107 protein-coding genes, 3 tRNA genes, 4 pseudogenes and 1 other annotated feature are annotated in these 108,369 nt (G+C 36.7%); of the genes and pseudogenes, 81 read left to right on the forward strand and 33 right to left on the reverse strand.

Annotated elements, in window-relative coordinates:
• Positions 1-6: 6 nt before the first annotated feature.
• The 18 genes and pseudogenes from H346_RS0102375 to H346_RS0102480 form a co-directional block, all read right to left on the reverse strand.
• Positions 7-1,401 carry an APC family permease gene (locus H346_RS0102375; RefSeq protein WP_027969677.1) on the reverse strand — a complete coding sequence of 465 codons (1,395 nt, stop codon included), beginning with the start codon at positions 1,399-1,401 and terminating at the stop codon, positions 7-9.
• Positions 1,402-1,577: 176 nt separating this feature from the next.
• Positions 1,578-3,563, reverse strand: coding sequence for an ATP-dependent zinc metalloprotease FtsH (gene ftsH, locus H346_RS0102380; RefSeq protein ID WP_027969678.1), 1,986 nt, complete (start codon positions 3,561-3,563; stop codon positions 1,578-1,580).
• 21 nt (positions 3,564-3,584) lie between these two features.
• Positions 3,585-4,127: a hypoxanthine phosphoribosyltransferase gene (gene hpt / locus H346_RS0102385; RefSeq protein ID WP_027969679.1), complete on the reverse strand. Its 543-nt coding sequence runs from the start codon at positions 4,125-4,127 to the stop codon at positions 3,585-3,587.
• Between the two features lie 4 nt (positions 4,128-4,131).
• Positions 4,132-5,418, reverse strand: coding sequence for a tRNA lysidine(34) synthetase TilS (gene tilS, locus H346_RS0102390; protein ID WP_027969680.1), 1,287 nt, complete (start codon positions 5,416-5,418; stop codon positions 4,132-4,134).
• Positions 5,415-6,701, reverse strand: coding sequence for a serine hydrolase (locus tag H346_RS0102395; RefSeq protein WP_027969681.1), 1,287 nt, complete (start codon positions 6,699-6,701; stop codon positions 5,415-5,417). The genes tilS and H346_RS0102395 overlap by 4 nt, the downstream gene beginning before the upstream one ends.
• Positions 6,702-6,713: 12 nt before the next feature.
• The gene (locus tag H346_RS10910) at positions 6,714-6,833 is read right to left on the reverse strand and encodes an SP_0009 family protein (protein ID WP_279614477.1); all 120 of its coding nucleotides are present in this window, start codon (positions 6,831-6,833) and stop codon (positions 6,714-6,716) included.
• Positions 6,834-6,835: 2 nt separating this feature from the next.
• Positions 6,836-7,207: an FtsB family cell division protein gene (locus H346_RS0102405; RefSeq protein ID WP_027969682.1), complete on the reverse strand. Its 372-nt coding sequence runs from the start codon at positions 7,205-7,207 to the stop codon at positions 6,836-6,838.
• Positions 7,194-7,466, reverse strand: coding sequence for an RNA-binding S4 domain-containing protein (locus H346_RS0102410; RefSeq protein ID WP_027969683.1), 273 nt, complete (start codon positions 7,464-7,466; stop codon positions 7,194-7,196). The genes H346_RS0102405 and H346_RS0102410 overlap by 14 nt, the downstream gene beginning before the upstream one ends.
• Before the next feature lie 28 nt (positions 7,467-7,494).
• The gene (locus tag H346_RS0102415; RefSeq protein WP_027969684.1) at positions 7,495-9,006 is read right to left on the reverse strand and encodes an oligosaccharide flippase family protein; all 1,512 of its coding nucleotides are present in this window, start codon (positions 9,004-9,006) and stop codon (positions 7,495-7,497) included.
• Positions 8,969-12,469, reverse strand: a complete 3,501-nt coding sequence (mfd, locus tag H346_RS0102420; RefSeq protein ID WP_027969685.1) for a transcription-repair coupling factor — start codon at positions 12,467-12,469, stop codon at positions 8,969-8,971. Before mfd ends, H346_RS0102415 begins: the two co-directional genes overlap by 38 nt.
• 3 nt (positions 12,470-12,472) lie before the next feature.
• Positions 12,473-13,042 carry an aminoacyl-tRNA hydrolase gene (gene pth / locus H346_RS0102425; RefSeq protein ID WP_027969686.1) on the reverse strand — a complete coding sequence of 190 codons (570 nt, stop codon included), beginning with the start codon at positions 13,040-13,042 and terminating at the stop codon, positions 12,473-12,475.
• A 68-nt stretch (positions 13,043-13,110) separates the two neighbouring features.
• Complete coding sequence (gene ychF / locus H346_RS0102430) at positions 13,111-14,226, reverse strand: redox-regulated ATPase YchF (RefSeq protein WP_027969687.1); 1,116 nt, start codon at positions 14,224-14,226, stop codon at positions 13,111-13,113.
• A 218-nt stretch (positions 14,227-14,444) separates the two neighbouring features.
• Positions 14,445-14,642, reverse strand: coding sequence for a DUF951 domain-containing protein (locus H346_RS0102440; RefSeq protein WP_027969688.1), 198 nt, complete (start codon positions 14,640-14,642; stop codon positions 14,445-14,447).
• Between the two features lie 90 nt (positions 14,643-14,732).
• A pseudogene (locus H346_RS10450) lies at positions 14,733-15,990 on the reverse strand (IS3 family transposase).
• 72 nt (positions 15,991-16,062) lie between these two features.
• On the reverse strand, positions 16,063-17,199 hold the full coding sequence (dnaN, locus tag H346_RS0102465) for a DNA polymerase III subunit beta (RefSeq protein ID WP_027969691.1): 1,137 nt from the start codon (positions 17,197-17,199) through the stop codon (positions 16,063-16,065).
• A 156-nt stretch (positions 17,200-17,355) separates the two neighbouring features.
• Positions 17,356-18,711: a chromosomal replication initiator protein DnaA gene (gene dnaA, locus H346_RS0102470; RefSeq protein ID WP_027969692.1), complete on the reverse strand. Its 1,356-nt coding sequence runs from the start codon at positions 18,709-18,711 to the stop codon at positions 17,356-17,358.
• A gap of 232 nt (positions 18,712-18,943) precedes the next feature.
• Positions 18,944-19,717: a ParB/RepB/Spo0J family partition protein gene (locus H346_RS0102475; protein ID WP_027969693.1), complete on the reverse strand. Its 774-nt coding sequence runs from the start codon at positions 19,715-19,717 to the stop codon at positions 18,944-18,946.
• 108 nt (positions 19,718-19,825) lie between these two features.
• Positions 19,826-21,055, reverse strand: coding sequence for a S1C family serine protease (locus H346_RS0102480; protein WP_027969694.1), 1,230 nt, complete (start codon positions 21,053-21,055; stop codon positions 19,826-19,828).
• Between the two features lie 209 nt (positions 21,056-21,264).
• On the opposite strand from H346_RS0102480, the gene rlmH reads away from it, so the two are divergent.
• Positions 21,265-21,744: a 23S rRNA (pseudouridine(1915)-N(3))-methyltransferase RlmH gene (gene rlmH / locus H346_RS0102485; RefSeq protein ID WP_027969695.1), complete on the forward strand. Its 480-nt coding sequence runs from the start codon at positions 21,265-21,267 to the stop codon at positions 21,742-21,744.
• Positions 21,745-21,886: 142 nt separating this feature from the next.
• Here rlmH and H346_RS0102490 read toward each other — a convergent pair.
• Positions 21,887-21,960: transfer RNA gene (locus H346_RS0102490), tRNA-Arg, on the reverse strand.
• A 294-nt stretch (positions 21,961-22,254) separates the two neighbouring features.
• On the opposite strand from H346_RS0102490, the gene H346_RS0102495 reads away from it, so the two are divergent.
• Together H346_RS0102495 and H346_RS0102500 are read left to right on the forward strand one after the other, a co-directional pair.
• Positions 22,255-22,326 (forward strand) — tRNA-Glu (locus H346_RS0102495).
• Positions 22,327-22,357: 31 nt separating this feature from the next.
• A tRNA-Asn gene (locus H346_RS0102500) sits at positions 22,358-22,431 on the forward strand.
• A 158-nt stretch (positions 22,432-22,589) separates the two neighbouring features.
• Here H346_RS0102500 and H346_RS0102505 read toward each other — a convergent pair.
• From H346_RS0102505 to H346_RS0102515, 3 genes are all read right to left on the reverse strand, one after another.
• On the reverse strand, positions 22,590-25,184 hold the full coding sequence (locus H346_RS0102505; RefSeq protein WP_027969696.1) for a YfhO family protein: 2,595 nt from the start codon (positions 25,182-25,184) through the stop codon (positions 22,590-22,592).
• Positions 25,185-25,337: 153 nt separating this feature from the next.
• Positions 25,338-26,957 carry an ATP-binding cassette domain-containing protein gene (locus H346_RS0102510; protein ID WP_027969697.1) on the reverse strand — a complete coding sequence of 540 codons (1,620 nt, stop codon included), beginning with the start codon at positions 26,955-26,957 and terminating at the stop codon, positions 25,338-25,340.
• 78 nt (positions 26,958-27,035) lie between these two features.
• Positions 27,036-27,908 carry a YitT family protein gene (locus H346_RS0102515; protein WP_027969698.1) on the reverse strand — a complete coding sequence of 291 codons (873 nt, stop codon included), beginning with the start codon at positions 27,906-27,908 and terminating at the stop codon, positions 27,036-27,038.
• A gap of 122 nt (positions 27,909-28,030) precedes the next feature.
• Positions 28,031-28,270, forward strand: a binding site (T-box leader).
• Positions 28,271-28,811: 541 nt separating this feature from the next.
• Between H346_RS0102515 and trpS the strand changes: the two genes are divergently transcribed.
• The 3 genes from trpS (at position 28,812) to H346_RS0102540 (ending at position 32,613) form a co-directional block, all read left to right on the forward strand.
• Positions 28,812-29,834: a tryptophan--tRNA ligase gene (gene trpS, locus H346_RS0102530; RefSeq protein WP_027969700.1), complete on the forward strand. Its 1,023-nt coding sequence runs from the start codon at positions 28,812-28,814 to the stop codon at positions 29,832-29,834.
• Between the two features lie 214 nt (positions 29,835-30,048).
• Positions 30,049-31,530, forward strand: coding sequence for an IMP dehydrogenase (guaB, locus tag H346_RS0102535; RefSeq protein ID WP_027969701.1), 1,482 nt, complete (start codon positions 30,049-30,051; stop codon positions 31,528-31,530).
• 219 nt (positions 31,531-31,749) lie between these two features.
• Complete coding sequence (locus H346_RS0102540) at positions 31,750-32,613, forward strand: GRP family sugar transporter (protein WP_027969702.1); 864 nt, start codon at positions 31,750-31,752, stop codon at positions 32,611-32,613.
• A 99-nt stretch (positions 32,614-32,712) separates the two neighbouring features.
• Here H346_RS0102540 and recF read toward each other — a convergent pair whose 3' ends face one another.
• Together recF and yaaA are read right to left on the reverse strand one after the other, a co-directional pair.
• On the reverse strand, positions 32,713-33,807 hold the full coding sequence (gene recF, locus H346_RS0102545) for a DNA replication/repair protein RecF (RefSeq protein ID WP_027969703.1): 1,095 nt from the start codon (positions 33,805-33,807) through the stop codon (positions 32,713-32,715).
• Between the two features lies 1 nt (position 33,808).
• Positions 33,809-34,219 carry a S4 domain-containing protein YaaA gene (gene yaaA, locus H346_RS0102550; RefSeq protein WP_027969704.1) on the reverse strand — a complete coding sequence of 137 codons (411 nt, stop codon included), beginning with the start codon at positions 34,217-34,219 and terminating at the stop codon, positions 33,809-33,811.
• A gap of 304 nt (positions 34,220-34,523) precedes the next feature.
• On the opposite strand from yaaA, the gene yfmF reads away from it, so the two are divergent.
• The 8 genes from yfmF (at position 34,524) to H346_RS0102590 (ending at position 41,907) form a co-directional block, all read left to right on the forward strand.
• Complete coding sequence (gene yfmF, locus H346_RS0102555; protein WP_027969705.1) at positions 34,524-35,768, forward strand: EF-P 5-aminopentanol modification-associated protein YfmF; 1,245 nt, start codon at positions 34,524-34,526, stop codon at positions 35,766-35,768.
• Position 35,769: 1 nt separating this feature from the next.
• Complete coding sequence (gene yfmH / locus H346_RS0102560; RefSeq protein WP_027969706.1) at positions 35,770-37,053, forward strand: EF-P 5-aminopentanol modification-associated protein YfmH; 1,284 nt, start codon at positions 35,770-35,772, stop codon at positions 37,051-37,053.
• A gap of 48 nt (positions 37,054-37,101) precedes the next feature.
• On the forward strand, positions 37,102-38,118 hold the full coding sequence (locus H346_RS0102565; RefSeq protein ID WP_027969707.1) for a helix-turn-helix domain-containing protein: 1,017 nt from the start codon (positions 37,102-37,104) through the stop codon (positions 38,116-38,118).
• Between the two features lie 12 nt (positions 38,119-38,130).
• Positions 38,131-38,673 carry a CDP-diacylglycerol--glycerol-3-phosphate 3-phosphatidyltransferase gene (gene pgsA / locus H346_RS0102570; protein ID WP_027969708.1) on the forward strand — a complete coding sequence of 181 codons (543 nt, stop codon included), beginning with the start codon at positions 38,131-38,133 and terminating at the stop codon, positions 38,671-38,673.
• 2 nt (positions 38,674-38,675) lie between these two features.
• A complete protein-coding gene (locus H346_RS0102575) occupies positions 38,676-39,515 on the forward strand; it encodes an energy-coupling factor ABC transporter ATP-binding protein (protein WP_027969709.1) in 840 nt (279 codons plus the stop codon).
• A complete protein-coding gene (locus H346_RS0102580) occupies positions 39,491-40,333 on the forward strand; it encodes an energy-coupling factor transporter ATPase (RefSeq protein WP_027969710.1) in 843 nt (280 codons plus the stop codon). The genes H346_RS0102575 and H346_RS0102580 overlap by 25 nt, the downstream gene beginning before the upstream one ends.
• Complete coding sequence (locus H346_RS0102585) at positions 40,326-41,120, forward strand: energy-coupling factor transporter transmembrane component T family protein (RefSeq protein ID WP_027969711.1); 795 nt, start codon at positions 40,326-40,328, stop codon at positions 41,118-41,120. The genes H346_RS0102580 and H346_RS0102585 overlap by 8 nt, the downstream gene beginning before the upstream one ends.
• A 163-nt stretch (positions 41,121-41,283) precedes the next feature.
• Positions 41,284-41,907 (forward strand): transglycosylase SLT domain-containing protein, encoded by a 624-nt coding sequence (locus H346_RS0102590; protein WP_027969712.1) that lies wholly within the window; start codon positions 41,284-41,286, stop codon positions 41,905-41,907.
• A 49-nt stretch (positions 41,908-41,956) separates the two neighbouring features.
• On the opposite strand, the pseudogene H346_RS09590 reads toward H346_RS0102590, so the two are convergent.
• The 3 genes and pseudogenes from H346_RS09590 to sdaAB all read right to left on the reverse strand — a co-directional run bounded on the left by H346_RS09590 (position 41,957) and on the right by sdaAB (position 44,154).
• Positions 41,957-42,561 (reverse strand): annotated as a pseudogene (locus H346_RS09590) (HAD hydrolase-like protein).
• 37 nt (positions 42,562-42,598) lie between these two features.
• Positions 42,599-43,471 (reverse strand): L-serine ammonia-lyase, iron-sulfur-dependent, subunit alpha, encoded by an 873-nt coding sequence (gene sdaAA / locus H346_RS0102600; protein ID WP_027969713.1) that lies wholly within the window; start codon positions 43,469-43,471, stop codon positions 42,599-42,601.
• Positions 43,472-43,482: 11 nt separating this feature from the next.
• Positions 43,483-44,154 (reverse strand): L-serine ammonia-lyase, iron-sulfur-dependent subunit beta, encoded by a 672-nt coding sequence (gene sdaAB, locus H346_RS0102605; RefSeq protein ID WP_027969714.1) that lies wholly within the window; start codon positions 44,152-44,154, stop codon positions 43,483-43,485.
• A gap of 262 nt (positions 44,155-44,416) precedes the next feature.
• Here sdaAB and mnmA point away from each other — a divergent pair, with 262 nt between their 5' ends.
• Together mnmA and H346_RS09595 are read left to right on the forward strand one after the other, a co-directional pair.
• Positions 44,417-45,538 (forward strand): tRNA 2-thiouridine(34) synthase MnmA, encoded by a 1,122-nt coding sequence (mnmA, locus tag H346_RS0102615; RefSeq protein ID WP_027969715.1) that lies wholly within the window; start codon positions 44,417-44,419, stop codon positions 45,536-45,538.
• Between the two features lie 15 nt (positions 45,539-45,553).
• Positions 45,554-46,102: an RpiB/LacA/LacB family sugar-phosphate isomerase gene (locus H346_RS09595; protein ID WP_037562504.1), complete on the forward strand. Its 549-nt coding sequence runs from the start codon at positions 45,554-45,556 to the stop codon at positions 46,100-46,102.
• Between the two features lie 20 nt (positions 46,103-46,122).
• On the opposite strand, the gene H346_RS0102625 is transcribed toward H346_RS09595, so the two are convergent.
• From H346_RS0102625 to H346_RS09600, 4 genes and pseudogenes are all read right to left on the reverse strand, one after another.
• Complete coding sequence (locus H346_RS0102625; RefSeq protein ID WP_027969716.1) at positions 46,123-46,668, reverse strand: DUF6036 family nucleotidyltransferase; 546 nt, start codon at positions 46,666-46,668, stop codon at positions 46,123-46,125.
• Entirely contained in the window at positions 46,661-46,948 is a 288-nt protein-coding gene (locus tag H346_RS0102630; RefSeq protein ID WP_024385310.1) for a hypothetical protein, read from the reverse strand. The genes H346_RS0102625 and H346_RS0102630 overlap by 8 nt, the downstream gene beginning before the upstream one ends.
• A complete protein-coding gene (locus H346_RS0102635) occupies positions 46,948-47,406 on the reverse strand; it encodes a hypothetical protein (RefSeq protein WP_027969717.1) in 459 nt (152 codons plus the stop codon). The genes H346_RS0102630 and H346_RS0102635 overlap by 1 nt, the downstream gene beginning before the upstream one ends.
• Positions 47,396-48,313 (reverse strand): annotated as a pseudogene (locus H346_RS09600) (IS1595 family transposase). The gene H346_RS0102635 and the pseudogene H346_RS09600 overlap by 11 nt, the downstream one beginning before the upstream one ends.
• A gap of 278 nt (positions 48,314-48,591) precedes the next feature.
• Between H346_RS09600 and H346_RS0102645 the strand changes: the two are divergent.
• The 19 genes from H346_RS0102645 (at position 48,592) to purH (ending at position 74,253) form a co-directional block, all read left to right on the forward strand.
• A complete protein-coding gene (locus H346_RS0102645) occupies positions 48,592-50,913 on the forward strand; it encodes a DNA methyltransferase family protein (protein WP_027969718.1) in 2,322 nt (773 codons plus the stop codon).
• Positions 50,914-51,267: 354 nt separating this feature from the next.
• Positions 51,268-51,732 (forward strand): NUDIX hydrolase, encoded by a 465-nt coding sequence (locus H346_RS0102650; RefSeq protein WP_027969719.1) that lies wholly within the window; start codon positions 51,268-51,270, stop codon positions 51,730-51,732.
• 3 nt (positions 51,733-51,735) lie between these two features.
• Complete coding sequence (gene mnmG / locus H346_RS0102655) at positions 51,736-53,634, forward strand: tRNA uridine-5-carboxymethylaminomethyl(34) synthesis enzyme MnmG (RefSeq protein ID WP_027969720.1); 1,899 nt, start codon at positions 51,736-51,738, stop codon at positions 53,632-53,634.
• Between the two features lie 90 nt (positions 53,635-53,724).
• Positions 53,725-55,701 carry a DHH family phosphoesterase gene (locus tag H346_RS0102660; protein WP_027969721.1) on the forward strand — a complete coding sequence of 659 codons (1,977 nt, stop codon included), beginning with the start codon at positions 53,725-53,727 and terminating at the stop codon, positions 55,699-55,701.
• The gene (rplI, locus tag H346_RS0102665; protein WP_027969722.1) at positions 55,698-56,150 is read left to right on the forward strand and encodes a 50S ribosomal protein L9; all 453 of its coding nucleotides are present in this window, start codon (positions 55,698-55,700) and stop codon (positions 56,148-56,150) included. Before H346_RS0102660 ends, rplI begins: the two co-directional genes overlap by 4 nt.
• Positions 56,151-56,178: 28 nt before the next feature.
• Positions 56,179-57,537 (forward strand): replicative DNA helicase, encoded by a 1,359-nt coding sequence (dnaB, locus tag H346_RS0102670; RefSeq protein ID WP_027969723.1) that lies wholly within the window; start codon positions 56,179-56,181, stop codon positions 57,535-57,537.
• A 16-nt stretch (positions 57,538-57,553) separates the two neighbouring features.
• On the forward strand, positions 57,554-57,829 hold the full coding sequence (locus H346_RS0102675) for a Veg family protein (RefSeq protein ID WP_027969724.1): 276 nt from the start codon (positions 57,554-57,556) through the stop codon (positions 57,827-57,829).
• Positions 57,830-58,050: 221 nt separating this feature from the next.
• A complete protein-coding gene (gene rpsD / locus H346_RS0102680) occupies positions 58,051-58,662 on the forward strand; it encodes a 30S ribosomal protein S4 (protein WP_027969725.1) in 612 nt (203 codons plus the stop codon).
• 860 nt (positions 58,663-59,522) lie between these two features.
• Positions 59,523-60,683: a peptidoglycan hydrolase PcsB gene (gene pcsB / locus H346_RS0102685; protein ID WP_027969726.1), complete on the forward strand. Its 1,161-nt coding sequence runs from the start codon at positions 59,523-59,525 to the stop codon at positions 60,681-60,683.
• 179 nt (positions 60,684-60,862) lie between these two features.
• Positions 60,863-61,825, forward strand: a complete 963-nt coding sequence (locus H346_RS0102690) for a ribose-phosphate diphosphokinase (protein ID WP_027969727.1) — start codon at positions 60,863-60,865, stop codon at positions 61,823-61,825.
• A gap of 522 nt (positions 61,826-62,347) precedes the next feature.
• A complete protein-coding gene (recO, locus tag H346_RS0102695; RefSeq protein ID WP_027969728.1) occupies positions 62,348-63,112 on the forward strand; it encodes a DNA repair protein RecO in 765 nt (254 codons plus the stop codon).
• Between the two features lie 105 nt (positions 63,113-63,217).
• Positions 63,218-64,225: a phosphate acyltransferase PlsX gene (gene plsX, locus H346_RS0102700; RefSeq protein ID WP_027969729.1), complete on the forward strand. Its 1,008-nt coding sequence runs from the start codon at positions 63,218-63,220 to the stop codon at positions 64,223-64,225.
• Complete coding sequence (locus tag H346_RS0102705) at positions 64,218-64,460, forward strand: phosphopantetheine-binding protein (RefSeq protein ID WP_027969730.1); 243 nt, start codon at positions 64,218-64,220, stop codon at positions 64,458-64,460. The genes plsX and H346_RS0102705 overlap by 8 nt, the downstream gene beginning before the upstream one ends.
• A 156-nt stretch (positions 64,461-64,616) precedes the next feature.
• Complete coding sequence (gene purC, locus H346_RS0102710) at positions 64,617-65,342, forward strand: phosphoribosylaminoimidazolesuccinocarboxamide synthase (protein WP_027969731.1); 726 nt, start codon at positions 64,617-64,619, stop codon at positions 65,340-65,342.
• A 91-nt stretch (positions 65,343-65,433) separates the two neighbouring features.
• A complete protein-coding gene (locus H346_RS0102720; protein WP_027969732.1) occupies positions 65,434-69,159 on the forward strand; it encodes a phosphoribosylformylglycinamidine synthase in 3,726 nt (1,241 codons plus the stop codon).
• Positions 69,160-69,296: 137 nt separating this feature from the next.
• The gene (gene purF / locus H346_RS0102725; protein ID WP_027969733.1) at positions 69,297-70,748 is read left to right on the forward strand and encodes an amidophosphoribosyltransferase; all 1,452 of its coding nucleotides are present in this window, start codon (positions 69,297-69,299) and stop codon (positions 70,746-70,748) included.
• 119 nt (positions 70,749-70,867) lie between these two features.
• Positions 70,868-71,890, forward strand: coding sequence for a phosphoribosylformylglycinamidine cyclo-ligase (gene purM, locus H346_RS0102730; RefSeq protein WP_208595718.1), 1,023 nt, complete (start codon positions 70,868-70,870; stop codon positions 71,888-71,890).
• On the forward strand, positions 71,887-72,474 hold the full coding sequence (purN, locus tag H346_RS0102735) for a phosphoribosylglycinamide formyltransferase (RefSeq protein WP_027969735.1): 588 nt from the start codon (positions 71,887-71,889) through the stop codon (positions 72,472-72,474). Before purM ends, purN begins: the two co-directional genes overlap by 4 nt.
• 231 nt (positions 72,475-72,705) lie before the next feature.
• On the forward strand, positions 72,706-74,253 hold the full coding sequence (gene purH / locus H346_RS0102740) for a bifunctional phosphoribosylaminoimidazolecarboxamide formyltransferase/IMP cyclohydrolase (RefSeq protein WP_027969736.1): 1,548 nt from the start codon (positions 72,706-72,708) through the stop codon (positions 74,251-74,253).
• Positions 74,254-74,329: 76 nt separating this feature from the next.
• On the opposite strand, the gene scrM is transcribed toward purH, so the two are convergent.
• The gene (gene scrM / locus H346_RS0102745; RefSeq protein WP_027969737.1) at positions 74,330-75,460 is read right to left on the reverse strand and encodes a peptidoglycan hydrolase ScrM; all 1,131 of its coding nucleotides are present in this window, start codon (positions 75,458-75,460) and stop codon (positions 74,330-74,332) included.
• Between the two features lie 320 nt (positions 75,461-75,780).
• Here scrM and purD point away from each other — a divergent pair, with 320 nt between their 5' ends.
• The 46 genes and pseudogenes from purD to rplQ all read left to right on the forward strand — a co-directional run bounded on the left by purD (position 75,781) and on the right by rplQ (position 107,486).
• Positions 75,781-77,040 carry a phosphoribosylamine--glycine ligase gene (purD, locus tag H346_RS0102750; protein WP_027969738.1) on the forward strand — a complete coding sequence of 420 codons (1,260 nt, stop codon included), beginning with the start codon at positions 75,781-75,783 and terminating at the stop codon, positions 77,038-77,040.
• Positions 77,041-77,081: 41 nt separating this feature from the next.
• Positions 77,082-77,249, forward strand: coding sequence for a hypothetical protein (locus tag H346_RS10780; RefSeq protein ID WP_244147246.1), 168 nt, complete (start codon positions 77,082-77,084; stop codon positions 77,247-77,249).
• Between the two features lie 216 nt (positions 77,250-77,465).
• Positions 77,466-77,954, forward strand: coding sequence for a 5-(carboxyamino)imidazole ribonucleotide mutase (gene purE / locus H346_RS0102765; protein WP_027969739.1), 489 nt, complete (start codon positions 77,466-77,468; stop codon positions 77,952-77,954).
• Positions 77,941-79,023, forward strand: coding sequence for a 5-(carboxyamino)imidazole ribonucleotide synthase (gene purK, locus H346_RS0102770; RefSeq protein ID WP_027969740.1), 1,083 nt, complete (start codon positions 77,941-77,943; stop codon positions 79,021-79,023). Before purE ends, purK begins: the two co-directional genes overlap by 14 nt.
• Before the next feature lie 10 nt (positions 79,024-79,033).
• Positions 79,034-79,261 (forward strand): hypothetical protein, encoded by a 228-nt coding sequence (locus H346_RS0102775; RefSeq protein WP_027969741.1) that lies wholly within the window; start codon positions 79,034-79,036, stop codon positions 79,259-79,261.
• A complete protein-coding gene (locus H346_RS0102780; protein WP_027969742.1) occupies positions 79,258-80,004 on the forward strand; it encodes a hypothetical protein in 747 nt (248 codons plus the stop codon). Before H346_RS0102775 ends, H346_RS0102780 begins: the two co-directional genes overlap by 4 nt.
• Before the next feature lie 11 nt (positions 80,005-80,015).
• A complete protein-coding gene (gene purB / locus H346_RS0102785) occupies positions 80,016-81,308 on the forward strand; it encodes an adenylosuccinate lyase (protein WP_027969743.1) in 1,293 nt (430 codons plus the stop codon).
• A 129-nt stretch (positions 81,309-81,437) separates the two neighbouring features.
• Complete coding sequence (locus tag H346_RS0102790; protein ID WP_027969744.1) at positions 81,438-82,349, forward strand: helix-turn-helix domain-containing protein; 912 nt, start codon at positions 81,438-81,440, stop codon at positions 82,347-82,349.
• Positions 82,350-82,439: 90 nt separating this feature from the next.
• Entirely contained in the window at positions 82,440-82,535 is a 96-nt protein-coding gene (locus tag H346_RS10710) for a quorum-sensing system DWW-type pheromone (RefSeq protein ID WP_208595719.1), read from the forward strand.
• 59 nt (positions 82,536-82,594) lie between these two features.
• Entirely contained in the window at positions 82,595-83,602 is a 1,008-nt protein-coding gene (ruvB, locus tag H346_RS0102800; protein WP_027969745.1) for a Holliday junction branch migration DNA helicase RuvB, read from the forward strand.
• A 138-nt stretch (positions 83,603-83,740) separates the two neighbouring features.
• A complete protein-coding gene (locus tag H346_RS0102805; protein ID WP_027969746.1) occupies positions 83,741-84,178 on the forward strand; it encodes a low molecular weight protein-tyrosine-phosphatase in 438 nt (145 codons plus the stop codon).
• Between the two features lie 24 nt (positions 84,179-84,202).
• The gene (locus H346_RS0102810) at positions 84,203-84,604 is read left to right on the forward strand and encodes an MORN repeat-containing protein (RefSeq protein WP_027969747.1); all 402 of its coding nucleotides are present in this window, start codon (positions 84,203-84,205) and stop codon (positions 84,602-84,604) included.
• A complete protein-coding gene (locus H346_RS0102815; RefSeq protein WP_027969748.1) occupies positions 84,601-86,376 on the forward strand; it encodes an acyltransferase family protein in 1,776 nt (591 codons plus the stop codon). The genes H346_RS0102810 and H346_RS0102815 overlap by 4 nt, the downstream gene beginning before the upstream one ends.
• 404 nt (positions 86,377-86,780) lie before the next feature.
• The gene (gene adhE, locus H346_RS0102820; RefSeq protein WP_027969749.1) at positions 86,781-89,423 is read left to right on the forward strand and encodes a bifunctional acetaldehyde-CoA/alcohol dehydrogenase; all 2,643 of its coding nucleotides are present in this window, start codon (positions 86,781-86,783) and stop codon (positions 89,421-89,423) included.
• Positions 89,424-89,679: 256 nt separating this feature from the next.
• On the forward strand, positions 89,680-90,696 hold the full coding sequence (gene adhP / locus H346_RS0102825) for an alcohol dehydrogenase AdhP (protein WP_027969750.1): 1,017 nt from the start codon (positions 89,680-89,682) through the stop codon (positions 90,694-90,696).
• A 228-nt stretch (positions 90,697-90,924) separates the two neighbouring features.
• A pseudogene (locus H346_RS0102830) lies at positions 90,925-91,140 on the forward strand (threonine synthase); the annotation flags it as partial.
• 51 nt (positions 91,141-91,191) lie between these two features.
• Positions 91,192-92,478, forward strand: a complete 1,287-nt coding sequence (locus H346_RS0102835) for an MATE family efflux transporter (RefSeq protein ID WP_027969752.1) — start codon at positions 91,192-91,194, stop codon at positions 92,476-92,478.
• Positions 92,479-92,677: 199 nt separating this feature from the next.
• A complete protein-coding gene (gene rpsJ, locus H346_RS0102840; RefSeq protein WP_003046044.1) occupies positions 92,678-92,986 on the forward strand; it encodes a 30S ribosomal protein S10 in 309 nt (102 codons plus the stop codon).
• A 105-nt stretch (positions 92,987-93,091) separates the two neighbouring features.
• On the forward strand, positions 93,092-93,718 hold the full coding sequence (rplC, locus tag H346_RS0102845; protein WP_027969753.1) for a 50S ribosomal protein L3: 627 nt from the start codon (positions 93,092-93,094) through the stop codon (positions 93,716-93,718).
• A gap of 23 nt (positions 93,719-93,741) precedes the next feature.
• The gene (rplD, locus tag H346_RS0102850) at positions 93,742-94,365 is read left to right on the forward strand and encodes a 50S ribosomal protein L4 (protein WP_027969754.1); all 624 of its coding nucleotides are present in this window, start codon (positions 93,742-93,744) and stop codon (positions 94,363-94,365) included.
• The gene (locus H346_RS0102855) at positions 94,365-94,661 is read left to right on the forward strand and encodes a 50S ribosomal protein L23 (protein WP_027969755.1); all 297 of its coding nucleotides are present in this window, start codon (positions 94,365-94,367) and stop codon (positions 94,659-94,661) included. The genes rplD and H346_RS0102855 overlap by 1 nt, the downstream gene beginning before the upstream one ends.
• Positions 94,662-94,678: 17 nt before the next feature.
• Complete coding sequence (gene rplB, locus H346_RS0102860; protein ID WP_027969756.1) at positions 94,679-95,512, forward strand: 50S ribosomal protein L2; 834 nt, start codon at positions 94,679-94,681, stop codon at positions 95,510-95,512.
• Positions 95,513-95,651: 139 nt separating this feature from the next.
• Complete coding sequence (rpsS, locus tag H346_RS0102865; RefSeq protein ID WP_000533765.1) at positions 95,652-95,930, forward strand: 30S ribosomal protein S19; 279 nt, start codon at positions 95,652-95,654, stop codon at positions 95,928-95,930.
• A 15-nt stretch (positions 95,931-95,945) separates the two neighbouring features.
• Complete coding sequence (gene rplV / locus H346_RS0102870; protein WP_002986651.1) at positions 95,946-96,290, forward strand: 50S ribosomal protein L22; 345 nt, start codon at positions 95,946-95,948, stop codon at positions 96,288-96,290.
• Between the two features lie 12 nt (positions 96,291-96,302).
• Complete coding sequence (gene rpsC, locus H346_RS0102875) at positions 96,303-96,956, forward strand: 30S ribosomal protein S3 (protein ID WP_012514737.1); 654 nt, start codon at positions 96,303-96,305, stop codon at positions 96,954-96,956.
• A 3-nt stretch (positions 96,957-96,959) separates the two neighbouring features.
• Positions 96,960-97,373 carry a 50S ribosomal protein L16 gene (rplP, locus tag H346_RS0102880; RefSeq protein ID WP_027969757.1) on the forward strand — a complete coding sequence of 138 codons (414 nt, stop codon included), beginning with the start codon at positions 96,960-96,962 and terminating at the stop codon, positions 97,371-97,373.
• A gap of 9 nt (positions 97,374-97,382) precedes the next feature.
• Complete coding sequence (gene rpmC, locus H346_RS0102885; protein WP_027969758.1) at positions 97,383-97,589, forward strand: 50S ribosomal protein L29; 207 nt, start codon at positions 97,383-97,385, stop codon at positions 97,587-97,589.
• 27 nt (positions 97,590-97,616) lie between these two features.
• Entirely contained in the window at positions 97,617-97,877 is a 261-nt protein-coding gene (gene rpsQ / locus H346_RS0102890; RefSeq protein ID WP_003049116.1) for a 30S ribosomal protein S17, read from the forward strand.
• Positions 97,878-97,901: 24 nt separating this feature from the next.
• Complete coding sequence (gene rplN / locus H346_RS0102895) at positions 97,902-98,270, forward strand: 50S ribosomal protein L14 (RefSeq protein WP_027969759.1); 369 nt, start codon at positions 97,902-97,904, stop codon at positions 98,268-98,270.
• An 84-nt stretch (positions 98,271-98,354) separates the two neighbouring features.
• Positions 98,355-98,660 (forward strand): 50S ribosomal protein L24, encoded by a 306-nt coding sequence (gene rplX / locus H346_RS0102900; RefSeq protein WP_027969760.1) that lies wholly within the window; start codon positions 98,355-98,357, stop codon positions 98,658-98,660.
• Positions 98,661-98,683: 23 nt separating this feature from the next.
• Positions 98,684-99,226, forward strand: coding sequence for a 50S ribosomal protein L5 (gene rplE, locus H346_RS0102905; RefSeq protein ID WP_027969761.1), 543 nt, complete (start codon positions 98,684-98,686; stop codon positions 99,224-99,226).
• A gap of 15 nt (positions 99,227-99,241) precedes the next feature.
• Complete coding sequence (locus H346_RS0102910; protein WP_002987746.1) at positions 99,242-99,427, forward strand: type Z 30S ribosomal protein S14; 186 nt, start codon at positions 99,242-99,244, stop codon at positions 99,425-99,427.
• 206 nt (positions 99,428-99,633) lie between these two features.
• Positions 99,634-100,032, forward strand: a complete 399-nt coding sequence (gene rpsH, locus H346_RS0102915; protein WP_027969762.1) for a 30S ribosomal protein S8 — start codon at positions 99,634-99,636, stop codon at positions 100,030-100,032.
• Positions 100,033-100,385: 353 nt separating this feature from the next.
• On the forward strand, positions 100,386-100,922 hold the full coding sequence (gene rplF, locus H346_RS0102920) for a 50S ribosomal protein L6 (RefSeq protein ID WP_027969763.1): 537 nt from the start codon (positions 100,386-100,388) through the stop codon (positions 100,920-100,922).
• 99 nt (positions 100,923-101,021) lie between these two features.
• A complete protein-coding gene (gene rplR / locus H346_RS0102925) occupies positions 101,022-101,378 on the forward strand; it encodes a 50S ribosomal protein L18 (RefSeq protein ID WP_027969764.1) in 357 nt (118 codons plus the stop codon).
• 18 nt (positions 101,379-101,396) lie between these two features.
• Positions 101,397-101,891, forward strand: coding sequence for a 30S ribosomal protein S5 (gene rpsE, locus H346_RS0102930; RefSeq protein ID WP_027969765.1), 495 nt, complete (start codon positions 101,397-101,399; stop codon positions 101,889-101,891).
• Positions 101,892-101,905: 14 nt separating this feature from the next.
• Positions 101,906-102,088, forward strand: coding sequence for a 50S ribosomal protein L30 (rpmD, locus tag H346_RS0102935; protein ID WP_003046072.1), 183 nt, complete (start codon positions 101,906-101,908; stop codon positions 102,086-102,088).
• Positions 102,089-102,300: 212 nt separating this feature from the next.
• On the forward strand, positions 102,301-102,741 hold the full coding sequence (gene rplO, locus H346_RS0102940; protein ID WP_027969766.1) for a 50S ribosomal protein L15: 441 nt from the start codon (positions 102,301-102,303) through the stop codon (positions 102,739-102,741).
• Positions 102,742-102,757: 16 nt separating this feature from the next.
• The gene (gene secY / locus H346_RS0102945; protein WP_027969767.1) at positions 102,758-104,062 is read left to right on the forward strand and encodes a preprotein translocase subunit SecY; all 1,305 of its coding nucleotides are present in this window, start codon (positions 102,758-102,760) and stop codon (positions 104,060-104,062) included.
• Positions 104,063-104,197: 135 nt separating this feature from the next.
• Positions 104,198-104,839, forward strand: coding sequence for an adenylate kinase (locus tag H346_RS0102950; protein WP_027969768.1), 642 nt, complete (start codon positions 104,198-104,200; stop codon positions 104,837-104,839).
• A gap of 116 nt (positions 104,840-104,955) precedes the next feature.
• On the forward strand, positions 104,956-105,174 hold the full coding sequence (gene infA / locus H346_RS0102955; RefSeq protein ID WP_001040189.1) for a translation initiation factor IF-1: 219 nt from the start codon (positions 104,956-104,958) through the stop codon (positions 105,172-105,174).
• A 25-nt stretch (positions 105,175-105,199) separates the two neighbouring features.
• Positions 105,200-105,316 (forward strand): 50S ribosomal protein L36, encoded by a 117-nt coding sequence (rpmJ, locus tag H346_RS10185; RefSeq protein WP_000868345.1) that lies wholly within the window; start codon positions 105,200-105,202, stop codon positions 105,314-105,316.
• An 18-nt stretch (positions 105,317-105,334) separates the two neighbouring features.
• Positions 105,335-105,700 (forward strand): 30S ribosomal protein S13, encoded by a 366-nt coding sequence (gene rpsM / locus H346_RS0102960; RefSeq protein WP_003046081.1) that lies wholly within the window; start codon positions 105,335-105,337, stop codon positions 105,698-105,700.
• Positions 105,701-105,717: 17 nt separating this feature from the next.
• A complete protein-coding gene (gene rpsK / locus H346_RS0102965; protein ID WP_001118387.1) occupies positions 105,718-106,101 on the forward strand; it encodes a 30S ribosomal protein S11 in 384 nt (127 codons plus the stop codon).
• A 45-nt stretch (positions 106,102-106,146) separates the two neighbouring features.
• Complete coding sequence (locus H346_RS0102970) at positions 106,147-107,085, forward strand: DNA-directed RNA polymerase subunit alpha (RefSeq protein WP_027969769.1); 939 nt, start codon at positions 106,147-106,149, stop codon at positions 107,083-107,085.
• A gap of 14 nt (positions 107,086-107,099) precedes the next feature.
• The gene (gene rplQ, locus H346_RS0102975; protein ID WP_002986602.1) at positions 107,100-107,486 is read left to right on the forward strand and encodes a 50S ribosomal protein L17; all 387 of its coding nucleotides are present in this window, start codon (positions 107,100-107,102) and stop codon (positions 107,484-107,486) included.
• Positions 107,487-108,037: 551 nt separating this feature from the next.
• On the opposite strand, the gene H346_RS0102980 is transcribed toward rplQ, so the two are convergent.
• A partial coding sequence (locus H346_RS0102980) for a transposase (protein WP_027969770.1) occupies positions 108,038-108,369 on the reverse strand: 332 nt, incomplete at its 5' end.

Here is a 108,369-nt window from a genome sequence, read left to right on the forward strand (position 1 = left end):
TTTATTTTATTCTCCTTTTTCTTTTGAGTGCTTATAGCCGTATAAAATATATACTAGTGTCCCTAATATACTGCTTGTCAGAAAGGCTACCCACGTAAACAGTGTGTATTGACTCATGAACGACACGCTGATTAGTATCGAAAATAATGGTAAATAGGGTACTAAGGGCGTTTTAAATTCACCTGACTTTGGACTTCCCTCTCGTTTTCGGAGCCTGATCAGTGCAAAGGACATCATTATTAGATAGGCAAGTGTACAAATATTGACGAACTCTGCTAAACTTGATAGGGGAAAGAGACCCGCACTAATCATCGAAAATAGCCCTACAATCACTGTTGCTTTTTGGGGAACTTTATTTTTTTCGCTAAGCGTCGAAAGGAAGCTAGGCAATAGACCATCTCTACTGATGCTGTAGACAGTTCTTGCCAAAGCATAGGTCATTGAAATGCATACTGTAATTAGGGTAAAAATCGCCACTATTGAAACGTAGTCTGCTGCCCAATAAAGACCAATATACCTTAGGGAAAAGGCGACTGCATCTGAGACTGTTAATTGCGTATAATGAACAATTCCTGTCAACACCATGGTAACAACAATATACAGGACCGTAACAATCGCTAGAGATAAGATGATTCCTTTGGGGATGGTTTTTTGCGGATCTTTTACTTCATCTACTGTCATTGAGATGGATTCAAATCCTAAAAATGCAAAAAACATAACCGAGGCTCCTGCAAATATCCCTGTTTTTCCTCCATAAACCTGTCCAAAACCATACGGGGAAAAGTTAGCCCAATTATGACTATCAATAAAGAAAAGGCCTACAAAGATAAATAAAGCGAGGGCTGAAAACTTCAAAATAACTAAAAAACTATTAAATCTTAATGCGGTTTTAGAATTCATCAAAACTATTCCCGTGACGACTAGCATGACCATAATGGGTAAAAGGTCAATATACGTTCCATTTTTCGGATTGAAGGTCCCATTTAACGCAGTTGGCAAATATAGACCATAATTGGCTAATAACCCCTTTAGATAGCTTCCCCAACCAACTGCAACACTAGATACCGCTGTTAGAAACTCCATAATTATATACCAGCCGACAAGCCATGCTGGAAATTCTCCCAACGTGGCATAAACGTAACTATAGGCACCCCCATTAGAGGGAATACGTGAGGCAAATTCGGCATAAAATAGTGCAAGTATACCAATAGCTAGCGCTGAAATGATAATTGAAATCGTTAAAGCCGGACCTGCATAGGTTGCAGCTCCAATGCCAGTAATCGTAAATATCCCTGTTCCAACCATTGATCCTAGACCCAAAAATACTAAATCAGCTACTTTTAAGTGTCTAGGCATTTCCGTCCTAGGGCGATAGATCTGTTTTTTTCGAAAAATGTTCATCTAATCTCTTTCTACTTCTGGACTGTGTTTCCCCAGTTTAGCATACTTACTAATATTTGTAAATTTAATCAAATCTAGGTCTTAGTCGGTGGAAGGTACCAGAGACAAAACACCCTTTTAAAAAAGCTAAATTCCTCTTCTGAGAAACTTAGCTTCTTACATGCTTGATAAAAATACTACTCGGGAGACCCTGCTTCTGTTTCTAGCATCTTGTCTTTGATCTCTTCGTATGATAAAGCATGAACTTCTTGTTCATCCGTATCTGGATCATTTGGCATTTTACCAGTCTCATAAATTGATTTAATTTGTGCAGCATCCAATGTTTCGTATTTAAGGAGTGCTTCTGCAATTAATTTATGAGTTTCACGATTTTCATTGATAATATCAGCTGCTTGATTACGAGCTTGATTCAATAAGTCACGGACTTCATCGTCAATCATCTGTGCTGTTTGAGTTGAATAAGATTTTTCAGGAGACAGTTGACCTGGCATCATTGCATGGTTACCCTCATACTGGACAGGACCAAGTTTTTCACTCATACCGTATTCAGTAACCATTGCTCTCGCCATTTGGGTAGCTTGTTCAAAATCATTTGAAGCACCTGTTGTTTGAGCATTAAAAATAATTTCTTCTGCTACACGTCCCCCCATAAGACCTGCCAGTTGTTCTTTCAAGTCACTTTTAGATAAAAGCATCTGATCCTCTTTTGGAAGAGCAATCATATAACCACCAGCTCGTCCACGAGGAACAATGGTTACCTTGTGAACAACACGAGCATTAGATAACACCAAACCAACAATGGTATGACCAGCTTCATGATAAGCAACCATTTCTCGCTCTCTTTGTGAAATAGTACGATCTTTCTTAGAAGGACCTGCAATAACACGATCTTCCGCTTCATCAATATCACTGGCATCAATTTTTGATTTATTTCGACGTGCAGCCACAAGAGCAGCCTCATTAAGAACATTTTCTAAATCAGCACCAACAAAACCTGGTGTTTGCTGAGCAACAACTTTTAGGTTGACATCTTCAGCAAGTGGTTTATTTTTAGCATGAACACGTAAAATTGCCTCCCGTCCTTTAACATCCGGACGACCAACTAAAACCTTACGATCAAAACGACCAGGTCTTAATAAGGCTGGGTCCAGAACATCACTACGGTTAGTTGCAGCAATAACAATAATACTCTCATTACCTTCAAAACCATCCATTTCGATAAGCAATTGGTTAAGCGTTTGCTCACGTTCATCGTTACCGCCACCCATGCCTGCACCACGACGGCGACCAACGGCATCAATTTCATCAATAAAGATGATCGCACGTTCAGCTTTTTTAGCATCTTCAAACAAAGAACGAACACGGCTAGCTCCGACACCAACAAACATTTCAACAAAGTCTGAACCTGAAATACTAAAGAATGGGACACCCGCTTCGCCAGCAACAGCTTTAGCAAGAAGCGTTTTACCTGTCCCAGGAGGTCCCTCTAGAAGAACACCCGCAGGAATACGTGCACCAAGAGCCTTATATTTTTTCGGATTTTTTAAGAAATCAACAACTTCTACCAACTCTTGTTTTTCTTCTTCTGCGCCAGCAACATCTGTAAATCTTACTTTAACATCGCCTTTTGCTTGAGATTTAGCTTTATTTTTCCCAAAACTCATGGCACCACGTGCGCCACCGCCACCTTGATTCATCATCATCATCATGAAAACAGCAAAAATGATAATTGGCAAGAAACTCATGAGAAAAGTAATCCAAGTTCCACTTGAACTTTCTTGTTTAACAGTAACTTCTGTCCCATTTTTATCAGCAGCTGATATCATTTCCTTCACGGTAGAATCATTTGGTAAAATCAATGATGAAAAATCAGTCACTTGTGCTGAAGCATTACCCCCTAAAAACGACAAGCCAGAATCAACGGAAATTTTTTGAGCTTTCTGATACTTTCCTTTAACCTCGATAACACTTCCACTAGGTTGATAGCTAAGTGATTTAATATCGCCAGCTTTAAGGTGTTTGATTAATTTCGAATAACTGATTTGCTGGCTTTGTGTACTTGTTCCCTTTAGATAATATTGAAATCCTGTGACAACAATAACAATCATTAATATATATATAAAGGAGTTTTTAACAAAACCATTATTTTTATTATTTTTCATACAGTAATAATTGACCTTTTTCTATTTTGAGTAGACTTCTTCTTTTAAAACACCTACGTACGGAAGGTTACGATAATTCTCTGCATAATCCAAACCAAATCCTACGATAAACTCATTTGGAATATTATAACAAACATAATCTGCCTCAATCTCAACAACACGGCCTTCCGGTTTATCAAACAATGTTGCAATTTTAATCGTATTGGCTTTACGATATTTGAACATATCACGCAAATATTTCAGGGTACGACCCGTATCAATAATATCCTCAACAAAAATAATATTTCTGCCTTCAATGTTGGTGTCTACATCTTTTAAAATTTTTACTTCACCACTACTAGTCGTCCCACCATGATAACTTGAAACCACCATAAAATCAATTTCAACGTGAGTGTCAATATGTTTCATTAACTCAGCCATAAAAGGAACCGAACCTTTCAATACACCAACCATCAAAGGATTTTTCCCCTGATAATCTTTTGTTAATTGTTCTCCAAGTTCTTTAATTTTTTGAGTAATTTCTTCTTCAGAATAAAGAATTTTTTGAATATCTTGCTCAAGCATGCTGTCACCTTTTTTCTAATTTATCAATATACAGTTTAGCCAACATTATATCATGTTTACAAGCTTTTCTCAAATAAGTTTTATCACCGATAAGCACAAAAATAATTTGTCCTTCTTGTTCCCCTATAATAGCATTTTGGCGTTCCACTCCCGTAAATTTTTCATCTATAAAAAGTCGTCTTAATTTTTTTGAAAAATTCCCAAAAGAGATTCTATCACCTGCTTGACGCTTTCTAAGCTTAATAGGTGATAAACTATGTAAAGGGATAACTATTTGACTTTGATTAGATAACAACTCATTTGAAACTAAAAATTGATAGTTTTGATAATGGAGAACATTGTTGCATTCTATCACTTTTTCCTCTTCGATTAACTCCATCTCTAGAATGATTTTTTCGATTTTGAAGGAAAACGGATCAACTATCAGATGATAACCATTTTTAAGAGGATAACTGCCCTGTCTGCCTTTTTGAATAAGGTACAATATATTGTCAAAATGAGCTTTTTTTAAGTGTAAGTATGGAAAATTTTCTAAATAACACTGTAATAGAAAATACTGTACTGAAGCTGATTGCTGTTGAAATTCCTTTAAATGAGTCAAGTTGAAATGTTTTGTTAAGTCTGTGAAAGCTTGAAAAAGCAACTCTGTTTCCAAGCCTAACTGATTGAGACTTTGTGCTAGCTGCGGATTTTCTTTTTCTAGCTGAGGTAGATAATGTTTACGAATCCGGTTTCTTAAAAAGTTTGTTTCTTCATTTGACGAATCTTCAAAATGAAAAGGTTCTGGTAACTCTGATTTATAAAAAGATAAAAATGGTCTTATTAATTGCCCATTAGCAAAAGGTTGGACAGCTTTTATTCCTGATAAATGTCTTAAACGGCTACCTCTTAGGAGTCTCATAAAAATGGTTTCAGTCTGGTCATCAGCATGATGTGCTGTCACCAAGGCTGAATAATTTTCTCGCAACATAATTTTTTCGAAAAAATCATATCGCCAGTCACGCGCAGCTTTTTCTGAAAAATCACCCTCAAAATAAGAGACATAAATTGGAATGTCATGTTTTTTTGCCCAAATTCGTAAATAGGATTCTTCCTCATCTGACTCAGTACGTTGCTTATGATTAACGTGAGCGATCCCAATACTTATTTGTAAATCATTTTGAAAAATATGTAAAAAGTGCAGTAAATTCATTGAATCTACTCCACCAGATACAGCTATTAAAACACGCTGATGGTTATAAAAGTAAGCATATTTTTTGATTAAATTATAAATCTCTTGATAAGTCATCATTTTAAAATAGCATAGACATCATCTGCAATAGCTGTAATGTCATCATAAGAAGCCTTATCCGTAAAAACAGATAAGATGAAAGGAGTATCTCCATAAATAATGGCTACATCATGCTTATAATCATAAGCATCACCAATCTTATGGGCTACTGGGACAGAAATATTTTTCGAAATGCGTTGGTTATCAAATGCTGTGTGAGATAAGTAAGAAATAATCTGTCCTTTCTGATAATAAATAGCTTCCATCATATTGGCAGCAGCATGAGAAGATAATAATCGATTCTCCATATCCCAATCACTTCCCGATAATGCTTTGATCTCCGATTGAAAAGCCTGATCGTACTGATGACAAAGATAATAGCCTAAAATGTTAGTAGCTACATTATCAGAATTCTGTGCTACCGCTTTTAAAAGTGTTGAAACTTTATAATCCTCTTTGTTAGCTACTTTACTAATTTTACCACTTCCTGATGGGTCATAATCACCATAAAAATGATTAACATCTTCAATATATCTTAGTGATTTATTATCAGTTATTTTACCTTCTTGAATTTGTTTTTGCACACTATAAAGAGGCGCTAGTTTTGAAATACTTGCTGCATACATTTGCTTATCAGCGTTAATACCTGCACTTGCTTGTGTGTCAAGTTGTTTTACAAAAATAGAATAATTCTCTTTACTATGTTTTTGTGTCAGCATTTCCTGAACTTTTAACATTCGGTTATCAAAACGTGACAGGTCATTTTGAGATACCCATCCCTTATTATCAATTAAATAATAAATTCCATGTACTGTCTGTGCCATTTGACTTGCATGAACTTTTTGTGCAAATGTAAATGGAGAAGCGATTGACTTAACTCCTAAAACATAAGGTTCTGAAAAAAGAGTCACTTTTTTTTGTGTCCAAAAATAGAGATCTGTATTTACTTGACTGAGCATTACATCATCATAAACGACTTCTCTATTTGCTTCAAGATAAGTACCATCTGCTAATTCAAAAATTGGTTTAGCACGTTCATTAATTAAAAGGGCCTTGATTTTTATTTCACTATTAGGTTTGATTGTCTTGACTGGCAAAGTTAATTCAGAATCTTTATAAACCGTCGTCTCTTGGTAAACATTTGGATTGACAGGAACTTGACTATGATAGGTCATTGAATGAATAACTCCTTGACGTAGCTGATAAATCGTTTCTTTTGAAAACTGATTTGTTTTTTCGGTACTAATAGCTGTCAAAGGAGACAAGAAAAAGGTCATTAACATAGCTGCTAATAATTTTTTCATGTTAGCTCCTTTCTAAGTTTTTTCAAGATACTGATTTTCTTCTTTAAGTTTTTGATTTTCTTTTTCCAATTCTGCCAATTTTTCATCAGAAAAGGCTAGAAAAGTTTCTATTTTTTCAATAATATTGTTCATAGTTATTTTGGTAATAATCCTGGGATTGGGTAAATAGTCTCACCCTCTCGTGATAAATAGTATTTAGCCCTTGCATATTTCTTGACAAAATCATCATTTTTCAACTGCTCAGCTAATTTTGTTTCAATTTTAGTATTTTTTTCCAACTCATCGTATTCTTTTTGCAATTTAATGACTTGCTTGTTCTGTTTTTCAAAAATCACATAACTTTTAACGAGATTGTATGTTGGTAAAATAAATAAAAACATCATACTAACTAAAATCCATCCCATAAAACGATTCCGTTTTTGAACTTCTTCCTCTTCAAATCGTTTTTTTAAGTTTTCTTTGTTGATATAATGATTATTTAATTGAACAATGCTAGGCTTCTTCATCAGCATCTATCCTTACTTCATTGATGATTTCATACATTCTTATAGCATCTTCTTTTTTAGTGCTATCTTTCATCTCAAGTACGCGCACAGTTAACAGCTTATTTCCAAATCTGATGTCAACTTGGTCATTTAATTTTAAGTCAGTTGAACTTTTAGCAAGAACCCCATTTACTTTGATGCGTCCTTTATCAGCAACTTCCTTAGCAACTGGACGACGTTTAATAATTCGTGATACCTTTAAATATTTATCTAACCTCATAATTTACCCCACAATCTCTTTCATTTTATCATTTTTCTTTTCTGAATGGTAGAAAAGACCATAAATTCTCATTGAATGCTCCTAATTTTCGACAAATTATCAAAAAGCTAAACAGACCAATTCCTGTTGATAAAATTAAAGAAATAAATGCTTCTAATCGTCCTTGTAAAGGAATGATCGATTGACCTATCAAAACCATCATAAGCATTAAAACTAAAGCTACCCAAAATTTTCCATTACATAAAAAAGCCCAGTTAATTGACGTTAGCCAAACATATATAAGTAAGACTATAATTAAAGAAATTAAGGTTGATAAAGAACTTCCTAAAATACCGTAATAATAAGTTAACAGAGGTGTCAATCCTAATTTACAACCTATACCAATCAGTAAAATTATGAATGACATGCGCATCTGATTTTCAATAAAACATTTCTGATGAAAAAATTGAATCATGCTGGAAATCACTATGATAACTAGATAAAACATTAGCGCCGCCCAACCTTTATTATCTTCAAATAAAGTCAAATTCATTAGATGAAGAATACTCATAAAACCAGTAGTTAAGGTCACATTAAAATAAAAGATAAATGCAAAAAAATCTTGGCTCTGGACTTTATAAGCAATTTTATTATGATGGTATAGGCGCGTTAGTTTAGGTAAGTAACTGGTAAATAAGGCTGTTGAAAAAATTAAACCAAATTGAATTAAAGACTGCCCTCGATCATAGATCCCCTTACTAATTTCAGCCAACTGATTAGAATATCCAGCACTCACTAGACTATTTTTGATAAAGAGAGAATCTAGTAATTGAAAAAGAAACAGATAAATGGAAAAAATAATAAAGATTAAACTTGATAAGCCTAGATGTTTGAAACTTTTAAATGATAGAGAGGATTTTTTTAAAAATTCTCTAAACGAAAAGAAACTTTTCCGTCTTAAATAAATTAAAACAACTAAACTTCCCATTAAATTTCCAGCAACAGCAACATTAGCTGTAACATAAATTGTCCAGTCAAAAATAACATAACAAATAGCAGCTATCATTATGATAGTAACTCGAATCACTTGTTCAATCATTTGACTAACAGCTGTCAGTGTCATATTCATCTCTGCCTGAGCAACTCCTCGATAAAAAGAAATAAGAGGAACTGTCAATAAAACCAAGCTTGTCAAATAAATAGCAGTCCCTAATTGAGGGGTTCCAATCCACCAGGCAATTTGCTGATGCCCAAGAAAAAGGATAAAAGAAAGACCTAAACTAACTATCAGCTGTAATTTCAAAAAAGATGCTATTTGAGGATTATTTTTCTTTTGTGCCATGCTCGCAATAAGATTTGGTAAAGCTGTTAAGCTAAGAGTTGAAATAATAGCAAGAAAGGGATAAATCTGCTGATAGGCATAAAATCCCCTATCTCCCACCAAATTCTGATAAGGAATACGGTAAGTCGCTGCTAATATTTTTGAAACAAGACCACTAATTGTCATTAAAAGACTCGTTTGTCTAAAATGATGAGATTGTTTTTCTAGATTTAATTTCACTAAGGGCTTCTCCAAATGTCATCAATTCTTTTAAAATAGTATCGTCTTTTTGATTTCGAACTTCAAAAACAATATCTATTTTGCCACTATTTTCACTAATTTTAGCTTTAAGAAGTGTTTTTGATAAAGCTTCAAAATAATCCTGTGTTAGAAAGTATTGTAAAGAGGTTGCTTCAAATCGAACGGTTACTTGGTTATTTTTTCGCTCAAGTAATTCTGCAAAAGCATTATCCATATAATATTTCAATAAACCAATTTCTAGTAAATAGGCAACTTGATCTGGATATTCTCCAAATCTATCAATTACCTCATCTTGTAATTGATTGTAGTCACTTTTACCTTCAATTTCTCTAATCCGCTTATAAATTTCAATTTTTTGTCTCTCGTCACTGATGTATTCTTGAGGTAAATAGGCATCTATTTGTAAGTTAATTTCTGTATTTCCTTTTTGTCTTATTATTGATTTACCTTGTTTATTGGCAATTGCTTGCTCTAACAATTGCGAGTACATTTCAAAACCAACCGAATCAATAAAGCCACTTTGGGATGCTCCTAAAATATTGCCTGCTCCTCGAATGGATAAATCTCGCATAGCGATTTTAAAACCTGATCCTAACTCTGTAAACCCTTTAATAGCTTCCAACCGCTTTTCTGAAACTTCGGTCAACACTTTATTCGGACGATACATCAGATAAGCATAGGCAATCCGGTTACTTCGACCAACACGTCCACGAAGTTGATACAAAGTTGACAATCCCATATGATCAGCATTTTCAATAATTAAAGTATTAACATTTGAAATATCGACACCCGTTTCAATAATCGTAGTAGTCACAAGAACATCATAGTCACCATTAATAAAATCAATCAAGGTGTTTTCCAATTGCATTTCGCCCATTTGACCATGGACAAACCCTATGGAAGCTTCTGGAATTAATTCTTGCAGTTCTGCTACTTTTTTGTCAATTGTATCAACTTTATTGTAAACATAAAAGACTTGTCCACCACGATCCATTTCGCGAATAATAGCTTCACGAACTAAGCCAAAATTGTTTTCTAAGACATAAGTCTGGACAGGATAGCGGTTTGTCGGAGGTGTTTCGATAATAGATAAGTCACGAATGCCTAACATAGAGAGATGTAAAGTTCTAGGGATTGGTGTAGCTGTTAAGGTCAGCACATCAACCTTTGTTTTCAATTTTTTTAATGTCTCTTTATGCTTAACACCAAATCGCTGTTCTTCATCAATAATAATTAGACCCAAATCAGAAAAAACAACATCTTTTGATAACAGACGATGAGTACCAATGATAATGTCAATTTGTCCTTTTTTTATGCGTTTTAAAGTTTCTATTTGCTCCTTTTTACTACGAAAGCGACTTAAGACATCTATTTCAACAGGATAATTTTCAAAACGAACTTTAAAATTTTCATAGTGTTGTTGAGCTAGTACAGTTGTTGGAACTAAAACAACTACTTGTTTATAATCACTTACAGCTTTAAAAGCTGCACGCATAGCAACTTCCGTTTTACCAAAGCCAACATCACCAACTAAAAGACGGTCCATTGGTTGTACACTTTCCATATCAGCCTTAACTTCCTTAATTGATCTAATCTGATCATCTGTTTCAACAAAAGCAAAATCATCAGCGAAAGCTCGCTGTAAATCATCGTCCGGTGAAAATTGAAATCCTTTTTGCTGACTTCTTTCCGCATATAGTTTTAGAAGATCATCAGCAATATCTTCAACTTGCTTAGTTACTTTTTGTTTTGTTTTCTGGAAACGCCCATCGTTTAACTTGTTAATTTTAGGCTCTTTCCCACCTGCAGAAACATATTTTGACAAGCTACCAATCTGGTCAACCGGTAAAGAAATACGATCTGAGTTTTGATACTGGATAGTCACATAATCTCTGTGAACTCCTTGAACTTTAATCGTTTCAATACCTAAAAAACGACCAATCCCATGCACACTATGGACTACATAATCACCAACTGCCAACTCATTATAATCTTTTAAACGTTCAGCATTACTGATATTAGAACGTCTAATACGACGTTTTATCTTTTTATGATAAATCTCGCATTCTGTAATTAGAACCAACTTTTCATCCGCAAAGTAAAATCCACCAGAAATACTTCCAATGATAATTTGTGATTCACGTGAAACTAATTGGTCCGCTTTCACTAAAGGAAGCTCAAACTGATAATCTTCAAATGATTTTTTTAAACGTTTGTAAGCATTCTCAGACTCAACTTGGACAATCACCGTTGTTTTCGACTTTTGATAACGTTTAATATCATCAATCAGTAATGGAAACTGATTGAAAAACTCTTGCATGGTATATTGTGTCAATTGATGTATCAGGTCAAATTTAATATTTCCAAGCCCTTTATGAAAATTTGAAAAAAAAGTAGCTGGTTTATAGTGGCGCAAATTACGATAATTATCTGCAAAATAACGTAAATTAGAAATCGCTTTACCTTGGTGTAAATCTTCTGTCAAGAGATTGGCAACTTCTAAATCAAATCTAGCATTTTTATCCACCAATTTCTGAAAATCATCAAAAAATAAAGGGGTTCCCTTAGGAATATAGTCTAATACTGTCCACTCTTTTTCATAAAATAAAGATTGAAATTTCCGAATATCCTTATGTTTAAAACCGTCTTTTGAAACAGATAAAAGATCTTCTAAGTAAGCTTTTTTATCATTTTTAGCTGTTTTTAGTGCTTTCTTAAGTTGATCAATCCCCCTTTGAAAGTCACTGGGTTCAAAAATTAAATCACTAGCTGATCCTATTAAAAGATCATCTAATTGTTCAAATGATTTTTGAGTTTCCGGATTAAGCTGTCTAATACCATCAATTTCATCACCAAAAAATTCAATTCGAAAAGGTAGGTCTTGTGTCATTTCATAAATATCTAAAATATCTCCTCTATGACTAAATTCTCCAGGATTGATGACTTGAGAAACTTTTTGATAACCAACAGTGAGAAGTTCTTTGACAAGCTTGTCAACCTCGTATTCTTTTCCAAGTTCTAAATGCATTTGATGATTTTTAAAAACTTCCGGATTAGGGAGTAAGGTTCTTAATCCCACTAAGCTAACAATTAGAATTCCTCTAGCTTTAGGATCCAATAGAAAACGCAAAGCGTCCACTCTTGAAAGTACCTTATCCATTGACGCAAAAATAAATTCAGCAGCAGCTACATCATCAGCAAAGAACTGAAAAACAAGTTCTTCTCCAAGTAAATTTGATAAGTCACTTGATAATTTTTCTACTTCATTTTGTGTGGATGTTATAACAATAATTTTTTCTTGATAATCAAGGTAAGCTGAAGCTATAGCAAGAGCTTTGCTTGAACCAGAAAGTCCCATCACTAATTGCCTACTTAAACTTGCCAAACTAGAGTGCCAAGATTGTATCTTTTTATTCTGACTAAATAATTCTAAAATATTCATTTGTTACCCATTAAATTGTTGCATAGTCTTTTCAAAATTATTTTCTTGTAAATAAAAGTTGACAGCTTTGACAACTTTGTCAAGAGTTAAAGAAATAGCAGTATTATCGTCGATACTAAACTGTCCCATCACATGATTAATGACAGTCATCCCTTTTAATGGTCGTCCAATACCAACTTTGATTCGATTAAATTCCTGAGTTCCAATATGTGCAATGATTGACTTAATCCCATTATGTCCACCTGCTGAACCCTTACTACGTAGACGTAATTTACCAACTTCCATATCCAAATCATCATAGATAACAATTAAATCTGCTATGTCGATATTATAGTAGGTTAATAATGCTTTTACTGCTATACCACTATTATTCATAAAAGTAGTTGGTTTCACAAAATAAACTTTTTCGTGATTAATAAAAGTACTACCTATTTGCGCTTTAAAGGTTTGATCATCTGTAAAGGTCATGTCAAGATCTTTGACAATTCTGTCAATAGCCATAAAACCAATATTATGTTTTGTTTTTTTATATTTTGAACCTGGATTTCCCAAACCAACAATTATTTTTACCATTTTTTCTCTTTCTAAATACCAAAAGGGCTGGAATACGATTCCAACCTTCTAATACTATTGTATTGTTTTTAAACGTTAAATCTAAATTCTATGATGTCACCATCTTGGACCACATATTCTTTTCCTTCTTCACGTAGACGACCAGCTTCTTTGACTGCTTTTTCTGAACCATAGGTCATCAAATCATCATAAGACATGGTTACTGCACGAATAAAACCCCGTTCAAAATCAGAATGAATGATACCTGCCGCTTGAGGAGCTTTAATACCACATTTGAAAGTCCAAGCACGAACTTCTTTTTCACCTGCTGTAAAATAGGTTCCAAGACCAAGTAAATGATAAGCAGCACGCGTTAATTTATCAACACCTGATTCTGTTAACCCAATGGCTTCTAAAAATTCTGCCTTATCGTCATCGTCCAGTTCTGAAATTTCTTCCTCAGCACGCGCTGAAACCACAACGACTTCTGCATTTTCAGTAGCAGCAAAGTCACGAATTTGCTTAACATAATCAATATCATCTGGATCAGCAACTTTGTCCTCATCAACATTTGCCACGTAAAGAACTGGTTTTGTTGTTAATAAGAATAATTGTTTCACAACACGTTGCTCTTCTTCTGTAAACTCAATAGTCCGAGCAGATTTGCCATCTTCCAAAACAGGTTTGATTTTTTCAAGTACAGTAAGTTCTGCTACTGAATCCTTGTCTTTTTGTGTACGTGCCATTTTTTCAACACGCGCATAACGTTTATTGATAGACTCTAAGTCAGCCAAAATCAATTCAAGGTTGATCGTGTCAATATCAGCCATTGGATCCACGAAATCATCCTCACGACCTTGTTCACGCATGACATTTTCATCATCAAAAGCACGCACTACATGCACGATAGCATCTACCTCGCGAATATTCGCCAAGAATTTATTCCCAAGACCTTCCCCTTTAGAAGCACCTTTTACAATACCAGCAATATCGGTAAATTCAAAGGTTGTTGGAACGGTTTTTTTAGGTGTAATTAACTCCGTTAATTTTTGTAAACGTTCATCTGGTACTTCTACCATACCAACGTTGGGATCAATGGTCGCAAAAGGATAGTTAGCAGCTTCTGCACCTGCTTTTGTAATTGCATTAAATAAAGTTGATTTACCAACATTAGGTAAACCTACAATACCTGCTGTTAAAGCCATTTTATTAAGTCTCCGTTCAAAATTTCAACCAAAACCATTATAACAGAAAATAAAAGAAAAAAGCGATATGATGATAAGAAAATTTCGGGTTCGCTTAGCATCACACCACTCCTCAACTTTTCTTTAAACTAACCAATTAGAAACAAAAGGCATACTAGCAATTATTTAGGCAATCATTGATTGCAAATGTAGCTAAAATTCTTAGTTTAAAAGGATTTTCACGGTTGCAGTACTTTTTTTAGTTTTCGATCAAAATCATAACGACTCATCATAATCACATGTTGACAGTTAGTGCACTGAATTTTAATATCAGCTCCTACTCTAAGTACATTCCACTGATTAGCCTTTTTACCAGTTTCTTTAATTACACAGGCGTGCGGTTTTTTCATTTCAACAAGTGATCCAACTTGATACATCTTTTTTCCTCACTCTTATTGTATTCACCATTTATGATAACAAAAAAGCTCCTAAAAGTGTACTGCCCCCAAAAATTTAGACAAAAAATATTAGTGAAAGGATTTGGTTCTGTATTGAACAGGACTAAGTCCTTTTAGTTTGGCTTTAATGCGTTTGTTGTTGTAGTAAAAAATATAATCAGTGATGGCTTGTTCCAGTTGCTCCAGAGACTTGAAAGTCTTCTCAAAGCCATAAAAGATCTCTGTCTTCAAAACACCAAAGAAGGATTCCATCATGCCGTTATCCGTGCTGGTTCCTTTGCGAGACATAGATGGATTATGCCTTTACTGTCAAGAAAACGATGGTAAGCTTCGTGCTGGTATTGCCAGCCTTGGTCACTATGGAGAATGGTATTTGGATACGCTGCTTCAGGAAATGCCTTCTCAAGCATAGACTTGACCTGCATGAGGTTAGGTGAGCGAGACAAGGTAAAATCTATAATTTCGCTGTTATAGCCATCCAGAATAGGCGACAGATAGAGTTTCTCAGAGCAATTTGGCAGAGCGAACTCGGTCACATCGGTATAACACTTCTCAAAAGGCTTCGCCCCCTCGAAGGCTCTGTTGATCAGATTAGGAACTTTCTTGCCTACATTCCCCCCTGTAGGACTTGTATTTCTTACGCTTGCGGATACGAACTGACAAACCTAGTACCTGCATCAAGCGTTGCACCTTTTTGTGATTGATAACATAGCCGCGGTTACGCAGCTCCAGGTAAACCCTGCGATAGCCATAATTGCCCTTGTGTTCCTCAAAGATAGCTTGGATATCAGCTTTTAGTGCTTTGTCTTTGTCCTCTTTAACCAGTTGTTTGAGCTGGTAATAGTAGGTGGCACGAGCTAACTTAGCTATTGCTAGAAGAAGGTCTAGTCGGAATCCTCCATTGACCATTTCTCTAACTGTTTCTGCCTTTCGCGCGCTAAGGATTCGTCCCTTAGGCGCAATTCCCTCAACTTTTTTAGATAGGCATTCTCCGTTCTAAGACGTTCATTTTCTTCCTGGAGTCGCTCCAACTCCGTCATCTCTTCCCAGGTCTTCTTTGGTTTGCACCCCATCTTTGGTGGCCTCCCTCTTGTTTTCTCAAGAATAGTATACCCGTTTTTCTTGTATTGCGCTATCCAGTTTGAAAGAGTTCCTTGATTTGGTAGAGCGTACGCAAGAGCTACTTGATTGAGAGTGTGACCATCAATAGAATCATATATTTAATGCCGGATTCTGCAACACTAAACTGGTTTGACAAAGACTTACTGGTTTCACTATTTTGCCATAGCTCATAGATTTGAACTTTGTCTTCATAACTCAATTTCATAAAATAACACCCCAAAAATTAGATTTTTCTGTCTAACTTTTGGGGTGCGGTTCAAAAGGGAGCCTTTTCTTTTTAGTTTGTACGGACTGGCGTGATTAACTGAATAAAGCTTTCTTCATCATCACCTGGTGTCAAGGTAAATGGTCGTACTGGTGACAAGAAATGAATTTTAACTGTTTCACTCTTGATAGCTTTGAGAGATTCAATAAGGTAAGTTGGATTGAAACTAATAGTCAAATCACTACCAGATTGGCTAACAATATCCAAATCTTCGTTTACTTTACCAACTTCTGGTGAATTAACGTGCGCTGAAATATGATTTTGAGTAATTTCAAGCTTAACGGTACCATTTTGAGTGGCATTTGAAATCAAGAACGCACGTTCCATAGCGTGGCGAAGTGATTGTGTATTGAAAACAACTTCTGTTTCAAATTGAGACATCAATAAGCGATCTGTATCTGGGTAGTTTCCTTCTAAAAGACGTGTGTAGAAAGAAATATGGTCACTTCTAAATAAGATTTGGCTTGGAGAAAAGAAGACTTCAACGATTTCAATATCATCAGTAAATACAGCAGAGAATTCTCTCAAAGATTTACTTGGAATAACCACATCAAAGTCTGTTGAAGTATTGTCCAAAGTAAGTAAACGTTGACTCATACGATGTGAATCTGTCGCAACAGCTTTAAAATCTTTATGATTGCTTAAGACGATATGTATCCCAGTTAGAATAGGGCGACTTTCTTGCAAGCTGGCAGCAAAAGCTGTCTCAGCAATAATGTTTTTTAATAATTTGGTATTTAATATTAAGGGATTTTCAGTTAATACCTCTTGAAGACGTGGGTATTGTTCAACATCTTTGCCTTTTAGAGTAATTTCCGATTTGCCACTTGTTAAAACAACTTGATGTTGATCAATTTCTTTAAATTCTAAACTAACATCAGGTAAACTAGAAACAATATTGATGAAGAAACTCGCTTCTAAGAGAATTGAACCTGTAGAAGTTATTAGTAAACCAGCATTTTCATTACTACTAGGAATTGTATTTTCAATAGAGATTTGACCATTAGATCCTGTTAGAGTAAGTTCAGAGGGACTAACATCAATTTTGATCGTTGAAAGGATAGGAATAGCATTTTTAGGGCTGATGGCTCTTTTGGTTGCATTTAATGCTTGAATGAATAAAGTACGATTTATAGAAAATTGAATCATGTTGACTCCTTTATTTTATAAGTATAATAAATAGTAGTAGTAGTAGGTCTTGTGCAAGTCGTGGATAAATGGCATAAACCTAATAAAAATAGGGAACAGAGATTGTTCACAACCTGTGGATAAAAGGTGTTTTAAAATATAAGTTATCAACAGATTCTATTTAATTTTATTTTTTATGGTTTCAATCTCAATTCGAAGGCTTTCATCTTGACCAATTATATTCTTGATTTTATTGTAGGCATGGAGAACTGTTGAATGATCTCTTCCACCGAATTCTTTTCCAATTTTAGGAAGGCTATTATCTGTCATCTCACGTGCTAAGAACATAGCAACTTGCCTAGCTAAAACAATATCTTGTGTTCGTTTGGTTGCCTTGATTTCTTTGACTGTAACATCATAGAATTTTCCAACTTGAGCTTGAATTTCTTCGATTGGGATAACAGTCATTTTAGGTGTATCTTGTTTTCTTGCTCGAATGGCTTCTGCAACAATATCAACGGTAATGGTGTCAATTTGTTTAAAATTTGCAACGAGACTAATATCCTTTAATGCCCCTTCTAAATCTCTAACATTAGAATCAAATTGACCTGCTAAATATTCAATAGTGTCTTGGGGAAAAATAAAATTGTATTCTTGAATCTTGTTGGTTAAGATAGCCACTCGTGTTTCAAAATCAGGTGGTGTAATGTTGACGGTTAAGCCCCACTTAAAGCGAGTTACCAAGCGATCTTCTAAATCATTGAGGTGATCTGGTGTCCGATCACTGGTTAAGACAATTTGTTTGTTGTTATTATGAAGGGCGTTAAAAGTATTAAAGAATTCTTCTTGGGTACCAGACAAAGTTTTCTTAGCTAGTGATTGAATATCATCAATTAAAAGTAAATCTAAATTACGGAATTTTTCTTTCAATTCATCCATAGTGTCAAGGCGAATATGAATAACAAACTCATTAATAAAATTTTCAGCAGTGATGTATTTGACTCTAGCCTTTGGATTTTCTAACAGCACGGAATTTCCAATAGCATTTAGCAAGTGAGTTTTTCCAAGTCCAGGTCCTCCCCAGATAAATAAAGGGTTATAAGTAGTGCCTGGGGTGTTGGCTACTGCTATTGAAGCAGCAACAGCCCAACGATTTTCATCACCTTGGATAAAATTTTCAAAACTATATTTTGGATTTAAGTCTGAAGTAATTGCAGGTAAAGGATTAATCACTTGTTGGTTGTAATTTTGGTTTCCTGAGTTTTGACTTTGCTCAACAATCAGATCTTCTTCAAAAGCATATTCAACGGCAATTTGAGCATTATAAATTTCAAAGCCAGCTGTTAGGATAACATCTTTAAGATTTTTCTCCCAAAAGAGTTCTTTCATTTGATCTAAATAAATGGTTGCCACATGATTTTCTACTTTTAGTAAGCGTGCATCATGAACAAAAAATTCATACGTTGCCTGTTTTAATTGGCTTTGAGCTAATTCCAAGACCCTATTCCAAAAAATTTGTTCATTTTCAGTCATATTAGGTTCCTTCTTGTGGATAATTCTAGGACTATTTTACCATAAATACCGATAGTTTTCCACAACACGAAAAATAATATTTTACTTACCCACAAGTTGTGGAAAAAGAATTAACAATGTGAATTAAAGTTTTCCACAACTTGTGGAAAAGTATAGTCACCTTGAAAATAAAAGCTTTCAGCTATCTTTTTCTTGTGTAAAAGTAGGTATAAAAAAACAGGTTATCAACAAACTAAAGAAGTTTGTTGATAATTCTGTTCAATTCTTCTTGATTGGAAAAGGACAGTTGCACTTGCCCCTTGTTATTTGTTTTAAAGATAAGAGTTACCTTTAAACCGAGAGATTTTGCTAGTTTTCTTTCTAATGAAGTGACAAAAATATCTTTATCCTTTTTTTGATTTTTTTTATCGGGTTTTGGCTTAACAATTTGTTCAATTTGTCTAACGCTTAGACCGTCATTAATAATTTTATGAAGATAAAAAGTTTGCTCTTTTGAATTGGTCAAAGTTAATAAAGCGCGTGCGTGGCCAGCGCTAATAATTCCTTCTTCCACTGATTGGATAATATTATCTGGAAGTTGTAAGAGACGTAAGATATTACTAATGTAGGATCTTGATTTTCCCATATATTTAGCAATCTCTTCATGAGTTACCTTATTTTTTTCAATTAGTAATCGGTAAGCTTTTGCTTCTTCGATAGCGTTTAAGTCAGCACGTTGTAGATTTTCAACGATGGCTTGTTGCATGCTCTCGAGTGTTGATATTTTTTTGATAATGGCTGGAATTTTGGTTAAACCAGCCATTTTTGAAGCTTTAAATCGTCTCTCACCAGCAACTAATTCATAGCCAAAAATTTCAGATTTTCTAACAATGATAGGTTGAATGAGTCCATTTTCTTTAATGGAATTTGCTAAATCTTCAAGTTCTTTTTGATTAAATTGAATCCTTGGTTGATAAGGGTTTGCAACAATATCTTCAATCGGAATCTGTACCAATATTCCCGTCATAAATACCTTTCGCTTGATAAAAGCTTAATCATTGTAATACCAATATAAACTGGCTCAAAGGACCACGATTTATTTGCTTATGTTAGTGATTGTCAAGAAAATCTTAAATTATTGATTTTTAGATAAATCTTGAGTTGTTTTTGTTAATTTGATGCTTACCTTTTTCTTCGTTGTTCCTCTATAGAAAGTTACTTTGATCGTATCATTAATTTCACGACCGTATAAATGGCTTTGGAGATCACTAATTGAGTTGACAGCTTTCCCATCAATTTCTGTAATCACATCATATTGAGCGAGTTTTCCAGTAGCTGGCATACCGTCTTGAACAGAGGCAACAACAATACCACCAGTAACACTAGTTGGAATATTAATTTGACTGAGTGCACTAGTTGATAAGTCACTTAAATTAACCATGGAGATACCAAGTGCAGGTCTAATGACTTCTTTATTGGTTTCTAGTTGTTTTATGATTTTGATAACATCACTAGACGGAATGGCAAAACCAATTCCTTCAACAGTTCCACTGTTGCCGTTGCTTCCGGTTGGTGTTGATGAGATCTTACTTGAATTAATACCAATCACTTGTCCTTCGATATTGATGAGGGGACCACCAGAATTTCCTGGATTAATAGCAGCATCTGTTTGAATAGCATTGGTTGATATAGTTTCTCCATTTTCATTTTTCAAAGTGACTGTACGACTTAAACTTGATACAATACCCTTTGTAACTGAATTGGCATATTGGGTTCCTAGCGGGCTACCAATGGCAATAGCAACTTCTCCGACATTTAGTTTTGTTGAATCTGCAAATTCAGCGACAGTTTTAACTTTATTTGAAGGAATTTTGACAACTGCCAAATCAGAGTAAGTATCGGATCCGACTAATTCACCAACAACTTTTGATCCATCAGCCATAAGAATTTCAATACGTTTGGCACCTTTAATAACATGATTATTGGTGACAACATAAGCAGAGTCACCATCTTTTTTATAAATAACCCCAGATCCTTCACTAAAGATTGCTAATCCAGCATCAGCATTTTTATTTTCTCTCGTTTGGTTGTCACCAAAAAGTTTTGTATAAGAGTTAGAAGAAGATGAAGAAGGATTATCCTGATAGTTAATAACAGATACAACTGCATTTTGAATGACTTTAACAGCTTTTGTAGTATTTGTTGTGTTATTAAAGATCATTTTACTTGTTGTTACATTCCCTGAGTGTGATATAGACGAGGAATTTTGACTAAAGTTATTGATTGTAACAATAGCTAGTGCTCCTCCTAAAAATCCAACGAATAAAACCCCTAAAGATTTTAAAATATGTTTCATAGTTGGCATGAAATTACCTCCAAATAATTTTTCAATAGCTTATAAAACTTTGCTTAATTATACCTTAAAAAAGACGAAAAGAAAAGTAATCCACAACTTGTGGATTACTTTTTAAAAACAATAGTAAAAGTTTTTACTATAGGATTTTGTAAGCACAAAAAAGTCAAAATCATGTGGATAAGCTGTGTAAAACTCGTTTCTTATGGTATAATTAATCTATGAAGATTAAACTAATTTGTGTTGGAAAGCTAAAAGAAAATTATTTAAAAAATGGTATTTCAGAATACCAGAAAAGATTGTCACGCTTTTGTCAATTTGAAATTATTGAACTGGTAGATGAAAAGACACCTGATAAGGCAAGCGATTCTGAAAATCAAGCCATTATGGCTAAAGAAGCACAACGTATCGAAAAAAGAATTGGGCAACGTGATTTTGTTATTGCGTTAGCAATCGAGGGCAATCAGTTTTCTTCAGAAAAATTTAGTCAACTAATATCGGAAACAGCAGTTAAAGGATATTCAAATATTACATTTATTATTGGAGGAAGTCTTGGGCTTGATTCAAATATCAAAAAACGAGCTAATTTATTGATGAGTTTTGGTTTATTAACCCTGCCTCATCAGTTAATGCGTCTAGTTCTTATTGAGCAAATTTACCGTACATTTATGATTGCTCAAGGAAGCCCTTATCATAAGTAAATAAGTGATAATTTGTTTCATGTGAAACTTTTAGTCTTATCATTTAGTTATCTACAAACTTATGGTTATACAATGAGTTGGCACTTTATTTTAAATTTTTGATAAAAAAAGCACCGAAAATCAGTGCTTTACATTATTTTTCTGATCCCAGCAGGATTCGAACCTGCGACCGTTCGCTTAGAAGGCGAATGCTCTATCCAGCTGAGCTATGAGACCTTAACTCCACCATTTTAACAGAAACTCTCTAAGGATGTCAATGATTATTTTAAGGAATAGAAAGTGAAGAGAAGAAAGAATAGTGCTATAAAGCTAAATTTCAAGTTAGCCATTGAGTAGAATTGTTTAGTAGTTTTATAATTCATCCCTTTGGAGTATAAAGGTCTTGTATCTCAGAGTTTTTTATTAAGTTTCAAATATTTTATTGAAAAATTTTTGAAAAAACTATAGACAAATCGAATCAATCTGCTATAATAATAAGAGTGTTACGGAGAGCGTTTCTCTGAAGCTTCTGGTCCGTTGGTCAAGGGGTTAAGACACCGCCTTTTCACGGCGGTAACACGGGTTCGAATCCCGTACGGACTATTGAGTTGTCATATGGCAATTTTTTTCTTTTTCCGGCATAGCTCAGTTGGTAGTAGCGCATGACTGTTAATCATGATGTCGTAGGTTCGAGTCCTACTGCCGGAGTGATAATACATTAAGATTCTTTGTTATTGTAGGACATGTAGCTAAGTGTAATGGGAATTAAATAAGTGGAAGAGACTGTTCAGCTGAACAGTCTCTTCCACTTATTTAATTCTTGTTTTGTATTGAGAAAAGATTAAACACAGAAATCAATTTTAAGGCTACCTCATTTTCTTTTTGTTTTTGTAATTCTTGGGCTTAAACCAAACGTGTTCTAATAAGAAATAAAGGATAATACCAAAGCAAGATAGAAATGAACCTAGTTTAAAACCATTTGGAACAAAGGTAAGGACTACTCGACTTTTTCCTTTTGGAACCGTTACTTGGAGAAATCCTCCTTGTGCTTTTGTGATAGGAAGTGATTGATTACCCTTCTTAGCTGACCACCCTTTATCATAAGGTATAGTAAAGATAAGTGATCCACCTGTTTTGGCATTGTAATCAGTAATAATATGATTAGTCTTAGTGTGGACAATGACTTTTTTTTGATTGATAGCCTTAATGGCTTCTAGATAAGGATCGACAGCTAAACTATAAAAATGTGGTACTTTAAAGTTAATGTGTTTATTCTTGGGAAAAATAAAGGAGAGAGTTACGGATTTTGCCTCTTCAAAATATCCCAAGTCAAAAAATGAAAATGCATTGTCAGTAGTGTAATGGTAGGTGTGACCGTCAATGCGAATGCTTACCCCTTTGGCATTTGGATTTGAAAAAATAATATCTGGTATACTTACGTACATTTGGCTACGTTTTGGTACTGACACCTGATAATTAATAATTGTTGTTTGTTCTGAATCAGAAGTTTGTCCTGAGATTCTCTGATTAAATTCTTTAGCACCTGAAATTAATCGGGAAGGTTGAAGTTGATAATAAGAAAGTGATTTTCCACTTAATTGATTTAATAGTTTGGTTTGGTTGTCAAGAGTATTGACACTTAAATTGACATCCTTGTAAATATTATTAGTCAAAATAGCCAAAGGACTACTATAGTTATTTTGGTATAAGATCATGTTCCCACTTTTTTTGACATTTATAAAGCCAAATTTTGTTAAAGATTCTTGACTAAGGTTATATTTAATACCAAGCAAGCTATCCATAATCAGAGTATTATTTTGGTATCGAAGATTTAAATTTGTTCCAGAAGATTGAAATCCTAAACGATCCATTAAAGAACTTGATAAACGATTTCGGATAGATGAAAACTGTGAAATGCCATGATAGTTATATTTCATGCTGTCATTTCCAGTTTGAGGCGAAAGACGTTCAATTCTAAAGAATGATTGATTATTTTTTGACACTTGCTTAACAAGGTTGTCAATATCTTTTAAATGATTATTATAACTTTGTCGTGTGGGAAATACCCACTCTTGATTAATCCCATTAAGTTGGTAATAAGTATTTAAACCAGCTTCTAAAGAAGTAAACAGAAGTGTAAAGCTAACTAGAAAAGGGATAGGAATTTGATCTTCCCATTTCTTAATCAGCAGTATTGTGTAGGCCAATAAGAAAGCGATACTTAAAAAGAACAGGTTCAGTGTTAAAAACTCATATTTTTGTTTGATGAGGTGTGGAGTTACTAGAATTAGACTGAGAAAAATAAAGGCGGAACTTACTTTTATGCTAGTAAACTCTTCTTGTTTAGAGAGTGCTTCGCAAGCTAACAAGATAATCAGCACTGAGAATGTCCAAGCATAACGATGTAAAAACATATTTGGTTCATGCATGCCTTGCCAAAAGAGGTCTAGAGGCTGTAAGTAGAAACTTGATATGATAAAAATTAAGAGTAAGCCATTTGCTAGTTTTGATTTCCAAGAAATACTTGTCAAGGTGAAATAGATAATACTAAGAAGTAAAGGGAGTAACCCTACATATATCATAGGAAGAGCGTTAAATTTTGTCGTATCGTAAACTCCTAAGGATAGTTTAGCAGGTAAATCTAGATACCAAGCATTTTCAGTAACTATCTGTTTTATCCGAGAAAATGATTCCCCATAACTTGACAGATCTAAATAGGTGGGAAGTAGCATGATGGCGCTTGTTAGAGCAGCACATATTGACATAACTGTAAACCTTGCAAAAGCTATTAAAGCCATTTTTAAAGATTTGAGTTTTAAGAGACAGACCAAGCTATAAAAGAAAAGAAAAATTGCTACCATGTATCCAAAATAATAATTTTGGATAAAGAGAATGCTCAATGAAAGGTAGTAAAGACCTGTTTTTTTCTCAATTAGAATCCTGTTCAATCCTAGTAGAATCAAAGGAAGAAGAATAAAGACATCTAGCCAGCTATTAAGTTCCAGTTGACTTGTCAAAAAACTCATTAAGCTATATGAAACCGAGATTGAGATAATGAGATAGGTTTTTATTTGAGGATAAAGTTTGTGGAATGAGAAAGAAGCTGACAGTCCCATCAATCCAAATTTGATTAATGTGAAGAGATAAATAGCGTCTGGCATAGACACTAAGTCAAAAAAGAAAACAAAAGGAGACAGAAAACTTCCTAAGTAATAACTTATAAGAGCATAAAAATTTAAACCAAGACCACTTGTAAAGGTATAAAATAAACTATCAGAACCATGGAGAATATTTCGAAGAGTTTGTGCGAAAATAACATATTGGTGAAAGGCATCGCTAGCTAGAATAGTTTTTTCACCATTATAAGAGATACCCATTGATAGAAGTCCAAAAAACATGATTCCAATAGGTAAGAAGAAACTGGCAAGGGTAGCAATTGTCCACTTATTACATTTTTTCATAAGTAAAGGGTTCTTTCATTTTTAGGGATTTTAAAAAGAGGCTAGGAAGAATTTCTTCTCAGCCCTCTCGTCTATGAAAAGTCATTAGTTTGCTAATTTAAGATAGAAAAATAAGACCTTAAAAAGAATATTTTTCTATCTGAGGTAATTTTGTTATTTCCAAAGTTCAGCAACTCTGGTTTGAACTTCCTCATTTTCAAGGAATTCGTCGTAAGTTTCGTCAATACGGTCAATAACACCATTTTTTGAAATCACAACAATATGGTTAGCAATGGTTTGGATAAATTCGTGGTCATGACTGGCAAAGACAACAGATTCTTTAAAATCTTTAATACCATCATTAAGACTTGAAATGGATTCTAAATCCAAGTGATTCGTAGGGTCATCAAGGATAAGAACGTTTGATTTCAAAAGCATTAATTTAGAAAGCATCACACGCACTTTTTCACCACCAGAAAGAACGTTTACGGATTTTTTTACTTCATCTCCTGAGAAAAGCATGCGTCCTAAGAAACCACGTAAAAAGGTATCATCATCTTCACCTTTTGAGGCAAATTGCCGTAACCATTCGAGAATAGGTTCATCTGTCATAAAGTCTTTTGAATTATCTTTTGGAAGGTAAGAGCGGCTTGTCGTAACGCCCCATTTAATGGTTCCTTCATAGTCAATATCATCTGCAAGGGCACGCATAAGAGCTGTTGTTTGGATGTCATTTTGACCAATAATAGCAGCTTTATCACCTGGACGGAGAATGAAACTAATATTGTCAATAATTTTTTCACCGTCAATAGTTACGGAAAGATTTTCGACAGTCAAAAAATCATTTCCCATTTCTCGCTCAGCTTTGAAATTGATAAATGGGTATTTACGACTTGAAGGAACAATTTCTTCTAATTCAATTTTATCAAGCATTTTTTTACGAGAGGTTGCTTGTTTTGATTTAGACGCATTTGCTGAGAAGCGTGCCACGAATTCTTGTAATTCTTTAATTTTTTCTTCTGCTTTGGCATTACGGTCGGCTTGTAAACGAGCTGCTAATTCAGAGGATTGTTTCCAAAAATCATAGTTTCCAACAAAAAGTTTGATTTTACCAAAATCAAGGTCAGCCATGTGAGTACATACTTTATTTAAGAAGTGACGGTCATGGGATACAACAATAACCGTATTTTCAAAATCAATCAGGAAGTCTTCTAACCATGAGATTGATTGAATATCAAGTCCGTTGGTGGGCTCATCAAGTAATAGCACATCTGGTTTACCAAAGAGAGCTTTAGCAAGAAGGACTTTTACCTTTTCCCCATTGGCTAGTTCACTCATACTTTGGTAGTGTAATTCTTCTGGAATATTTAGATTTTGTAATAATTGTGAAGCTTCACTCTCAGCTTCCCAGCCACCTAATTCAGCGAAGTTACCTTCAAGTTCAGCAGCACGAACACCATCTTCCTCTGAGAAGTTCTCTTTCATGTAAATGGCATCTTTTTCTTTCATGATATTGTAAAGTTGTTCATTTCCCATGATAACAACATCAATGGCGCGTTCTTCTTCATAATCAAAGTGATTTTGTCGAAGAACGGAAAGACGTTCGTCAGGTCCTAAGGAAATATGACCAGTAGTTGGCTCAATATCTCCAGCTAGGATTTTTAGGAAGGTTGATTTTCCTGCACCGTTAGCTCCAATTAAGCCATAAGTGTTACCAGCTGTAAATTTAATATTGACTTCATCAAAAAGTTTTCGATCACTAAAGCGTAGTGAGACATCAGAAACTGTTAGCAATTTGTCACCTCATCTTATTTATTAACTTTCATTGTATCTAAAAAAGCCCCTTTTTTCAATCAGAAAAAGGGTTAGTCCTTACATTGGGAGTAAAACATCTTTATCTTCACGTTTGTATTGTTTGGTTAAACTGAAACCACGTCCCATAACTTGAGCTGCTGGCATAACAACAATGAAAGCAGTATCATCAATTTCAAGGATTTTTTCTTGTAAAGTCGGTAATTCATAAGTGGAGACAGTAGCCATTAACATAATTTTGTCGGAAGTGGTATAGCCTCCACGAATAGGAATTTTAGTGACACCACGGTCCATCACTGTTGTAATATATTCCCTGATGGTTTGATAATCCTTGGAAATAACCATCACATTCTTTGACGAATCAAAACCATTTTCCATCACACTAATAACATAACCAACAACAAATAGTCCAATAGTCGAATACATCACATCATCGGCAGAAAGAGCAATTAGTCCCATGAGAACGCTAATGCCATCAACAATTGTCATAGTGACTCCAAGAGATAAAGGAGAGTATTTATGTAGGATCTGAGTTAAAATTCCTGTTCCCCCCGTAGAAGAATTTCCCCAAAAAACCATTCCTAAACCAATGCCACAAATGACCCCTCCAAAAATAGCTGCTAATAATTGATTATGTGTTAGTGTAGGTAATTGATGGGTTAACCGAATAGCAATAGGGTAAATCCATGAACCATAAAGTGTTTTGATAAAATTTTGTTTCCCAAGAAAGAAATAGCACATTAATAATAGAGGAATATTACTGATCATTAAAAAGAGCGACGGACTGATTCCAAATGTGGCTTTCATGACCACTGAAATACCGACCATACCACCTGAAGCAATATGATTATCAACAAACATGGTGTTAAAACCAATAGCTGTAATAAATGACCCAATTGTGACAAGCAGTAAATCAATCACACGTTTTTTCATGCTATTAAATCTCCTTTTTGGACTGATAAAAATGGTAGACTCATTATCTCTTAAATAGGTCAGGAGAGTCAACCCTTATTTCGAAAAATCTAAGGAACTTGACAAATTATCTAAAATTTCATAGAATAATGCTATATTAGAAGAGTAGTCTTTCATTGGTTTGAAGAGAGTTAGCGGTTGGTGTGAGCTAATAACGAGCAAGATGAACTGGGCTAATGGATGGGGTGAGAGGAAAGTGTTTTTCAGGACAACCCTTATTGTGCAGTTTTTACTGTTTGAGAAGTATTGAGATGGTATCTGTGTTACAATAAGGATACTAATTGAGGTGGCACCGCGTATTCTTTTGTAATGACGCCCTCACGCTTTATTAGCGTGGGATTTTTTGTTTTTCGGATAAGGATATTATATAGAAATAACCCCTCAAAAGTTGAAACAGGTCATTTGTTTTTGCGTCCTGTAAGTTTAGCTGATGCTGAAGTGACGTTCGCTAGACCTTTGGCGCTAAAAACTCTAGAAGAAATCAAAAATATTATTGTAACCATTTTTAAGCTGCTAGATTGTTGGGAGTCTGAGTTGAAAAAATGAGTCAGCTTATTGGCACATTGGATAGGCACCATCTTGTTGAGGAAGTTGAGTTTGAAGATACCTTAGATAAGCATTTTTGGAATAGGGGTTTAATGGCAGAAGCTGCTTAAACGTTTATAACCATCTTTTTTGAAAATTTAAGAGTAGCAAGACATGATAAGATAAATCTTGCTTTTAGTCGATTGATGGTAAAAAGAGGTGCTTTAATCACGAGAAGTCTTATGTAAAATTCGATAAGAAAGACCAAAATCGCATCGTGATAATGATTTATTATAGGCTAACTAAAGAAGATTATTTTAAAAAGGAAGAGGAAAAGAATTGACAAAACCAATTATTTTAACAGGTGATAGACCAACAGGAAAATTGCATTTAGGTCATTATGTTGGTAGTCTTAAGAACCGTGTGTTCTTGCAAAATGAAGGTAAATATAATATGTTCGTTTTCTTGGCTGACCAACAAGCTTTGACAGATCATGCTAAGGAATCAGAGTTGATTAAAGAATCTATTGGGAATGTTGCCTTAGATTATCTTTCTGTAGGTTTGGATCCAAGCCGATCAACAATTTTTATTCAAAGCCAGATTCCAGAACTCGCTGAGTTGACCATGTATTACATGAATCTAGTATCGTTGGCACGTTTGGAAAGAAACCCAACAGTTAAAACAGAAATTGCTCAAAAAGGTTTTGGAGAAAGCATTCCATCTGGTTTTTTGGTTTATCCAATTTCACAGGCAGCTGATATTACAGCCTTTAAAGCTAATTTTGTCCCTGTTGGCAATGACCAAAAACCAATGATTGAACAGACACGAGAGATTGTGAGAAGTTTTAATCATACTTACAAGACAGATTGTCTAGTGGAGCCAGAAGGCATTTATCCGGAAAATGAAAAAGCTGGGCGTTTACCAGGGCTTGACGGCAACGCTAAAATGTCTAAGTCTTTAGGAAATGGTATCTACCTCTCTGATGATGCTGATACGGTTTGCAAAAAAGTGATGGGTATGTATACTGATCCAAACCATATTAAAATAGAGGATCCAGGTCAAATTGAGGGAAATATGGTTTTCCATTACTTGGATATTTTTGGAAGAGAAGAAGATAAATCTGATATTGAAGCAATGAAAGAACATTATCAAAGAGGTGGATTAGGGGATGTCAAAACCAAACGTTACCTCTTAGAAATCCTGGAACAAGAGTTAGCGCCAATTCGTGAAAAACGTTTAGAATACGCTAAGGATATGGGAGAAGTTTTCCGAATGTTACAAGAAGGTAGTCAAAAAGCGCAGGCTGTTGCAGCCCAAACCTTATCGGAAGTTAAATCAGCTATGGGAATTAATTATTTCTAAGTGATATGAGACCAAGTCTTTAGGCTTGGCTTTTTTAGGTGTAAGATAAGTTAATTTGGTTTTTGTAAGAATAAAAAGAAAAAATCTGATAATTTAGATATTCTATTGTAATGGTAAGATTTTATTGACAAATGATTTTAGCGTGATATGATAGTAACAATAAAAATAGACTGGGGAACTGGTCCCTAAACTAAAAGAAAAGAGGATTATCTTAATGTCAAATTGGGACACTAAATTTTTGAAAAAAGGCTATACTTTTGATGATGTCTTACTTATACCGGCAGAAAGTCATGTTCTTCCAAATGAAGTGAATTTAAAAACGAAACTTGCAAAAAATTTGACATTAAATATTCCAATTATTACAGCAGCTATGGATACTGTTACTGACAGTAAAATGGCGATTGCGATTGCACGTGCTGGTGGTTTAGGGGTTATCCATAAAAACATGTCAATTACTGAGCAAGCTGAAGAAGTTCGCAAGGTAAAACGTTCTGAAAATGGTGTTATCATTGACCCATTCTTTTTAACTCCTGAGCATAAGGTTTCTGAAGCAGAGGAATTGATGCAACGTTACCGCATTAGTGGTGTTCCAATTGTTGAAACATTAGCCAATCGTAAGCTAGTGGGGATTATTACTAACCGTGATATGCGCTTTATTTCGGATTATGATGCTCCGGTTTCAGAACATATGACAAGTGAACGAATGGTTACTGCTGAAGTTGGCACAGATCTTGAAACAGCCGAGCGTATTTTACATGAGCACCGCATTGAAAAGTTACCATTAGTTGATTCAAATGGTCGTTTATCTGGTTTAATTACCATTAAAGATATTGAAAAAGTTATTGAGTTTCCGAATGCTGCTAAAGATGAATTTGGTCGTCTCCTTGTTGCAGCAGCTGTAGGAGTGACTTCTGATACCTTTGAACGTGCTGAAGCTTTATTTGAAGCTGGTGCTGATGCTATTGTTATTGATACAGCACATGGTCATTCTGCAGGTGTTCTTAGAAAAATTGCTGAAATTCGTGCGCATTTCCCGCATAGAACTCTGATTGCAGGAAATATTGCGACGGCTGAGGGTGCACGTGCCCTTTATGAAGCTGGTGTTGATGTTGTCAAAGTTGGTATCGGACCTGGTTCAATCTGTACAACTCGTGTTGTTGCCGGTGTTGGTGTTCCTCAAGTAACTGCTATTTATGATGCCGCCGCGGTAGCTCGTGAATACGATAAAACCATCATTGCTGATGGAGGTATCAAGTATTCAGGTGATATTGTTAAGGCTCTTGCAGCAGGTGGAAATGCTGTTATGCTTGGATCAATGTTTGCAGGGACTGACGAGGCTCCTGGCGAAACTGAAATTTATCAAGGTCGTAAATTTAAAACTTATCGTGGTATGGGGTCCATTGCAGCAATGAAGAAAGGCTCAAGTGACCGTTACTTCCAGGGTTCTGTTAATGAAGCTAACAAGCTTGTTCCAGAAGGTATCGAAGGGCGTGTAGCCTATAAAGGTGCTGCTTCAGATATTGTTTTTCAAATGTTAGGTGGTATCCGTTCGGGTATGGGATATGTTGGTGCTGGGACGATTCAAGAATTGCATGATAATGCCCAATTCGTTGAAATGTCGGGTGCAGGATTAATTGAAAGTCACCCACATGATGTTCAAATTACAAATGAAGCACCAAACTATTCAGTACACTAAAAACTGATTCAGATATAAAACAAGGGCTGAGATAATTTCTCGGTTCTTTTTATTAAGATGATATGAAATTCTGTGTCAATTACAATATTTACAGGGTGTGATTTTTAGCTAAACTTATTGTATTTTATCACTAAATAGGCTATAATGAGTGTCCATGTGTAAATAATTTAATAATGGAAATTTATAATGTTGTAAACTTACTGTAAAGGAGATAAAATTTTGGAAGGTATTTTATACGCACTTGTACCAATGTTTGCATGGGGAAGTATCGGTTTTGTAAGTAATAAAATTGGTGGTAGACCATCTCAACAAACATTTGGAATGACTTTGGGAGCTTTACTATTCGCAGTAGTGGTTTGGCTGATTGTTAGACCCGAAATGTCACTAAAACTTTGGTTTTTTGGTATTTTAGGCGGAATTATTTGGTCGATTGGTCAAACGGGTCAATTTCATGCCATGCAATATATGGGTGTTTCAGTTGCCAATCCGTTATCTAGTGGTTCTCAACTGGTTTTGGGAAGTTTGATTGGTGTACTGGTTTTCCATGAATGGACAAAACCAATACAATTTGTTATAGGGAGTTTAGCGCTTCTACTTTTAGTTGTTGGTTTCTATTTTTCAAGTAAACAAGATGATACGAATTCAGAAGTTAATCACTTACATAATTTTTCAAAAGGATTTAGAGCTTTAACCTACTCAACTATTGGTTATGTTACATATGCCGTTTTATTTAATAACATTATGAAATTTGATGTTTTATCGGTAATTTTACCTATGGCAGTAGGAATGGTAATTGGAGCAGCAATGTTTATGTCTTTTAAAGTATCATTTGATCAGTATGTTATTAAAAATAGTGTTGTTGGATTACTTTGGGGAATAGGGAATATTTTCATGCTTTTAGCTGCGTCAAAAGCAGGCTTAGCTATTGCCTTTAGTTTCTCACAATTAGGTGCTATTATTTCTATCGTTGGTGGAATCTTGTTCTTAGGTGAACGTAAAACGAAAAAGGAAATGCGTTGGGTTGTGACAGGTATTATTTGTTTTATTATCGGTGCTATTTTACTAGGTGTTGCCAAATCTTAATGACTTAGTATAACGTAAAAAGGGCTTACTATGGGTCCTTTTTGCATTAAAAAACCATTCAAAGTTGTAATTTTTTGAGTGGTTTTTGAAATATGATAATTAGTTAACCTTAATAGTGCCTTTTGTAACATGAAAAATCCGAATATCTTCTGGTAATTGCGAAAGATGTTCTAGGCTTGTCGTTGTAATAAAGGTTTGGACATTTTCTTTAATGATTGTTTCAAGTAATTTTGTTTGTCTTGTGTTGTCTAGCTCACTCATGACATCATCAAGTAAAAGAATAGGATTATCTCCTGTCAATGCTTTCATCAAACTGACTTCTGCCATTTTTAGAGAGAGAATGAGACTACGATGCTGTCCTTGACTAGCAAAATTAGCATTCATCTCATTAATGTAAAAAACTAAATCATCACGATGAGGCCCAACACTAGTATTCTTCCGGAAAAAGTCTTTTTGATGATTTTTTTTAAGTTGTTCTAAAAAATTCTGGTAAACATCAGATTTTTCCTCAAAATGAACAGAAGATTGATAAGAAAGGGTAAGATTTTCTAAACCGTTAGAAATGGCTTGATGATGGGCATTAGCTTCTTTTTCTAAAGCTTCGATAAAACCCATGCGGTCCTCGATAACTCGACTTCCATAATGAGCAAGTTGCTCATCTAAGACTGCTAAAAAGGTAGCATCAATTTGTTTAGCACTTTTTAAATAAGTGTTACGTTGCTTGAGAATATGGTTGTAATTGGATAAGTAGGACAAATAGATGGGCTTAATCTGTCCCAAATCAATATCAATGAATTTTCGTCTTAGGCTAGGGGCGCCTTTGATTAGCTGTAAATCTTCTGGGGCAAAAAGAACAACCATCATGGTACCAATATAGTCAGAAAGTTTAGTTTGTCTCAAGGCATTGATTTTGGTAATACGTCCCTTGTCCGATAGACTAATTTCCAAATCAATTATACCGCTAGTACGATGGACTTTACCAGAAAGGAAAACATTTTTTTCCTCAAAATGAATCAGCTCTTTATCAGATCTTGTACGGTGACTTCTAGTTAGTGATAAAAAATAAATAGCTTCAAGGAAATTGGTTTTTCCTTGAGCATTATCGCCAATAAAAACATTTAAGCCAGACGAAAATTTTGCGGATAGTTGGTTGTAATTACGGTAGTGTTTAAGCTGTAATTCTTTAATCCACATATTAAATCCCCGGAAAGCGGATTGGTGCCGTTTGTTTCCTTTTTGTTTTAGAGACGGGCTTAAGTTTTTTTCTTTTAGTTAGCTTATTTTGTGGTATTTTAGTATTTTTTTTGTTGGCTTGGTTCATCTTTTTGACTAAAGTAGCAACCCGTTTTTTTTCAGCTAGTTCTACAGCAAATTGTTCCTTTTCTTCTGGACTAGGTTCAATAATATCAATCGTTATCCTTTTTTCTGGCAGTAAAATAGAGTCGCCAATTCTTATTTTTTTACCACGACGCTTTTCGTCTTGTCCGTTGTATAAAACAGTAGTTTCAGTAAGGAATGCTTTAATAGATCCACCACTTTGAATAATACTTAATTCTTTTAACAAGGCTTGGAGGGTGATAAATTCTGTAAACAATTTGTATTTCATACGTATTCTCCATTTTGTAATTCAAATAATTATAGCATAAAAGCGAGTAAATAATCATAGTTTCAATGCTAAAATGAAATGTTCTACCTCTTTCCTAGTGAGTTTCAAGTTAATATAGAGTAGGGTAAGAATAAAAGTTGCTTGATTTAGAGGATTTTACAATCTTTATATTGTAATAAAAGAGTAAAGTGGACGCTGTGTTTCTTTTTTATTAGGAATAGGTGTCAAGACAAAGTTATCACTCAACTAACTTAGATAAAAATGGTATAATCATAGGGATTATACTATTTATTAAGGAAATACTATGAAAATTGTTCAGGGAGTTCAAGTTCATCTAATAAAAACAAAACGTTTTAAAACCAATCACATTACTTTTCGCTTTTCAGGTGATTTAAGTCAGAAGACAGTAGCAAAGAGGGCTTTGGTGGCTCAGATGTTGGCAACCGCCAATGAAAGCTATCCAACTGCCAAAAAATTTAGAGAGAAGTTAGCACAGCTTTACGGTGCTAGTCTGTCAACTAATGTGTCAACAAGAGGACTCGTGCATATTGTTGATATTGACATTACTTTTATTCAAGATAAATATGCTTTTCAAGGAGAGAAAGTATTAGATGAGATTATTCAATTTTTGAAGGAAATCTTGTTTTCTCCTTTATTGTCAATTGCCCAATATCAACCCAAAGTCTTCGAAATTGAAAAAAATAATCTTATTAATTACATTGAATCGGATAAAGAAGATTCTTTTTATTACAGTACACTTAAAGCTAAGGAATTATTTTACCTTAACAAGGATTTACAGATGTCTAAATATGGTAGTTCTGAATTAATTGCGAGAGAAACTGCTTACACAAGTTATCAAGAATTTCATAAAATGTTAAATGAAGATCAGATTGATATTTTTGTTTTAGGTAATTTTGATGATTATCGGGTTGTACAGTTACTACATCAGTTTCCGTTTGACAATCGTAAGAAAAAATTAGATTTCTTTTATTTGCAGAATGCACTTAATATTGTTAAAGAATCTATTGAAAAAAAAACAATCAATCAGTCTATTTTGAAGTTAGCTTATCATTTTCCATTAGTTTTTGGACAAAAGGAGTATTATGCTCTAGTGGTTTTAAATGGCTTATTAGGTTCTTTTTCACACTCTCGTTTATTTACAAAAATTAGAGAAGAGGAAGGACTTGCCTATAGTATTGGATCTCATTTTGATATTTACACAGGTTTATTTGATATTTACGCTGGTATTGACAGTCAAAATAGAAACAAGACATTACAATTAATTATTAAGGAATTAAATGATATTAAAATAGGTCGATTTTCAGGGTATTTGATTAAAAAGACTAAATTAATGTTGATCAATAACGCTTTGCTATCAGAAGATTATAGTAAAACATTAACTGAAATGGCATATATGAGGTCTTATATTGATCCTTCTTATTCCTTGGAAAGATGGATTGAAGAAATTGACAAGGTTAGTAAGGTAGATATTATTAAGATGGCTAATCTTTTAAAACTCCAGACATTATACTTTTTAGAAGGAAAATAAGATGACAGCATTAGTAAAGATAGATTACCCTGATATTGACGAAGAATTTTACTGTGGGACCTTAGATAGTGGTTTGAAGGTCTATATTATAAAGAAAATAGGCTATTTAGAAAAGATAGCCATGTTGACAGTTGATTTTGGTTCTATTGACAATAAGTTTACAGTAGATGGTAAATCTGTGGTTGCTATAGAAGGAATTGCTCATTTTCTTGAGCATAAACTTTTTGAGGATGAAAAGGGAGGAGATATTTCCCTAAAATTTACACAACTCGGAGCAGAAATAAATGCTTTTACAACATTTGATAAAACAAGCTACTTTTTTTCAACGGCTAAGGAATTTAATGGGGGATTAAAGCTCCTCCAATCTTTTGTTCTTTCATCTAATTTTACGGAGGATTCGGTTAATAGGGAGAAGAAAATTATTGAACAGGAAATTGATATGTATCAAGATGACCCTGATTATCGCGCCTATAGTGGTATTCTTCAAAATTTATTTCCAAAAACGAGTTTAGCTAATGATATTGCGGGCACTAAGGAAACTATTCAAAAAATTACAAAATCTTTATTGAGTGATAATCACGCTTACTTTTATCATCCATCAAATATGGAACTGTTAGTCGTTGGTGACATTGACGTTGAAGAAACATTTTTAGCTCTTCAGACATTTCAAGAAGAAAATCCTTGTCCTGAATTGAAAAAAATTACTGTTGAGCCACTACAATATTATCCAGTAATTCAGTCAAGTTCCGTTGACATGGATGTTATTACTGCTAAGCTAGTCGTTGGTTTTCGAGGATGTTTATTATTAGATCATTATTCGTTATTAACTTATCGTGTGGCTTTAAGGTTATTACTAGCCATGCTTTTAGGTTGGACTTCTAAAACCTATCATGATTGGTATGAAGATAACAAAATAGATGATTCGTTTGACCTAGAGATTGAAATTCAAAAAGATTTTCAATTTGTTTTAGTGTCCCTTGATACAAATGAGCCTATTGCCATGTCTAACCAAATTAGACGGAAATTAAAAAATTTCAAACAATCAAAAGACCTCACTAATAAGCATTTGACTCTTTTGAAACAGGAAATGTATGGAGACTTTATTCAAAGTTTGGATTCTATTGATCAACTAGCTAGTCAATTTAATCTCTATTTATCCGATAGAGAAACTTATTTTGATATTCCAAGAATTATTGAAACAATTACTTTGAAAGATGTTCTTGCTATTGGAAGGGACTTTTTTGAAGGTGCAGATGTTTCAGATTTTACTGTCTTTCCAAAATAATTTAAAATCTGTTATAATGGAGTTATTATAATATTTTTGAGGTACTGTATGAGTGAAAAAAGTCTTGGTGAAGTATTAAGAGAAGCACGTGTTGGAAAAAATATCACACTAGATGATATTGAATCAAAAACAGGGATTTCTTCTCATTACTTGCTGGCAATGGAGTTGGATCAATTTAAGATTGTTCCTGAAGAAAAATTTGATCAATTCTTGAAAGAGTATGCTGATATTACTGAGTTAGATTTTATTACTTTAAAGCGACGTTACCAATATCAAATAAATGCTAAAAAAGACAGTGAAACAAAATCTGTTACAGAAATTGTTGAAGAAAAGCTGAGCCAAAAGCGTCTACAAGAAAGAATGGCTGTAGAGAGGATGAACTTATCAAAGGCATCTAAAGGTCAAGAGACTTTGGTAATTCCTGTCAAAACAGTTGGTTTGGATTTAAAAACGCCATCTAAAATTGTGTCACCGGTTAGTCATTTTAAACCTGTTGACCGCTTGGTTTCTAAAAAATCAGAAGTATCACGTTTGAGCCGTTATGGTAACGAGAATAAGTCTAAAAAGTCAATGTTTCCAGTTATATTACTAGGTTTAGTTGCGTCAACCATTGTTATTTTCGTTTTTTTTACTGCTTGGAAACAATTTGAAAAAAGTCAAAGATCCAAAGAAGCTGAGGCAGCTTTGATTGAAGCTTCTAAAAAAGCTAGTAAGGTTTCGAAAGAAAGTTCAAGTAAACCTAAAACCAAAGTTACAACTGAAGGATCAGGGAACTATTTGGTAGCATCTGTTACCAAATCAAAGAGTACAGTTGATGTTACGGTGTCCTTGACAGAAGCTGAAAGCAGTTGGATTTCGTTAACTAATTCAGAAATTGGTGAAGGGGGCATAACATTGACAAAAGAATCTCCTTCTTATACAGCAACATTGTCTGCTGAAACAACTGAAGCTTTGCTAACACTTGGTGTTACAAAAGGTGTATCAGTAACAGTTGATGGAGAACCGGTAGATTTGTCTGCATTAACAAGTACTGATTTAAGTTATATTACGTTTAAGTTTCAATAATAAGGTGTAAAAATGATAAAAAATGAAAACATTCCCAATTTACTAACCCTCATTAGAATTCTAATAATTCCTTTCTTTCTTTTTGTGTCGTCTTTCTCGAATGCGATTGGTTGGCATGTTTTTGCAGCAATTATTTTTGCGGTTGCTAGTTTGACGGATTATTTGGATGGGTATCTTGCTCGTAAGTGGCATGTTGTCACTAACTTTGGGAAGTTTGCCGATCCTTTGGCGGATAAGATGCTTGTAATGAGTGCTTTTATTGTGTTAGTTGGGCTTGATTTAGCTCCTTCTTGGGTATCAGCAGTCATTATCTGTCGTGAGTTAGCGGTTACCGGTCTTCGTTTGTTACTTGTTGAAACAGGTGGTGAGGTGCTTGCTGCTGCTATGCTAGGGAAAATTAAGACTGTGACACAAATGCTATCTATCATTTTCTTGCTTTGCCATTGGACATTTTTAGGAACTGTTTTTCTCTATGTTGCTCTTTTCTTTACCATTTATTCTGGGTATGATTATTTCAAAGGAGCACGCTTTCTTTTCAAGGATACCTTTAAATAGATATGTCAAATATTATTGAATTAAAACGGGTTATATTTAAATATCATCAAAATCAGGAATTTCCTACTTTAGACAAGGTCACGTTTCATGTGAAACAAGGAGAATGGTTATCAATTATTGGGCATAATGGTTCTGGCAAGTCAACAACAGTTCGTTTAATTGATGGGCTATTGGAGCCAGATTCTGGAGAGATTTTTATTGATGGCGATTTACTGACAGAAGAAAATATTTGGAATATCCGCCGTAAAATTGGTATGGTGTTCCAAAATCCTGACAATCAATTTGTTGGTGCAACTGTTGAAGATGATGTTGCTTTTGGACTTGAAAATAAAGGGATCTCTTATAGGGAAATGAAAAAACTTGTCAATGATGCTTTACAGTTGGTTGACATGCAAGACTTTAAAAACAGGGAGCCCTCTCGTTTATCAGGCGGGCAAAAACAACGTGTTGCGATTGCAGGTGCAGTTGCAACGCGACCCAAAATTATTATCTTAGATGAAGCAACCAGTATGCTAGATCCTAAAGGGCGACAAGAGTTGATTCAAACAATTCAGTCTATTCGGAAGGACTACCAGATTACTGTTGTATCAATTACTCATGATTTAGATGAGGTTGCTCTTAGTGATCGTGTTTTGGTAATGAAAGATGGACGGGTAGAGTCTGCATCGACACCGGATCAGCTATTTGCCAGAGGGGATGAATTACTTAATTTAGGTCTTGATATCCCTTTTACTGCAACGGTTGTTCGTATGCTTAAAGAAGACGGTTACCCTATTAAGGGAACTTATCTCACAGAAAAGGAATTAGAAAATCAGTTATGGCAATTAATTTCCGAGATGTAAGCTATACATATCAAGCAGGGACACCTTTTGAAGGGCGTGCCCTTTTTGACATTAATTTGGATATTTTAGATGGCTCCTACACAGCCTTTATTGGGCATACAGGTTCTGGAAAATCAACGATTATGCAATTGTTAAATGGTTTACATATTCCAACAGTAGGAAAAGTAAGGGTTTATAATAAGGAAATCACGAACCAGTCTAAAAATAAGGATATTAAATCTATTCGTAAGCGTGTCGGTTTGGTTTTTCAATTTCCAGAAAGTCAGTTATTTGAAGAAACTATTTTGAAGGATGTAGCTTTTGGTCCTCAAAATTTTGGTGTTTCTAAGGATGATGCAGAAGCCTTAGCGCGTGAAAAGCTTGCTCTTGTCGGTATTTCAGAAGATCTTTTTGATAAAAATCCTTTTGAACTTTCAGGCGGACAAATGCGGCGAGTTGCTATTGCGGGTATTCTTGCAATGGAACCAAGTGTTTTAGTTTTAGATGAACCAACTGCTGGACTTGACCCAAAAGGTCGTAAAGAATTAATGGCACTTTTTAAAGAACTCCACAAGGCAGGGATGACAACTGTTTTAGTGACCCATTTAATGGATGATGTTGCTAACTATGCAGAATTTGTTTATGTGCTTGAAGCAGGTAAAGTTATTTTATCAGGTTCTCCTAAGCTTGTTTTTCAAAAAGTTGATTGGCTTGAAATGAAACAGTTAGGTGTTCCTAAAGTGACTAAATTTGCACAAGGGTTGGTTAATAGAGGTATTCCATTAGCTTCTTTACCAATTACTTTAGAGGAGCTAAGGGAGATGTTAAGGCATGGATAAATTGATTCTTGGTCGCTATATTCCTGGGGATTCTATTATTCACCAACTTGATCCAAGAAGTAAATTATTAGCAATGATTATTTATATTATTATTGTTTTTTGGGCTAACAATATTGTGACGAATCTTATGATGTTGGTGTTTACTTTAGTGGTCGTTTTTTTGTCAAAAATTAGATTGTCATTCTTTTTAAATGGTGTTAAGCCTATGATTGGAATTATTCTTTTTACCACTTTATTTCAAATGTTTTTTGCCCAAGGAGGGAATATCTTAGTTCACTTTTGGATTTTTAAAGTAACTGATTTAGGATTAAGTCAAGCTACTTTAATTTTTATGCGTTTTGTTTTGATTATTTTCTTTTCAACCCTTTTGACCTTAACGACAACACCGCTTAGCTTGTCAGATGCTGTTGAGTCATTGTTGAAACCTCTAGTTAGATTCAAATTACCAGCCCATGAAATTGGTTTAATGCTTTCATTGAGTTTGCGTTTTGTTCCAACGTTAATGGATGACACAATTCGTATCATGAATGCTCAAAAGGCACGTGGTGTTGATTTTGGAGAAGGTAGTCTAATTCAAAAGGTAAAGTCTATTATTCCTATCTTGATTCCATTGTTTGCTTCTAGTTTTAAAAGAGCAGATGCATTGGCTATTGCTATGGAGGCAAGAGGATATCAAGGTGGAGAGGGACGTACAAAATATCGAGTGCTAGCTTGGCAGTTAAAGGACAGTTTAGCAGTTAGTTCAATTCTTGTACTAGGTGTTCTTCTCTTTTTACTAAAGAATTAATCTAAAATTAAGCTAGTTGCTTATGATGTCTTCGGTGAGATATATTTTAAATCCTCAAGAAATTCTTGTAAAATCAATATTTTTGTAATATTTTTAACATGCTCTCAATCGCAGAGTAATAATTTAAAGATACTATAAATAACGAAGAAAAGTGAGGTATTTAATGTTTAAAAAAGAAGATTTAAATCGACGATATTTTAGTTTTGGAATAATAGGTTTCGCAGTTGCAGTACTTGCTGTTATTTTTGCTTTTTCGAGTAAAAATGTTGACACTGCATCCTATGCTAAAAAATCTGAAACTAAAGTTGTCAAAAAAGTTAAAAAGACTAAAAAATCTAGTCAAGAAACAGCTAAAGCTGAGTCAGCAGAGGCAACGACAAAAACTTCGTCAACAACCGCTCCTGTTCCTGAAACAGCAGTCGTATCAACAGTTGAAGCAACTCCTGCAGTGCAACAAGAAGCAACGCAATCAGCTCAATATGCTGCTACGGCAACAGCTCATAGTACAAATACAGGTGGTGTTGTTCTTTCTAATGGGAATACTGCTGGCGTTATTGGTAGTCAGGCAGCAGCTCAAATGGCAGCTGCAACAGGTGTTCCACAATCAACATGGGAACATATTATCGCACGTGAATCAAATGGAAATCTAAATGCTACTAATGCATCAGGTGCTTCAGGATTGTTTCAAACAATGCCAGGTTGGGGATCTACTGCAACCGTCCAAGACCAAGTTAATTCAGCTTTGAATGCCTATCGTGCACAGGGGTTGTCGGCTTGGGGCTATTAAAAATAAGAACAAACTAAAAACTGTCATCAAGTTGGTGACAGTTTTTAGTTTACATCGTTTGAACAAGATTAAGGATCTCGTAGGGGTTATTAACAATGTAATCAGCCCCACTTGTTTGTAAATCTTCTTGACACCCCCAAGTAACTCCAAAAGTTTCTATGCCGGCTTGTTTACCTCTGATAATATCAAACTTGGTATCGCCAACAATTATGGCATTTGTTGTTGAGATTGACATGGCTTGTAAACAAGCTTTGATAACCTCTACCTTGTGAGAACGATTAAGAATGGAACCAAAGATACCTGTAAAATAGGTGTCTATTCCTAGATTAGTTAACATCTGTAAAGCCCTGGGCTCGTGTTTGCTGGCAGTAACATGAGTTTAAAAGCAGATAAATAGATTCTCTAGCAATTCTTTGATACCTTCATAGACAGATACTTGATAAACACCAGAATCTTTGTAGAAATGTCGAAAATGTAAAATGGCTTGGTCAATTTGTTCACTAGTTTCAAAAAAGTTGTTTCCAGGGGTGGACCAATATAGGTTGACAATAAATTGTCATCTGGGTTAACCTGATTCATGTGTTTAAAAGCATTTAAAATACTGGGATTTGAATTAGCTAAAGTTCCATCTAAGTCAAATAGAATAGCTTTCACGAATATCTCCTAATGTTGATTTCAAATAAAAAAGTTTTTATTCTCCAAAAATTTCATGACTATAATGTCGACCAGTTGGTGTTGCTGCTAATCCGCCTTCTGCTGTTTCACGAAAAGCTGTGGGTAGAGCAGATCCTACTTGGTACATGGCATCAATAACTTCATCGACAGGAATTTGCGAATAAATTCCTGCAAGGGCCATATCAGCTGCAACAAGGGCAAAACTTGCACCAAGAGCATTACGTTTTACACAAGGTACTTCTACTAACCCAGCTACTGGATCACAAATTAATCCCAGTAAGTTTTTTATAACAAATGCAATGGCCTGACTGGCTTGAAAAGCTGTGCCCCCTGCTACTTTGACAAGTGCAGCGGCACTCATTGCTGAGGCAGAACCAACTTCTGCCTGGCAACCACCTTCAGCGCCAGAAATGGAAGCATTGTTGCCAATGACAAGTCCAAAGGCTCCAGCTGTGAAAAGGAAGTCCAGTTGTTCTTTTTCTGATAAGCTAAGCTTATCAATTGCTGTGGTAAGGACAGCCGGTAGACAGCCGGCACTACCAGCAGTTGGTGTTGCACAAACTAGTCCCATTTTAGCATTTAATTCATTGATAGCCATTGCATTACGGACAGCGGTAAGAATGGTGGTGTCAGCAAGACTTTTTCCCTGCTTAATATAGTTATCCATTTTGAGGGCATCACCACCTGTTAGACCACTAATAGATTTTGTTGATGTTAAGCCTTTCTGAACAGATTCTTTCATGACCTGTAAATGACGTGACATAATCATAAGAATATCTTCTCGGCTTCGACCAGTCATCTCAATTTCTGTAGCAATCATTAATTCAGCAATATTCCCACCAAATTGTTGGTCAGCTTGTTTGACAAGTTCTTCGATAGTGTGAAACATAGTTGTCCTTTCTAGTCAAAAAAGTTGACATTGTATAAGTGGGGGATCTTGGCAATTAGCTTGACAGACTCTTGACACTCTCTAGAATCGACTTCAATAATCATAATGGCTTTTTTTCCAGCAGATTCACGTGTAACATTCATTTGAGCAATATTTATATTATTGGCTGATAAAATATCACTAACCTTGGCTATCATGCCAGGAACATCCTTATGAACAATAATTAAGGTTGGATTATTCATTGATAATGAGATAGAAAAACCATTTAATTCAGTGACTTGAATGTTTCCACCTCCGATAGAGATGCCTGTGATACTCATGTTTTTATCATCTTTTTTGACTGAAATTTTGACTGTATTTGGATGGGGAGCATTACTGTCTTTTAAAATATCCCAATAAATTTTAATGCCTTTTTGATGAGCAATTTCAAGGGACTGTTTGATGTCGGGATTGTCTGTATCCATTCCCATAATACCTGCTACAAGCGCCTTATCAGTGCCGTGTCCTTGATAGGTTTTCGCAAATGAATTATAGAGATGAAAGGTAACTTCATCAGGAATTTCGCCAAATATTGAGTGAACTACTTTACCAATTCTGACAGCACCAGCCGTGTGACTGCTTGAAGGACCAATCATAACTGGTCCGATAATATCAAAGACAGATTGAAATTTTTGTGTATTCATAGTATTCTCCAGAACATTTTCTACCTTTTCCATTATAACAAATCCCACTTTAAAATATAGCTTTAAAGAACAGATATTATTGGAAATAGAAACTATTACTGTTATAATAGTCTAAGCATCTGATGGTGCTTCAAAATCGACCTTCAAATCGACTTTTGAAAACGACGACCTTCAATCGTACGTTAATTGACAATGAGAAGGCTAATGGTGTAGATAAGCTATTAGAAACTTTTCATATCTTAATCATTGATGGGAGAATTTTATGACAGATAATTCAAGCACACGTGTTGTTGTTGGAATGAGTGGTGGTGTTGATTCGTCTGTAACAGCTTTACTTTTAAAGGAGCAAGGTTACGATGTGATTGGTGTTTTCATGAAAAATTGGGATGACACAGATGAATTTGGTGTCTGTACAGCAACCGAGGATTACAGAGATGTCGCAGCAGTTGCTGATCAGATTGGAATTCCATACTATTCTGTAAATTTTGAAAAAGAGTATTGGGACAGGGTATTTGAATACTTCTTGGCTGAATATCGGGCAGGTCGTACACCAAATCCCGATGTTATGTGTAACAAGGAAATCAAATTTAAAGCCTTTCTTGATTATGCCATGACTTTAGGTGCAGATTATGTGGCTACTGGGCATTATGCACAAGTTAAGTACGGTGAGGACGGTACTGTCCACATGTTGAGAGGTGTCGATGCTGGCAAAGATCAAACGTATTTTTTAAGCCAACTATCACAAGAGCAATTGCAAAAAACGCTATTTCCGCTGGGTCACTTGCAAAAATCAGAAGTCAGAGAAATTGCTGAGCGGGCAGGACTTGCGACAGCTAAAAAGAAAGATTCAACAGGAATTTGTTTTATTGGAGAAAAAAATTTCAAAGCCTTTTTAAGCCAATACCTGCCTGCTCAAAAAGGTAGGATGATGACCGTTGATGGTCGTGATATGGGTGAACATGCTGGTCTAATGTATTATACGATTGGTCAACGTGGTGGTCTTGGAATTGGTGGTCAGCATGGTGGTGATAACCAACCTTGGTTTGTGGTAGGAAAAGATTTGTCACAAAATATCTTATATGTGGGACAAGGCTGTTATCATGGCTCTTTGATGTCAACTAGCCTTGACGCTTCTGTCATCCACTTTACACGTGATATGCCTGAAGAATTTACTATGGAATGCACTGCTAAATTTCGTTACCGTCAACCAGATTCTAAAGTTACTGTAAACGTTAAAGGAGATAAGGCAGAAGTTGTTTTTGCTGAGCCTCAGCGTGCGATCACCCCAGGACAAGCAGTTGTTTTTTATGATGGCGAAGAGTGTCTCGGTGGTGGTATGATTGACATGGCCTATAAAGATGGCGTAGCGTGTCAATATATTTAGTTTAGGAGTTTTGTGATGAGAATAGGTGTTATTCAAGCAAGTACTAGGGTAGGTATCAATGAGTTATTGTATCAAGCGACTGTAAAGGTAGCAGGTCATAAGCATCGTGTTGTTAACCTTGGTGTTTTTGCAGACGAAATAGAAAACTATTCTTATGTTGACATTGCTTTGATGATTAGTCTGTTGATAGAAACGGATAGTCTTGATTTTGTCGTGACAGGCTGCTCATCTGGTCAAGGAATGATGATGGCTTGCAATAGTTTACCAAGTTTACGCTGTGGTTTTGTACAAACACCACAAGATGCCTATCTCTTTGGTCGAATTAATAACGGTAATGTTGTGTCCTTACCTTTGGGATTGAATTTTGGTTGGTCTGGTGAATTAAATCTATTATATATACTAGAGAAGTTATTTACGGATGCATTTCATACAGGTTACCCAACCAGAGATGCTAGTCGTAAACAGGTAGATGCGACCCTAGTATTATCTTTGAATGCTCTAACTAAAAAATCTTGGGAACTATATACCAGTTTACACCAACCACAATATGTAGTGTTTCGATAATATCAAAAAAGGCGACTTCTTTAATGTCTAAATTCATTTGGATGCTCGGTCATATATTCTGCTAACCATTCCATACCGTAGGCTATTTCAAAGACTTCTAAAATCATTGAAATATCAGGTTGAAATCCATATTCTTTGAGTTTATTGATGGCATCCTTTATCGAACGAATTTTCAATAGTTTAACAATTTCCCCAGCATCCTGCCTATCCCTATCTCGTCCACTTTCTAGCTTCATACCAAGAATATAAGATAGTGGTGGCACAAGAATTGTAAGATTTGAATAACTAAATGCTTTCTCACAAATAGACCGAGGAGGTATTCTATTCATATTCGCAACATTGTTGTTTAGCCATAATTCATCAGGTTCATTCACACCAAAATCATCGCCTACTTTTTCAATAATGCTTCTGATTTTAGCATCTTCTTGATAAAAGGCATCTACATCTTGTGTTCCTCGAAGATTATAATACTCTAGGACAAAACCACCAACACAAATAATTTCAAGGTCTATATTTTCCTTGGATAATTCTATGTTGAGAGCTCCAAATAAAACTTTCTTATCCATAATTCCCCTCTCTAAACAGCTTCAGAATATCTTTTGGTTGGCTCTTACGATTGGCTTGTAAGACATGTTCTCTTGTATGTGTACCGTCTGTTAAGGCATCTTGAAGGGTGGTCTTTTGAAAAGGTGTCAGGGTAGGATTTTTTAACAACTGTTTAACATCATCGGTGGTTAACTTTGTACCATCATCTTGAATAACCTTATAGAGATAGCGAAACCATAAATCACCATCACTTCCAGCGTGTTCGCTGGCTCTTACCATGTAATCATACCAAGTTGTCATTACTGTTCCCTCTTATTTTCTCTAGGGTTATAGTGCATGGCTATCCAAAGTTTCTTATCAAAATCAGATAGTTCTTTTTTCTTTGGATAAATGCAGTCATTCAAATCAGGGAATTTGAGACTATACTTTTTCTCGAAAAAGTTTTGAAACTCCTCTTTATTCTCTGCGACATCAATCAAGGCTTCCAGTTCTGCCATGTGTTTAGCGATTGCTTTTCTATCTACTTTTTTGAGGCTTTCTTTCAACGCATCGTAGACACAAGTCTTTGTTAGTTGAGCGTAAAAAGAACGATGGTTAGTAACAAAATCAAAACTGTACTTTTTGTTCCAGAATTTCGTATACTTATCATAAAATCTATCAGAAAGACTAACCTGATACCCAATTAGTTTACTATCAACTCTTCGAGAAATAGACCTTTCCAATTCAAAATGTAAATCATTTAGTGTATTAGTAGCCATAAATCAGCTCCCTATATTTAGTACGGACACAGGCATTTGAAAGTAAAAGATTAAAACGCTGACTATCCGAATAATCACGAGTATTATAACGGAAAACAAATTCATCTACATAGTCTTGAAGATATTTCTTAGATCATGAATGATAAATTCCTAAAACGCCACGTTTCAATCCAGCCCAAAAGCCTTCAATCGTGTTAGTATAAACATCACCTTGTACATATTCACGAGCACCGTGATTTACAAAGTTATGTTGATACATCTTAGCCACTTTATTATAACCCAGCCATTCGTCTGTGTAAAGTTGAGCAGTCTCTTTGACATATTTGACGATTTGCTCGGTCAATGTTTTTGTCTTTGTATCTGGCACATGATGAGCGTTGACTTTTCCTTGGCATTGTACCATGCCTACTACAGCAGATTTATCCTTCAAAGAACGTCCTTGTGCGTTTTTGACTTTCTTAGAATTATGGCGGTTCTTGTTTTTACCGCCAATATAGGTTTCATCAACTTCTACAACATCATCAAGACCATTGCCGTTTTCAGTACCAAAGCATTTGCGAATACGTTCCAGCATAAACCAAGCTGTCTTTTGCGTAACACCTATGTCTTTTGATAGTTGCACAGACGAAATGCCTTTTTTATGGGAAGTTACAAGCCAAATTGCCATGAACCATTTACGCAGTTCAATCTTAGTATTATCAAAAAGAGTGCCAGTTTTGACATTGAAGTATTTTCCTGTATTCTTGCAACGGTATTTATTACCTTTGCATTTATAAACTTTTGAAGTGGCATCAAAAGGGCTAATAATCACATCGCCCCAAATCATATTTTCTAAATGGTTTATACATGATTGTTCGTCAGGAAAAGCAGATTGTAAATCAAATAGCGACTTAAATTCAAACTTCATTACTGGTACTCCTTACTTCGTAATTGTATTATATCGAAAACAAGAATATCTGTCAACAAAAATGTAAAATTCTACTATACAAAATCCCAAAATTTTGATATAATAGAATTATCAAATTAGTAAAGGAAATGATTGGTATGAACGCAATCACAGGCTCACGCTGATTATGTAATCGGACGTGTTTTTTGTCAACCCCTAAAACAGGCTTTTTCACATTTTTGTGGGAAAGTTTTTTATGTTTATTCGGAAACTAATATTCTAACAATCGGAGGTGTGAAATGACACCTCTAGCTATTGATAGAAGTTGGCAATCTGGTAACGAAAGAGCTGACAATTTATTCTTTTGGAGAAGTTTTGGCTTTGATGAAAAGGATGTTTTGACCGAGAACACAGATGGCATTGTTAAAGGAACTTTATTCGAGTTTAAAAATAGTATACCTGACCTTAACATCGTACTTGTGCAAGCTATCCATTATCTTTCAAAATTAAGAAATAAAGGTGGTATTCCTATACCAAGTAAAATTGTCTTGGTTGATATTAGCAAAGACCATGCTTATGTTTATGATGCAACACAGTATCGTTCAGAAATTCTACAAAACTATACGAATAGTGCTTCTAAAAATGTTAAGCAATTAACATTGAAAAATGCTACAAAACCTGAAAAAGAATTTGATTTTGCAGTTTTCCAGCCTAACAGTCCTAAAAATGTCGAATTGATTGAACTGTTTCAGATTGACAAATATCAAAAATTCGATATAAATTTTCCGAATATATTAGGATGGGCAAATTATATTTACCACAATGACAGGTCAACAAGTAAATCTCAAATGTTTGATATGCTTAGAAATCCTGTTAATTCCATAGTAGAGGATTATATTCTACCTTGGAATGGAGACGAGACAGATTTTGATACTGTCATGGATGCTTTGAATGACCCTGCAAACAGAAAAGATTTAGGTGCGTTTTATACACCTTTACCTTATGTCAAGGAAGCTACCAAACTTGTCCGTCAAGCTATTAGTAGTCTTCCTAAAGGTAAGGACTACGTTATTATTGATAGGTGTGCTGGCACAGGAGTGTTGGAGCATTACTTAACAGATGAGGAGCTAAGCCACGTTGTCTTAAATACCTACGAAATTAAGGAGTGGCTTGTCTTATACAACAAATATATTGGCAAAGTTAGAGCAATTATTCCCCCTTTGACAGTTGTACAGTCGAATAAAGGAAATTTAGTAAGCGGTGGCGATGCACTCGCAAAAGAGTTTTTAAATATTCCTATGGAGACTAATGGAAAACATGCTACTTTACAAGAAATTATTGATGACAAAAATGTAGCTATAATCGGTTTTGAAAATCCCCCATATTCTAATGAATTAGCTCGTGCTCAAGAAGGGAGTGTAAAATCTAAAGATAAATTCAGTTACATTCGTAAACTGATGTCTGCTGAATTTACTAGAGATAGTAGTCATGCAAAAGATTTACTTAATCAATTTGTCTGGTCGTTTGAGAAGTATTTCATGAGGAATGAACATGATTATTACGTCCTATTTGCACCAGTAAAATATTGGAAATCGGTAGGATTGATGCAAAAAACTTTCGTTGATGGTTTTTTAGCAAATAGAGGGAATTTCAAAGCACAAGAAAGCTCCGTTTTGGTAGCACAATGGAAGAATGATGCTGATACCAAAACAGAAAGTTTAACTGTCCCAGCTAAAGAAATTTGGAAAAATGACAAGAAATGGGGAACTGGAAAAGGTGTTGCGGTCATTGATGTACCAGAGGATGCTACTATTAAAGATGTGAAACATGTCACTATAAGAAAGGTATATAAAACGCTAGGAGAATACTACTCTAAAAAGGTAAAGACAGATGTATTATCTAAAATTGCTACTGGCTACGACGGTAAAGAAGTGCCCTTGAAAAGCTATGGAAAACCTGTTTATAATGACAATATTTTAGCAGTTATAGAAGCCAGTGGTTTTGGTATTACTCCGCAGGACATACGAATGACTAGAATTGCTATATATCATGGACGAGGTAGCCAAGTTAGAACAACTAATTACGCAGAGCAGACAGCTTTATTTGTTGCCAAGCAGTATCCTCAAAGAAACTGGTATGAAAAAGATATTTATTATACAACATCTGATAAAGGAGATTTGTATAAGCAAGATACTGATTTTCTTAGGAAAGCTACTCTATGGACTTGTATCTCACATAAAAACCACTGCCTAAGTTTTGAAGGTTCAGATGGACGGTTTTACAATAATGAAGTGTGCTTAGATGAAAATTCATTAGTCAGAAAAGAATTGATAGAGCAAGTCAAATACGGAAAACTTGATAGAGCTGATTTAATGTTGCTAGGTGTCTTCGATGAATTACTTGAGTTAGCAAAAGATACCCCGGAATATAATTCAAAATACCATTATGGCACTTATCAAATTGAATTAGACATAAATACATCTTACAAAGATGGTAATGGTAAAAAGATTTTCAATAATGAAAAGGTTAACACTAAATTAAAAGAGCTTAAAGCAAGATTATCTGATTATTACGACAATGAGCTTGAAAGTAAATTATTTGAGTATGAACTATTGAAATAACGAGAAAGACGATTTCCAAAAGGAAGTCGTCTTTTTTTGATATTGTCGAAACACTACATATTGTGTTTGGTGTAAACTAGTATATAGTTCCCAAAATCTTTTTTAGGAATTATAGATGATTTGGATACCCAGCTACTTCATAAAATTTTGAAAAGAGAAGTGTTCTATCAATTTTTAATGAGTAATGGTCGAAATAAACGGTTATTAGACCGATTGATAATTGAAAAATCATCTAAAATTTGTTAAACTTAAGGCAGTTGTGTTCATGATGGTCAAAGCTCATGGGGATTGTAAGTTTTTTGGCTTGCAATTTTCTAGGGTTTTGACTCTTTTTTGTATCTAAAAGGAGATTATATGGATTTTAGAACTAAGAGTGATAATCAGAATTTTGGTGTTCGGGCATCAGCTTTGATGATGAAAGATGGAAAAATATTTCTGGCTAAATCTCCTAATGACGCCTATTATCTATTAGGTGGAGCTATTCATATTGGGGAATTGGCAGAAGACGCTGTTCGCCGAGAAATCATGGAGGAAGTGGGGGTTGAGATTAAGGTGGATACATTAGCTTTTGTGGTGGAAAATCTTTTTAAGTTGAACGAGATCAGCTATCATCAGATAGAATTTCATTACCTAGTTAGTCCTCTTTCTAAACCTCAAGAGACCATAATTGAAGGTGGGGAAGCGAGAATTTGTGAATGGGTTGCTTTAAAGGATCTTGATAAAATCAACCTTAACCCCTCCTTTTTGAAAAAAGAACTCAAGAATTGGGATGGTAAGTTGAGACATTTTAAAAATATAGACAGTAAGGAGAACGGATAAAGAATGACACATGAATTTACAGAAAGTTATGATGTTATTGTTATAGGAGCAGGACATGCTGGTGTTGAGGCGAGTTTGGCAACTAGCCGTATGGGATGTCAAACATTACTTGCTACAATCAATCTTGATATGCTTGCTTTTATGCCATGTAATCCTTCGATTGGCGGCTCGGCAAAAGGTATTGTTGTCCGTGAGATTGATGCTCTTGGTGGTGAAATGGGTAAGAATATTGATAAAACCTATATTCAGATGAAAATGCTAAATACAGGTAAAGGCCCTGCCGTTCGTGCGCTTCGTGCTCAAGCTGATAAAATGTTATATGCGCGTGAAATGAAACATACGGTTGAAAAACAAGAGAATTTGACCCTTCGTCAAACGATGATTGATGACATTTTGGTTGAGAACCGTAAAGTCATTGGTGTTTTAACCGCAACAGGTCAGAAATTCGCAGCGAAGGCTGTTGTTGTAACAACAGGAACGGCTCTTAGGGGGGAAATTATTTTAGGAGAATTAAAATATTCTTCTGGTCCTAATAATAGTTTGGCTTCCGTGACTTTGGCAAATAATTTGAAAAAGCTTGGTTTAGAAATGGGTCGTTTTAAAACAGGTACCCCTCCCCGGGTTAAGGCATCATCTATTGATTATGAGCAAACCGAAATTCAACCAGGTGATGATAAACCAAATCATTTTTCTTTTTTATCCAAAGATGACGATTACCTCAAAGATCAAATTCCATGTTGGTTAACTTATACAAATCAAACGAGTCATGATATTATTAACCGGAATCTTTATCGTGCACCGATGTTCTCTGGTATTGTTAAAGGGGTTGGTCCTCGCTACTGTCCATCTATTGAAGATAAAATTGTTCGATTTGCTGACAAAGAGCGTCATCAATTATTTTTAGAACCAGAGGGACGTGATACGGAAGAAGTTTACGTTCAAGGTTTATCAACCAGTCTTCCAGAAGATGTTCAAAAAGACTTAATTCATTCGATTAAAGGGCTTGAAAAGGCTGAAATGATGCGAACTGGTTATGCTATTGAATACGATATTGTATTGCCCCATCAATTACGTGCCACCCTTGAAACTAAACTGATTTCAGGGCTTTTTACGGCTGGTCAAACCAATGGGACATCTGGTTATGAAGAGGCTGCTGGACAAGGAATTGTAGCTGGGATTAACGCAGCTCTCAAAGTCCAAGGGAAACCAGAATTAATTTTGAAGCGTAGCGATGCTTATATTGGTGTGATGATTGATGATTTGGTAACTAAAGGGACCTTGGAGCCTTATCGCTTGCTGACCTCACGTGCTGAATATCGTCTTATTTTACGTCATGATAATGCCGATATGCGTTTGACGGAGATTGGTCGTCAGATTGGCTTAGTTGATGATGTACGGTGGCATGCCTTTGAAATCAAGAAAAATCAGTTTGATAGTGAGTTAAAACGTTTAGATAGTGTCAAATTAAAACCTATTAAAGCAACGAATGATCGTGTCAAAGAACTTGGATTTAAACCTCTAACGGATGCCATGACAGCCAAAGAATTTATGCGTCGTCCTGAAATTGACTATGCGACAGCTGTTTCTTTTGTTGGACCAGCTACTGGAGAATTAGATCCTAAGATTATTGAGCTTTTGGAAATAGAAATCAAGTATGAAGGTTATATTCGGAAAGCCCATGATCAGGTGGCTAAAATGAAGCGTATGGAAGAAAAACGAATTCCAACTAATATTGATTGGGATGCTATTGACTCTATCGCAACCGAAGCTCGTCAAAAATTTAAGAAAATTAACCCTGAAACGATTGGGCAAGCTAGTCGTATTTCAGGGGTTAATCCGACAGATATTAGTATTTTGATGGTTTATTTAGAAGGAAATGGCAAAGCTTACCGTAAGCGCTAAACTAGTCATAAAATTGTAATCTCAAAGCAATTAGCAGTTCTGTATTTCAGGACTGTTTTATGGTATAATGATCCTTTAAGAGGTTAAAGGATGAAAAGATTTCGTTTTGAAACCATTCATTTAATTATGATGGGCTTGATTTTATTTGGATTTTTGGCACTTTGTGTTAGAATCATACAATCAAAAATGCTGGTATTAGCAGCTATTTTTCTCGTGTTATTATTTGTTGTCGTACTTCTTTGGTATCAAAAAGAAGTTTATGAATTATCGGATTTAGACCATATTGAACTTTTAAATGAACAGACAGAAAATAATCTGAAAACACTTTTAGACAAAATGCCTGTTGGGGTTGTTCAATTTGATCAAGAGACTAATGCTATTGAGTGGTACAATCCTTACGCAGAATTGATTTTTACCAATGAAAATGGAGTTTTACAAGATCACTTGATTCAGCAGATTCTTGCTGAGAAACGTCATGGAGATATTTCTCAAACGTTTGAAGTTTCCGGAAATAAATATACTTCCTATGTTGATGTGGCGTCTGGAATCTTTTACTTTTTTGATAGTTTTGTAGGAAATAGACAATCAACTGATGTTAGTATGTTAAAGCCAGTTGTTGGTATTATTTCGGTTGATAACTATGATGATATTACAGATGATTTATCTGATGCGGACATTTCCAAAATTAACTCATTTGTAGCTAATTTCATTGATGAATTTATGGAATCAAAGCAGATATTTTATCGGCGTGTTAATATGGATCGCTATTATTTCTTTACAGATTTCAAAGTTCTAAAAGAATTAATGAATGATAAATTTTCTATTTTGGAAAAATTCCGCAAGGAAGCTCAGGAGGCTCAGCGACCATTAACCCTTAGTATGGGAATTTCGTTTGGTGAGGAGCAACATAGTCAAATTGGACAGGTGGCCCTTGAAAATCTTAATATTGCTCTTGTTCGTGGAGGGGATCAAATTGTTATTCGTGAAAATGCTGATCATACGAATCCAATCTATTTTGGAGGTGGTTCTGTTTCAACGGTTAAACGGTCAAGAACACGTACTCGGGCTATGATGACAGCTATTTCAGATCGCATTAAGATGGTGGATAATGTTTTTATTGTCGGGCATAGAAAGCTTGACATGGATGCTTTAGGGTCTGCTGTTGGGATGCAATTTTTTGCAAGTAATATTATTGAAAATAGCTTTGCTGTGTACAATCCTGATGAGATGAGTCCAGACATTGAAAGAGCTATTGAGCGATTACAGGCTGATGGGAAAACACGTTTAATTAGTATTTCACAGGCTATGGGTTTGGTGACGTCTAGGTCTCTTTTGGTTATGGTTGACCATTCTAAAATTTCCTTGACTTTGTCTAGAGATTTTTATGAACAATTCGATGATGTTATTGTTGTTGATCATCACAGAAGAGATGATGACTTCCCTGAAAATGCTATTTTGACCTTCATTGAAAGTGGTGCAAGTAGCGCAGCAGAATTAGTAACAGAGTTAATCCAGTTTCAGAATGCTAAAAAACGTTTGAGTAGAATTCAGGCGAGTGTATTGATGGCTGGCATTATGCTTGATACTAAAAACTTCTCTACTCGAGTAACCAGCCGTACCTTTGATGTTGCAAGCTATTTGAGAAGTAAAGGGAGTGATAGTGTAGAAATTCAGACCATTTCAGCAACTGATTTTGATGAATACAAACACATTAATGAAATCATTCTAAGGGGAGAGCGTTTGGGAGATAGTATAATTGTTGCAGCTGGCAATAGTGGCAATCTTTACAGTAATGTCATTGCTAGTAAGGCTGCGGATACGCTCTTATCAATGGCGCACATAGAAGCAAGTTTTGTACTGGTTGAAACTGAGCCAGATAAGATTGCGATCTCTGCTAGGAGTCATAGTAAGATTAATGTTCAGCGTCTGATGGAAAAATTGGGTGGCGGGGGTCACTTTAATCTAGCAGCTTGTCAGTTAGTAGATATTAGCCTGTCTCAAGCTAAGCAATTACTATTAGAAACAATTGATAGTACAATGAAAGAAACGAAAGAGGTAGAGTCATGAAAGTTATTTTTTTAGCAGATGTTAAAGGAAAAGGTAAAAAAGGGGATATTAAAGAAGTTCCAACAGGTTATGCCCAAAATTTCCTCATCAAGAAAAAGTTAGCTAAAGAAGCGACTAATCAGAGTATTGGTGAATTAAAAGGCAAGCAAAAAGCAGAAGAAAAAGTACAAGCAGAACTTTTAGCAGAAGCAAAAGCTGTGAAAGATGTTTTAGATAATGAGAAAACACGTGTTCAATTCCAAGAAAAAGTTGGTCCCGATGGGCGTACGTTTGGTTCTATCACTACTAAAAAGATTTCTGAAGAGTTACAAAAACAGTTTGGTTTAAAAGTTGACAAGCGTCATATTATTTTAGACCATCCGATTCGTGCTATTGGTCTGATTGAAGTTCCTGTTAAGTTACATAAGGAAGTCACAGCTGATATTAAATTAGTCATCACAGAAGCATAGTTATTAACAAGATTTGGAGGTGTTGAGGTTGCCTGAAATAGCAGAATTAAGAGTTCAACCCCAAGATTTACTGGCGGAACAGTCTGTGTTGGGTTCAATTTTTATTTCGCCAGATAAGTTAATTGTTGTCAGAGAATTTATCAGTCCAGATGATTTTTACAAATATTCTCATAAAATTATTTTTCGAGCAATGATTACCCTCAGCGATCGTAATGATGCCATTGATGCAACAACTGTGAGGACTATTCTTGACACTCAGGGAGATTTGCAGAATATTGGTGGACTATCCTACATTGTTGAATTGGTTAACAGTGTACCTACAAGTGCCAATGTAGAATACTATGCTAAGATTGTAGCTGAAAAAGCAATGCTTCGTGATATTATTGCTAGGTTGACAGATACTGTCAACTTGGCTTACGAGGGGGCTTCTGATTCTGAAGATATTATTGCTAGTGCAGAAAGGGCTTTAGTTGAGATAAATGAGCACAGCAATCGAAGTGGTTTTCGTAAAATTTCTGATGTCTTAAAGATTAATTATGAGAGTCTAGAGGCTCGATCTAAGCAGACATCAGATGTTACAGGTTTACCGACAGGGTTTAGGGATCTAGATAGGATTACAACAGGTTTACACCCAGATCAATTAATTATTCTTGCGGCTCGTCCAGCGGTTGGTAAGACAGCTTTTGTTCTTAATATTGCTCAAAATGTTGGAACCAAGCAAAAAAAAGCCGTTGCTATTTTTTCTCTAGAGATGGGAGCAGAAAGTCTGGTTGACCGTATGTTAGCAGCCGAAGGAATGGTTGATTCTCATAGTTTACGAACAGGTCAATTGACTGATCAGGATTGGAATAATGTGACCATTGCACAAGGTGCCTTAGCAGAAGCACCGATTTATATTGATGATACTCCTGGTATTAAAATTACAGAAATTCGTGCAAGAGCACGTAAACTATCCCAAGAAGTTGATGGAGGGTTAGGTTTAGTTGTTATTGATTACCTTCAGCTTATTACTGGAACGAAGCCCGAAAATCGTCAACAGGAAGTTTCTGATATTTCAAGGCAGCTGAAAATTTTAGCTAAGGAGTTAAAAGTACCTGTTATTGCGCTTAGTCAACTTTCTCGTGGTGTTGAGCAAAGACAAGATAAACGACCTGTTCTGTCTGATATTCGTGAATCTGGGTCTATTGAGCAAGATGCGGATATTGTGGCTTTCTTATATCGTGATGATTACTATCGTAAAGAAAGTGATGAGGAAGAAACTATTGAAGATAATACCATTGAAGTTATCCTTGAGAAGAATAGGGCTGGTGCACGTGGGACGGTCAAACTGATGTTTCAAAAAGAATACAATAAGTTTTCAACCATAGCCCAGTTTGAGGAAAGATAAGGAAGAGGAAATAATAATGAGTGATGCATTTGCGGATGTAGCAAAAATGAAGAAAATTAAAGAAGAAATCAAAGCCCATGAAGGGCAACTGGTTGAATTAACGCTTGAAAATGGTCGTAAACGTGAAAAAAATAAAGTTGGTAGATTAATTGAAGTTTACAGCTCCTTATTTATTATTGAATATAATGATCGTTCAGATAATCGCGGAGCTATTACTAATTCCTACGTAGAATCATATACTTATTCAGACATTTTGACTGAGAAAACGTTAATCCGCTATTTTGACGAATAGCAGCCCGATAGGACTTTTTTATTAAAGGAATCTCTTTACATCAGCAGGTAGGTGTGCTATAATAAACTTCGTGTGAAATAGCAGCAGGAAAATATGAAGCTCGTCAACAGGTGGTTATCTAAATTGAGTAACCTTTGCTGTTTAGGTGAAAACTCTCTGCACGAATCAGGATTTTTCAAACGGTTATTTCCTCAATATTTAATTAGAGGAGGACATAAAATATGTCACGTTATACTGGTCCATCATGGAAACAATCACGCCGTCTCGGCTTGTCTCTTACAGGTACAGGCAAAGAGTTGGCACGCCGTAACTACGTACCTGGTCAACACGGTCCTAACAATCGCAGTAAACTTTCAGAGTATGGTTTGCAACTTGCTGAGAAACAAAAACTTCGTTTTTCATATGGTTTAGGTGAAAAACAATTCCGTAACTTGTTCGTACAAGCTACTAAGATTAAAGAAGGAACGCTTGGTTTCAACTTCATGGTTCTTCTAGAGCGTCGTCTTGATAATGTTGTTTACCGTTTAGGTCTTGCAACTACTCGTCGTCAAGCGCGTCAATTCGTTAACCATGGACACATTTTAGTTGATGGTAAGCGTGTTGATATTCCGTCATACCGTGTAACTCCAGGTCAAGTGATTTCGGTTCGTGAAAAATCACTTAAAGTTCCAGCTATTCTTGAAGCTGTTGAAGCAACTCTTGGACGTCCAGCTTTTGTGTCATTTGATGCTGAAAAATTGGAGGGGTCATTGACTCGTCTTCCAGAACGTGATGAAATTAATCCAGAAATCAATGAAGCGCTTGTCGTTGAATTCTACAACAAAATGCTTTAATTTTAAGATTAAACACTTTAAAAGCCTATTTAATAGGCTTTTTTTGAAGTGTAAAATGTGGAATAAAAATTTTAATTAGTTACAATGAATTTACCGCCGTTTCGAAATAAGAGATGGCTTTTTAGTAGCATGTCCTAGTAGTAATTTACATACTTTGTAAAGGACTATCGTAAAAAAGGTTTAAATTTTGAAGGTTTTTCCTTGGTCACTTCTTTTCCCAAAAGCATCAAATGCTTTAGATGTATCTGCACCGGTATGGTCGTGATTAGGCGAATGCTCTAAGGTAGCACGTTCAGAATGTTTAGATTCTGCATTATTTTGATATTAGAGTTTTTTTATTCTGAGTAATTCTGTTGCACTCTTAAAGTGCTTCGCATGTTTTTTAACGATGTAAGGGTTTGATCGTTTTTCTTCATTGTAGGAGGTCATCGGGGACTTTTTAAGCTAATTCAATTAAAGAATAAACATTAAAACAGAATTTGGGGTGTAGAGACTATCCTATCTGGGTGTGACTCAAATGTTATGTTGAAAGTCATAGAATAAAGGAAGCATTTATCATTGAGTTATTAACATGTGGAAAAGTCAGGACTGACTGATTAAAGTTGTGGATAAGGTTAGTTATGGGAAATAGATGTCCAAATAGGTGGTTATTGTTTTTTAATTTTTAAAATTTTTTAGTTTCAGTGGTTGCAAGTTATTTTCTGATCGGTTTAGCTTTAGTCTAGCTTATCACTTTTTAAGCGGTTTCATTTAAGGATTTTATTGATTATTACATATAACTGTAACAAATGCGTAACATTAAATGCTTGTTTTTTTGGTAAAATATAAGATGTCTTATCGAAAAGGAGTAATCTTTTAATATGAAAAAAAGAATTTTATCAGCAGTTCTTGTAAGTGGTGTGACCCTTGGAGCAGCTACAACGGTTGGGGCAGACGAATTAAGTGCAAAAATTGCAGAAAAGGATTCAAAGATCTCAACTCTTAATGCTGAGCAACAGGCTGCAAAAAGTCGAGTTTCGGCATTGCAATCTCAGGTTGGTTCGTTGCAATCTGAACAAGATAAATTAGCAGAAAAAAATAAAGAGCTTGAGGAAATATCAAGACAATTTGCAAAAGAAATCCAAGATCTTGTAAGTAAAATTGTTGCTCGTAATGAAAAGTTAAAAAATCAGGCTCGTAGTGCTTATAAAAATAACGAAGCTTCAGGTTATGTTAATGCACTTTTAAATTCTAAGTCAATTTCTGATGTTGTTACGCGATTGGTCGCTATTAACAGAGCAGTATCTGCTAACGCAAAAATGTTAGAGCAGCAAAAAGCTGATAAAGATTCCCTTGAACAAAAACAAACAGCTAACCAAGAGGCTATTAATACGGTTGCAGTAAATGCTGGAATGATTGAAGAAATCAAAAACACATTACGTACTCAGCAAGCTGATTTGGAAGTTGCGAAAGTAGATTTAGCTCTTCAGTTAGCAACTGCTGAAGATGAAAAAGCAAAATTAGTTGCTCAAAAGGCAGCCGCAGAGCAAGCAGCGGCACAGGTTAAAGCTGCAGAAGAAGCTGCGAAAGCTAAAGCTGCAGAAGAGACTGCACAAGTCAAAGCATCGGTCGAAGTTGCGAAAGCAGCAATTGCGCCAGCGGCTATGGTTTCTGGAACACCTGTGTCAGCAGCAAGTCCTGTATCAACTCCAACAGTCTATAGTGGTGAAAATACGTATCCAGTAGGTCAGTGTACTTGGGGTGCTAAATCGTTAGCTCCTTGGGCTGGGAATAACTGGGGTAATGGTGGACAATGGGCAGCTAGTGCACAAGCAGCTGGTTATACTGTAGGTTCAACACCTATGGTCGGAGCTATTGCGGTTTGGAATGATGGTGGCTATGGTCACGTTGCTGTTGTTGTCGAAGTTCAAAGTGCATCAAGCATTCGTGTTATGGAGTCAAATTATGCTGGTAAGCAGTATATCGCTGATCATCGTGGTTTGTTTAATCCTTCAGGTGTCTCATTTATCTATCCACGTTGATAACGATTAACTTATTATCAGTTTTTATGGTTGATGGTAAGTCAATATTTCGAGAAGACTAAAATGATCTTCTCTTTTTTAATGACTAGGGTAAGGAAATCTTCCTTACTTTTTATTTTCATTGAAAAATTATTTAAAAAACGTTAAAATGGTATAGGATTAAAACTCTGGAGGAAAAAATGTCTTATTCTGATTTAAAATTGTTTGCATTATCGTCAAACAAGGAATTAGCTGAAAAGGTTGCTTTGGCAATGGGGATTCAGCTTGGTAAATCTACTGTTCGTCAATTTTCAGATGGTGAGATTCAAGTTAACATAGAGGAGTCAATTCGTGGGCATCACGTGTTTATTTTACAATCAACGAGTTCACCTGTTAATGACAATTTGATGGAAATTTTGATTATGGTTGATGCCTTAAAACGTGCGAGTGCAGAAAAAATTTCAGTTGTTATGCCTTACTATGGTTATGCGCGTCAAGACCGTAAAGCTCGTTCACGTGAACCGATTACTTCCAAGTTGGTTGCTAATATGTTAGAGGTTGCTGGTGTTGATCGTCTTTTAACGGTTGATTTACATGCGGCTCAGATCCAAGGTTTTTTTGATATTCCTGTTGACCATTTGATGGGTGCTCCATTAATTGCAGATTATTTTTATCGTCATGGTTTAGTTGGTGAAAACGTTGTTGTTGTTAGTCCTGACCATGGTGGTGTGACCCGTGCTCGTAAATTGGCACAATTCCTCCAAACGCCAATTGCAATTATTGATAAACGCCGTAGTGTGGATAAAATGAATACAAGTGAAGTCATGAATATCATTGGTAATGTTGAAGGTAAGAAATGTATCTTAATTGATGATATGATTGATACGGCTGGTACGATTTGTCATGCAGCAGATGCTCTTGCCGGAGCAGGAGCGATAGCTGTCTATGCTTCTTGTACGCATCCTGTTCTTTCTGGTCCCGCACTTGATAATATTCAAAAATCAGCTATCGAGAAATTGATTGTTCTTGATACCATTTACCTTCCGGAAGAACGTTTGATTGATAAAATTGAGCAAATTTCAATTGCTGATTTGATTGCGGAAGCTATTATTCGTATTCATGAAAAGCGGCCATTATCACCTTTGTTTGAAATGGGGAAATAATAATGACAAACCTGAGATAGGCAGTAAGTCTCGGGTTTTTTCTTATCATTTTTACAAGGTTGTTTTGAGACCAAAACGGCGTTGATCTGATATATTAGATATAGTCAGTCAAAATAGGGTAAGGTATTTAAACCTTTGGTAAGCTTTAACGGATACACCATTATCAGGATAGTATGATAGGTGCTTTGCCATATACGGGGCTTGTTTATGGGAAAGAATTGGGTGGTATCCTAGTGAATACTGATCCAGTATGGCTTGACTAATCTGATATTTCTTATAGTTTAGTGATTAGCGAGTGAGTTTTTTATAATCATTGATGGGATGATAAAATGAATGGATTAAGTGGAAATAGGTTAATCAAATGGTTGATATAAAGTTTATCAACATGATGGTGAGATCCTTTCATGTAGGTTTTTTCCAGTGTTAGTCATGTCATTTTTCCTTATTTTGGGTATAATGTAGCTATATGAAGATGTTAACGGTGTTTTTGAGCGAGTATTAGAAATTATTTGGCGGAGAAGTATGCAATTAAACGAATCATTTGGGATCATTCTCTATAATAGGAATTATCGTGAGGATGATAAATTGGTCAAAATATTTACTGAAACGGCAGGGAAACGAATGTTTTTCGTGAAACATATTAGTCGTTCAAAGGTTGCTTCTGTGATTCAACCTTTGACAGTTGCTGATTTTATGTTAAAAATTAATGAATCAGGTCTTTCCTATATTGCTGATTACAATCAGGCGAATCGTTACCGTCATATTAATGAAGACCTTTTTCGGTTGTCTTATGCTAGTTATGTATTGGCTTTAGCGGATGCGGCTATTCCAGATAATGAGTCTGATCCTCACTTATTTGCTTTTTTAAAAAAGACTCTTGACTTAATGGAAGAAGGCTTAGATTATGAAGTTTTAACAAATATCTTTGAAGTTCAACTGTTAGAGCGTTTTGGGGTTAAACTTAACTTTCATGAGTGTGCCTTTTGTCATTGTGTAGGGGTTCCGTTTGATTTTTCTTATCGTTATTCGGGAGCGCTTTGTCCTAAACATTACCATGAAGATGACTGTCGCAATCACTTGGATCCCAATGTTATTTATTTGTTGGATCGTTTTCAAACCATTCAGTTTGATGAATTGAGGACCATTTCTTTAAATGTGGACATGAAGCAGAAACTTCGCTATTTCATTGATGATTTGTACCATAATTATGTAGGTCTTCATCTGAAAAGCAAAACCTTTATTGATGATTTGGGTAAATGGGGAGATGTTATGAAACGAAACGAATAGCTGTTTGAATCCTCCTTTTATGGGAATTGTTGTTAGAATATGTTATAATAATGACGTTATTTGTAGGGGATATAGTGTAAAGAATAGAGAGTCAAAGGAGCAAGGATGAAGAAAATTGCAATAGATGCGATGGGCGGTGATAATGCCCCTAAAGCTATTGTTGAGGGAGTTAATCAAGCGCTAGAAGCCTTTTCAGATATTCAGATTCAACTTTATGGAGAGCAAGCAAAGATTGAACCTTATCTTGTGCAATCTGATCGCGTTTCTATTATCCATACTGATGAGAAGATTAATTCTGATGATGAGCCGGCAAAAGCTATTCGTCGTAAAAAGAATGCTTCAATGGTTTTAGCTGCTAAAGCTGTTAAGGAAGGACGAGCAGATGCAATTCTTTCAGCTGGGAATACAGGTGCCTTGTTAGCAGCGGGGTTATTTGTTGTGGGTCGTATTAAAGGTGTTGATCGTCCTGGTCTCTTGTCAACGATGCCAACTATGGATGGTAAAGGTTTTGATATGTTAGATCTTGGTGCTAATGCTGAAAATACAGCAGAGCATTTACATCAATACGCTATTTTAGGTTCTTTTTATGCCAAGAATGTACGTGGTATTACAATTCCTCGTGTTGGCTTGTTGAACAATGGTACTGAAGCAACTAAGGGAGATCCGCTTCGTAAGGAAGCTTATAAACTTTTGAGTGCAGATAGTGGGTTAAATTTTGTTGGTAATGTTGAAGCACGTGAACTAATGTCAGGAGTTGCTGATGTTGTGGTTGCTGATGGTTTCACAGGGAACGCTGTTTTGAAATCAATGGAAGGAACTGCAATTAGCATTATGGGGCAATTAAGGCAGGTTGTTAAATCGGGCGGTATTAAAGCAAAAATGGGGGCCCTACTATTGAAAGAGAGTCTTTATGAGATGAAGGAATCTCTTGATTATTCTAGTGCTGGTGGTGCTGTATTATTTGGTTTAAAAGCTCCTGTTGTTAAATCACATGGTTCAAGTGATACTAAAGCCATTTTCTCTACAATCAAACAGGTTCGTACCATGCTAGAAACCGATGTGGTTGGACAGTTAGTTGCTGAATTTGCTAAGGAGGCCGAAAACAATGACTAGAGAAGCTATCTTTGAAAGATTGATTGTTTTAATTAGGAAACAAAGAAGTCATTTAGAAATGACGATTACAGAAAGTACTCATTTAAAGGACGATTTAGCTGTTGATTCGATTGAACTAGTTGAATTTGTGATTAATATTGAAGATGAATTTCATATAGCCATTCCAGATGAAGATGTTGATGGTATGGTGTCTATGGGAGATATGCTAGATTACTTGGTCAAACGTTTAGGTTAGTGGTTATTAGAAGAGCGTAGGCTCTTTTTTTGATGTTTGCCATTCAATAAATACGAACGTTTTGTTCAAAAATGGAGTTATTGTCAATAAAAAACTTGAATAATAAATTTTATTATGATATTCTTTATTCAAACAAAAAGAAAGACGAACAATATGATGCCTAATCAAATTATTTATTCAGGTAAAGCAAAAGATATCTATGCCACAAATGACGAACATGTGATTTTATCGGTTTACAAGAATCAAGCAACCATGCTGAACGGGGTTCGTAAAGAGACGATTGCTGGTAAAGGAGCTTTAACGAATCACATTTCTTCTTTGATTTTTGAGAGATTGAATGCGGTTGGTGTTGCGACTCATTTTATTAAACGATTGTCAGAAACCGAACAATTAAATAAAAAAGTGACCATTATTCCTTTAGAGGTTGTGTTACGAAATGTTGCAGCAGGTTCTTTTTCAAAACGTTTTGGAGTTGCTGAGGGCATAGTGTTGGCAGAACCAATTATCGAATTTTATTATAAAAAGGACGAATTGGATGATCCTTTCATTAATGATGAACATATCAGCTTTTTAAATCTTGCTAGTGTTGACGATGTTGCTCATATTAAGAAAGAAACTCGCCGTATTAATGGTTATCTAAAAGCTTGGTTTGCTCAAATTGGGTTTCAATTGGTTGATTTTAAATTGGAATTTGGATTTGATAAGGATGGCAATATTATTTTAGCTGATGAATTTTCGCCGGATAATTGTCGACTTTGGGATGCTGATGGTAATCACTTCGATAAAGATGTCTTTCGACGAAATCTTGGTCATTTGACGGATGTTTACCAAGTTGTTTTGGATAGATTACAAGGATTAAATGAGGCAGTAGGGAAGGAATGATGTCCGTTAATAGCATATTATGGGGAATTTGGATCGGGCTTGGGATTAATGTTTTAGAGGATCTTATTTCTAATCGGACGGGTAATTAGTTATGGATAAACGTATTTTTGTTGAAAAGAAGGCTGATTTTCAAATAAAAGCACGATCATTGATGCAAGAATTGAAACATCACTTACAGTTAGAGACTTTATCAGAGCTTCGGATATTTCAGGTGTACGATGTTTTCAATTTGTCAAAAGATTTGATGGCTATCGCTGAAAAACATGTGTTTGCTGAGCAAGTGACAGACACTATTTCAGAAGAAATTGATGTGATGAAAGATCTGGCTAACTATGTTTTCTTTGCTATTGAAAATATTCCTGGTCAGTTTGATCAGCGCGCCGCTTCTGCTCAAGAAGCTTTGCTTTTGCTTGGGAGTTCAAGTGACGTTGTAGTGAATACGGCGCAGCTTTATTTAGTTAATCAGGATATTTCAGCTACTGACTGTGAGGCTATTAAAAATTATTTGCTTAATCCAGTTGACTCACGTTTTAAAGACATTCTTGTGGGAGTGAGACGTCAGGAATTTTCTGAATCTGATAAAACTATTCCTAATCTTGATTTTTTCAAAACTTATACTGTAAAAGATTTTGCTAGCTATAAGGTAGAGCAAGGTTTAGCAATGGAAGTTGAAGATCTTGTCTTTATTCAAGGTTATTTTGAATCTATTGGACGTGTACCGACGGAAACAGAATTGAGAGTTTTAGATACGTATTGGTCAGATCATTGTCGTCATACAACTTTTGAAACAGAATTAAGACATATTGACTTTTCAGCTTCAGCGTTTCAAGAGCAATTACAGGCAACCTATGATAAGTATATTGTTATGCGAAATGAATTAGGTCGTTCTGAAAAACCACAGACGCTTATGGATATGGCAACGATTTTTGGGCGTCACGAGCGTGTCAATGGTCGTTTAGATGACATGGAAGTGTCTGATGAAATTAATGCTTGCTCGGTTGAAATTGAGGTGGATATTGATGGCATTAAAGAACCGTGGCTTCTTATGTTTAAAAACGAAACACATAACCATCCAACCGAAATTGAACCATTTGGTGGTGCAGCAACTTGTATTGGTGGTGCTATTCGTGACCCTTTGTCAGGTCGTTCCTATGTTTACCAAGCAATGAGGATTTCTGGTGCTGGTGATATTACAATGCCATTAGTGGAAACCCGTCAAGGGAAGTTGCCACAACAAGTTATTTCAAAAACAGCAGCACATGGCTATTCGTCGTATGGCAACCAAATTGGTCTTGCAACGACTTATGTTAAGGAATATTTTCATCCGGGATTTATTGCTAAGCGGATGGAACTGGGAGCTGTGGTAGGTGCTGCCCCTAAAGAAAATGTGATTCGTGAGAAACCTCTACCTGGTGATGTGGTCATTTTGCTTGGTGGTAAAACAGGGCGTGATGGTATTGGTGGTGCTACAGGATCTTCAAAAGTTCAAACTGTTGAATCTGTGGAGACAGCTGGTGCAGAAGTTCAAAAAGGGAATGCCATCGAAGAGCGAAAAATTCAACGTCTTTTTAGAAATGGTGAGACCACACGTCTCATTAAGAAATCAAATGATTTCGGTGCGGGAGGTGTTTGTGTTGCTATTGGGGAATTGGCAGATGGTCTTAGCATTGATTTAGATAAAGTGCCACTCAAATATCAAGGGCTTAATGGCACAGAAATTGCCATTTCAGAATCTCAAGAGCGTATGGCGGTTGTCGTTCGTCCTGAAGATGCGAATCAATTCATTAGTGACTGTCAGAAGGAAAATATTACTGCTGTAGTGGTGGCAACAGTCACTGAAAAACCGAGCCTTGTCATGACCTGGAATGGGCAGACGATTGTTGATATTGAGCGTTCTTTTCTTGATAGCAATGGTGTGCGTGTGGTAGTTGATGCTAAAGTGGTTGACAAGGCTGTTGACTTACCGGAGAAGCGCGTAACTTCTGCAGCTACACTTGAAAAAGATACGGTAGCGATGTTATCAGACCTCAACCATGCTAGTCAAAAAGGACTTCAGACACTTTTTGATGCTTCAGTTGGTCGTTCAACGGTCAATCATCCTCTTGGGGGACGTTATCAAGTTACTCCTATAGAAGCTTCTGTTCAAAAACTGCCTGTTCAACATGGTATGACAACAACAGCTTCTGTTATTGCACAAGGTTATCATCCTTATCTTGCTGAGTGGTCACCCTATCATGGTGCTGCCTATGCTGTTATTGAAGCGACTGCACGTTTAGTGGCAACAGGAGCCAATTGGTCTAAAGCGCGTTTCTCATATCAAGAATACTTTGAACGTATGGATAAACAAGCAGAACGGTTTGGTCAGCCGGTAGCTGCTTTACTTGGTTCATTTGAAGCACAGTTACAGCTTGGATTGCCAGCTATTGGTGGTAAGGATTCAATGTCAGGTACTTTTGAGGAATTAACGGTACCTCCAACCCTTGTTGCCTTTGGTGTAACAACAATGGATAGTCGTTGTGTGCTTTCACCAGAATTTAAGGCGGCTGGTGAAAATATCTACTATATTCCAGGCCAAGCTATTGCAAAAGACATTGACTTTGCTCTTATCAAAAGAAATTTTGAGTCCTTTGCAACTATTCAGGCTAATCATAACGTAACATCAGCAATTGCCATTAAATATGGTGGTGTGATGGAAGCTTTAGCACTTGCAACTTTTGGAAATCGATTGGGCGCTTCGGTAGAATTGACGGAAATTGACAGTAGCTTGACAGCTCAACTGGGTGGTTTTATTTTTACATCAACGGAAGAAATCGCTGGTGTTGTCAAAATTGGTGAGACAGGAAATAACTTTACACTTTTTGTCAATGGTGTCAATTTATCTGGTCCACTGCTTCTTGAAGCTTTTGAAGGTAAATTAGAAACCGTCTACCCGACAACATTTAAACAAAGTAGTGTCTTATCGGATGTTCCTAAAGTGGTCTCAAAAGAAGTTGTTAAGCCAAATAAAATGCTTGAAAAACCAGTGGTTTATATTCCTGTCTTTCCAGGAACGAATTCGGAGTACGATTCTGCCAAAGCTTTTGAAAAAGCAGGGGCTAAAGTTAATCTGGTGCCATTTGTAACCCTAACGGAAAAAGCTATTGAAACTTCTGTTGCTACAATGGTTGCTAATATTGAAAATGCAAACATTATTTTCTTTGCCGGTGGTTTTTCGGCAGCAGATGAACCTGATGGTTCTGCTAAATTCATTGTTAATATCTTACTCAATCAAAAGGTGCGATTTGCTATTGATAATTTTATTGAGAGTGGCGGTCTTATTATTGGTATCTGTAATGGCTTTCAAGCTTTAGTTAAATCTGGTTTGCTCCCTTATGGTTATTTTGAAGAAGTTAGTCCAAACTGCCCAACACTTTTTTACAATGATGCCAATCAGCATGTGGCGAAAATGGTTGAAACACGAATTGCCAATACTAATTCGCCTTGGTTAGCCGGTGTAGCGGTCGGAGATATTCACGTTATTCCAGTTTCACACGGCGAAGGAAAATTTGTGGTTAACGAACATGAATTCACTAAACTTCGTGACAATGGTCAAATTTTTAGTCAATATGTGGATTTTGATGGCAGGCCAAGTATGGGTTCTTTTTACAATCCAAATGGTTCTGTCCATGCTATTGAGGGGATTACAAGTAAAAATGGGCAGATTATTGGTAAGATGGGACATTCGGAACGTTTTGAAGAGGGGTTGTTCCAAAATATTCCTGGAAATAAAGATCAGAAGTTGTTTGAATCAGCTGTCCGTTATTTCACAGGGATGTAGTATTATGGTATTTGTTTCTAAGTGTCAGGGTAAAACGGTTGGTAATAGATTGTCAGAGGGTCCATCTTTTAGTGTTAAGGTGATAGGCTGAGAGTTCTGTAAAAATATGTTTGGTTTGCTATTGTATTGAGGTAAAAATGTACGAAATAAAGTCATTGAACGAAGAATGTGGTGTTTTTGGAATATGGGGTCACCCTCATGCTGCACAAGTCACTTATTTTGGATTACATAGTCTTCAGCATCGAGGCCAAGAAGGTGCAGGTATTGTGTCAAATGATCAAGGGTACCTGCATCAACACCGCAATATAGGGCTTTTATCAGATGTGTTTAAAAATCAAACTGATTTAGAAAAGTTAACGGGACAAGCTGCAATTGGTCATGTGCGCTATGCGACAGCAGGTACCGCCTCGATTAATAATATTCAACCTTTTTTATATCGATTTACGGATACCCAATTTGGTCTTTGTCATAATGGAAATTTGACTAATGCCCTTTCTTTGAAAAAAGAATTGGAGCGAGAGGGGGCTATTTTTAATGCTTCATCTGATACAGAAATTTTGATGCATTTGATTCGGCGTAGTCATCATCCAGAATTTATTGGGAAAGTAAAAGAAGCTTTAAATACTGTTAAAGGTGGCTTTGCCTATCTTCTAATGACGGAAAATAAATTAATTGCTGCTCTTGATCCAAATGGTTTTAGACCACTTTCTATCGGTAAAATGAAAAATGGTGCTTGGGTCGTTTCCTCAGAAACTTGTGCGTTTGAAGTTATTGGGGCACAATGGGTGCGTGATGTATTGCCAGGAGAGCTTATTATTATTGATGATTCTGGAATAACTTATGATCATTACACGACTGATACGCAATTAGCGATTTGTTCGATGGAATATGTCTATTTTGCGCGACCGGATTCTACTATTTATGGGGTTAATGTCCATACTGCTCGTAAACGGATGGGAAAAAGGCTGGCGCAAGAATTTCAGCACCAAGCTGATATCGTTGTTGGTGTCCCTAATTCATCTCTATCAGCTGCTATGGGCTTTGCTGAAGAATCTGGTTTGCCAAATGAAATGGGACTAGTCAAGAACCAATACACACAGAGAACCTTTATACAACCAACTCAAGAATTACGAGAACAAGGTGTTCGTATGAAACTCTCAGCAGTGTCTGGGGTGGTCAAGGGGAAACGTGTGGTGATGATAGATGATTCTATTGTACGAGGGACAACCTCACGTCGTATTGTTCATTTACTTCGTGAAGCAGGAGCTACAGAAGTTCATGTAGCCATTGCTAGCCCTGAATTAAAATACCCTTGTTTTTATGGTATTGATATTCAAACTAGGCGAGAACTAATTTCAGCTAATCATACAGTTGAAGAAGTTTGTGACATTATTGGGGCTGATAGTTTAACTTATCTGTCATTAGATGGCATGATTGCTGCGATTGGTTTAGAAACGGATGCCCCTAATGGTGGGCTTTGTGTGGCTTATTTTGATGGTGCCTATCCGACCCCTCTTTACGATTATGAAGAAGAATATCTACGTAGTTTAGAAGAAAAAACGAGTTTTTATATTGAGAAAGTGAAGTAGGATTTGCTTTCTTGGTCATAAGAATGTAATCACGCTAATAGAAGTAATAAATTGATGGAGCTTGAAGAGCAAAAGTCATCAGCTCTGCGATTTCCCTAAAGAGAAAAAGGTAAAAGTTTATGATAGAAAAGAATGCATATGCCCAATCTGGGGTGGATGTTGAAGCAGGTTATGAAGTTGTTGAGCGCATCAAAAAGCATGTTACCCGTACGAAACGTGCAGGTGTTATGGGGTCACTTGGTGGCTTTGGTGGATTGTTTGATTTCTCAAAAGTTGGTGTGAAAGAACCTGTTTTAGTTTCAGGGACGGATGGTGTGGGTACTAAACTGATGCTAGCCATTAAATATGATAAACATGATACAATCGGTCAAGACTGTGTTGCCATGTGTGTGAATGATATTATTGCTGCTGGGGCAGAACCACTTTATTTTCTTGATTACATTGCAACGGGGAAAAATATGCCTGCTAAGTTGGAGCAAGTTGTGGCTGGTGTAGCAGAAGGTTGTGTTCAAGCAAGTTGCGCCCTTATCGGCGGTGAAACTGCGGAGATGCCCGATATGTATGACCAGAATGACTACGATTTAGCGGGTTTTGCTGTGGGTGTGGCTGAAAAATCTCAGCTTATTGATGGCTCAAAAGTAGCAGAAGGTGATGTTCTCTTGGGGCTTGCTTCAAGTGGTATTCATTCAAATGGTTATTCTCTCGTACGTCGTATTTTTGCAGATTATACTGGAGAAGAAATGTTACCTGAGCTTGGTGGCAAAAAACTTAAAGATGTGCTCCTAGAGCCGACACGTATCTATGTCAATGCGGTATTACCACTTATCAGGGCAAGTTTGCTTAATGGGGTTGCTCATATTACTGGTGGCGGGTTTGTTGAAAATGTGCCACGCATGTTTTCTGTTGATTTGGCTGCTGAGATTGATGAAAGTAAAGTTCCAGTTCTACCAATTTTTAAAGTTCTTGAAAAATACGGTAAGATTAAACATGCTGATATGTTTGAAATTTTTAATATGGGTATTGGGCTTATACTGGCTGTCAAAGCTGAAAATGTGAATCGTGTCAAAGAACTCCTTAACGAGCCTGTCTATGAACTTGGTCGTATTGTGACAAGGGTTGATGCTAGTGTGGTCATTAAATGAAGAAAATAGCTGTTTTTGCAAGTGGATCTGGTAGTAATTTCCAAGTTATTGCAGAGCAATTTAAGGTTGATTTTGTCTTTTCAGATCATAAGGATGCTTATGTTCTTGAGCGTGCTAAACGACTTGGTGTTTTGACTTACGCTTTTGAACTGAATGAATTTGATGATAAGGCTACTTATGAAGCTGCTCTTGTTCGTTTGCTTGATGAGCATCAGATTGATCTCGTTTGTCTAGCAGGCTATATGAAAATTGTAGGGGCTACTTTACTTGCTGCCTATGAAGGACGTATTGTCAATATCCATCCAGCCTACTTGCCTGAATTTCCAGGAGCACATGGCATTGAAGAGGCTTGGGAAGCAGGTGTAGAACAGTCGGGTGTTACGATTCATTGGGTAGATTCGGGTGTTGACACTGGGCAAATTATTAAACAAGTGCGTGTGCCACGATTTGCAGATGATTCAATCAACAGTTTTGAAAAGAGAATCCACGAAACGGAGTACCAACTTTATCCAGAAGTGTTGCAAGAATTGGGAGTAGAAAAGAAATCGTTATTTTATAATGATGTGCGCAATAGTAACCGGTGAGATGTTTGGTTTTAGTGGTATTTAATTATTGTTTGAGGAAACGTGGCATATAGGAACAATCTGATTTTATTTGGGTATCCCTTATTATAAAAAATGATATAAATTGTGATGAGGTTCTAGAACAACTGGACACGTTTCATTTGGTGAAAAGATGAGAAACCAAAAGCAACTTTGTGTCTTTGCTGCCTAAGCGAGCTATTCAAAAGAACCTCTTAGATAAAAGGAGAAAAAATGACAAAACGTGCGCTCATTAGTGTGTCTGATAAAATAGGCATTGTTGATTTTGCTCAAAAACTTAAAAGTTTCGGTTGGGAGATCATCTCAACTGGAGGTACCAAAGTTGTCCTTGATAATGCTGGTGTAGAAACTATTGCTATTGATGATGTGACAGGCTTTCCTGAAATGATGGATGGTCGTGTCAAGACTCTTCACCCTAATATTCATGGTGGTCTTTTGGCTCGTCGAGACCTTGGCAGTCATTTGCAAGCTGCGACTGATAACAATATCGAATTGATTGATCTTGTTGTGGTTAACCTTTATCCTTTTAAGGAAACTATTTTACGTCCAGATGTGACTTATGATTTGGCAACGGAAACCATTGATATCGGTGGTCCATCAATGCTTCGGTCAGCCGCTAAAAATCATGCGAGTGTCACAGTTATAGTTGATCCGGTGGATTATGCTCTTGTTTTAGAAGAATTGGCTAGTGCTGGTGAAACCAGTTTTGAAACCCGTCAACGCTTGGCAGCTAAAGTTTTTCGTCATACCGCAGCCTACGATGCCTTAATTGCAGAATATTTCACCACCCAAGTCGGAGAAACAAGACCTGAAAAGTTAACACTTACTTACGACCTAAGACAAGCTTTGCGTTACGGAGAAAATCCGCAACAAGATGCAGATTTTTACCAAAAAGCTTTACCAACGAATTATTCAATCGCTTTAGCCGAACAGCTTAACGGAAAAGAATTGTCTTTCAATAATATTCGTGATGCTGATGCTGCTATCCGTATCATTCGTGATTTCAGAGATTATCCAACGGTTGTGGCTCTTAAACACATGAATCCATGTGGTATTGGTCAGGCAGATGATATTGAAACAGCATGGGATTACTGTTACGAAGCTGATCCAGTATCTATTTTCGGTGGTGTTGTGGTTTTAAACCGTGAAGTGGATGTGGCGACCGCTGAAAAAATGCATGCTGTTTTTCTTGAAATCATTATCGCACCAAGTTATTCTGATCAGGCGCTAGCTATTCTCACTAACAAAAAGAAAAACTTGCGTATTCTCAGGTTACCATTTGATGCTCAAGACGCAAGTGAAATGGAAGCAGAGTACACGGGCATTGTCGGTGGTCTCTTGGTGCAAACTCAAGATGTTGTTAAGGAGTGCCCGACTGATTGGCAAGTAGTGACCAAACGTCATCCATCTGACCAAGAAGTTACCGCTCTTAAATTTGCTTGGAAAGCTATCAAGTATGTTAAGTCAAATGGGATTATTGTGACCAACGATCACATGACTCTAGGTGTCGGTCCGGGTCAAACGAATCGTGTGGCATCCATTCGTATCGCTATTGACCAAGCAAAGGATCGTTTGGAGGGGGCTGTTCTGGCTTCAGATGCTTTCTTTCCATTTGCAGATAATGTTGAAGAAATTGCTGCTTCTGGGATAAAAGCAATTATTCAACCGGGTGGGTCTGTTCGAGATCAAGAAACAATTACTGCTGCTGATAAATATGGTATTACAATGATTTTCACAGGAGTAAGACATTTTAGACACTGATAACATGAAAAAGGTGCAAGAAAACTCCGGCACCTTTTTGTATGATTATGAAAAACGTTCAGAGGAGATTATTGGTTTAGACTTTGTTAGCTTTATCTGCATTTAACCATGTTCCATGAGAGCCGATTTTGACATAAATGCCATTGCTTGATGGATCAATTTTTAACACTTTGTAGTGACCGGGAATAACAAAAGATTCGCCAATTTGGAAAATTTGATCCCCAGCAACTTGTCCTTTCAGATCGGTTTCATTTAGTGGGGTTGGATCAATCCAATTTAAAGGTGTAGGATCACCTCCAGCTAATTCGTTGCTAGCAATCATATTATGAATGATCTGATCAACTCGAAAAACACCAGGGAAAGTCACTGTATCTCCTACATTGATTAGGGATTTTGTTTCTTGTTTTGTTAGCGGCAGTGAAGTTGGTTGTGCAAGTTTTTTGATTGGTATGTAGCGTCGATTGCCAGCAAAACTGAGGTAACTAAGCCACTCATAACCATCGGCAGTTAGTGTTTTATCGTAATGGACAGATTGACCAGAGCTATAGTAAGCAAGATCTGGACTAGCTAAATTGGCTTGTGCTTTAATTGGTGCTCGGTTGCTAAAATAATAAGTGCCACTTTGGCTTAAGTTGGTTTCAGCGGCTTGATTTTGTTGTGGCTGTTGGTTCTCTGAGTGAGTAGACAAATCTTTAAAGTGGATATAGCCACTCGCTTGATTTTTGTGAATTTGACGTTTGTGGTATTTTTCTGGACCTTGACCAGCATTATAATTATATTCTTCAATAATGACATTGTCTCCACGAACTTCTGCGACCCAAGCAACATGACCATAAATGGGATTTGACTGGTACGCATCGATGTCAAACCAAGCAACGGCTCCAACCTTCGGTGTTTTATTAACGGAATAACCTTGTTTTTTTGCCATATGCCCCCATGTGCAGGCATTTCCATAACCTTTAGGTAATTGGAAAGCATTTACAGAACTTAAACGAAAGGCAACAAAAGAAGTGCATTGACGCAAGTACATATTCCACGAGTCAATTCCAGTCCCACTTTTCCACTTAGTTGGATAGTTATCACCTAAAACGGCAGCATGAACAATTCCTGCCTGATTGGTGTTAATAACTGCCGTAGTGGAGAAAGCTGCCCCACTAACACTCAAAAGGATTGCTCCCGACACTAAAAACTGATGAATTTTTTTCATTAATTACCTCCTGTAATTTATTATTCGAAAGAGGAGGACAAAAATGTCCTTGAATTGATAACATTTTTAAGAAAAATTTTTCTAGTTTCAGGAGTGTTTAAATAAAGAAAAGTAAATAAGCAGGGAGAAAGAGATCTTAGTGATATGTAGATAGAAGTTATTGATCTAATCGCTATTTAAAAGGGTTGTGCACATTTTTATCAAAAGCTAATATACTTAACACAACAGGAAAAAGATTTCATTAAAACGATAAAATAAATGCAAAAAACGAACAAATATGTTATAATTTCACTAAATAATTCGTTAAAGAGGTTTTTGTTGTGAAATTATTAGTCATTGGTTCGGGTGGTCGTGAACATGCGATTGCTAAGAAGTTGTTAGAGTCAAAAGGTGTCGAACAGGTTTTTGTAGCACCAGGTAATGATGGGATGATCTTAGATGGGTTGACTTTGGTAAATATCGATATTTCCGAACATTGTAAGTTGATTGACTTTGCTAAAGAAAATGACATTGATTGGTCTTTCATTGGACCTGATGATGCACTAGCAGCCGGTATTGTTGATGAGTTTAACCGAGCGGGACTGAAAGTTTTTGGTCCAACACGTTTGGCAGCAGAACTTGAGTGGTCAAAAGATTTTGCTAAGAAAATGATGATGAAATATCATATTCCGACAGCAGCCTATGTCACATTTTCTGATTTTGAAGAAGCTAAGGCCTATATCGAAGAACAGGGGGCTCCAATTGTTGTTAAGGCGGATGGACTAGCGCTAGGAAAAGGCGTAGTCGTGGCAGAAACAGTTGGGCAAGCGTTGGAAGCGGTTTATCAGATGTTGCTTGATAATAAATTTGGTGATTCCGGTGCTCGTGTGGTCATCGAGGAATTTTTGGATGGTGAGGAGTTCTCACTATTTGCTTTTGTCAATGGTGATAAGTTCTACATCATGCCGACGGCGCAGGACCACAAGCGTGCTTATGATGGCGACCAGGGACCAAATACAGGAGGCATGGGGGCCTATGCACCAGTTCTTCATTTATCTCAATCGGTGGTGGATACAGCAGTTAAAACCATTATTAAGCCTATTCTTGAAGGATTGATTGCGGAAGGGCGTCCTTATCTTGGTGTTCTATATGCTGGGCTGATTCTTACAGCAGATGGACCGAAGGTCATCGAGTTTAATTCGCGTTTTGGTGATCCTGAAACGCAGATTATTCTTCCTCGATTAACCTCTGATTTCGCGCAAAACATCGGTGATCTTTTGGAAGGCAAAGAGCCTAATATCACTTGGAGTAATGGTGGGGTAACCCTTGGTGTAGTTGTTGCATCAAATGGTTACCCGTTGGAATATGCCAAAGGTGTCCTGCTACCGGCTAAAACTGATAATGACATTATTACTTACTATGCAGGTACTAAATTTGTGGAAAATAGAACAACTCTGCTATCAAATGGCGGACGCGTTTACATGCTTGTCACTACAGCAGATACTGTTCAAGCAGCACAGGAAAACATTTACAAACAATTAGAAAACCAAAACACAGAAGGACTCTTCTACCGCACAGATATTGGAAATAAGGCATTATGAAAAACAATGTACCTAGTGAGTGTTTGCTTATTGGGTGAAAATTGTCAATTCAATGGAAAAATAATCTTGATCAAAATATCATCAATTATTTATCGGATAAACAAGCCTTTCCAACATATCCAGAAATTCTAGCAGAAATGTCTACAATAAGAGAGCGAACTGAACTAGTGGCAAAGAGTATGAAATTTCTGGAAGAAATGTTCATGTAAATATATCAAAAAGATGAGGCTATAGCAGTAGATATTATATTAATCAGCAAACTGATTTGGCTATATTACAATCTCGTCGTTCTATTTGTGGGGTAAATCAGACGTATGATGGAACATTTTTAGACAAAAATGAGTGGTCAAGGAATTTTTACGAAAAGACTCAAAGCTTTGGATGTTAAACTAGTAGATGCAGAAGATATTAAAGGAGAATAAGTTATGAATCCAGTCATTTCAATCATCATGGGTTCCAAATCCGATTGGACAACCATGCAAAAAACGGTGGAGATCCTTGATCAATTTGGTGTCGCTTATGAGAAGAAAGTTGTCTCTGCCCACCGTACCCCAGATCTTATGCTCACATATGCTAAAGAAGCTCGTGATCGTGGAATTAAAATCATCATTGCTGGTGCTGGGGGTGCTGCCCATTTACCTGGTATGGTGGCCTCAAAAACGACTCTTCCTGTTATTGGTGTCCCCATCAAATCACGTGCTCTCTCTGGCTTAGATTCTCTTTATTCAATCGTTCAGATGCCTGCTGGAGTACCTGTAGCAACAATGGCGATTGGTGAAGCGGGGGCTACCAATGCTGCTTTGGCGGCCCTTCGGATTTTGGCTATCGAAGATCAAAGATTGGTAGTAGCGCTTGCAGATTTTGTAAAGGAGCAAGGAAAAATTGCGGAGGCTTCAACGGATGAACTCATCTAAAACTATCGGGATTATCGGAGGCGGTCAGTTGGGGCAAATGATGGCTATTTCAGCTATTTACATGGGCCACAAGGTGGTAACACTTAACCCAGAAGTAGACTGTCCAGCAGCGCGCGTATCGGACATGATTGTGGCATCCTATAGTGATGATAAGGCTTTGGCAGAATTGGCTACGCGTTGTGATGTATTGACCTACGAATTTGAAAATATCGACGCAGATGCTTTGGACAAGGTTATTAAAAAGGGACAGTTACCACAAGGAACAGACCTGTTGCGCATTTCACAAAATCGTATCTTTGAAAAAGAATTTCTTTCAAAGAAAGCAGATGTCTTGGTGGCACCTTATAAGGTAGTGACATCGAGCCTAGATTTGAAAGATCTAGATTTGTCTAAAAAATATGTCCTCAAAACGGCAATGGGTGGTTATGATGGACATGGACAAGTGGTCATCAAATCAGTAAAAAATCTAGCTGCTGCAAAAGAATTGGCAAAACATACCGAGTGTGTCTTGGAAGAATTTGTAACTTTTGATCTTGAAATCTCAGTCATAGTCTCAGGAAATGGCAAGGATGTGACCGTTTTTCCAGTACAAGAAAATATTCATTGTGATAATATATTGTCAAAAACGATTGTCCCAGCTCGTATTTCAGACCAATTAGCTATAAAAGCTAAGGCAATAGCTATGCAGATTGCCAAGAAGTTGCAACTATCAGGAACGCTCTGTGTGGAAATGTTTGTGGTAGGCGATAACATTATTGTTAACGAAATGGCGCCACGCCCACATAACTCGGGGCATTATTCTATTGAAGCTTGTAATTTTTCCCAATTTGACACTCATATCTTGGGAATTTTGGGGCAACCACTTCCAGAAGTTACCCTCTATACTTCGGCTATCATGCTCAATGTTCTTGGTCAGCACGTAGAAAAAGCCCAAGAATATGTTGCTAAAAATCCTAGCGCCCATCTCCACATGTATGGTAAACTAGAAGCAAAGCATAACCGTAAGATGGGTCATGTGACCTTGCTTACTGAGGATACCAATGAGTTTGGGGGTGGAGTTGATTTTTAAGGAGACTACTATGCTGAAAATGATTGTCCATGCTTATGTTGAAAATAGCAAAGAAATAGCTGTTGTTGAGGTGGTTTTTGCCTCGACAGATGCGCAGACTATTTCTGAGAAAATGGCAGAGCTGACAAATCAATTTCCTAATGACTATTTGGCAGTGTATGACTTACCGTTGGACATTGATTTGCCAACATTACCCCACTATCCCTCAGTAGCAATAAGTAAAGAGGAATTTGAATGAAAAATTACTTAAAAGAAAATAGTCAGATTTTAAGAATGATATCGGTATTAATCTTATTGTTAGGACCGATATTTTCACTTGTATTAACTCCTCTATCTGTATTGTTGAATAAGGATTTGGGAGATTGGTTAGGTTTTTATGGAGCAATAGCAGGTATCGTTGTTTCTGTGATCGTCATTCATTGCCAAATGTTTCTTGATAAAGAAAAAGAAGTTCAAAAAGTTCGTCCAGAATTCTCGGTTGAGAATGATTACCAGTTAATAAAATCTGGCTGTCGTGTTTATTTTGACGATAAATACTGGTTTATGTTAGAGAAGAAAAGACAACAAGATGTTGTTGAAAGCAATAGCTTTGAAAGGCGCTATTTGGAAAAACATAAGCGTGATAAAGCATTCTCGATAGAAATTGTAAATAACCAACCTATTTTTAATTTATGTATATTATTTGGTAATACTAATAAGTGTGAAAGAATCACTAAATTAGGTGTTGATGAAAGAATTTATGTGATTTCAAGGAGACATCTAGAGGAATTACAGCATTATTGGAATGGTTTAAAAACCAATTTTAATCACATTCCTGAAACGATAACTTTATATTATACAACACAAGCAGGTGAAAAAATCTGTGATAGTTATAGTTTGGATTGTAAAGGTTATTGTAACTTAATTGATCGAAAATATAGTGTTAATTATCCCAAGTTTGAAAATGAAGGGACTATTAATGACTATTTTATTCAGATTTAAAAGGAGAAAAAATGTTAGAACGTTATTCACGCCCTGAAATGGCGACTATTTGGAGTGAAGAAAACAAGTATCGTGCTTGGTTGGAAGTTGAGATTTTAGCTGACGAAGCTTGGGCTGAGTTGGGTGAAATTCCCAAGGAAGACGTGGCAAAAATCCGTGAAAATGCAGACTTTGACATTGACCGTATCCTTGAAATTGAAAGAGAAACGCGTCACGATGTGGTGGCCTTCACCCGTGCAGTTTCTGAGACTCTTGGTGAAGAGCGCAAGTGGGTTCACTATGGCTTGACTTCTACTGATGTGGTGGATACTGCTTACGGCTATCTTTACAAGCAGGCTAACGATATTATTCGTCATGATTTAGAAAACTTTACTAACATTGTGGCTGACAAAGCTCGTGAACACAAAATGACGATTATGATGGGGCGTACTCATGGTGTTCACGCTGAACCTACGACTTTCGGTCTTAAATTGGCAACTTGGTACAGCGAAATGAAACGTAACCAAGAACGTTTTGAACATGCTGCTGTTGGCGTGGAAGCAGGGAAAATTTCAGGTGCCGTTGGTAATTTTGCTAATATTCCTCCATTTGTAGAGGAGTATGTTTGTGGCAAATTGGGCATCCGTCCACAAGAAATTTCAACCCAAGTCTTGCCACGTGATTTGCATGCTGAATACTTTGCAGTGCTTGCTAGCATCGCAACATCTATTGAGCGTATGGCAACGGAAATCCGTGGTCTGCAAAAATCTGAACAACGTGAAGTTGAAGAGTTCTTCGCCAAAGGTCAAAAGGGCAGTTCTGCTATGCCTCACAAACGTAACCCAATCGGTTCAGAAAATATGACAGGTCTTGCGCGTGTGGTGCGTGGTCACATGGTTACAGCTTATGAAAACGTGTCACTTTGGCACGAACGTGATATTTCACATTCATCAGCTGAGCGGATTATTACTCCTGACACAACCATCCTTATCAACTACATGCTCAACCGTTTCGGTAATATTGTTAAGAATTTAACTGTTTTTCCTGACAATATGCTGCGTAACATGAACTCTACTTTTGGTCTTATTTACAGTCAACGTGTGATGTTAACATTGATTGAAAAAGGGATGACGCGTGAGGAAGCCTATGATTTGGTCCAACCCAAGACGGCGTATGCTTGGGATAATCAAGTGGCTTTCAAACCTCTTCTTGAAGCAGATGAAGAAGTGACATCACGTCTCACACAAGATGAGATTGACGAACTTTTCAACCCTGTATATTATACAAAACGTGTAGATGATATTTTCAAACGACTTGGACTCTAAATTAGGAAGGTTTCAGCCTTCTTTTTTATACATAAAAACCGAATATTGATTATAAAAAAATGGCATCAATTAAGAATAAATTAAACGGTGTGGTACAATGAAGAAAACAGTTTTTAGGAGAGAGAAGGCATGTTAGAATATTTTGGTGAAAAAGTGAGGGGACTTAGGCATGAAAAAAGGATTAGCAGAGAGGACTTATGTGGGGATGAGTCTGAGTTATCCGTTCGTCAGTTAGCACGAATAGAGTTGGGGCAATCAATACCAAGCTTGGCAAAAGTTATATTTATTGCGAAAGCCCTGGATGTTAGTGTTGGTTATTTAACAGATGGAGCTAGTTTGGAATTGCCCAAACGTTACAAGGAGTTGAAATATTTAATTTTGAGAACACCAACCTATATGGATGATGGGAAATTACAACTTCGAGAAGAACAATTTGACGAAATTTTTGAAGATTACTACGAACAACTACCTGAGGAAGAGCAGTTAATCATTGATTGTTTACAGGCGACCTTAGATACTTTATTGAGTGGGAATATCAATTTTGGGATTGATTTGTTGCAAGAATATTTTAAACAAATAAAAAGTAAGTCTCGATTTAGAGAAAATGACCTAATACTTATTGAATTGTATTTGGCTTATCTTGATATTGAAGGTTTGAATGGTCAGTATTCAGATAAATCTTTTAATAATTCATTGCTAGATATTCTTTTGCATCAATTTGAGAGTTTTGAATTAGACGAATTATTTATAATGAATAAAATAATTATTGGTATTTCTTCACTAAGTCTAAAAAATGATAAACTTGATAATCTGGAAAAGACTATTGAAATGAGTCAAAAGATTATGGCAAAAATTCAAGACTGGAATAGGATGCCTATACTAAAGTTAATAGAATGGAAATACTTTTTAATTAAACAAAAAAATAAACAAAAAGCAAAAGAAGCGTTTGTAAAGGCGTGTCTTTTTGCTCAAGTCACGGGTGATAAGTATTTGGAAAAACAATTAAATGAAGAATGGGAAAGGGATATTAATAGTTATTAACAGGACAAAGATGTCATTTTTATATAAAACGAGGTAGGATATAATTTTTATGTAACATATAAAAGTAATTTATTAAAGGAGTTTTATCTTATGTTCAAAAAATATCAGTATTACTTTGCTCTTATTGCTTTATTGTCTTTTAAAGCTGTTCAAATGATCAGTGAAGTTGACTGGTGGCGCCTATGATAAAGGTTGAAAACTCTTTATGTAATTATCTCTAACCCTCTTTATGATATAATAACTGTATGGCTAGAATTTTAGATAATGATGTGATGGGTGATGAGGAGTTTGTTGAACGGACTTTGCGCCCACAGTATTTACGAGAATATATTGGGCAGGATAAGGTTAAGGAACAATTAACCATTTTCATTGAAGCGGCTAAAATGCGGAATGAATCTTTGGACCATGTTTTGCTTTTTGGACCCCCTGGCTTGGGAAAAACGACAATGGCTTTTGTGATTGCCAATGAATTGAGGGTCAATTTAAAACAAACATCGGGACCAGCTATTGAAAAAGCTGGAGACTTGGTAGCTATTTTAAATGACTTGGAGCCAGGAGATGTTTTGTTTATTGATGAGATTCATCGACTGCCAATGGCTGTTGAAGAAGTTCTGTACAGTGCTATGGAAGACTTTTATATTGACATTATGATTGGTGCAGGGGATACAAGTCGTAGCATTCACTTGGATTTGCCTCCATTTACCCTGATTGGTGCGACAACACGAGCAGGAATGCTATCAAATCCTCTACGAGCCCGATTTGGTATCACTGGTCACATGGAGTATTATCAGGTGGATGATTTGACAGAAATTGTTGAACGTACAGCTGATATTTTTGGTGTGGAAATCGTCCATAAAGCCGCTAAAGAACTTGCTTGTCGTAGTCGAGGGACACCACGTATTGCCAATCGTTTGTTAAAACGTGTTCGAGATTATGCTCAAATTATTGGAGATGGTATTATTACCATTCAAATGACTGACAAGGCACTAACCATGTTGGATGTTGATCATGAAGGGCTCGACTATGTTGATCAAAAAATTCTTCGTACCATGATTGAGATGTATCAAGGTGGACCGGTTGGACTGGGGACGTTGTCAGTCAATATTGCAGAGGAGCGGGATACGGTCGAAGATATGTATGAACCTTATTTAATTCAAAAAGGGTTTCTTATGCGGACAAGGACAGGACGAATAGCAACAGAAAAAGCTTACCGTCATTTAGGTTATTCTTATCAAGACACGACCTCGTATTAATACAAGGAATTGCGATCTGAACCTTATCTTAGTGTTCAGATTTTTTATGTTTTATTTTTAAGACTTGACAGAAAATTATTAAATTGATTTCTCTGACATAACTTAGAAATTTGATATAATAGGTAAAAGGAGTCTTTCATGAAAAAAGTATGTTTTGTTTGTCTTGGGAATATTTGTCGAAGCCCAATGGCCGAATTTGTAATGAAAACCTTAGCATTAAATGAAGCTGTTTGGGTGGAAAGTCGTGCAACCTCTAATTGGGAACATGGAAATCCTATTCATTCGGGTACTCAATCTATTTTGAAGAAATATCGGATTGATTATGATGTAGAGAAAAGGTCGCAGCAAATTACTTGTGCTGATTTTGAGACTTTTGATTATATTATTGGCATGGATCGTCAAAATATTAAAGATCTCAAAGAGATTTCCCACCATGAATGGGATTCTAAAATTCATCTTTTTATCGATGGTGATGTACCAGATCCTTGGTACACAGGTGATTTTGAAGAAACCTATCAGCTCGTTAGTGACGGTTGTCGCACTTGGTTGTCACAAATTATCGCTAATGGTAACTAAAAATTAGAAAAATGAGTAGTAGGGATGATAAATATAAATAATATTATTCAAAAAGGCAATATAACACGAGCCAAGCTAGAAATTTTTTCAATAATTGTCGTTTTGGTTTGTGCTTTATCTGTTTTTACGGTAACTTTTTCAAGTCAAACAAGTTTAACTTACGATCAAGGACGCATACGCTATACTGGCTATGTTGTTAACCATAGAATGAATGGCGAGGGGAAGCTTGTTTTTCCAAATGGCGACACTTATATCGGCTCGTTCCGTAATGGTGTTTTTGAAGGAGAAGGAACCTTTACTGCTAGTACAGGATGGTCTTATAAGGGTCAGTTTCATAAGGGTCAAGCAAATGGTAAAGGTGTTTTAAAAGCAAAGAATGCAAAAGTTTATAAAGGCACTTTCAAGCAGGGGATATTTCAAAAATGAGAATAAAATGGTTTTCGTTTGTTAGGGTAACAGGCCTTTTGCTTGTTTTGCTCTATCACTTTTTTAAACACAGTTTTCCGGGAGGCTTTATTGGTGTTGATGTTTTCTTCACCTTTTCAGGTTATTTAATAACAGCTCTTTTGATTGATGAGTACACAAAAAAGGAAACCATTGATATTGTTGGTTTTCTAAGAAGACGGTTTTACCGAATTGTCCCTCCACTTGTTTTGATGATTTTGTTGACAGTTCCCTTTACTTTTTTGGTAAAGAGTGATTTTAGGGCAAGTTTGGGAAGTCAGATTGCAGCGGTTTTGGGATTCACTACCAATTTTTATGAAATTCTGACGGGAAGTAGTTATGAAAGTCAGTTTATCCCTCATCTCTTTGTTCATACATGGAGTTTAGCAATTGAAGTACATTTCTACCTATTCTGGGGGTTATTGATTTGGTTACTGGCGAAAAAAAATCATAGTCCTAAGCAGCTTAGGGGGTATCTCTTTTTAGTTTCTGCTGGCATTTTTGCGGTTAGTTTTTTAAGTATGTTTATCAGGGCTTTCTTTGTTTCAAATGTCTCTTTGATTTATTTTTCAAGTTTCTCGCATAGTTTTCCATTTTTCTTAGGAGCAATGTTCGCAACAATGACAGGAATTAAAGACACTACTGTTCGTTTTCAAAAGAATGTTCAGTTGTGGTCACGCAAATATGTCATTGCTGTCGTGGTTGGTGTTATTGCTCTGTTATTGCTATTAACCGTAACCTTAAATTTCAACCATATTGTTACTTATTTATTCGGTTTTGCTTTGGCGAGTTTGTTTACCTCGCTGATGATTTATGCGACCCGAGTTCTTCACGAGCAGACACCGGACTGGCAAGAACCTAAAGTGGTGACTTATTTGGCAGATATTAGTTATGGAATTTATCTTTTCCATTGGCCACTTTACATTATTTTCACACAGTTGATGTCAAATCTCATTGCGGTAATTTTAACTATTTTTTTCTCGATCTTATTTGCGACCATTTCTTATTATATTTTGGAGCCACTAATCCAAGGGAACAAGCCAAATTTACTTGGTTTGGAAATTGATTTTTCACCCTATCATAAATGGATGCTTGGGGGAGCACTTGCTTTATTCTTGCTGATGCTAGGAACTTGTTTGGTTGCTCCCAAAGTTGGTAAGTTTGAACGGCAATTATTAGTGAGTTCTTTGCAACAGGCTCAAAATAATATTAATCGTACTCATACGTTGGCAGCTGGAGATGCCAATGCTTTGAGTGATGTTGGCATTATTGGAGATTCTGTGGCTTTGCGCTCCAGTGCAGCTTTTTCAAAATTAATGCCACAAGCCCAGTTAGATGCTGCAGTTAGTCGGAATTTTAGAGAAGCATTTGAGCTTTTTAATAATCAGATTAAGTCTAAAACATTATCAAAAACCGTTGTTTTGGCAGTTGGTGTGAATTCTCTTGACAATTATGCTCAAGATGTCCAAGCCTTTATTGATGCTCTTCCTAAAGGACACCGTTTCGTTTTGGTTTCACCTTATAATGCGAAGAATGCAGCACAAGTAGCAGAGGCAAGAGATTATGCTATCAAACTTTCCCAAAAATATAATTATGTCACTATTGCAGATTGGTATAAGGTTGCTGTTGAAAATCCTGATATTTGGTCTGGTAGCGATGGCGTTCATTATAACGCGAATACTAAGGGGGCAGATTTGTATGTCTCAACAATTCAGGCTGCTATAGAACAAGCTGCTAAAAAAGCTGCTAAATAATAAAAGTCTCTAATTTAAAGGTCAGAATAGTTTTTTCTGACCTTCTTTGTTGTTTCAAATGATAGAGGTGATATTAAGTTATTATTTATTTGCTAACTTTAAAAATAATTTTTGAGCCTGTTTGCGAATTCAAGCTTTAACGTGGAATAGGTATCAGCTTAGTATCCTGCTTATTATCATGATTAAATTCCAAAGAAGAAAACGGTTTCAGAAACATTCTTTTGTGAGGGAAAGATATTTCTGAAAAACTATTTTCTGAAGAAATCGGCTATCAAAGGATTTCAGAAATAATTTGAAAAAAACTTCACAAAAATATTGTGAAATGATTTACAAATTTTCAAAAAATGCTATAATAATTTTGTAAACAAAATTGTGAAACTTTTAACAAGGTAAAGGAGTCTCAAATGACTGAAAAAAATAGTGCCGTTGAATCAACCCCTGTTGCCGCAACAATTGATGCTCTTGTTCAAAAAGGTCTGGCTGCTCTTGAAGAGATGCGTCAATTGGATCAAGAACAAGTTGACTACATCGTTGCCAAAGCTTCTGTTGCTGCTTTAGATGCTCACGGTGAACTTGCCAAACATGCTTATGAAGAAACAGGTCGTGGTGTTTTTGAAGATAAAGCAACAAAAAACCTATTTGCGTGTGAACATGTTGTGAATAATATGCGCCATCAAAAAACAGTGGGTATTATTGATGAAGATGATGTGACCGGTTTGACCTTGATCGCTGAGCCAGTAGGTGTTATTTGTGGGATCACTCCAACAACCAACCCAACGTCAACAGCTATTTTTAAATCTTTAATTTCATTAAAAACACGCAACCCAATTATTTTTGCTTTCCACCCGTCAGCTCAGGAATCGTCAGCACATGCAGCTCGTATCGTTAGAGATGCGGCCATTGCAGCCGGTGCTCCTGAAAATTGTGTTCAATGGGTTGAGACACCATCGCTTGAAGCGACTAATGCTTTGATGAACCATGATGGTATTGCAACAATTCTTGCTACTGGTGGTAATGCAATGGTTAAGGCAGCTTACTCATGTGGGAAGCCTGCTCTTGGAGTAGGGGCTGGTAATGTTCCTGCTTATGTTGAAAAGTCTGCTAATATTCGTCAAGCGGCTCATGATATTGTTATGTCTAAATCATTTGACAATGGAATGGTCTGTGCTTCTGAGCAAGCAGTTATTATTGACAAAGAAATTTATGATGATTTTGTTGCTGAATTCAAGTCATACCACACTTATTTTGTTAACAAAAAAGAAAAAGCCCTTCTTGAAAATTTCTGTTTTGGTGTTAAAGCAAACAGTAAAAACTGTGCTGGTGCTAAATTAAATCCTAATATTGTTGGTAAATCAGCAACTTGGATTGCAGAGCAGGCTGGATTTACTGTTCCAGAAGGAACCAATATTCTTGCAGCAGAATGTCAAGAAGTTTCTGAAAAAGAGCCATTAACACGTGAAAAATTATCTCCAGTTATTGCTGTCTTAAAATCGGAATCACGTGAAGATGGTGTTGAAAAAGCCCGTCAAATGGTTGAATTCAATGGTCTTGGTCACTCAGCAGCAATTCATACGGCTGATGCAGATTTGGCTAAAGAATTCGGTACTAGGATTCGTGCTATCCGTGTGATTTGGAACTCACCTTCTACATTTGGTGGTATTGGTGATGTTTACAATGCTTTCTTGCCATCATTAACGTTGGGATGTGGTTCTTATGGTCGCAACTCAGTAGGTGATAACGTTAGCGCTGTTAATCTTTTGAACATCAAAAAAGTAGGAAGACGTAGAAATAATATGCAATGGTTTAAAGTTCCTTCAAAAACATACTTCGAACGTGATTCAATTCAATACCTTCAAAAATGTCGTGACGTTGAACGCGTGATGATTGTTACTGACCATGCCATGGTTGAACTTGGTTTCTTGGATCGTATTATTGAGCAATTAGATCTTCGTCGTAACAAAGTTGTTTATCAAATCTTTGCCGATGTTGAACCAGATCCAGACATTACAACTGTCATGAAAGGTACTGAATTAATGCGTACCTTCAAACCAGATACCATTATTGCACTTGGTGGTGGTTCTCCAATGGATGCTGCCAAAGTGATGTGGCTATTCTACGAGCAACCAGAAGTTGATTTCCATGATCTTGTTCAAAAATTCATGGACATTCGTAAGCGTGCTTTCAAATTCCCTGAACTTGGTAAGAAAACAAAATTTATTGCTATTCCAACCACATCTGGTACAGGTTCAGAGGTAACACCATTTGCTGTTATTTCAGACAAGGCTAATAACCGCAAATACCCAATTGCTGACTACTCATTGACACCAACTGTGGCAATCGTTGACCCAGCTTTGGTATTGACAGTTCCAGGCTTTATTGCCGCTGATACTGGTATGGATGTTTTGACACATGCCACAGAAGCCTATGTGTCACAAATGGCTAATGACTTTACAGATGGTTTGGCCCTTCAAGCGATCAAGATTGTCTTTGATACCCTTGAAAAATCAGTTAAAGAAGCTGACTTTGAGTCTCGTGAAAAGATGCACAATGCCTCAACAATGGCAGGTATGGCTTTTGCTAATGCTTTCTTAGGCATTTCTCATTCAATGGCTCATAAGATTGGTGCACAATTCCACACTGTTCACGGTCGTACCAACGCTATCCTACTTCCGTATGTTATCCGTTACAATGGTACACGCCCGGCCAAGACAGCAACATGGCCTAAGTATAATTACTACCGTGCGGATGAAAAATACCAAGATATTGCTAAATTATTAGGTCTTCCAGCCTCTACACCAGAAGAAGCGGTTGAATCTTATGCCAAAGCTGTTTATGATCTTGGTTGCCGAGTTGGCATTAAGATGAATTTCAAAGACCAAGGTATTGATGAAAAAGAATGGAAAGAACATTCTCGTGCATTGGCTTACCTTGCTTATGAAGACCAATGTTCACCGGCAAACCCACGCTTGCCAATGGTTGATCACATGCAAGAAATCATCGAGGATGCTTATTATGGTTATGCAGAACGACCAGGACGTCGAAAATAATCTCTGAAAGTGATGTGATGCAACGATCTCTTATGTTTTTAAACATAAGAGATCGTTTTTTGCATGCCAAAAAGAATAATAACAATTTTGACTGATGGCTATTTTTTATTTTCGAAGTTAAGAGTTGAAAAACTTAACCGGTTAAGTTTCAGAAAATTTTCAAAAATCTGTTGACAATAGCTGTGAAAAAATATAAAATTTTAATATGCAAACGATTACATAGCAACAATTAAATCATTATAAATGGAGGACTTATATGAAGGCCGTAGTTGTTAACCAAGCTAGCACAGGTGTAGAAGTTGTTGATCATGAATTACCAAAAATTGGTCATGGTGAAGCGCTCGTTAAGGTGGAATATTGTGGTGTATGCCACACCGATTTACACGTTGCGCATGGAGATTTTGGACAAGTGCCGGGACGCATCTTGGGTCATGAAGGAATCGGTATTGTTGAGGAATTAGGTGAAGGTGTAACATCATTAACAGTGGGCGATCGTGTCTCTATCGCATGGTTCTTTGAAGGTTGTGGTCACTGTGAATACTGTACAACAGGTCGTGAGACACTTTGTCGTTCTGTGAAAAATGCCGGTTACAGTGTTGATGGAGGAATGAGTGAATATGCAGTTGTAACAGCTGATTACGCTGTAAAAGTACCAGATGGTCTTGATCCAGCACAAGCCTCTTCGATCACTTGTGCTGGTGTAACAACCTATAAAGCTATTAAAGAAGCTGGTGCTGCTCCAGGTCAATGGATTGTTATTTTTGGTGCAGGTGGACTTGGAAACCTTGCTGTTCAATACGCTAAAAAAGTTTTCAATGCTCATGTTGTAGCAGTAGATATTAATAATGATAAACTTGAATTGGCAAAAGAAGTCGGTGCAGATATTACCGTTAACGGTAAAGAAATTGAAGATGTTTCAGGCTATATTCAAGAAAAAACTGGCGGGGCACACGGTGTTGTTGTAACTGCTGTTTCTAAAGTTGCCTTTAACCAAGCTATTGATAGCGTACGTGCAGGAGGAACAGTTGTTGCCGTTGGGCTTCCATCAGAATATATGGAGTTATCTATTGTGAAAACGGTTTTGGATGGTATCAAAGTAGTGGGTTCACTTGTTGGAACACGTAAAGACTTAGAAGAAGCTTTTGCCTTTGGTGCAGAAGGACTTGTTGTACCAGTGGTTGAAAAAGTCCCAGTCGATACGGCACCTCAAGTATTTGATGAAATGGAAAAAGGTTTGATTCAAGGGCGCAAAGTTTTGGACTTTACCTGTTAAGTCAGGTCATTTCAGGCAGTTTGAAGATTGATGGTGTTTAGTGTTCATTTTCAAAGAAATACACATAGTAGCATTCTTAAGAGAGAAAAATCTCTGATTTGAGAATGCTCTTTTATTTTAGACGTTTTAAAAACTGAGAATATGTTATATAATGGAAAAAATAAAAACAAGTAGGGTAAAACGATGCCGATGATGTATCAATCAACAAGAAACCAAGAAAATAAAGTGACGGCTAGTCCTTACAAATTTCCACGTGTTGTCGTTGAAGCGATTACAGATCAAAAAGTAGTTGATGATTTTGAAGCTGTTAAACAGCTAGCAAGCCTGTTCCAAGAGGAACAGCCTAGGGCAGTTGATGGTCTGCAAGAGGCTAAAGTTCGTCATCGTTTGCTTGTTAAGACACAGGAAATGCAAGCGGCAGTTGAAAGTTATCTTGGTCTGTAAGATTGGAGCCATAGGGCTCCTTTCGTTTGGAAGTAAAAGAATGATATATAAATGATATATACAAGAAAGATTTTATCCTTGGCCCTGCCTTCTATGGTGGAAAATGTTTTACAGATGTTAATGGGGATGGTTGACAATTATTTAGTCGCACAAATTGGACTCGTAGCTGTTTCAGGTGTCTCTATAGCTAATAATATTATCACGATTTATCAAGCCTTTTATATCGCTTTAGGCACAGCGGTGTCAAGTCTAATTGCTAGGAGTATTGGTAAAAATGACCGTGTAAAACAACTGAAGTACATGGCAGATGCGTTGCTTATAACATTAGTACTTTCGATTTTTTTAGGTTTAATTTCCTTAATGGGACGTAATGGCATATTAGCCCTGCTAGGGGCAGATGTTAGGGTTGCTCTTATTGGAGGACAATACTTAGCTATCGTCGGCAGTATGATTGTGAGTTTAGGGTTTCTAACGAGTCTTGGAGCAATTGTTCGAGCACAGGGACAGGCTCGAATTCCGATGCAAGTGAGTTTACTAACCAATGTCTTAAATGCCCTTTTTTCTGCTTTATCTATTTATGTTTGGCACTTTGGCTTGGCTGGAGTAGCTTGGGCGACCGTTTTGTCACGCCTAATTGGAATTCTCATTCTTTGCCACTATATTCCTGTTAAAGGCATTCTAAAAATGATAGGAACACCGCTAGATAAAGCTGTTTTTAAGTTATCATTACCAGCTATGGGTGAACGTCTTATGATGCGGGTGGGAGATGTTTTTATGATTGCTATTATTGCTCATTTTGGGACAGCCGTTTTAGCAGGAAATGCGATTGGAGAAACCTTAACTCAGTTTAACTATATGCCTGGAATGGCGATGTCAACAGCGACGATTATTCTTGTTGCTGACCAGTTAGGACGTGAAAAAGTGGCAGAAATTAAAGTGATTGCCAAAGAGTCATTGACCTTAGGTACCCTTACAATGGTTGCTCTTGGGGTGATAACTTATCTTGTGGGACCAATTTTGTTACCTTTATTTGCCCGTGATGTCAGTGCACAAAGTTCCGGTATGATTGTTCTACTCTTTTCTTTGTTGGGAGCACCCGCAACAGCAGGAACTTTAGTTTATACTGCAGCTTGGCAAGGCATTGGAAAAGCGAAGTTTCCTTTTTATGCTACAACGATAGGGATGTGGTTGATTAGAGTTGTATTTAGTTATATTATCGGTGTAGTGTGGGAATATGGTTTAGTTGGCGTCTGGATTGCAACGGTATTGGACAATGCCATGAGATGGCTTATTCTTTCCACACAATTTAAAAAGTATCTGCGGATCACCTGGCAATAAGAAGGTGGTTTTTTTGAAAAAATTGTCCAAAAAGCTTGCAATGACAGGATGTTTTTGTTATCATGTTATGGTGCTGTAAAAATACAGCTTTAGCTATGATGCGAGAGGTTGCGACACGCTCGGTTGCATTGCCACGTGACAGGTGTTGGTTTTTCTCGAGGAGCTAGCCTATTATCGTAAATAGACGAGAGGAGAAAAGATGGCAAACAAAAAAATCCGTATCCGTTTGAAAGCGTACGAACACCGTACACTTGATACAGCGGCAGAAAAAATCGTTGAAACTGCAACACGTACAGGTGCGACAGTTGCTGGACCAGTTCCACTTCCAACTGAACGTAGTCTTTACACAATTATTCGTGCGACTCACAAATATAAAGATTCTCGCGAACAATTTGAGATGCGTACACACAAACGTCTTATCGACATTGTGAACCCAACTCAAAAGACTGTTGATGCTCTTATGAAATTGGATCTTCCAAGTGGTGTCAACGTAGAAATCAAACTTTAATCTGATTTCTGAGCACAAAAAACGCTCGTAAAAAACTTTTTTGAGCACGAAAAACGCTCATTAAAAACTTTTTGAAATATTATTAAGAAAAGGAAATATTTTCTCATGACAAAAGGAATCTTAGGGAAAAAAGTGGGAATGACTCAAATCTTCACTGAAACTGGTGAATTTATCCCTGTTACTGTCATCGAAGCAACTCCAAACGTTGTGCTTCAAGTTAAAACTGTTGCAACAGACGGTTACGAAGCAGTTCAAGTTGGTTTTGATGACAAACGCGAAGTATTGAGCAACAAACCTGCCAAAGGCCATGTAGCAAAAGCTAACACAGCTCCTAAGCGCTTCATTCGTGAATTCAAAAACATTGAAGGCTTAGAAGTAGGTTCAGAAATTACTGTTGATACATTCGCAGCTGGCGATGTTGTTGATGTAACGGGTACTTCAAAAGGTAAAGGTTTCCAAGGTGTTATCAAGCGCCATGGTCAATCACGTGGTCCTATGGCTCACGGTTCTCGTTACCACCGTCGTCCAGGTTCAATGGGACCTGTTGCGCCAAACCGTGTTTTCAAAAACAAACACTTAGCAGGACGTATGGGTGGAAATCGTGTCACCATTCAGAACCTTGAAATTGTACAAGTTATTCCAGAAAAGAATGTTATCCTTATCAAAGGAAACGTACCAGGTGCTAAGAAATCTCTTATCACTATCAAATCAGCAGTTAAAGCTGCTAAGTAATAAGAAAGGAGAAAACAGTTAAAATGGCAAACGTAAAACTATTTGACCAAACTGGTAAAGAAGTTAGCTCAGTTGAATTGAGTGATGCTATCTTTGGCATTGAACCAAACGAATCAGTTGTCTTTGATGTTGTAATCAGCCAACGTGCTAGCCTTCGCCAAGGTACTCATGCGGTTAAAAATCGTTCAGCAGTATCAGGCGGCGGACGTAAACCATGGCGTCAAAAAGGGACTGGACGTGCACGTCAAGGTTCTATCCGTTCACCACAATGGCGTGGTGGTGGTGTTGTCTTTGGACCAACTCCACGTTCATACGGATACAAACTTCCACAAAAAGTTCGTCGCCTTGCTTTGAAATCAGTTTACTCAGCAAAAGTTGCTGAAGATAAATTTGTCGCTGTAGAAAGCCTTTCATTTGCAGCACCAAAAACTGCTGAATTTGCAAAAGTTCTCTCAGCCCTTAGTATTGATACAAAAGTACTTGTTCTTGTTGAAGAAGGAAATGAGTTCGCAGCACTTTCTGCACGTAACCTTCCAAACGTAACTGTTTCAACTGCAACAACTGCAAGTGTTCTTGATATCGTAAACGCAGACAAACTTCTTGTAACTAAAGAAGCAATCTCTACAATTGAGGAGGTTCTTGCATAATGAATTTGTACGATGTAATCAAAAAGCCAGTTATCACTGAAAAGTCAATGATTGCTCTTGAAGCAGGGAAATACACTTTTGAAGTTGATACACGTGCACACAAACTTTTGATCAAGCAAGCTGTGGAAGCTGCATTTGACGGAGTTAAAGTCGCAAGTGTAAACACTGTTAACCTTAAGCCAAAAGCAAAACGTGTTGGTCGTCACACAGGTTTCACTAGCAAAACTAAAAAAGCTATTATCACTCTTACAGCTGATTCAAAAGCAATCGAGTTGTTCGCAGCTGAAGCTGAATAATCTAAGGAGGAAATAACGTGGGTATTAAAGTTTATAAACCAACGACAAATGGCCGTCGTAACATGACTTCTTTGGATTTCGCGGAAATCACAACAAGCACACCTGAGAAATCATTGCTTGTTTCTCTTAAAAACAAAGCTGGTCGTAACAACAATGGTCGTATCACAGTTCGTCACCAAGGTGGTGGGCATAAACGCCATTACCGTTTGATCGACTTCAAACGTAACAAAGATGGCGTTGAAGCAGTTGTTAAAACAATCGAATACGATCCAAACCGTACTGCAAACATCGCACTTGTACACTACACTGACGGAGTTAAAGCTTACATCATTGCACCTAAAGGTCTTGAAGTAGGTCAACGTATTGTTTCTGGTCCAGATGCAGATATCAAAGTTGGTAATGCACTTCCATTAACCAATATCCCTGTTGGTACAGTTGTTCACAATATTGAGTTGAAACCTGGTAAAGGTGGGGAACTTGTTCGTGCAGCTGGAGCGTCTGCTCAAGTGCTTGGTCAAGAAGGTAAATATGTTCTTGTTCGTCTTCAATCAGGCGAAGTGCGTATGATTCTTGGTACTTGTCGTGCAACAATCGGTACAGTTGGTAATGAACAACAATCGCTTGTTAACATTGGTAAAGCAGGACGTAACCGTTGGAAAGGTATCCGACCAACAGTTCGCGGTTCTGTAATGAACCCTAACGATCACCCACACGGTGGTGGTGAAGGTAAAGCACCAGTCGGACGTAAAGCGCCATCAACGCCATGGGGTAAACCAGCGCTTGGTCTTAAAACACGTAACAAAAAAGCTAAATCCGACAAACTTATTGTTCGTCGTCGTAATGAAAAATAATCGTCTGCAAGCTGATTAAAGCCTGCTAGATAATCGTTACAATAGCTTTGCTATTGATTCCGCCAACTCGGTAGAGTTTGAGGCATGGCTCTTAATCTCAAGCCGCTGTGGTACATTATTTAAAGGAGAAAACTACAAAATGGGACGTAGTCTTAAAAAAGGACCTTTCGTCGATGAGCATTTGATGAAAAAAGTTGAAGCTCAAGCAAACGACGAAAAGAAAAAAGTCATTAAAACTTGGTCACGTCGTTCAACGATTTTCCCAAGTTTCATCGGATATACAATCGCAGTTTATGATGGACGTAAACATGTACCTGTTTACATCCAAGAAGACATGGTAGGTCACAAGCTTGGTGAATTTGCACCAACTCGTACTTACAAAGGTCACGCAGCTGACGACAAGAAAACACGTCGTTAATAGGAGGAGGACACAATGGCAGAAATTACTTCAGCTAAAGCAATGGCTCGTACAGTGCGTGTTTCACCTCGTAAAACACGTTTAGTACTTGATCTTATCCGTGGTAAGAAAGTCGCTGACGCAATCGCAATCTTAAAATTCACGCCAAACAAAGCAGCTCGTGTTATTGAGAAAACTCTTAACTCAGCTATTGCAAACGCAGAAAATAACTTTGGTTTGGAAAAAGCTAACTTGGTGGTATCTGAAACATTCGCCAACGAAGGACCAACAATGAAACGTTTTCGTCCACGTGCGAAAGGTTCCGCTTCACCAATCAACAAACGTACAACTCACGTAACAGTGGTTGTATCAGAAAAATAAGGAGGTAAAATCGTGGGTCAAAAAGTACATCCAATTGGTATGCGTGTCGGTATCATCCGTGACTGGGATGCGAAATGGTATGCTGAAAAAGAATACGCGGATTACCTTCATGAAGATCTTGCAATCCGTAAATTCATTAACAAAGAATTAGCAGAAGCTTCAGTTTCAACAATCGAAATTGAACGTGCTGTAAACAAAGTTATTGTCTCACTTCACACTGCAAAGCCAGGTATGGTTATCGGTAAAGGTGGTGCAAATGTTGACGCCCTTCGTGCTCAACTTAACAAATTAACCGGAAAACAAGTACATATTAACATTATCGAGATCAAGCAACCAGATCTTGATGCTCACCTTGTTGGTGAAAACATTGCTCGTCAACTTGAGCAACGTGTTGCTTTCCGCCGCGCTCAAAAACAAGCAATCCAACGTACAATGCGTGCTGGAGCTAAAGGGATTAAAACTCAAGTTTCAGGTCGTTTGAACGGTGCTGATATCGCTCGTTCAGAGGGCTACTCAGAAGGAACTGTTCCTCTTCATACCCTTCGTGCAGATATTGACTACGCTTGGGAAGAAGCCGACACTACATACGGTAAACTTGGTGTTAAAGTTTGGATCTATCGTGGTGAAGTCCTTCCAGCTCGTAAAAACACTAAAGGAGGCAAATAACAAATGTTAGTACCTAAACGTGTTAAACACCGTCGTGAGTTCCGTGGGAAAATGCGTGGTGAAGCAAAAGGTGGAAAAACTGTAGATTTTGGTGAATTTGGTCTTCAAGCTACAACAAGCTCATGGATTACTAACCGTCAAATCGAAGCTGCCCGTATCGCGATGACTCGCTATATGAAACGTGGTGGTAAAGTTTGGATTAAAATCTTCCCGCACAAATCTTACACAGCAAAAGCTATCGGGGTTCGTATGGGATCTGGTAAAGGGGCACCTGAAGGTTGGGTAGCGCCAGTTAAACGAGGTAAAGTGATGTTTGAAGTTGCCGGTGTTTCAGAAGAAATTGCTCGCGAAGCACTTCGTCTTGCTAGCCACAAATTACCAGTTAAATGTAAATTCGTAAAACGTGAAGCAGAATAAGGAGAAGACATGAAACTTGAAGAAATCAAAAAGTTTGTTGCTGAGCTTCGTGGCTTGTCTCAAGAAGAGCTTGCTAAAAAAGAAAACGACCTCAAAAAAGAACTTTTCGACCTTCGTTTTCAAGCTGCAGCAGGTCAACTTGATCAAACTGCTCGTTTGAACGAAGTGAAAAAACAAATTGCCCGTGTAAAAACGGTGCAATCTGAAATGAAATAATAGATTGGGAAAGGAGAAATTCTAATAATGGAACGTAATCAACGTAAAACCCTTGTTGGACGCGTAGTATCTGATAAGATGGACAAAACAATCACTGTTGTAGTTGAAACAAAACGTAACCACCCAGTCTATGGTAAACGTATCAACTATTCTAAAAAATACAAAGCACATGATGAAAAGAACCTTGCTAAAGAAGGCGATATTGTTCGTATCATGGAAACTCGTCCACTATCGGCTACAAAACGTTTCCGTCTTGTAGAAGTGGTGGAAGAAGCTGTTATTATCTAATCAAACTAAAAGGAGAAAATTGAAATGATTCAACAAGAAACTCGCTTGAAAGTTGCTGATAATAGCGGTGCTCGTGAGATCTTGACTATCAAAGTTCTTGGTGGTTCAGGACGTAAATTCGCTAACATCGGTGACGTGATCGTTGCTTCTGTAAAACAAGCCACTCCTGGTGGAACGGTTAAAAAAGGTGACGTGGTTAAAGCTGTTATCGTTCGTACAAAAACAGGTGCTCGTCGTCCAGATGGTTCATATATCAAATTTGATGACAATGCTGCTGTAATCATTCGTGATGATAAAACACCTCGTGGAACTCGTATCTTTGGTCCTGTTGCACGCGAACTTCGTGAAGGTGGCTACATGAAGATTGTTTCACTTGCACCAGAAGTACTTTAATTGTTAAAGATTAAACAAACTAAGTCCCCTAGGATTACCTAGGGTGCCCATTAGGGCGTAAGAAAATAATAGGAGAAACCCAGAATGTTTGTAAAAAAAGGCGACAAAGTTCGCGTAATTGCTGGTAAGGATAAAGGCACTGAAGCTGTAGTGCTTAAGGCGCTTCCAAAACTTAACAAGGTTGTTGTTGAAGGTGTTGGAATGATCAAAAAACACCAAAAACCAAATACCGAAAATCCTCAAGGTGCTATCATTGAAAAAGAAGCTCCAATCCATGTATCTAATGTTCAAGTATTGGATAAAAATGGTGTAGCTGGACGTGTTGGTTATAAATTTGTTGACGGCAAAAAAGTACGTTACAGCAAAAAATCAGGCGAAGTGCTTGATTAATCACGAAGGAAAGGAGAAGCATAATGGCAAATCGTTTAAAAGAAAAATATACTAACGAAGTAATTCCTGTGTTGACAGAGAAATTCAATTACACATCAGTTATGGCCGTGCCAAAAGTTGAGAAAATCGTTCTTAACATGGGTGTTGGTGATGCGGTGTCAAACGCAAAAAACCTTGAGAAAGCAGCTGCTGAATTAGCGCTTATCTCAGGTCAAAAACCGCTTATTACTAAAGCTAAGAAATCAATCGCTGGCTTCCGTCTTCGTGAAGGTGTTGCGATCGGTGCGAAAGTTACCCTTCGTGGCGAACGTATGTACGAATTCCTAGACAAATTGGTTAGCGTTTCACTTCCTCGTGTTCGTGACTTCCACGGTGTTCCAACAAAATCATTTGATGGACGTGGGAACTACACTCTTGGCGTGAAAGAACAACTTATCTTCCCAGAAATCAACTTTGATGATGTTGATAAAGTGCGTGGTCTTGATATCGTAATCGTCACTACTGCAAATACTGACGAAGAATCACGTGAATTGCTTAAAGGCCTTGGAATGCCTTTTGCAAAATAATAGGGGGTAAATAAATTGGCTAAAAAATCTATGATTGCTAAGAACAAACGTCCTGCAAAACACTCTACACAAGCTTATACTCGCTGTGAGAAATGTGGACGTCCACATTCCGTTTACCGCAAGTTTAAACTTTGCCGTGTTTGTTTCCGTGAATTGGCTTACAAAGGTCAAATTCCAGGTGTTGTTAAAGCTTCTTGGTAAAAAAATGATACAAAGAGCGTAGTGGACAAAGTGAAAATAGCAAATCTGAGGAAGAACGCTTGCGTTTTAGGAGGATTTATCTTTTTTCACATAGCCCGCAGTTCGTGTTCAAATAAGCTCATTGGCTTAGTTGGACAACCTGCCCAGTCGGGCAATTAACTAGCAAGTGATTGATTCAAACTACTAGTAAGAGGAGAAAATATAAAATGGTTATGACTGACCCAATTGCAGACTTTTTAACACGCATTCGTAATGCTAATCAAGTGAAACATGAAGTGTTAGAAGTACCTGCATCAAACATCAAAAAAGGGATTGCAGAAATCCTTAAACGTGAAGGTTTTGTGAAAAACGTTGAAGTTATTGAAGATGACAAACAAGGAATCATTCGTGTTTTCCTTAAGTATGGTCAAAACGGTGAACGTGTTATTACTAATCTGAAGCGTATTTCAAAACCAGGTCTTCGCGTTTATGCTAAACGTGAAGCTATTCCTAAAGTTCTTAATGGTCTTGGAATTGCAATCATTTCAACTTCTGAAGGTCTTTTGACTGATAAAGAAGCACGCCAAAAAAATGTTGGCGGAGAAGTTATTGCTTACGTTTGGTAATGTCATGATACAAAAGCCGTAACGAATAATCTAAAATTCGAGAACGCATGCCGTTTACTTGTAAACAAGAGCATTTATCTATTTCAGATGCCCGTTCGTCGGCTGTGTTCAAATCATAGTTGAACAATCATGCTTACCTTAACCAATTGAACACGGGCGAAAGTCTGTGTGAAAAAGACAAACTTCTAGTGCTCTGTCAGTTTTTTGTTTGCGACTGACAGCCTGTAAAACACCACTGGAGTTTTACACTCGTCAAGTTTTCTATTTTCACTATGGCGTTTACCGCCCTTAGTATCTTGGTTACCCGTGAAAACTAGTCGCACAGCGGCTTGATAATCTAACAGGAGAAAAATATGTCACGTATTGGTAATAAAGTTATTATTTTGCCAGCAGGTGTTGAAATCATTAATAATGACAACGTTGTTACTGTAAAAGGACCTAAAGGCGAACTCACTCGTGAGTTCAACAAAAACATTGAAATCAAAGTTGAAGGGACTGAGATTACTCTTGTACGTCCTAACGACTCAAAAGAAATGAAAACAATCCATGGAACAACTCGTGCGAACTTGAACAACATGGTTGTTGGTGTTTCTGAAGGTTTCAAAAAAGATCTTGAAATGAAAGGTGTCGGTTATCGTGCTCAACTTCAAGGTACGAAACTAGTCCTTTCAGTAGGTAAATCTCACCAGGATGAAGTTGAAGCTCCAGAAGGAATTACGTTCACTGTTGCTAACCCAACTTCAATCTCAGTTGAAGGAATCAACAAAGAAGTTGTTGGTCAAACGGCTGCTTACATCCGTAGCTTACGTTCGCCAGAACCTTACAAAGGTAAAGGTATCCGCTACGTTGGTGAGTATGTGCGCCTTAAAGAAGGTAAAACTGGTAAATAATGTTCTTAGTCGGGCATGGTTTAAGGTTTTTATACCATGTCTGGTGAGTTCAATGGACAATTTGTCCAATAGTCAAACTTAAATTAAGAGGTGAAAATTGTGATTTCGAAACCAGATAAAAACAAAGTCCGCCAAAAACGCCATCGTCGTGTCCGCGGTAAACTCTCTGGAACTGCAGAACGCCCACGTTTGAACGTATTCCGTTCTAATACAGGCATCTACGCTCAAGTTATTGATGACGTAGCGGGTGTAACGCTCGCAAGTGCATCAACTCTTGACAAAGAAGTTTCTAAAGGAAGTAAAACTGAACAAGCCGTTGTAGTCGGCAAACTTGTTGCTGAACGTGCAGTGGCTAAAGGTATTTCTGAAGTGGTGTTTGACCGCGGTGGATATCTCTATCACGGCCGTGTTAAAGCTTTAGCTGATGCAGCTCGTGAAAACGGATTGAAATTCTAATAGGGAGGACACAAAATAATGGCATTTAAAGATAATGCAGTTGAACTTGAAGAACGCGTTGTTGCGATTAACCGCGTTACAAAAGTTGTTAAAGGTGGACGTCGTCTTCGTTTTGCAGCTCTTGTAGTTGTTGGTGATGGAAATGGTCGTGTTGGATTTGGTACTGGTAAAGCTCAGGAAGTACCAGAAGCAATCCGTAAAGCAGTTGAAGCTGCTAAGAAAAACATGATTGAAGTACCAATGGTTGGCACAACAATTCCTCACGAAGTATTTACTAACTTTGGTGGAGCTAAAGTATTATTGAAACCAGCTGTAGAAGGTTCTGGAGTTGCTGCTGGTGGTGCAGTTCGTGCCGTCATCGAATTAGCAGGTATTGCTGATATTACTTCAAAATCTCTTGGTTCAAATACTCCAATCAACATTGTTCGTGCAACTGTTGAAGGATTGAAACAACTTAAACGTGCAGAAGAAGTTGCCGCACTTCGCGGCATCTCAGTTTCTGACTTAGCATAAGAAAGGGGATCATCATGGCTCAAATTAAAATTACTTTGACTAAGTCTCCAATCGGACGTAAGCCAGAACAACGTAAAACGGTTGTTGCTCTTGGACTTGGTAAATTAAACTCTTCAGTCATTAAAGAAGATAACGCTGCTATCCGTGGTATGGTTACAGCTATCTCTCACTTAGTTACAGTTGAAGACGTTAAATAAGTTATATGCATGAAATCTTTGATTTCATAGATTAACACAGGCACAGAACCGACTCTTGTGAATTGCTTTTTAGGCAATAAACAGTGGTCGGTTAGTGCGTATCTGCATTAGGTTATTCTTGATAACTTAATATTATTAATGTATAGGCGAGTTTCTATGGGGAGTCCTTTCTCCTCATAGAGGCGCTAGCATTTTACAAAAAAGGAGAAAAAATGAAACTTCATGAATTAAAAGCTGCTGAAGGTTCTCGTAAAGTACGCAACCGTGTTGGACGTGGAACATCATCAGGCAATGGTAAAACATCTGGTCGTGGTCAAAAAGGTCAAAAATCTCGTAGTGGTGGTGGCGTACGTCTAGGTTTTGAAGGTGGACAAACACCATTGTTCCGCCGTATTCCAAAACGTGGATTTACAAATATCAACACTAAGGAATATGCGCTTGTTAATCTTGAACAACTAAACATCTTTGAAGATGGCGCTGAAGTGACACCAGTTGTTCTTAAAGAAGCTGGAATTGTTCGTGCCGAAAAATCAGGTGTGAAAGTTCTTGGTAACGGTGAATTGACTAAAAAGTTGACTGTAAAAGCAGCTAAATTCTCAAAATCTGCTGAAGCAGCTATTATTGCTAAAGGTGGTTCAATCGAAGTCATCTAATGAGGGGATACTCATTATGTTCTTAAAAATACTTAAAGATGCATTGAAGATAAGGACTGTAAGAAATAAAATTTTTTTCACAATCTTTATCATCTTTGTATTCCGAATCGGGACGCATATCACTGTACCTGGTGTAAATGCAAAAAGCTTAGAGCAGCTGAGTGAACTTCCTTTTCTAAACATGTTAAACTTGGTCAGTGGTAATGCTATGAGAAACTTTTCGGTATTCTCTATGGGGGTCAGCCCTTACATTACCGCTTCGATCGTTGTTCAACTGTTGCAAATGGATATTTTACCGAAGTTTGTTGAATGGGGGAAACAAGGTGAGGTTGGTCGTCGCAAATTAAATCAGGCGACACGTTACATTTCTCTCGTTTTGGCTTTCGCACAATCTATTGGTATTACCGCAGGGTTTAATACCTTATCAAGTGTTGCTCTTGTGAAGACACCAGATGTTAGAACCTATTTGCTTATAGGCGCTTTGCTCACAACAGGTAGTGTGATTGTTACTTGGCTTGGAGAACAAATTACAGATAAAGGCTTTGGTAATGGAGTTTCAATGATTATCTTTGCAGGGATCATTTCATCTATTCCAAATGCGATTGCAACGATTCGCGAAGATTACTTTGTCAATGTTAAAGCAAGTGATTTACAGTCATCATACATTATCGTTGGTATTTTAATCTTAGCCGTTCTTGCTATTGTTTTCTTTACAACATACGTTCAACAAGCAGAATATAAAATTCCAATCCAATATACAAAGTTGATGCAAGGTGCACCTACAAGTTCATACCTTCCATTAAAAGTAAATCCAGCTGGTGTTATTCCTGTTATCTTTGCCAGCTCGATTACAACTATTCCAAGTACGATTATTCCTTTTATTCAAAATGGTAAAAATATACCGTGGTTAGCACGCCTACAGGAGATTTTTAATTATCAAACTCCCGTTGGCATGATGGTTTATGCTTTGCTGATTGTTTTGTTCTCGTTCTTCTACACTTTTGTTCAGGTAAATCCTGAAAAGACAGCAGAAAATCTTCAGAAGAATTCGTCTTATATTCCAAGTGTTAGACCTGGACGTGAGACAGAACAATTTATGTCATCATTGCTTAAAAAATTAGCGACCGTAGGAGCTGTTTTCTTAGCCTTTATTTCTCTGGTACCGATTGCAGCACAACAAGCCCTTAACCTTTCTTCTAGTATTGCTTTAGGTGGGACAAGCTTGCTCATTTTGATTTCAACTGGTATCGAAGGGATGAAACAACTTGAAGGCTACCTTCTCAAGAGGAAATATGTTGGATTTATGAATATTACAGAATAGAATATAGGTTGACCTTGTCAACCTTCTATTTTGTTTTTAAATGACAGTAAGACTTAGTAAACTAAAACGATTTCTTATTGCCATTTGAAAACAAAAAAAGGAAATTAATTTCCTAATTTAAAAGAGGAGAAAAAGATGAATCTTTTAATCATGGGTTTACCAGGAGCTGGGAAAGGTACTCAAGCTGCAAAGATTGTTGAAGAATTTGGGTTAATCCATATTTCAACGGGAGATATGTTCCGTGCAGCCATGGCTAACCAAACTGAGATGGGAGTTCTTGCTAAATCATATATTGACAAAGGTGATTTAGTACCCGATGAAGTTACAAATGGAATCGTTAAGGAACGCTTGTCACGGGATGATATTAATGACAATGGTTTCTTATTGGATGGTTATCCACGTACGCTTGAACAAGCATATGCTTTGGATGATGCTCTAAAAGCCTTGGGACTTACTTTAGACGGAGTTATTAATATTGATGTTGATCCGGCTGCTCTAGTTGAACGGCTTAGCGGTCGTATTATTAATAAAAAAACGGGGGAAACTTTCCACAGAATCTTTAACCCACCAGTCGGTGATTATGATGAAAGTGATTTCTATCAACGTGAAGATGATAAACCTGAGACAGTAAAACGTCGCTTGGATGTCAATATTGCACAAGGCGAACCAATTCTTGAACATTATCGTCAAATAGGAATTGTTTACGATATTGATGGAAATAAAGATATTTCGGAGGTTTTTCTTACTATTGAAAACGTCCTATCTAGCCTAAAATAAATTCAAGGAAATGGCTTGCGCAAGTTGTTTAGTCGTGATATAATAGGCTAGTCTGACTTATAATTGTTACCTCTGTGCTCAGAGGACATCAAATCGAAATTTAGGGGGGCTTTTGCGTGGCAAAAGAAGACGTGATTGAAATTGAAGGCAAAGTCGTAGAGACTATGCCAAACGCAATGTTTACTGTTGAATTGGAAAATGGACATCAGATTCTGGCAACTGTATCAGGAAAAATCCGTAAAAATTACATTCGTATTTTGGTAGGTGATCGTGTTACTGTAGAGATGAGTCCATACGACTTGACACGTGGACGTATCACATACCGCTTTAAATAATCGAAATAATTGGAGGGATTAAAACATGAAGGTAAGACCATCGGTTAAACCAATTTGCGAATACTGTAAAGTTATTCGTCGTAACGGTCGTGTTATGGTAATTTGTCCAACAAATCCAAAACACAAACAACGTCAAGGATAAGAATAGAAAGGAGAAAAAATGGCTCGTATTGCTGGAGTTGATATTCCAAATGATAAACGCGTAGTAATTTCACTTACTTATGTGTACGGAATTGGTCTTGCAACATCAAAAAAAATCTTGGCAGCTGCTGGTATTTCAGAAGATATCCGTGTTAAAGATTTGACATCAGATCAAGAAGACGCTATCCGTCGTGAAGTAGATGCAATTAAAGTTGAAGGTGACCTTCGTCGTGAAGTCAACTTGAACATCAAACGCTTGATGGAAATCGGTTCATACCGTGGAATCCGTCACCGTCGTGGACTTCCTGTCCGTGGACAAAACACTAAAAATAATGCTCGCACTCGTAAAGGTAAAGCTGTCGCGATTGCAGGTAAGAAAAAATAAAATAGGAGGTAAAAAAATTGGCTAAACCAACACGTAAACGTCGTGTGAAGAAGAACATTGAATCCGGTGTTGCACATATTCACGCTACATTTAATAACACTATTGTTATGATTACAGATGTGCATGGTAATGCTCTTGCATGGTCATCAGCTGGTGCTCTTGGTTTTAAAGGTTCTCGTAAATCTACTCCATTCGCTGCTCAAATGGCTGCAGAAGCTGCTGCAAAATCTGCACAAGAACATGGACTTAAAACGGTTGAAGTTACTGTAAAAGGTCCTGGTTCAGGTCGTGAATCAGCTATCCGTGCCCTAGCTGCTGCTGGTCTTGAAGTAACTGCAATTCGTGATGTGACTCCTGTACCACATAATGGTGCTCGTCCTCCAAAACGTCGTCGTGTATAATCATATAACAAATAGTACACAAGTTTCGTTTCGAGGGGTGAAAAAATGATTGAGTTTGAAAAACCAACAATAACAAAAATTGATGAAAATAAAGATTATGGTAGATTTGTAATCGAACCACTTGAACGTGGATACGGTACAACTCTAGGTAATTCTCTTCGTCGTGTACTCCTGTCGTCACTTCCAGGTGCAGCAGTTACATCAATTAAGATTGATGGAGTATTACACGAATTTGATACAATCCCAGGTGTACGTGAAGATGTCATGCAAATTATCCTTAATGTTAAGGGACTTGCTGTGAAATCATACGTCGAAGACGAAAAGATTATTGAACTTGATGTAGAAGGACCAGCGGAAGTAACAGCTGGGGATATCCTTACTGACAGTGATATCGAACTTGTTAACCCGGATCATTATCTTTTTACAATTGCAGAAGGACATGCTTTGCGAGCTACTATGACTGTTGCCAAAAAGCGTGGATATGTGCCAGCAGAAGGTAATAAAAAAGATGATGCACCTGTGGGAACATTGGCAGTAGATTCAATCTATACGCCAGTTAAAAAAGTTAATTATCAGGTTGAGTCTGCCCGCGTTGGTAGCAATGATGGCTTTGATAAGTTAACAATTGAAATCATGACAAACGGAACAATTATTCCTGAAGATGCTTTAGGTTTATCTGCCCGAGTTTTGATCGAACACTTGAATTTATTTACAGATTTAACTGATGTTGCTAAAGCAACTGAGGTAATGAAAGAAACTGAAAAAGTGAACGATGAAAAAGTGCTTGACCGCACTATTGAGGAACTTGACTTATCCGTACGCTCATATAACTGCTTAAAACGTGCAGGTATTAATACTGTATTTGATTTGACAGAAAAATCTGAGCCTGAAATGATGAAAGTCCGCAACCTTGGACGTAAGAGCCTTGAAGAAGTTAAGGTTAAACTTGCTGATTTAGGTCTTGGACTAAAAAACGATAAATAATATAGGAGGACAAAATGGCTTACCGTAAACTAGGACGCACTAGCTCACAACGTAAAGCAATGCTTCGTGATTTAACGACAGATCTTTTAATCAATGAATCAATTGTAACGACAGAAGCGCGTGCAAAAGAAATCCGTAAAACAGTTGAAAAAATGATTACTCTTGGTAAACGTGGTGATCTTCATGCTCGTCGCCAAGCAGCTGCATACGTTCGTAATGAAATTGCATCAGAAAACTATGATGAAGCTACTGACAAGTATACATCAACAACAGCGCTTCAGAAACTTTTCTCTGAGATTGCACCTCGTTATGCAGAACGCAATGGTGGATACACTCGTATTCTTAAAACAGAACCACGCCGTGGAGATGCTGCTCCAATGGCAATTATTGAATTAGTTTAATTTTTATCAATTTTGTTGAGTGTTATGATGGTGGAATGATAATCCTATTATTCTTAGTCTAGCTCTGGTCTACCGCTAGGTTTTTCCTAGCGGGAACACTCATCATATATTGTTAATATGTGTAACGCTTGTTTACGAAATAGGTCTATGATTAGAAGTACTTCGTAAGCAGGCGTTTTGCCTTGTCTAACTTGGATTAAGAGTTCCTCTCTAAAAATGGCTCTATAATACCCTAATTAAATAGCTATGAGTCAACTGTAGTGGACGGATGAAGAAACAACCGTAAGACAGAATGACATTGATTTTTTCAGTTTTGGGTTTGAATCTTAGTTCTGTGAGATTTCAAACAAAATAAGGAATATTAGCTTAAAACTTTGAAACTTAGTTGCTGTGAAGTATGACGACTACTACCTTATATATATTTTCGTCAATCCATTTTAATAAATTATAACAGCTGTAATTGCTAGCCATGCCCCATTGAGAATGGATAACCTATCGTTTCTCTCTAGCGGTGTCTAAAGGCACTCGCTAAACTTCATTTATGTTAATACTCAATTAAAATCAAAAATAGCCGATGTCCAATCTCTATGTACAATTGACTTGAGTTGAGCAGAAGATAAGTTTTGAATAACTTCCTGAAGTTTATCCATTACCGCACTTAGAGTTCTAAATACCTTATTCTTGAAACCACGTTTGCGAATCTCTGACCATACTTGTTCAATAGGGTTCATTTCAGGTGTATAGGGTGGAATGAAGGTGAATTCTATATTCTCAGGAATAGTTACTGTCTTAGATTTATGCCAGATGGCATTATCCATGACTAAAATAATGTAGTCATTTGGATAACTTGCTGATAGCTGGAGTAAAAATTCATTCATCCAAT

Origin of the sequence: Streptococcus castoreus DSM 17536 (assembly GCF_000425025.1) — a bacterium.
GTDB lineage: Bacteria > Bacillota > Bacilli > Lactobacillales > Streptococcaceae > Streptococcus > Streptococcus castoreus.

What these genes read in the sequence shown, in the direction of transcription:
- H346_RS0102375 (WP_027969677.1), bottom strand. Translation starts at nt 1,401, where the DNA reads ATGAACATTTTTCGAAAAAAACAGATCTATCGCCCTAGGACGGAAATG.
- ftsH (WP_027969678.1), bottom strand. Translation starts at nt 3,563, where the DNA reads ATGAAAAATAATAAAAATAATGGTTTTGTTAAAAACTCCTTTATATAT.
- hpt (WP_027969679.1), bottom strand. Translation starts at nt 4,127, where the DNA reads ATGCTTGAGCAAGATATTCAAAAAATTCTTTATTCTGAAGAAGAAATT.
- tilS (WP_027969680.1), bottom strand. Translation starts at nt 5,418, where the DNA reads ATGATGACTTATCAAGAGATTTATAATTTAATCAAAAAATATGCTTAC.
- H346_RS0102395 (WP_027969681.1), bottom strand. Translation starts at nt 6,701, where the DNA reads ATGAAAAAATTATTAGCAGCTATGTTAATGACCTTTTTCTTGTCTCCT.
- H346_RS10910 (WP_279614477.1), bottom strand. Translation starts at nt 6,833, where the DNA reads ATGAACAATATTATTGAAAAAATAGAAACTTTTCTAGCCTTTTCTGAT.
- H346_RS0102405 (WP_027969682.1), bottom strand. Translation starts at nt 7,207, where the DNA reads ATGAAGAAGCCTAGCATTGTTCAATTAAATAATCATTATATCAACAAA.
- H346_RS0102410 (WP_027969683.1), bottom strand. Translation starts at nt 7,466, where the DNA reads ATGAGGTTAGATAAATATTTAAAGGTATCACGAATTATTAAACGTCGT.
- mfd (WP_027969685.1), bottom strand. Translation starts at nt 12,469, where the DNA reads ATGAATATTTTAGAATTATTTAGTCAGAATAAAAAGATACAATCTTGG.
- pth (WP_027969686.1), bottom strand. Translation starts at nt 13,042, where the DNA reads ATGGTAAAAATAATTGTTGGTTTGGGAAATCCAGGTTCAAAATATAAA.
- ychF (WP_027969687.1), bottom strand. Translation starts at nt 14,226, where the DNA reads ATGGCTTTAACAGCAGGTATTGTAGGTTTACCTAATGTTGGTAAATCA.
- H346_RS0102440 (WP_027969688.1), bottom strand. Translation starts at nt 14,642, where the DNA reads ATGTATCAAGTTGGATCACTTGTTGAAATGAAAAAACCGCACGCCTGT.
- dnaN (WP_027969691.1), bottom strand. Translation starts at nt 17,199, where the DNA reads ATGATTCAATTTTCTATAAATCGTACTTTATTCATTCAAGCATTAAAT.
- dnaA (WP_027969692.1), bottom strand. Translation starts at nt 18,711, where the DNA reads ATGACTGAAAATGAACAAATTTTTTGGAATAGGGTCTTGGAATTAGCT.
- H346_RS0102475 (WP_027969693.1), bottom strand. Translation starts at nt 19,717, where the DNA reads ATGACGGGAATATTGGTACAGATTCCGATTGAAGATATTGTTGCAAAC.
- H346_RS0102480 (WP_027969694.1), bottom strand. Translation starts at nt 21,055, where the DNA reads ATGCCAACTATGAAACATATTTTAAAATCTTTAGGGGTTTTATTCGTT.
- rlmH (WP_027969695.1), top strand. Translation starts at nt 21,265, where the DNA reads ATGAAGATTAAACTAATTTGTGTTGGAAAGCTAAAAGAAAATTATTTA.
- H346_RS0102505 (WP_027969696.1), bottom strand. Translation starts at nt 25,184, where the DNA reads ATGAAAAAATGTAATAAGTGGACAATTGCTACCCTTGCCAGTTTCTTC.
- H346_RS0102515 (WP_027969698.1), bottom strand. Translation starts at nt 27,908, where the DNA reads ATGAAAAAACGTGTGATTGATTTACTGCTTGTCACAATTGGGTCATTT.
- guaB (WP_027969701.1), top strand. Translation starts at nt 30,049, where the DNA reads ATGTCAAATTGGGACACTAAATTTTTGAAAAAAGGCTATACTTTTGAT.
- recF (WP_027969703.1), bottom strand. Translation starts at nt 33,807, where the DNA reads ATGTGGATTAAAGAATTACAGCTTAAACACTACCGTAATTACAACCAA.
- yaaA (WP_027969704.1), bottom strand. Translation starts at nt 34,219, where the DNA reads ATGAAATACAAATTGTTTACAGAATTTATCACCCTCCAAGCCTTGTTA.
- yfmF (WP_027969705.1), top strand. Translation starts at nt 34,524, where the DNA reads ATGAAAATTGTTCAGGGAGTTCAAGTTCATCTAATAAAAACAAAACGT.
- yfmH (WP_027969706.1), top strand. Translation starts at nt 35,770, where the DNA reads ATGACAGCATTAGTAAAGATAGATTACCCTGATATTGACGAAGAATTT.
- H346_RS0102565 (WP_027969707.1), top strand. Translation starts at nt 37,102, where the DNA reads ATGAGTGAAAAAAGTCTTGGTGAAGTATTAAGAGAAGCACGTGTTGGA.
- pgsA (WP_027969708.1), top strand. Translation starts at nt 38,131, where the DNA reads ATGATAAAAAATGAAAACATTCCCAATTTACTAACCCTCATTAGAATT.
- H346_RS0102575 (WP_027969709.1), top strand. Translation starts at nt 38,676, where the DNA reads ATGTCAAATATTATTGAATTAAAACGGGTTATATTTAAATATCATCAA.
- H346_RS0102580 (WP_027969710.1), top strand. Translation starts at nt 39,491, where the DNA reads ATGGCAATTAATTTCCGAGATGTAAGCTATACATATCAAGCAGGGACA.
- H346_RS0102585 (WP_027969711.1), top strand. Translation starts at nt 40,326, where the DNA reads ATGGATAAATTGATTCTTGGTCGCTATATTCCTGGGGATTCTATTATT.
- H346_RS0102590 (WP_027969712.1), top strand. Translation starts at nt 41,284, where the DNA reads ATGTTTAAAAAAGAAGATTTAAATCGACGATATTTTAGTTTTGGAATA.
- sdaAA (WP_027969713.1), bottom strand. Translation starts at nt 43,471, where the DNA reads ATGTTTCACACTATCGAAGAACTTGTCAAACAAGCTGACCAACAATTT.
- sdaAB (WP_027969714.1), bottom strand. Translation starts at nt 44,154, where the DNA reads ATGAATACACAAAAATTTCAATCTGTCTTTGATATTATCGGACCAGTT.
- mnmA (WP_027969715.1), top strand. Translation starts at nt 44,417, where the DNA reads ATGACAGATAATTCAAGCACACGTGTTGTTGTTGGAATGAGTGGTGGT.
- H346_RS09595 (WP_037562504.1), top strand. Translation starts at nt 45,554, where the DNA reads ATGAGAATAGGTGTTATTCAAGCAAGTACTAGGGTAGGTATCAATGAG.
- H346_RS0102625 (WP_027969716.1), bottom strand. Translation starts at nt 46,668, where the DNA reads ATGGATAAGAAAGTTTTATTTGGAGCTCTCAACATAGAATTATCCAAG.
- H346_RS0102630 (WP_024385310.1), bottom strand. Translation starts at nt 46,948, where the DNA reads ATGACAACTTGGTATGATTACATGGTAAGAGCCAGCGAACACGCTGGA.
- H346_RS0102635 (WP_027969717.1), bottom strand. Translation starts at nt 47,406, where the DNA reads ATGGCTACTAATACACTAAATGATTTACATTTTGAATTGGAAAGGTCT.
- H346_RS0102645 (WP_027969718.1), top strand. Translation starts at nt 48,592, where the DNA reads ATGACACCTCTAGCTATTGATAGAAGTTGGCAATCTGGTAACGAAAGA.
- H346_RS0102650 (WP_027969719.1), top strand. Translation starts at nt 51,268, where the DNA reads ATGGATTTTAGAACTAAGAGTGATAATCAGAATTTTGGTGTTCGGGCA.
- mnmG (WP_027969720.1), top strand. Translation starts at nt 51,736, where the DNA reads ATGACACATGAATTTACAGAAAGTTATGATGTTATTGTTATAGGAGCA.
- H346_RS0102660 (WP_027969721.1), top strand. Translation starts at nt 53,725, where the DNA reads ATGAAAAGATTTCGTTTTGAAACCATTCATTTAATTATGATGGGCTTG.
- rplI (WP_027969722.1), top strand. Translation starts at nt 55,698, where the DNA reads ATGAAAGTTATTTTTTTAGCAGATGTTAAAGGAAAAGGTAAAAAAGGG.
- H346_RS0102675 (WP_027969724.1), top strand. Translation starts at nt 57,554, where the DNA reads ATGAGTGATGCATTTGCGGATGTAGCAAAAATGAAGAAAATTAAAGAA.
- rpsD (WP_027969725.1), top strand. Translation starts at nt 58,051, where the DNA reads ATGTCACGTTATACTGGTCCATCATGGAAACAATCACGCCGTCTCGGC.
- pcsB (WP_027969726.1), top strand. Translation starts at nt 59,523, where the DNA reads ATGAAAAAAAGAATTTTATCAGCAGTTCTTGTAAGTGGTGTGACCCTT.
- H346_RS0102690 (WP_027969727.1), top strand. Translation starts at nt 60,863, where the DNA reads ATGTCTTATTCTGATTTAAAATTGTTTGCATTATCGTCAAACAAGGAA.
- recO (WP_027969728.1), top strand. Translation starts at nt 62,348, where the DNA reads ATGCAATTAAACGAATCATTTGGGATCATTCTCTATAATAGGAATTAT.
- plsX (WP_027969729.1), top strand. Translation starts at nt 63,218, where the DNA reads ATGAAGAAAATTGCAATAGATGCGATGGGCGGTGATAATGCCCCTAAA.
- H346_RS0102705 (WP_027969730.1), top strand. Translation starts at nt 64,218, where the DNA reads ATGACTAGAGAAGCTATCTTTGAAAGATTGATTGTTTTAATTAGGAAA.
- purC (WP_027969731.1), top strand. Translation starts at nt 64,617, where the DNA reads ATGCCTAATCAAATTATTTATTCAGGTAAAGCAAAAGATATCTATGCC.
- H346_RS0102720 (WP_027969732.1), top strand. Translation starts at nt 65,434, where the DNA reads ATGGATAAACGTATTTTTGTTGAAAAGAAGGCTGATTTTCAAATAAAA.
- purF (WP_027969733.1), top strand. Translation starts at nt 69,297, where the DNA reads ATGTACGAAATAAAGTCATTGAACGAAGAATGTGGTGTTTTTGGAATA.
- purM (WP_208595718.1), top strand. Translation starts at nt 70,868, where the DNA reads ATGATAGAAAAGAATGCATATGCCCAATCTGGGGTGGATGTTGAAGCA.
- purN (WP_027969735.1), top strand. Translation starts at nt 71,887, where the DNA reads ATGAAGAAAATAGCTGTTTTTGCAAGTGGATCTGGTAGTAATTTCCAA.
- purH (WP_027969736.1), top strand. Translation starts at nt 72,706, where the DNA reads ATGACAAAACGTGCGCTCATTAGTGTGTCTGATAAAATAGGCATTGTT.
- scrM (WP_027969737.1), bottom strand. Translation starts at nt 75,460, where the DNA reads ATGAAAAAAATTCATCAGTTTTTAGTGTCGGGAGCAATCCTTTTGAGT.
- purE (WP_027969739.1), top strand. Translation starts at nt 77,466, where the DNA reads ATGAATCCAGTCATTTCAATCATCATGGGTTCCAAATCCGATTGGACA.
- purK (WP_027969740.1), top strand. Translation starts at nt 77,941, where the DNA reads ATGAACTCATCTAAAACTATCGGGATTATCGGAGGCGGTCAGTTGGGG.
- H346_RS0102775 (WP_027969741.1), top strand. Translation starts at nt 79,034, where the DNA reads ATGCTGAAAATGATTGTCCATGCTTATGTTGAAAATAGCAAAGAAATA.
- H346_RS0102780 (WP_027969742.1), top strand. Translation starts at nt 79,258, where the DNA reads ATGAAAAATTACTTAAAAGAAAATAGTCAGATTTTAAGAATGATATCG.
- purB (WP_027969743.1), top strand. Translation starts at nt 80,016, where the DNA reads ATGTTAGAACGTTATTCACGCCCTGAAATGGCGACTATTTGGAGTGAA.
- H346_RS0102790 (WP_027969744.1), top strand. Translation starts at nt 81,438, where the DNA reads ATGTTAGAATATTTTGGTGAAAAAGTGAGGGGACTTAGGCATGAAAAA.
- H346_RS10710 (WP_208595719.1), top strand. Translation starts at nt 82,440, where the DNA reads ATGTTCAAAAAATATCAGTATTACTTTGCTCTTATTGCTTTATTGTCT.
- ruvB (WP_027969745.1), top strand. Translation starts at nt 82,595, where the DNA reads ATGGCTAGAATTTTAGATAATGATGTGATGGGTGATGAGGAGTTTGTT.
- H346_RS0102805 (WP_027969746.1), top strand. Translation starts at nt 83,741, where the DNA reads ATGAAAAAAGTATGTTTTGTTTGTCTTGGGAATATTTGTCGAAGCCCA.
- H346_RS0102810 (WP_027969747.1), top strand. Translation starts at nt 84,203, where the DNA reads ATGATAAATATAAATAATATTATTCAAAAAGGCAATATAACACGAGCC.
- H346_RS0102815 (WP_027969748.1), top strand. Translation starts at nt 84,601, where the DNA reads ATGAGAATAAAATGGTTTTCGTTTGTTAGGGTAACAGGCCTTTTGCTT.
- adhE (WP_027969749.1), top strand. Translation starts at nt 86,781, where the DNA reads ATGACTGAAAAAAATAGTGCCGTTGAATCAACCCCTGTTGCCGCAACA.
- adhP (WP_027969750.1), top strand. Translation starts at nt 89,680, where the DNA reads ATGAAGGCCGTAGTTGTTAACCAAGCTAGCACAGGTGTAGAAGTTGTT.
- H346_RS0102835 (WP_027969752.1), top strand. Translation starts at nt 91,192, where the DNA reads ATGATATATACAAGAAAGATTTTATCCTTGGCCCTGCCTTCTATGGTG.
- rpsJ (WP_003046044.1), top strand. Translation starts at nt 92,678, where the DNA reads ATGGCAAACAAAAAAATCCGTATCCGTTTGAAAGCGTACGAACACCGT.
- rplC (WP_027969753.1), top strand. Translation starts at nt 93,092, where the DNA reads ATGACAAAAGGAATCTTAGGGAAAAAAGTGGGAATGACTCAAATCTTC.
- rplD (WP_027969754.1), top strand. Translation starts at nt 93,742, where the DNA reads ATGGCAAACGTAAAACTATTTGACCAAACTGGTAAAGAAGTTAGCTCA.
- H346_RS0102855 (WP_027969755.1), top strand. Translation starts at nt 94,365, where the DNA reads ATGAATTTGTACGATGTAATCAAAAAGCCAGTTATCACTGAAAAGTCA.
- rpsS (WP_000533765.1), top strand. Translation starts at nt 95,652, where the DNA reads ATGGGACGTAGTCTTAAAAAAGGACCTTTCGTCGATGAGCATTTGATG.
- rplV (WP_002986651.1), top strand. Translation starts at nt 95,946, where the DNA reads ATGGCAGAAATTACTTCAGCTAAAGCAATGGCTCGTACAGTGCGTGTT.
- rplP (WP_027969757.1), top strand. Translation starts at nt 96,960, where the DNA reads ATGTTAGTACCTAAACGTGTTAAACACCGTCGTGAGTTCCGTGGGAAA.
- rpmC (WP_027969758.1), top strand. Translation starts at nt 97,383, where the DNA reads ATGAAACTTGAAGAAATCAAAAAGTTTGTTGCTGAGCTTCGTGGCTTG.
- rpsQ (WP_003049116.1), top strand. Translation starts at nt 97,617, where the DNA reads ATGGAACGTAATCAACGTAAAACCCTTGTTGGACGCGTAGTATCTGAT.
- rplN (WP_027969759.1), top strand. Translation starts at nt 97,902, where the DNA reads ATGATTCAACAAGAAACTCGCTTGAAAGTTGCTGATAATAGCGGTGCT.
- rplX (WP_027969760.1), top strand. Translation starts at nt 98,355, where the DNA reads ATGTTTGTAAAAAAAGGCGACAAAGTTCGCGTAATTGCTGGTAAGGAT.
- rplE (WP_027969761.1), top strand. Translation starts at nt 98,684, where the DNA reads ATGGCAAATCGTTTAAAAGAAAAATATACTAACGAAGTAATTCCTGTG.
- rpsH (WP_027969762.1), top strand. Translation starts at nt 99,634, where the DNA reads ATGGTTATGACTGACCCAATTGCAGACTTTTTAACACGCATTCGTAAT.
- rplF (WP_027969763.1), top strand. Translation starts at nt 100,386, where the DNA reads ATGTCACGTATTGGTAATAAAGTTATTATTTTGCCAGCAGGTGTTGAA.
- rpsE (WP_027969765.1), top strand. Translation starts at nt 101,397, where the DNA reads ATGGCATTTAAAGATAATGCAGTTGAACTTGAAGAACGCGTTGTTGCG.
- rpmD (WP_003046072.1), top strand. Translation starts at nt 101,906, where the DNA reads ATGGCTCAAATTAAAATTACTTTGACTAAGTCTCCAATCGGACGTAAG.
- rplO (WP_027969766.1), top strand. Translation starts at nt 102,301, where the DNA reads ATGAAACTTCATGAATTAAAAGCTGCTGAAGGTTCTCGTAAAGTACGC.
- secY (WP_027969767.1), top strand. Translation starts at nt 102,758, where the DNA reads ATGTTCTTAAAAATACTTAAAGATGCATTGAAGATAAGGACTGTAAGA.
- H346_RS0102950 (WP_027969768.1), top strand. Translation starts at nt 104,198, where the DNA reads ATGAATCTTTTAATCATGGGTTTACCAGGAGCTGGGAAAGGTACTCAA.
- rpmJ (WP_000868345.1), top strand. Translation starts at nt 105,200, where the DNA reads ATGAAGGTAAGACCATCGGTTAAACCAATTTGCGAATACTGTAAAGTT.
- rpsM (WP_003046081.1), top strand. Translation starts at nt 105,335, where the DNA reads ATGGCTCGTATTGCTGGAGTTGATATTCCAAATGATAAACGCGTAGTA.
- H346_RS0102970 (WP_027969769.1), top strand. Translation starts at nt 106,147, where the DNA reads ATGATTGAGTTTGAAAAACCAACAATAACAAAAATTGATGAAAATAAA.
- rplQ (WP_002986602.1), top strand. Translation starts at nt 107,100, where the DNA reads ATGGCTTACCGTAAACTAGGACGCACTAGCTCACAACGTAAAGCAATG.